The sequence below is a fragment of the Caulobacter sp. 05T431 genome (assembly GCF_056665975.1).
On record NZ_JBFTKU010000016.1, the window covers coordinates 1 to 111687 of the forward strand.

At 69.6% G+C, this 111687-nt stretch carries 112 protein-coding genes (1 of these 112 only partly in view); 60 read left to right on the top strand and 52 right to left on the bottom strand.

Translation table 11 applies throughout. From position 1 onward, the window contains the following. Window positions 1-233: 233 nt before the first annotated feature. Complete coding sequence (locus AC1U89_RS15230; protein WP_479900537.1) at window positions 234-752, bottom strand: GNAT family N-acetyltransferase; 519 nt, start codon at window positions 750-752, stop codon at window positions 234-236. A 78-nt stretch (window positions 753-830) separates the two neighbouring features. Here AC1U89_RS15230 and AC1U89_RS15235 point away from each other — a divergent pair, with 78 nt between their 5' ends. Further along, complete coding sequence (locus tag AC1U89_RS15235; RefSeq protein ID WP_479900538.1) at window positions 831-1208, top strand: YybH family protein; 378 nt, start codon at window positions 831-833, stop codon at window positions 1206-1208. A 127-nt stretch (window positions 1209-1335) separates the two neighbouring features. After that, on the top strand, window positions 1336-3168 hold the full coding sequence (locus tag AC1U89_RS15240; RefSeq protein WP_479900539.1) for a DUF885 domain-containing protein: 1833 nt from the start codon (window positions 1336-1338) through the stop codon (window positions 3166-3168). A gap of 179 nt (window positions 3169-3347) precedes the next feature. On the opposite strand, the gene AC1U89_RS15245 is transcribed toward AC1U89_RS15240, so the two are convergent. Continuing rightward, window positions 3348-4952: an EAL domain-containing protein gene (locus AC1U89_RS15245; protein WP_479900540.1), complete on the bottom strand. Its 1605-nt coding sequence runs from the start codon at window positions 4950-4952 to the stop codon at window positions 3348-3350. A 285-nt stretch (window positions 4953-5237) separates the two neighbouring features. Between AC1U89_RS15245 and recA the strand changes: the two genes are divergently transcribed. The 4 genes from recA to AC1U89_RS15265 all read left to right on the top strand — a co-directional run bounded on the left by recA (window position 5238) and on the right by AC1U89_RS15265 (window position 11372). Then, a complete protein-coding gene (gene recA, locus AC1U89_RS15250; RefSeq protein ID WP_479900541.1) occupies window positions 5238-6311 on the top strand; it encodes a recombinase RecA in 1074 nt (357 codons plus the stop codon). 572 nt (window positions 6312-6883) lie between these two features. Next, window positions 6884-9532, top strand: a complete 2649-nt coding sequence (gene alaS, locus AC1U89_RS15255; RefSeq protein ID WP_479900542.1) for an alanine--tRNA ligase — start codon at window positions 6884-6886, stop codon at window positions 9530-9532. Window positions 9533-9697: 165 nt separating this feature from the next. Beyond that, a complete protein-coding gene (locus AC1U89_RS15260) occupies window positions 9698-10093 on the top strand; it encodes a YciI family protein (protein WP_479900543.1) in 396 nt (131 codons plus the stop codon). A gap of 1 nt (window position 10094) precedes the next feature. After that, window positions 10095-11372, top strand: a complete 1278-nt coding sequence (locus tag AC1U89_RS15265; RefSeq protein ID WP_479900544.1) for an RNA polymerase sigma factor — start codon at window positions 10095-10097, stop codon at window positions 11370-11372. Here AC1U89_RS15265 and AC1U89_RS15270 read toward each other — a convergent pair. Continuing rightward, window positions 11329-12330: a helix-turn-helix domain-containing protein gene (locus AC1U89_RS15270; protein WP_479900545.1), complete on the bottom strand. Its 1002-nt coding sequence runs from the start codon at window positions 12328-12330 to the stop codon at window positions 11329-11331. The genes AC1U89_RS15265 and AC1U89_RS15270 overlap by 44 nt on opposite strands. Window positions 12331-12486: 156 nt before the next feature. Here AC1U89_RS15270 and AC1U89_RS15275 point away from each other — a divergent pair, with 156 nt between their 5' ends. Beyond that, window positions 12487-13317, top strand: coding sequence for a DUF2306 domain-containing protein (locus AC1U89_RS15275; RefSeq protein ID WP_479900546.1), 831 nt, complete (start codon window positions 12487-12489; stop codon window positions 13315-13317). Here the strand turns inward: AC1U89_RS15275 and AC1U89_RS15280 are convergent. Together AC1U89_RS15280 and AC1U89_RS15285 are read right to left on the bottom strand one after the other, a co-directional pair. Further along, complete coding sequence (locus AC1U89_RS15280) at window positions 13314-14933, bottom strand: GMC family oxidoreductase (RefSeq protein WP_479900547.1); 1620 nt, start codon at window positions 14931-14933, stop codon at window positions 13314-13316. The two genes, AC1U89_RS15275 and AC1U89_RS15280, sit on opposite strands and share 4 nt — an antisense overlap. A 34-nt stretch (window positions 14934-14967) precedes the next feature. Beyond that, complete coding sequence (locus AC1U89_RS15285; RefSeq protein ID WP_479900548.1) at window positions 14968-15156, bottom strand: hypothetical protein; 189 nt, start codon at window positions 15154-15156, stop codon at window positions 14968-14970. 35 nt (window positions 15157-15191) lie between these two features. Between AC1U89_RS15285 and AC1U89_RS15290 the strand changes: the two genes are divergently transcribed. Further along, on the top strand, window positions 15192-16685 hold the full coding sequence (locus AC1U89_RS15290; RefSeq protein ID WP_479900549.1) for an amino acid permease: 1494 nt from the start codon (window positions 15192-15194) through the stop codon (window positions 16683-16685). 202 nt (window positions 16686-16887) lie between these two features. After that, window positions 16888-17598 carry a class I SAM-dependent methyltransferase gene (locus AC1U89_RS15295; RefSeq protein WP_479900550.1) on the top strand — a complete coding sequence of 237 codons (711 nt, stop codon included), beginning with the start codon at window positions 16888-16890 and terminating at the stop codon, window positions 17596-17598. 130 nt (window positions 17599-17728) lie between these two features. Here the strand turns inward: AC1U89_RS15295 and AC1U89_RS15300 are convergent, their stop codons facing one another. The 4 genes from AC1U89_RS15300 to AC1U89_RS15315 are packed head-to-tail and all read right to left on the bottom strand — an operon-like array spanning window position 17729 to window position 19975. Continuing rightward, window positions 17729-18259 (bottom strand): hypothetical protein, encoded by a 531-nt coding sequence (locus AC1U89_RS15300; RefSeq protein WP_479900551.1) that lies wholly within the window; start codon window positions 18257-18259, stop codon window positions 17729-17731. 7 nt (window positions 18260-18266) lie between these two features. Beyond that, entirely contained in the window at window positions 18267-18893 is a 627-nt protein-coding gene (locus AC1U89_RS15305) for a DUF1190 domain-containing protein (protein ID WP_479900552.1), read from the bottom strand. An 8-nt stretch (window positions 18894-18901) separates the two neighbouring features. Then, window positions 18902-19312, bottom strand: coding sequence for a DUF350 domain-containing protein (locus AC1U89_RS15310; protein ID WP_029916019.1), 411 nt, complete (start codon window positions 19310-19312; stop codon window positions 18902-18904). 21 nt (window positions 19313-19333) lie between these two features. Further along, window positions 19334-19975, bottom strand: a complete 642-nt coding sequence (locus tag AC1U89_RS15315; protein WP_479900553.1) for a YjfK family protein — start codon at window positions 19973-19975, stop codon at window positions 19334-19336. Window positions 19976-20153: 178 nt separating this feature from the next. Here AC1U89_RS15315 and AC1U89_RS15320 point away from each other — a divergent pair, with 178 nt between their 5' ends. The 5 genes from AC1U89_RS15320 to AC1U89_RS15340 all read left to right on the top strand — a co-directional run bounded on the left by AC1U89_RS15320 (window position 20154) and on the right by AC1U89_RS15340 (window position 23701). After that, window positions 20154-20591 carry a YjfI family protein gene (locus AC1U89_RS15320; RefSeq protein WP_479900554.1) on the top strand — a complete coding sequence of 146 codons (438 nt, stop codon included), beginning with the start codon at window positions 20154-20156 and terminating at the stop codon, window positions 20589-20591. 28 nt (window positions 20592-20619) lie between these two features. Continuing rightward, window positions 20620-21342: a PspA/IM30 family protein gene (locus tag AC1U89_RS15325; RefSeq protein ID WP_479900555.1), complete on the top strand. Its 723-nt coding sequence runs from the start codon at window positions 20620-20622 to the stop codon at window positions 21340-21342. 3 nt (window positions 21343-21345) lie between these two features. Continuing rightward, window positions 21346-22506 carry a glutathionylspermidine synthase family protein gene (locus tag AC1U89_RS15330; protein WP_479900556.1) on the top strand — a complete coding sequence of 387 codons (1161 nt, stop codon included), beginning with the start codon at window positions 21346-21348 and terminating at the stop codon, window positions 22504-22506. A 77-nt stretch (window positions 22507-22583) separates the two neighbouring features. Then, window positions 22584-23156, top strand: a complete 573-nt coding sequence (locus AC1U89_RS15335; protein ID WP_479900557.1) for a hypothetical protein — start codon at window positions 22584-22586, stop codon at window positions 23154-23156. Further along, window positions 23150-23701: a hypothetical protein gene (locus AC1U89_RS15340; RefSeq protein WP_479900558.1), complete on the top strand. Its 552-nt coding sequence runs from the start codon at window positions 23150-23152 to the stop codon at window positions 23699-23701. Before AC1U89_RS15335 ends, AC1U89_RS15340 begins: the two co-directional genes overlap by 7 nt. A gap of 7 nt (window positions 23702-23708) precedes the next feature. On the opposite strand, the gene AC1U89_RS15345 is transcribed toward AC1U89_RS15340, so the two are convergent. Continuing rightward, window positions 23709-24671, bottom strand: a complete 963-nt coding sequence (locus tag AC1U89_RS15345) for a S1 family peptidase (protein ID WP_479900559.1) — start codon at window positions 24669-24671, stop codon at window positions 23709-23711. Window positions 24672-24972: 301 nt separating this feature from the next. On the opposite strand from AC1U89_RS15345, the gene AC1U89_RS15350 reads away from it, so the two are divergent. From AC1U89_RS15350 to AC1U89_RS15375, 6 genes are all read left to right on the top strand, one after another. Further along, window positions 24973-25560: a CDP-alcohol phosphatidyltransferase family protein gene (locus AC1U89_RS15350; protein WP_479900560.1), complete on the top strand. Its 588-nt coding sequence runs from the start codon at window positions 24973-24975 to the stop codon at window positions 25558-25560. Window positions 25561-25668: 108 nt separating this feature from the next. Beyond that, window positions 25669-26028: a YciI family protein gene (locus tag AC1U89_RS15355; RefSeq protein ID WP_479900561.1), complete on the top strand. Its 360-nt coding sequence runs from the start codon at window positions 25669-25671 to the stop codon at window positions 26026-26028. A 31-nt stretch (window positions 26029-26059) separates the two neighbouring features. Continuing rightward, the gene (locus AC1U89_RS15360; protein ID WP_479900562.1) at window positions 26060-27331 is read left to right on the top strand and encodes an RNA polymerase sigma factor; all 1272 of its coding nucleotides are present in this window, start codon (window positions 26060-26062) and stop codon (window positions 27329-27331) included. Between the two features lie 54 nt (window positions 27332-27385). Then, window positions 27386-27907: a flavin reductase family protein gene (locus AC1U89_RS15365; protein ID WP_479900563.1), complete on the top strand. Its 522-nt coding sequence runs from the start codon at window positions 27386-27388 to the stop codon at window positions 27905-27907. 96 nt (window positions 27908-28003) lie between these two features. Continuing rightward, window positions 28004-29500 carry a CoA-acylating methylmalonate-semialdehyde dehydrogenase gene (locus AC1U89_RS15370; protein WP_479900564.1) on the top strand — a complete coding sequence of 499 codons (1497 nt, stop codon included), beginning with the start codon at window positions 28004-28006 and terminating at the stop codon, window positions 29498-29500. Window positions 29501-29523: 23 nt separating this feature from the next. Beyond that, window positions 29524-30504 carry a M15 family metallopeptidase gene (locus AC1U89_RS15375; protein WP_479900672.1) on the top strand — a complete coding sequence of 327 codons (981 nt, stop codon included), beginning with the start codon at window positions 29524-29526 and terminating at the stop codon, window positions 30502-30504. On the opposite strand, the gene AC1U89_RS15380 is transcribed toward AC1U89_RS15375, so the two are convergent. The 5 genes from AC1U89_RS15380 to AC1U89_RS15400 form a co-directional block, all read right to left on the bottom strand. Further along, window positions 30479-31216 (bottom strand): DUF72 domain-containing protein, encoded by a 738-nt coding sequence (locus tag AC1U89_RS15380; protein WP_479900565.1) that lies wholly within the window; start codon window positions 31214-31216, stop codon window positions 30479-30481. The genes AC1U89_RS15375 and AC1U89_RS15380 overlap by 26 nt on opposite strands. Before the next feature lie 63 nt (window positions 31217-31279). After that, complete coding sequence (locus AC1U89_RS15385; RefSeq protein ID WP_479900566.1) at window positions 31280-32008, bottom strand: endonuclease III domain-containing protein; 729 nt, start codon at window positions 32006-32008, stop codon at window positions 31280-31282. Between the two features lie 86 nt (window positions 32009-32094). After that, a complete protein-coding gene (locus AC1U89_RS15390) occupies window positions 32095-32664 on the bottom strand; it encodes an NUDIX hydrolase (protein ID WP_479900567.1) in 570 nt (189 codons plus the stop codon). Then, window positions 32661-33662: an inorganic phosphate transporter gene (locus AC1U89_RS15395; protein WP_029916047.1), complete on the bottom strand. Its 1002-nt coding sequence runs from the start codon at window positions 33660-33662 to the stop codon at window positions 32661-32663. Before AC1U89_RS15395 ends, AC1U89_RS15390 begins: the two co-directional genes overlap by 4 nt. Beyond that, on the bottom strand, window positions 33662-34306 hold the full coding sequence (locus AC1U89_RS15400) for a DUF47 domain-containing protein (RefSeq protein ID WP_479900568.1): 645 nt from the start codon (window positions 34304-34306) through the stop codon (window positions 33662-33664). Before AC1U89_RS15400 ends, AC1U89_RS15395 begins: the two co-directional genes overlap by 1 nt. Window positions 34307-34509: 203 nt before the next feature. Here AC1U89_RS15400 and AC1U89_RS15405 point away from each other — a divergent pair, with 203 nt between their 5' ends. The 3 genes from AC1U89_RS15405 (at window position 34510) to AC1U89_RS15415 (ending at window position 38630) form a co-directional block, all read left to right on the top strand. After that, window positions 34510-34974, top strand: coding sequence for a (2Fe-2S)-binding protein (locus AC1U89_RS15405; protein WP_479900569.1), 465 nt, complete (start codon window positions 34510-34512; stop codon window positions 34972-34974). 2 nt (window positions 34975-34976) lie between these two features. Next, the gene (locus tag AC1U89_RS15410) at window positions 34977-37157 is read left to right on the top strand and encodes a xanthine dehydrogenase family protein molybdopterin-binding subunit (RefSeq protein WP_479900570.1); all 2181 of its coding nucleotides are present in this window, start codon (window positions 34977-34979) and stop codon (window positions 37155-37157) included. 117 nt (window positions 37158-37274) lie between these two features. Then, on the top strand, window positions 37275-38630 hold the full coding sequence (locus tag AC1U89_RS15415; protein ID WP_479900571.1) for an FAD-dependent oxidoreductase: 1356 nt from the start codon (window positions 37275-37277) through the stop codon (window positions 38628-38630). Here AC1U89_RS15415 and AC1U89_RS15420 read toward each other — a convergent pair. After that, entirely contained in the window at window positions 38627-38800 is a 174-nt protein-coding gene (locus AC1U89_RS15420; protein ID WP_479900572.1) for a hypothetical protein, read from the bottom strand. The genes AC1U89_RS15415 and AC1U89_RS15420 overlap by 4 nt on opposite strands. A 181-nt stretch (window positions 38801-38981) precedes the next feature. Between AC1U89_RS15420 and AC1U89_RS15425 the strand changes: the two genes are divergently transcribed. The 3 genes from AC1U89_RS15425 to AC1U89_RS15435 all read left to right on the top strand — a co-directional run bounded on the left by AC1U89_RS15425 (window position 38982) and on the right by AC1U89_RS15435 (window position 41703). Beyond that, window positions 38982-40394: an MFS transporter gene (locus AC1U89_RS15425; protein WP_479900573.1), complete on the top strand. Its 1413-nt coding sequence runs from the start codon at window positions 38982-38984 to the stop codon at window positions 40392-40394. 219 nt (window positions 40395-40613) lie between these two features. Then, window positions 40614-41144: a hemerythrin domain-containing protein gene (locus tag AC1U89_RS15430; RefSeq protein ID WP_479900574.1), complete on the top strand. Its 531-nt coding sequence runs from the start codon at window positions 40614-40616 to the stop codon at window positions 41142-41144. Window positions 41145-41190: 46 nt separating this feature from the next. Further along, window positions 41191-41703, top strand: a complete 513-nt coding sequence (locus AC1U89_RS15435; RefSeq protein ID WP_479900575.1) for a CinA family protein — start codon at window positions 41191-41193, stop codon at window positions 41701-41703. Window positions 41704-41783: 80 nt separating this feature from the next. On the opposite strand, the gene AC1U89_RS15440 is transcribed toward AC1U89_RS15435, so the two are convergent. Beyond that, window positions 41784-42041 (bottom strand): GlsB/YeaQ/YmgE family stress response membrane protein, encoded by a 258-nt coding sequence (locus tag AC1U89_RS15440; RefSeq protein WP_028040338.1) that lies wholly within the window; start codon window positions 42039-42041, stop codon window positions 41784-41786. A gap of 538 nt (window positions 42042-42579) precedes the next feature. On the opposite strand from AC1U89_RS15440, the gene AC1U89_RS15445 reads away from it, so the two are divergent. The 3 genes from AC1U89_RS15445 to AC1U89_RS15455 are packed head-to-tail and all read left to right on the top strand — an operon-like array spanning window position 42580 to window position 44508. After that, window positions 42580-43944, top strand: a complete 1365-nt coding sequence (locus AC1U89_RS15445; RefSeq protein WP_479900576.1) for a dicarboxylate/amino acid:cation symporter — start codon at window positions 42580-42582, stop codon at window positions 43942-43944. Window positions 43945-44003: 59 nt separating this feature from the next. Then, window positions 44004-44312, top strand: coding sequence for a hypothetical protein (locus AC1U89_RS15450; RefSeq protein WP_479900577.1), 309 nt, complete (start codon window positions 44004-44006; stop codon window positions 44310-44312). A 49-nt stretch (window positions 44313-44361) separates the two neighbouring features. Then, complete coding sequence (locus AC1U89_RS15455) at window positions 44362-44508, top strand: hypothetical protein (protein ID WP_479900578.1); 147 nt, start codon at window positions 44362-44364, stop codon at window positions 44506-44508. Between the two features lie 61 nt (window positions 44509-44569). On the opposite strand, the gene AC1U89_RS15460 is transcribed toward AC1U89_RS15455, so the two are convergent. The 4 genes from AC1U89_RS15460 to AC1U89_RS15475 all read right to left on the bottom strand — a co-directional run bounded on the left by AC1U89_RS15460 (window position 44570) and on the right by AC1U89_RS15475 (window position 48733). Next, the gene (locus AC1U89_RS15460) at window positions 44570-45913 is read right to left on the bottom strand and encodes a PQQ-dependent sugar dehydrogenase (RefSeq protein WP_479900579.1); all 1344 of its coding nucleotides are present in this window, start codon (window positions 45911-45913) and stop codon (window positions 44570-44572) included. A 73-nt stretch (window positions 45914-45986) separates the two neighbouring features. Continuing rightward, a complete protein-coding gene (gene trxC / locus AC1U89_RS15465; protein WP_479900580.1) occupies window positions 45987-46430 on the bottom strand; it encodes a thioredoxin TrxC in 444 nt (147 codons plus the stop codon). A gap of 35 nt (window positions 46431-46465) precedes the next feature. Further along, window positions 46466-47632, bottom strand: coding sequence for a glycoside hydrolase family 88/105 protein (locus AC1U89_RS15470; RefSeq protein ID WP_479900581.1), 1167 nt, complete (start codon window positions 47630-47632; stop codon window positions 46466-46468). 339 nt (window positions 47633-47971) lie between these two features. Next, complete coding sequence (locus AC1U89_RS15475) at window positions 47972-48733, bottom strand: FadR/GntR family transcriptional regulator (protein WP_029916073.1); 762 nt, start codon at window positions 48731-48733, stop codon at window positions 47972-47974. Window positions 48734-48879: 146 nt separating this feature from the next. Between AC1U89_RS15475 and manD the strand changes: the two genes are divergently transcribed. After that, the gene (manD, locus tag AC1U89_RS15480) at window positions 48880-50091 is read left to right on the top strand and encodes a D-mannonate dehydratase ManD (RefSeq protein WP_479900582.1); all 1212 of its coding nucleotides are present in this window, start codon (window positions 48880-48882) and stop codon (window positions 50089-50091) included. Between the two features lie 182 nt (window positions 50092-50273). Beyond that, a complete protein-coding gene (locus tag AC1U89_RS15485) occupies window positions 50274-52148 on the top strand; it encodes a hypothetical protein (protein ID WP_479900583.1) in 1875 nt (624 codons plus the stop codon). A 172-nt stretch (window positions 52149-52320) separates the two neighbouring features. Here AC1U89_RS15485 and AC1U89_RS15490 read toward each other — a convergent pair whose 3' ends face one another. The 5 genes from AC1U89_RS15490 to flgF form a co-directional block, all read right to left on the bottom strand. Further along, window positions 52321-52845, bottom strand: coding sequence for a hypothetical protein (locus tag AC1U89_RS15490; RefSeq protein WP_479900584.1), 525 nt, complete (start codon window positions 52843-52845; stop codon window positions 52321-52323). Window positions 52846-52958: 113 nt separating this feature from the next. Continuing rightward, window positions 52959-53675: a flagellar basal body L-ring protein FlgH gene (gene flgH / locus AC1U89_RS15495; RefSeq protein WP_479900585.1), complete on the bottom strand. Its 717-nt coding sequence runs from the start codon at window positions 53673-53675 to the stop codon at window positions 52959-52961. Window positions 53676-53689: 14 nt separating this feature from the next. Beyond that, window positions 53690-54445 carry a flagellar basal body P-ring formation chaperone FlgA gene (gene flgA, locus AC1U89_RS15500; protein ID WP_479900586.1) on the bottom strand — a complete coding sequence of 252 codons (756 nt, stop codon included), beginning with the start codon at window positions 54443-54445 and terminating at the stop codon, window positions 53690-53692. Window positions 54446-54449: 4 nt separating this feature from the next. Next, complete coding sequence (gene flgG / locus AC1U89_RS15505; protein ID WP_479900587.1) at window positions 54450-55238, bottom strand: flagellar basal-body rod protein FlgG; 789 nt, start codon at window positions 55236-55238, stop codon at window positions 54450-54452. 12 nt (window positions 55239-55250) lie between these two features. Then, complete coding sequence (flgF, locus tag AC1U89_RS15510; RefSeq protein WP_479900588.1) at window positions 55251-55988, bottom strand: flagellar basal-body rod protein FlgF; 738 nt, start codon at window positions 55986-55988, stop codon at window positions 55251-55253. Window positions 55989-56212: 224 nt separating this feature from the next. On the opposite strand from flgF, the gene fliL reads away from it, so the two are divergent. Genes fliL through AC1U89_RS15535 form a run of 5 tightly spaced genes read left to right on the top strand, consistent with a single transcriptional unit; the run spans window position 56213 to window position 62336 of the window. After that, on the top strand, window positions 56213-56827 hold the full coding sequence (gene fliL / locus AC1U89_RS15515; RefSeq protein ID WP_479900589.1) for a flagellar basal body-associated protein FliL: 615 nt from the start codon (window positions 56213-56215) through the stop codon (window positions 56825-56827). A 27-nt stretch (window positions 56828-56854) separates the two neighbouring features. Then, window positions 56855-57994: a flagellar motor switch protein FliM gene (gene fliM / locus AC1U89_RS15520; protein ID WP_479900590.1), complete on the top strand. Its 1140-nt coding sequence runs from the start codon at window positions 56855-56857 to the stop codon at window positions 57992-57994. Further along, the gene (locus AC1U89_RS15525; protein WP_479900591.1) at window positions 57991-58596 is read left to right on the top strand and encodes a DUF6468 domain-containing protein; all 606 of its coding nucleotides are present in this window, start codon (window positions 57991-57993) and stop codon (window positions 58594-58596) included. Before fliM ends, AC1U89_RS15525 begins: the two co-directional genes overlap by 4 nt. Continuing rightward, window positions 58593-59390 (top strand): MotE family protein, encoded by a 798-nt coding sequence (locus AC1U89_RS15530; protein WP_479900592.1) that lies wholly within the window; start codon window positions 58593-58595, stop codon window positions 59388-59390. The genes AC1U89_RS15525 and AC1U89_RS15530 overlap by 4 nt, the downstream gene beginning before the upstream one ends. Window positions 59391-59411: 21 nt before the next feature. Continuing rightward, a complete protein-coding gene (locus tag AC1U89_RS15535) occupies window positions 59412-62336 on the top strand; it encodes an endoglucanase (RefSeq protein ID WP_479900593.1) in 2925 nt (974 codons plus the stop codon). Here AC1U89_RS15535 and AC1U89_RS15540 read toward each other — a convergent pair. Then, complete coding sequence (locus AC1U89_RS15540; RefSeq protein ID WP_479900594.1) at window positions 62333-63202, bottom strand: sigma-70 family RNA polymerase sigma factor; 870 nt, start codon at window positions 63200-63202, stop codon at window positions 62333-62335. The two genes, AC1U89_RS15535 and AC1U89_RS15540, sit on opposite strands and share 4 nt — an antisense overlap. Before the next feature lie 173 nt (window positions 63203-63375). Here AC1U89_RS15540 and AC1U89_RS15545 point away from each other — a divergent pair, with 173 nt between their 5' ends. From AC1U89_RS15545 to pyk, 7 genes are all read left to right on the top strand, one after another. Continuing rightward, window positions 63376-63678, top strand: a complete 303-nt coding sequence (locus AC1U89_RS15545; RefSeq protein WP_479900595.1) for a hypothetical protein — start codon at window positions 63376-63378, stop codon at window positions 63676-63678. A gap of 242 nt (window positions 63679-63920) precedes the next feature. Beyond that, on the top strand, window positions 63921-65384 hold the full coding sequence (zwf, locus tag AC1U89_RS15550; protein ID WP_479900596.1) for a glucose-6-phosphate dehydrogenase: 1464 nt from the start codon (window positions 63921-63923) through the stop codon (window positions 65382-65384). 2 nt (window positions 65385-65386) lie between these two features. After that, a complete protein-coding gene (pgl, locus tag AC1U89_RS15555; RefSeq protein ID WP_479900597.1) occupies window positions 65387-66088 on the top strand; it encodes a 6-phosphogluconolactonase in 702 nt (233 codons plus the stop codon). A gap of 4 nt (window positions 66089-66092) precedes the next feature. After that, on the top strand, window positions 66093-67907 hold the full coding sequence (gene edd, locus AC1U89_RS15560) for a phosphogluconate dehydratase (RefSeq protein ID WP_479900598.1): 1815 nt from the start codon (window positions 66093-66095) through the stop codon (window positions 67905-67907). A 13-nt stretch (window positions 67908-67920) separates the two neighbouring features. Next, window positions 67921-68910, top strand: coding sequence for a glucokinase (glk, locus tag AC1U89_RS15565; protein WP_479900599.1), 990 nt, complete (start codon window positions 67921-67923; stop codon window positions 68908-68910). Between the two features lie 147 nt (window positions 68911-69057). Next, on the top strand, window positions 69058-70077 hold the full coding sequence (locus AC1U89_RS15570) for a LacI family DNA-binding transcriptional regulator (RefSeq protein WP_479900600.1): 1020 nt from the start codon (window positions 69058-69060) through the stop codon (window positions 70075-70077). A gap of 257 nt (window positions 70078-70334) precedes the next feature. Continuing rightward, window positions 70335-71765, top strand: a complete 1431-nt coding sequence (gene pyk, locus AC1U89_RS15575; protein ID WP_479900601.1) for a pyruvate kinase — start codon at window positions 70335-70337, stop codon at window positions 71763-71765. A 4-nt stretch (window positions 71766-71769) separates the two neighbouring features. Here pyk and AC1U89_RS15580 read toward each other — a convergent pair whose 3' ends face one another. From AC1U89_RS15580 to AC1U89_RS15610, 7 genes are all read right to left on the bottom strand, one after another. Continuing rightward, window positions 71770-72072 (bottom strand): antibiotic biosynthesis monooxygenase, encoded by a 303-nt coding sequence (locus AC1U89_RS15580; protein ID WP_479900602.1) that lies wholly within the window; start codon window positions 72070-72072, stop codon window positions 71770-71772. Window positions 72073-72113: 41 nt separating this feature from the next. Next, on the bottom strand, window positions 72114-72809 hold the full coding sequence (locus tag AC1U89_RS15585) for a Crp/Fnr family transcriptional regulator (protein WP_479900603.1): 696 nt from the start codon (window positions 72807-72809) through the stop codon (window positions 72114-72116). Between the two features lie 259 nt (window positions 72810-73068). Further along, window positions 73069-73569: a pyridoxamine 5'-phosphate oxidase family protein gene (locus AC1U89_RS15590; RefSeq protein ID WP_479900604.1), complete on the bottom strand. Its 501-nt coding sequence runs from the start codon at window positions 73567-73569 to the stop codon at window positions 73069-73071. A 69-nt stretch (window positions 73570-73638) separates the two neighbouring features. Then, entirely contained in the window at window positions 73639-74772 is a 1134-nt protein-coding gene (locus tag AC1U89_RS15595) for an acyl-CoA dehydrogenase family protein (protein ID WP_479900605.1), read from the bottom strand. A gap of 1 nt (window position 74773) precedes the next feature. Then, window positions 74774-75385 (bottom strand): DsbA family protein, encoded by a 612-nt coding sequence (locus tag AC1U89_RS15600; RefSeq protein WP_479900606.1) that lies wholly within the window; start codon window positions 75383-75385, stop codon window positions 74774-74776. After that, complete coding sequence (locus AC1U89_RS15605) at window positions 75382-75816, bottom strand: hypothetical protein (protein WP_479900607.1); 435 nt, start codon at window positions 75814-75816, stop codon at window positions 75382-75384. Before AC1U89_RS15605 ends, AC1U89_RS15600 begins: the two co-directional genes overlap by 4 nt. Before the next feature lie 15 nt (window positions 75817-75831). Beyond that, window positions 75832-77037 (bottom strand): acyl-CoA dehydrogenase family protein, encoded by a 1206-nt coding sequence (locus AC1U89_RS15610; RefSeq protein WP_479900608.1) that lies wholly within the window; start codon window positions 77035-77037, stop codon window positions 75832-75834. A 209-nt stretch (window positions 77038-77246) separates the two neighbouring features. On the opposite strand from AC1U89_RS15610, the gene AC1U89_RS15615 reads away from it, so the two are divergent. Beyond that, window positions 77247-78920 (top strand): phosphatidylglycerol lysyltransferase domain-containing protein, encoded by a 1674-nt coding sequence (locus AC1U89_RS15615; RefSeq protein WP_479900609.1) that lies wholly within the window; start codon window positions 77247-77249, stop codon window positions 78918-78920. Here AC1U89_RS15615 and AC1U89_RS15620 read toward each other — a convergent pair. Then, window positions 78880-79092: a hypothetical protein gene (locus AC1U89_RS15620; RefSeq protein WP_479900610.1), complete on the bottom strand. Its 213-nt coding sequence runs from the start codon at window positions 79090-79092 to the stop codon at window positions 78880-78882. The genes AC1U89_RS15615 and AC1U89_RS15620 overlap by 41 nt on opposite strands. Before the next feature lie 297 nt (window positions 79093-79389). Here AC1U89_RS15620 and AC1U89_RS15625 point away from each other — a divergent pair, with 297 nt between their 5' ends. After that, a complete protein-coding gene (locus AC1U89_RS15625; protein ID WP_479900611.1) occupies window positions 79390-82299 on the top strand; it encodes an SEL1-like repeat protein in 2910 nt (969 codons plus the stop codon). Window positions 82300-82471: 172 nt separating this feature from the next. Next, window positions 82472-82951: a DUF3429 domain-containing protein gene (locus AC1U89_RS15630; RefSeq protein ID WP_479900612.1), complete on the top strand. Its 480-nt coding sequence runs from the start codon at window positions 82472-82474 to the stop codon at window positions 82949-82951. A 10-nt stretch (window positions 82952-82961) separates the two neighbouring features. Here the strand turns inward: AC1U89_RS15630 and AC1U89_RS15635 are convergent, their stop codons facing one another. The 3 genes from AC1U89_RS15635 to AC1U89_RS15645 form a co-directional block, all read right to left on the bottom strand. Then, window positions 82962-83441, bottom strand: coding sequence for a hypothetical protein (locus AC1U89_RS15635; protein ID WP_479900613.1), 480 nt, complete (start codon window positions 83439-83441; stop codon window positions 82962-82964). A gap of 78 nt (window positions 83442-83519) precedes the next feature. Beyond that, the gene (gene pdeM, locus AC1U89_RS15640) at window positions 83520-84224 is read right to left on the bottom strand and encodes a ligase-associated DNA damage response endonuclease PdeM (protein ID WP_479900673.1); all 705 of its coding nucleotides are present in this window, start codon (window positions 84222-84224) and stop codon (window positions 83520-83522) included. Between the two features lie 25 nt (window positions 84225-84249). Further along, complete coding sequence (locus AC1U89_RS15645) at window positions 84250-86832, bottom strand: ligase-associated DNA damage response DEXH box helicase (RefSeq protein ID WP_479900614.1); 2583 nt, start codon at window positions 86830-86832, stop codon at window positions 84250-84252. A gap of 161 nt (window positions 86833-86993) precedes the next feature. Between AC1U89_RS15645 and AC1U89_RS15650 the strand changes: the two genes are divergently transcribed. Further along, window positions 86994-87932: a tetratricopeptide repeat protein gene (locus AC1U89_RS15650; RefSeq protein WP_479900615.1), complete on the top strand. Its 939-nt coding sequence runs from the start codon at window positions 86994-86996 to the stop codon at window positions 87930-87932. A 10-nt stretch (window positions 87933-87942) separates the two neighbouring features. Here AC1U89_RS15650 and AC1U89_RS15655 read toward each other — a convergent pair whose 3' ends face one another. Further along, window positions 87943-88719 carry an SIMPL domain-containing protein gene (locus tag AC1U89_RS15655; protein ID WP_479900616.1) on the bottom strand — a complete coding sequence of 259 codons (777 nt, stop codon included), beginning with the start codon at window positions 88717-88719 and terminating at the stop codon, window positions 87943-87945. A gap of 104 nt (window positions 88720-88823) precedes the next feature. On the opposite strand from AC1U89_RS15655, the gene AC1U89_RS15660 reads away from it, so the two are divergent. The 4 genes from AC1U89_RS15660 (at window position 88824) to AC1U89_RS15675 (ending at window position 93192) form a co-directional block, all read left to right on the top strand. Beyond that, a complete protein-coding gene (locus AC1U89_RS15660) occupies window positions 88824-91640 on the top strand; it encodes an ATP-dependent DNA helicase (RefSeq protein WP_479900617.1) in 2817 nt (938 codons plus the stop codon). 72 nt (window positions 91641-91712) lie between these two features. Further along, entirely contained in the window at window positions 91713-92201 is a 489-nt protein-coding gene (locus tag AC1U89_RS15665) for a hypothetical protein (protein WP_479900618.1), read from the top strand. A gap of 92 nt (window positions 92202-92293) precedes the next feature. Beyond that, window positions 92294-92560 carry a helix-turn-helix domain-containing protein gene (locus AC1U89_RS15670; protein ID WP_479900619.1) on the top strand — a complete coding sequence of 89 codons (267 nt, stop codon included), beginning with the start codon at window positions 92294-92296 and terminating at the stop codon, window positions 92558-92560. 71 nt (window positions 92561-92631) lie between these two features. Next, a complete protein-coding gene (locus AC1U89_RS15675; RefSeq protein ID WP_479900620.1) occupies window positions 92632-93192 on the top strand; it encodes a sugar O-acetyltransferase in 561 nt (186 codons plus the stop codon). Here the strand turns inward: AC1U89_RS15675 and AC1U89_RS15680 are convergent. The 4 genes from AC1U89_RS15680 to AC1U89_RS15695 form a co-directional block, all read right to left on the bottom strand. Continuing rightward, the gene (locus AC1U89_RS15680; RefSeq protein ID WP_479900621.1) at window positions 93176-94015 is read right to left on the bottom strand and encodes an AraC family transcriptional regulator; all 840 of its coding nucleotides are present in this window, start codon (window positions 94013-94015) and stop codon (window positions 93176-93178) included. The genes AC1U89_RS15675 and AC1U89_RS15680 overlap by 17 nt on opposite strands. Window positions 94016-94087: 72 nt before the next feature. Further along, window positions 94088-94837: a DNA polymerase III subunit epsilon gene (locus AC1U89_RS15685; RefSeq protein ID WP_479900622.1), complete on the bottom strand. Its 750-nt coding sequence runs from the start codon at window positions 94835-94837 to the stop codon at window positions 94088-94090. A 51-nt stretch (window positions 94838-94888) separates the two neighbouring features. Next, the gene (locus AC1U89_RS15690; RefSeq protein ID WP_479900623.1) at window positions 94889-95311 is read right to left on the bottom strand and encodes a hypothetical protein; all 423 of its coding nucleotides are present in this window, start codon (window positions 95309-95311) and stop codon (window positions 94889-94891) included. An 84-nt stretch (window positions 95312-95395) separates the two neighbouring features. Next, window positions 95396-97789, bottom strand: a complete 2394-nt coding sequence (locus AC1U89_RS15695) for an ATP-dependent helicase (RefSeq protein ID WP_479900624.1) — start codon at window positions 97787-97789, stop codon at window positions 95396-95398. Between the two features lie 122 nt (window positions 97790-97911). On the opposite strand from AC1U89_RS15695, the gene AC1U89_RS15700 reads away from it, so the two are divergent. After that, on the top strand, window positions 97912-98112 hold the full coding sequence (locus AC1U89_RS15700) for a hypothetical protein (protein ID WP_029916145.1): 201 nt from the start codon (window positions 97912-97914) through the stop codon (window positions 98110-98112). 12 nt (window positions 98113-98124) lie between these two features. Further along, the gene (locus tag AC1U89_RS15705) at window positions 98125-98358 is read left to right on the top strand and encodes a hypothetical protein (protein ID WP_479900625.1); all 234 of its coding nucleotides are present in this window, start codon (window positions 98125-98127) and stop codon (window positions 98356-98358) included. Here the strand turns inward: AC1U89_RS15705 and AC1U89_RS15710 are convergent. Beyond that, window positions 98355-98582 (bottom strand): ribbon-helix-helix domain-containing protein, encoded by a 228-nt coding sequence (locus tag AC1U89_RS15710; protein WP_479900626.1) that lies wholly within the window; start codon window positions 98580-98582, stop codon window positions 98355-98357. The genes AC1U89_RS15705 and AC1U89_RS15710 overlap by 4 nt on opposite strands. A 159-nt stretch (window positions 98583-98741) precedes the next feature. Here AC1U89_RS15710 and AC1U89_RS15715 point away from each other — a divergent pair, with 159 nt between their 5' ends. From AC1U89_RS15715 to modA, 3 genes are all read left to right on the top strand, one after another. After that, window positions 98742-99476: a Coq4 family protein gene (locus tag AC1U89_RS15715; protein ID WP_479900627.1), complete on the top strand. Its 735-nt coding sequence runs from the start codon at window positions 98742-98744 to the stop codon at window positions 99474-99476. Further along, window positions 99473-99877: a nuclear transport factor 2 family protein gene (locus AC1U89_RS15720; protein WP_479900628.1), complete on the top strand. Its 405-nt coding sequence runs from the start codon at window positions 99473-99475 to the stop codon at window positions 99875-99877. Before AC1U89_RS15715 ends, AC1U89_RS15720 begins: the two co-directional genes overlap by 4 nt. 125 nt (window positions 99878-100002) lie before the next feature. Then, window positions 100003-100767 (top strand): molybdate ABC transporter substrate-binding protein, encoded by a 765-nt coding sequence (gene modA / locus AC1U89_RS15725; RefSeq protein ID WP_479900629.1) that lies wholly within the window; start codon window positions 100003-100005, stop codon window positions 100765-100767. Here the strand turns inward: modA and AC1U89_RS15730 are convergent. Together AC1U89_RS15730 and AC1U89_RS15735 are read right to left on the bottom strand one after the other, a co-directional pair. Continuing rightward, window positions 100764-101150 carry a DUF3224 domain-containing protein gene (locus tag AC1U89_RS15730; protein WP_479900630.1) on the bottom strand — a complete coding sequence of 129 codons (387 nt, stop codon included), beginning with the start codon at window positions 101148-101150 and terminating at the stop codon, window positions 100764-100766. The two genes, modA and AC1U89_RS15730, sit on opposite strands and share 4 nt — an antisense overlap. Window positions 101151-101263: 113 nt before the next feature. Further along, a complete protein-coding gene (locus AC1U89_RS15735) occupies window positions 101264-102184 on the bottom strand; it encodes a LysR substrate-binding domain-containing protein (RefSeq protein ID WP_479900631.1) in 921 nt (306 codons plus the stop codon). Window positions 102185-102279: 95 nt separating this feature from the next. On the opposite strand from AC1U89_RS15735, the gene AC1U89_RS15740 reads away from it, so the two are divergent. After that, window positions 102280-102450: a hypothetical protein gene (locus AC1U89_RS15740; protein WP_479900632.1), complete on the top strand. Its 171-nt coding sequence runs from the start codon at window positions 102280-102282 to the stop codon at window positions 102448-102450. 92 nt (window positions 102451-102542) lie between these two features. Continuing rightward, the gene (locus AC1U89_RS15745) at window positions 102543-104378 is read left to right on the top strand and encodes a vWA domain-containing protein (protein WP_479900633.1); all 1836 of its coding nucleotides are present in this window, start codon (window positions 102543-102545) and stop codon (window positions 104376-104378) included. A 33-nt stretch (window positions 104379-104411) separates the two neighbouring features. Here the strand turns inward: AC1U89_RS15745 and AC1U89_RS15750 are convergent, their stop codons facing one another. Both AC1U89_RS15750 and AC1U89_RS15755 read right to left on the bottom strand, forming a co-directional pair. Beyond that, window positions 104412-104588 carry a DUF4169 family protein gene (locus AC1U89_RS15750; protein WP_479900634.1) on the bottom strand — a complete coding sequence of 59 codons (177 nt, stop codon included), beginning with the start codon at window positions 104586-104588 and terminating at the stop codon, window positions 104412-104414. A 3-nt stretch (window positions 104589-104591) separates the two neighbouring features. Then, window positions 104592-105584 carry a DUF6807 family protein gene (locus tag AC1U89_RS15755; protein WP_479900635.1) on the bottom strand — a complete coding sequence of 331 codons (993 nt, stop codon included), beginning with the start codon at window positions 105582-105584 and terminating at the stop codon, window positions 104592-104594. A gap of 180 nt (window positions 105585-105764) precedes the next feature. Between AC1U89_RS15755 and AC1U89_RS15760 the strand changes: the two genes are divergently transcribed. Continuing rightward, on the top strand, window positions 105765-106001 hold the full coding sequence (locus AC1U89_RS15760; protein WP_029916167.1) for a DUF2171 domain-containing protein: 237 nt from the start codon (window positions 105765-105767) through the stop codon (window positions 105999-106001). Between the two features lie 91 nt (window positions 106002-106092). Next, a complete protein-coding gene (locus AC1U89_RS15765; protein ID WP_479900636.1) occupies window positions 106093-106734 on the top strand; it encodes a glutathione S-transferase family protein in 642 nt (213 codons plus the stop codon). 1 nt (window position 106735) lies between these two features. Here AC1U89_RS15765 and AC1U89_RS15770 read toward each other — a convergent pair whose 3' ends face one another. The 4 genes from AC1U89_RS15770 to AC1U89_RS15785 form a co-directional block, all read right to left on the bottom strand. Beyond that, window positions 106736-108232, bottom strand: coding sequence for a PepSY-associated TM helix domain-containing protein (locus AC1U89_RS15770; RefSeq protein ID WP_479900637.1), 1497 nt, complete (start codon window positions 108230-108232; stop codon window positions 106736-106738). A gap of 10 nt (window positions 108233-108242) precedes the next feature. Further along, complete coding sequence (locus AC1U89_RS15775; protein ID WP_479900638.1) at window positions 108243-108845, bottom strand: hypothetical protein; 603 nt, start codon at window positions 108843-108845, stop codon at window positions 108243-108245. 2 nt (window positions 108846-108847) lie between these two features. Further along, window positions 108848-110977, bottom strand: coding sequence for a TonB-dependent siderophore receptor (locus tag AC1U89_RS15780; protein WP_479900639.1), 2130 nt, complete (start codon window positions 110975-110977; stop codon window positions 108848-108850). 120 nt (window positions 110978-111097) lie between these two features. Then, window positions 111098-111687, bottom strand: the 3' portion of a protein-coding gene (locus AC1U89_RS15785) for a DUF4019 domain-containing protein (protein ID WP_479900640.1). Its footprint extends 370 nt past the window's final position; the window shows 590 of its 960 coding nt (coding positions 371-960); its start codon lies off the right edge, out of view; it ends in the stop codon at window positions 111098-111100.

Sequence of the window (111687 nt, forward strand, 5' to 3'; positions counted from 1 at the left end):
CCGAGGGGGAACGTCGACCGGGATGAAACAGGCCCTCAGTCGCCGTCCCTTGAGAAGAACGGTTCCGCGGAGCGGTCGAGCCAAGCCGAAACGCAAACACAAACCTCACGGTCTCCGGGCGAAGCCCGGCCCGCTCCGCGCCTCCCCACCCACTCGCCGCGAAAGCCCGAGGTCGAGGACTCGTGCCCGCCGCGAACCTCCGGGAGAAGGACATGGACTTGAGCCCGAAGCCCTCACCCCCGCTGCAGCAGGACCGTCGGCGCCTCGCGATAGGTGGTCCGCGCCACCTCCAGGAAGCCCATCTTGTAGGCCAGCTTCAGGGACGGCGTGTTTTCCGGATCGATGATGCAGACTACCGGCGCGTCGCCCCACTGGCCCAAACCCCAGGACAGGGCGCCGGCGATCGCCTCGGTGGCGAAGCCCTGGCCGTGGGCCCAGCTGGCCAGGGCCCAGCCCATCTCGGGCACGCCGTCGATCGAGGGCTCGATCCCCCGGTGGAAGTCGGCGAAGCCGAGCTCGCCGACATAGCGGCCGGTCGCCGTCTCGCGCGCCGCCCAGTAGCCATAGCCCAGCACCGCCCACAGGCCCCGGGCCCGCAGCAGGCGCTGCCAGCTCTCCTCGGGCGTCGAGGTGCGGCCGCCGATGAAGCGGGTCACCATGGGGTCGCCCCACATGGCGGCGCTGTCGTGGAAGTCGGACGCCTGCGGCGGGGTCAAGGTCAGTCGGGCGGTGGTCAGGGTCGGGGGAATCATCGGCTTTCCGTAATCTGGCGCGCCAGCCTATACCGGGCCGCGCCGCTCGCCACGGATGCGGGCCTTACGGATACGAGCATGACCACGCCGCAAGACGCCATCGCCGCGCGCCGCAAGCTKACCAACAAGCTGATCGCCGGCAAGGACGCCCGCCGCCTGGCCCCGTTCTTCGCAGCCGAAATCAAGGTGATCGTCGGCGACGGCTCGCTGATCCTGGGCGCGCGCGACGTGCTGGAGGCCTTCGCCGCCCAGTTCGCCGACCCGGCCTTCGTCGCCTATGTCCGCACGACCGACCGCATCGAGCTCGACGCCGCCGGCGACCGGGCCGCCGAGCAGGGGACCTGGGTGGGGACCACGCGCGGTGCTCCGGACACCCGCGGGACCTATCTGGCGACCTGGCGCAAGGTGACCGGCCAGTGGGTGATCGAGAACGAACTGTTCGTGACGTTAAGCTAGGCCGCCGGCCGCACGAAACGTGCGCTCCGCCGCAAGATGACGCGAAATTAATACCGGCGCCGTTGCCGCCAGGGGCAAGGGCCTCTACCCCTTTGCGTCAAACATTTCGAGGGAAGGGGACCCCGCCTTGCAAAACCGCCGTCAGATGCTGCTGTCCACCGTCGCCGTCGGCCTGGCCGCCGCGACTCCGGGCCTGGCCCTCGCTCAGGCCGCCGCGGCCCCCTCGGGTGAAGCCGCCAAGCTCAACGCCCTGTTCGACGCCATCATGGCCAAGCAGCTGCGCCAGTCGCCCGAGACGGCCACCAGCCTGGGCCTGGACACCGGAGACCTGGCCTGGACCAAGGCCCAGCTGGCCGACCGCTCGTGGGCCGCGATCGCCGCCGGGATCGCCCAGACCAAGCAGCAGCTGGCCGACCTGCGCGCCATCGACCGCAAGGCCCTGACCGGCATGGACGTGGTCAACTACGACACCGTCGAGTTCACCCTGGCGGTGCAGGACGAGGGCAACACCAAGTTCACCTACGCCGGCGGCGGCTCGGGCGCGCCCTACGTGCTCAGCCAGCTGACGGGCGCGTACCAGTCGTATCCCGACTTCCTCGACACCCAGCATTCGATCGAGACCAAGGAAGACGCCGACGCCTATCTGTCGCGCATGGAGGCCTTCGCCCGGCTGATGGACCAGGAGTCCGAGATCGCCAAGCGCGACTACGCCGACGGCGTGATCCCGCCGGACTTCATCATCGACAAGGCCCTGGTCCAGATGAAGGCCTTCGCCGGCACCCCGACCGCCGAGGCGCCGCTGGTGCTGTCGGTGGCCCGTCGGACCAAGGCCAAGGGCATCGCCGGCGACTGGACCGGCGAGGCCAGCCGCATCTACGAGGCCTCGGTGCTGCCGGCCCTGAAGCGCCAGATCGCGCTGCTGGAAGGCGTCCGCCCCAAGGCCACGCACGACGCCGGCGTCTGGCGCCTGAAGGACGGCGGCGACTACTACGCCGTGTCGCTGAAGAACTACACGACCGCCACCCTGACGCCGGACGAGATCCACCAGCTGGGCCTGGACCTGGTGAAGTCGATCAGCGCCGAGGCCGACAAGCTGTTCAAGAGCATCGGCATGACCAAGGGCACCGTCGGCGAGCGGATGGCCAAGCTGGGCGAGGACATCTACGAGAACACCGACGCGGCCAAGGAACAGCTGATCAAGGATTTGAACGCCAAGGCCCAATGGATCGAGAAGCAGCTGCCGGCCTATTTCGGCCAGCTGCCCAAGGCCCCGCTGGAGATCCGCCGCGTGCCCAAGGCCATCGAGGCCGGCGCGCCGGGCGGCTACTACAACTCGCCCTCGCTGGATGGGAAGCGCCCGGGCATCTACTGGATCAACCTGCGCGACACCAAGGAGCAGGCCAAGTACACCCTGACCACCCTGACGGTGCACGAGGGCGTCCCGGGCCACCACCTGCAGCTGTCGCTGTCGAACGAGGCGCAGGGCCTGCCGCTGCTGCGCAAGACCATCGGCAACTCGGGCTACGCCGAGGGCTGGGCGCTGTATTCCGAGCAGCTGGCCGTCGAGATGGGCATCTACAAGGACGACCCGCGCGGCCACATCGGCATGCTGCACGACGCCCTGTTCCGCGCCGTCCGCCTCGTGGTGGACAGCGGCATGCACTACAAGAAGTGGAGCCGTGAGCAGGCCGTGAAGTACATGGCCGAGACCATGGGCGACGAGGAGAGCGGCACGATCACCGAGATCGAACGCTACGTCGTCTGGCCGGGCCAGGCCTGCAGCTACATGATCGGCAAGATCACCTGGCTGCGCGCCCGCGAGCGGGCCAAGAAGGCCCTGGGCAAGAAGTTCGACATCCGCCAGTTCCACGACGCCGGCATCCTGGCGGGCATGACCCCGCTGACCGTGCTGGACAAGGTGGTCGACGACTACATCGCCAAGACGAAGGCGGGGAAGTAGGCCCTGATCCCTCTCCCCCTGCGGGAGAGGGTGGCCCCGCGAAGCGGGGTCGGGTGAGGGGTCGAAGAACGCAAAAGCCGCGACCTGCCTTTCGGCTTGTCGCGGCTTTTCTGTCTGAGAGACTCCTCATCCGTCGGCTTCGCCGACACCTTCTCCCGCAAGGGAAGAAGGACTTTGGATCAACCCCAGCCCTCCGAAACCCCCGCCCGGCGCGCGGCGGGCGCCACCGGGGTCAGCTTCAGCGCCGGTTGCGGCTGGTCCGCCGGCTTGCCGAACAGCCAGCCCTGGGCGAAGTCGACGCCGGCCTTGCGGACCACGTCCTCGACCTCGGCGGTCTCGACCATCTCGGCGACGGTGCGGATCTTCAGGTCGCGGCACAGCTCGACCAGGCGCCGGACCATGGCCCCGTCGCGGCCGTTGCCGGCCAGCTCGCGGACGTAGCGGCCGTCGATCTTGACGATGTCTAGGCTCAGCTCCTGCAGATAGGCGAACGACGAGGCGCCGGCCCCGAAGTCGTCCAGGCAGACCAGAGAGCCCAGGCTGCGCAGGGCCTGGATGTGCTGGTTGGCGCGCGGCAGGTCGTCGATGGCGCAGGTCTCGGTGATCTCGAAGATCAGCCGTCCCTTGGCCATGTCGCTCTTGGCCAGCAGGCGGTCGATATGGTCGACGAAGCCCTCGTTGACGATAGTGCGGCCCGAGACGTTGATCGCCAGCTTCATCGCGCCGGTCCGGTCGGCGGCCAGGCGCTTGACCGCCATCTCGGCGATGGCGTGGTCCAGCTCCTCGATCAGGTCGAACTCCTCGGCCATGCGGATCAGCTGGAACGGGCTGCCGCCGTCCTCGAAGCGCACCAGGGCCTCGTGGTGGTGGGCCGCGCCCGTCCTCAGGTCKACCACCGGCTGGTAGGCCAGGGTGAAGCGGCGCTGGCTGACCGCCAGGCCCAGGGCGCCGGCGCGCGACAGGGTGCGCTTGACCGAACGGTTCATGGCCTCGGACAGGCTGAGCGGCGGGGCGTCCTTCAGGCCTTCGCGCAGGAAGTCGTCGAGGGCGTAGCGCAGGGCCTTCAGGCCGCGGGCCGGGGCGACGCCGCCGTCGACCGGCACGATGTGGGCGCTGGCCTGTACGGCCGTGGCCCGGCTCAGGCGCTGGGCCATGTCRTCGGGATGGTCGGTCTTGGCCCGCATCAGGGCGAAGCGGTCGGGCGACAGGCGGGTGGCCATGGCGCCGGCGTGCGACTCGGCGCGCACGGCCCCGGCCAGCTTGAGGTCCAGGGCGCGGGCCTCGGGCTTGGACAGCTGCTGGCGCACGGCGTCCAGGCCTAGGAAGTCGACCATGGCCAGCTCCAGCTCAAGGCCGGTGACGCGCGCCGCCTCGAACAGGCCGCGGGCGATGTCCTCGAAGGCCTCGCGACCGCGCAGGCCCTCCTCGTCCAGCTGGCCGGAAGGGGCGGGGGCCGGGGTGACCGAGATCGAGATCCGGCCGCCGTTGTCGGGCAGGGCGCGCAGGATCAGGTTCACGTGGCGCGCCGCGCCGCCGGCCATGCGGACGGTGATTGGCCCATGCCGCTGGCCGTCGTCTGTCGCGCTGGTCGCCGCGTCGATCAGGGGACGGTCGGCGGCGGTGAACAGGTCGCGCCAGGCGCGCCCCATCAGGGTCCGCTCGTCCTGGCCCATGATCCGCTGGGCCGCGCCGAGCGCCAGGCTCACGCGGCCGTTCTCGACTTCCAGAAGCAGGTCGGCGCTGGCGAAGGCCAGGCCCAGAAGGCGACGCGGATCGATCGACAAGACTGAAGTCCCCCGGAGAGGGAGCCAGCATGGCGGGGCGTCGTTAAGGCCGGGTTGAGCCGGGGTCTGTTCGGTCGCTTTCAGCGTCGGTCCGGGCGCGAGGAATTGTCGCAGCCGGCGCGTTCGAAACGACCGTTTCTGACGTATCGGCCCCTTAGAGTAAGAACATGTTGCGAACATGGAACAAAACATGTACGCATTAATCATTCCACAGGCGGGTGGGCGCGGCGGTCGCGAACCTCCGATCCGACTGTCGGAATCATGGAATAAGGGCGGATATCTCCAATGAGCAATCAGGCGGCTTTGAAACTCGTGGGCAAAGAAGACGGCGACAAGCAACGCGCCCTCGAGGCGGCTCTGGCCCAGATCGATCGCGCGTTCGGCAAGGGCTCGGTGATGAAGCTGGGCGAAAAGGGCAAGGTCGAGATGGAGGCCATCTCCACCGGCTCGCTCGGCCTGGACATCGCCCTCGGCATCGGCGGCCTGCCCAAGGGGCGGGTGATCGAGATCTACGGACCGGAAAGCTCGGGCAAGACCACCCTGGCCCTGCACGTGGTGGCCGAATGCCAGAAGGCCGGCGGCACCGCCGCCTTCGTCGACGCCGAGCACGCCCTGGATCCGGGCTACGCCCACAAGCTGGGGGTCAATCTCGACAACCTGCTGGTGGCCCAGCCCGACAACGGCGAGCAGGCCCTGGAGATCACCGACACCCTGGTGCGTTCGGGCGCCGTCGACATCGTGATCGTCGACTCCGTGGCGGCCCTGACCCCGAAGGCCGAAATCGAAGGCGAGATGGGCGACAGCCTGCCGGGTCTGCAAGCGCGCCTGATGAGCCAGGCCCTGCGCAAGCTGACCGCCTCGATCAACAAGGCCAACACCATCGTCATCTTCATCAACCAGATCCGTCACAAGATCGGGGTGATGTACGGCAGCCCGGAAACCACCACGGGCGGCAACGCCCTGAAGTTCTACGCCTCGGTCCGCCTGGACATCCGCCGCACCGGTTCGATCAAGAACCGCGACGAGATCGTCGGCAACAACGTCCGGGTCAAGGTGGTCAAGAACAAGGTGGCCCCGCCGTTCCGCGAGGTCGAGTTCGACATCATGTACGGCGAGGGCATCTCCAAGCTGGGCGAGATCATCGACCTGGGCGTCAAGGCCGGGATCATCGACAAGGCCGGCTCGTGGTTCTCCTACAACAGCCAGCGCATCGGCCAGGGCCGCGACAACGTCCGCGAGTTCCTGAAGGCCAACAAGGACCTGTCGGCCGAGATCGAGGCCGCGGTCCGCCAGTCGTCGCGGAAGATCGAGGAAGAGCTGCTGGTCGGCGGTCCCGAGGACGACGACGGCGAGGAATAGGATTTTCGGTCGGCGGCTCCCCCATGGGCCGCCGACCGGAAGCTTCGCGGCCGCCGCCCACAGCGGGCGACCCCGCCTTATAGCCCGCCGTGAACACCGCCACGGCCGGCCGCGATCCCCGGACGCMTGGACCCCATGCCAGGCGTCCGATTTCGTTAGTCCTCCCCCTCTGGGGGAGGTGTCGTTCTGGGCGAAGCCCAGGATGACGGAGGGGGGCTGAGCCAGCGGCCGCTCCGTCCGCCTCCGCCCCCCCACGGGGGCGGACAGACCGCGAAGCGGTCAGGCGGGGGCAAGTCGGTACGCCAGGATCCTCCCTCTCTGGGGGAGGTGTCGGCGAAGCCGACGGAGGGGGAGCGATCGGACGCCGGCCGCGATCCGGATCGACAGTCCGAAGCTCCCCCACCGATCGCTTCGCGATCGCCTCCCCCACAGGGGGAGGGGCGACACGGCGGCACCGAGCGCGGCATTCCGCCTTCAACCCGTCGACTTGGTTTCCACAAATCTTGAAACCGCGCTATGCAGCGCCGACTTCCGGTTCGACCGGACACGCGTACGGAACATCCGAGACACCTATGCCCAGCCTGAACGAGATCCGCAGCACCTTCCTGAACTATTTCGGCGCGGCCGATCACGCCATCACGCCCTCGGCGCCGCTGGTGCCGCAGAACGATCCGACGCTGCTGTTCGTCAACGCCGGCATGGTGCCGTTCAAGAACGTGTTCACGGGCGCCGAGACCCCGGCCCATCCGCGCGCGGTCAGCTCGCAGAAGTGCGTCCGCGCCGGCGGCAAGCACAACGACCTGGACAATGTCGGCTACACCGCCCGCCACCACACCTTCTTCGAGATGCTGGGCAACTTCTCGTTCGGCGACTACTTCAAGGAACAGGCGATCCACCACGCCTGGACCCTGCTGACCGGCGAGTTCAAGCTGGCCAAGGACAAGCTGCTGGTCACGGTCTACCACACCGACGACGAGGCGGCCGACCTGTGGAAGAAGATCGCGGGCCTCTCCGACGACCGCATCATCCGCATCGCCACCAACGACAATTTCTGGTCGATGGGCGACACCGGCCCCTGCGGCCCGTGCTCGGAGATCTTCTACGACCACGGGCCCCACATCGCGGGCGGCCCTCCGGGCAGCCCGGATGAGGACGGCGACCGCTTCATCGAGATCTGGAACCTGGTGTTCATGCAGTTCGAGCAGATGGCCGGCGGCGAGCGCGTCTCGCTGCCCAAGCCGTCGATCGACACCGGCATGGGCCTGGAGCGCGTCGCCGCCGTCCTGCAGGGCGTGCACGACAACTACGACATCGACCTGTTCAAGAGCCTGATCGCCGCCAGCGTCGAGCTGACTGGCGTGAAGGCCGAGGGCGACCAGGCCCCGTCGCACCGGGTCATCGCCGACCACCTGCGCTCGTCCTCGTTCCTGCTGGCCGACGGCGTCACGCCGTCGAACGAAGGCCGCGGCTACGTGCTGCGCCGGATCATGCGCCGGGCCATGCGCCACGCCTATCTGCTGGGCGCGCAGGAGCCCCTGATGCACCGCCTGGCCCCGACCCTGGTGGCCGAGATGGGCCAGGCCTATCCCGAGCTGCGCCGCGCCGAGGCCTCGATCGTCGAGACCCTGCGCCAGGAGGAAGAGCGCTTCCGCGTCACCCTGGGCCGCGGCATGGGCCTGCTCGATGAAGCCACCGCCAACCTGACGGCCGGCGGCGTGCTGGACGGCGAGACCGCCTTCAAGCTCTACGACACCTACGGCTTCCCGCTGGACCTGACCCAGGACGCCGTCCGCGCCAAGGGCCTGACGGTCGACACCGACGGCTTCGACGTGGCCATGGACCGCCAGCGCACCATGGCCCGCGCCAACTGGGCCGGCTCGGGCCAGCAGGGCGCGGCCGCCGCCTGGTTCCCGATCCGCGAGGCCAACGGCCCGACCAACTTCGTCGGCTACGACAACACCGAGACGACCGGCGTCGTGAAGGCCATCCTGGTCGACGGCGCGCCGGTCCAGTCGGTCGAGGCCGGTACGACCGCCGACGTCCTGCTGGACCGCACCAGCTTCTACGCCGAGAGCGGCGGCCAGGCCGGCGACACCGGCGTGATCGAGGCCAACGGCGTCGAGAGCCGCGTGATCGACACCCAGAAGCAGGCCGGCGATCTGCACGTCCAGCGCGTCGAGCTGGCCGGCCCGCTGAAGGTCGGCGACCAGGTCGTGGCCTCGGTCGACGCCGCCAAGCGCCACACCACCCGCTCCAACCACTCGGCCGCCCACCTGGTGCACGCCGCCCTGCACCACGTGCTGGGCCCGCACGTCGCCCAGAAGGGCCAGATGGTCGACGGCGACCGCATGCGCTTCGACTTCAGCCACGGCGGCCCGCTGACCGCCGACGAGATCGAGCGCATCGAGGCCGAGGTCAACGCGGTGATCCGCCAGAACGTCCCGGCCGAGACCAAGGAGATGGCGCCGCAGGAGGCCATCGAGGCCGGCGCCGTGGCCCTGTTCGGCGAGAAGTACGGCGACAGCGTCCGGGTGCTGACCCTGGGCAAGTCGCTGACCGACGAAGCCAAGGCCTATTCGGTCGAACTGTGCGGCGGCACTCACGTGGCCCGCACCGGCGACATCGCCCTGTTCAAGATCGTCTCGGAGCAAGGCGTGGCCGCCGGCGTGCGCCGCATCGAGGCCCTGACCGGCGAGGCGGCCCGCCGCTTCCTGCTGGACCAGGCCGGCGTCGCCAAGGCCCTGGCCGACCAGTTCAAGACCCCGGTCGCCGAGGTCCTGGCCCGCGTCGACGCCCTGGTCGCCGAGCGCAAGGCCCTGGAAAAGCAGCTGGCCGAGGCCAAGAAGCAGCTGGCCCTGGGCGGCGGCTCGGGCGGCGGCGCGGCCGGTCCGGAAGACGTCGCCGGCACGGCCCTGATCGCCCGCGTCCTGGACGGCGTCGGCGGCAAGGAGCTGCGCGGCGTCGCTGAAGAGTTCAAGAAACAGCTGGCCTCGGGCGTCGTCGCCCTGGTCGGCACGACCGACGGCAAGGCCGCCGTCACCGTGGCCGTGACCGCCGACCTGACTGGCAAGTTCAGCGCCGCCGACCTGGCCAAGGCCGCCGTGATCGCCATGGGCGGCCAGGGCGCCGGCGGCAAGCCGGACTTCGCCCAGGGCGGCGCCCCCGACGCCACCAAGGCCCAGGAAGGCCTGGACGCCATCAAGGCCGCTCTGGCCGGCTAAGCCCGGTCCGAAACGCTCGACACAAGGACGGTCCGGCTCGCCGCCGGGCCGTCCTTTTTGTTTGGGCCCCGTTTTCTTGAGTCCTTGTCTATTTCGTCGTCCGCGTGTCGATTTCGCCGGGCCTCGATTGTCGTATGAGCCGGACCCACAATGGAGAACCGTTTCATGCGTTTCATGATGCTGATGATCCCCGGCGGCTACGCTTCGGCGGCGCCCGACGCCATGCCCGACGCCGAGGGCGTCAAGGCGATGATGCGGTACAACGAAGAGCTCAAGAAGGCCGGCGTGCTGCTGTCGCTGGAGGGCCTGCATCCGCCGGCGACAGGCGCGCGGATCAGCTTCAAGGGCGGCCAGCCCGCCGTGACCGATGGTCCGTTCACCGAGGTCAAGGAAGTGCTGGGCGGCTACTGGATGCTGGACGTGACCTCGCGCGAGGAAGCGATCGAATGGGCCCGCCGCTGCCCGGCGGGCGAAAACGACGTGATCGAGGTCCGCCGCGTCCACGAGATGAGCGAGTTCCCCGAAGACGTCCAGGAGGCGGCGAAGGGCCTCGGGCTGTAGCTTGACGCCCAGGGCGGTCATCGAGGCGGTCTGGCGGATCGAGCAGCCCAGGCTCATCGCCAGGCTCGTCCGCCTGCTGCGCGATGTCGGCCTCGCCGAAGAGATCGCGCAGGACGCCTTCCTGCTGGCGCTCGAGCATTGGCCTCGGGAGGGCGTCCCGCGCAATCCGGCCGCCTGGCTGACCCGGGTGAGCAAGAACAGGGCGCTGAATCGGCTCAGGCGGACCACCCTGATCGACGGCAAGCATCGCCTGCTGGCCGTCGATCTCGCCGGGCTGGAACACGAGACCCCCGACATCGAGGCCGCGCTCGACGAGGACATCGACGACGACCTGCTGCGGCTGATCTTCGCCGCCTGCCACCCCGTGCTGCCGCCCGAGCAACGCGCGGCGCTCACGCTGCGCCTGCTGGGCGGCCTGTCGACGCCGGAGATCGCCCGCGCCTTCCTGGTCGCCGAAGCGACCGTGGCCCAGCGGATCGTCCGCGCCAAACGGACCCTTCGCGACGCCGCGATCGCCTTCGAGACTCCGCGCGGGGACGAACGGCGCGACCGCGTGGCGGCGGTGCTGGAGGTGGTCTATCTGATCTTCAACGAGGGCTATGTGGCGACCTCCGGGCCGTATTGGTCGCGTCCGGAGCTCTGCGGGGAGGCCCTGCGCCTAGGGCGCTCACTGGCGGCCCTGATGCCGGGGGAGCCGGAGGCTCACGGACTGGTGTCGCTGATGGAGCTGCAGGCGTCGCGCTTCGCCGCCCGCGTCGGCAAGGACGGCGACCCGGTCCTGCTCCTGGACCAGAACCGCGGCCTTTGGGACTGGTCGCTGATCCGACGGGGGCTGGACGGCCTGAAGCGCGCGATGACCCTGACCCCGACGCCCGGTCCCTACCAGTTGCAGGCCATGATCGCCGCCTGCCACGCTCGGGCGGTCAAGGCCGCCGACACCGACTGGATCGCCATCGCCGCCTGCTACCAGGCCCTGGCCCTGACAGCGCCTTCGCCCGTCGTCGAGATCAACCGCGCCGTGGCCGTCGGGATAGCGTTCGGGCCGGCGCAGGGGCTGGCCATCGTCGAGGCCCTGAAGGACGACCCGCGCCTGAAGGGGTCGCACCTGCTGCCCACGGTGCGCGGGGACCTGCTGGAGAAGCTGGGACGCGCGGAAGAGGCCCGGGCCGCATTCCGGCAGGCGGCCGAACTGAGCGGCAACGACCGCGAACGCCAGGTGCTCCTGGAGCGGGCGTCTAGCCGTCAGCCCTTGCCCGCACCTCCGACCGATACACCCTAGGCGTCGCGCCCACCTCGTCGCGGAAGGCGCGGTTGAAGGGGCCGAGGGAGGCGAAGCCGCAGGCGAAGGCGATCTCCAGGATCGACCGGCGCTCGTCCGGCGCGGCCAGCATCCCCTTGGCCCGCGCGATCCGATGGTGGTTGATCCAGCGGTTGAAGTTGGCGAAGCCCAGCGCCGTGCTGATGCATTGCGAGACCCGGTGCTCGGGCTCGCCCAGCCGGGCGGCGACGTCGCCGATCTTGAGCTCGGGGCGGCTGTCGATGGCCTCCTCGGCCAGCAAACGGCGTAGGCGCTCGGCCAGGCGGACGTCGTCTTCGGTCGGGGCGCGGCGGAGCGTGGTGGCCGCGCGCGCCGCCAGGGGATGGGCCAGCCGGAACCGCACCGCGACCAGGACGGCCACCAGCCCCGTCAGCGCGCAGGCGCTCTTGATCAGGTCGTCCCGCAGGGCCTCGCCGGGCCCGTCGCCGACAGCGCGCAGCCCCAGGACCGAGATCGCGACCAGGGCGGCATAGACCGCCACGAAGGCGAAGCGGAACCGCTTCTCGGCGTGCGGCAAGGCGGGCGTGTAGCGCTGGAAGGGCTCGACGAAGGTCAGCAGCAGGGCGGCCGAGCCGCTCAGCGTGTAGAGGCTGTCGGCGACGCGGCCGAGCATTCCGCCCGCCGGGACCAGGACCGACAGGGCCCCGCTGAGCGCCAGGACCAGGCCGACGACACGCGCCCAACGAGCGTCCCGCTCGGCAGGATCGAACAGGGCGCGGGTGACCAGCCAGGCCCAGCCGCAGGCGCCCACGCCGACGACGGAAAAGACCGTCGCGGCCCCGCCCTCGAGCAGCCGGCCGAGGATGTAGCAGGCGAACGAGGCCGTCGCGATCGTCGCATGGACCCGCAGCCGGCCGCGCGGCCGCCAAGGCCGAAAGCCTTTCTCCACGGTCGCGATCGAAGCGTTGAAGGTCGTCATGCGCCGAAAGTGCCTCTGGGCGCCGGTCGCTGTCCACCGGCCCGCGCGCGGGCCGGAAAATATCTCTCGCCGAATTCCAAATCGGCGAGACCCGGCGCGCGCATCGCCGCCATCCCTGCCGTCGGCCTCAGCCTCGAGGTCGCGTCAGGAGCCGCCATGTCGATCCCTTCCTCGTCACCACTTTCCCGGACCGCCGGGGCCGCCGCCCTGCGCTGGGCGGGGGTCGTCTGGTTCAGCGTCGCCGCCGTCGGCCAGAGCGCCTTCATCGGCTTCATCCTGGCCTTCTACGGCGTGCGCACCGCCACCGGGAACTTCGCCGGCTGGAACGACAAGCCCCTGATCACCGGCTACGTGAAGGGCGACGACGTGGGCAACGCCGTCTTCGCCGCCCACGTGCTGCTGGCCTCGGTCGTGACGCTGGGCGGGCTGATGCAGATGGTCCCCGCCCTGCGCCGCAAATGGCCCCGGCTGCACCGCTGGACCGGCCGGACCTTCCTGACCTTGGCCATCTTCCTGGCGCTGAGCGGTGTCTGGATGGCCGTCGTCCGGGGGACCTATCTCTCTGTGGTCTCGGCCGTCGCGATCCTGATCAACGCCGTGCTCATCCTGGTTTTCGCCGGCCTGGCCTGGCGGCACGCGATCAAGCGACGGTTCGAGCAGCACCGGCGCTGGGCGATGCGCGCCTTCATGGTGGTCAGCGGCGTCTGGTTCCTGCGGGTCGGGATCATGGGCTGGATCGTCGTCAACCGGGGACCGGTGGGGATGACGGACACCATGTCGGGGCCCGCCGACGTCGTCCTGACCTTCGGCAGCTACCTGATCCCGCTGGCGATCCTGGAGCTGTACGGCGCGGCCGAGCGGAGCGCCGGCGGGGTCCGCAAGGTCCTGGCGGCGGCCCTGGTCGCGGTCGCCTCGGCCTTCACGGCTGCGGGCGTCTTCGGAACGATCGCCTTCATGTGGCTCCCCCACGTCTGGCCGAAGGCTTAGCGGCGGTCCTCCAGGATCATCGCCGCGCCCTTCTCGGCGATCATCACGGTGGGGGCGTTGGTGTTGCCGGAGGTGATGGTCGGCATCACCGAGGCGTCCACCACGCGCAGKCCCTGCAGCCCACGCACCCGCAGGCGCGCGTCGACCACGGCCCAGGCGTCGCCGGCCGGCCCCATGGCCGCCGTGCCGACCGGGTGGAAGATCGTCGTGCCCAGCGCCTTGGCCGCCGCCAGCAGGTCCTCGTCGGTCTGGGCCGCCGCGCCGGGACGGAACTCCTCCGGCGCAAAGCGGGACAGGGCCGGCTGGCTGACGATCCGCCGCGCCCAGCGCAGCGAGGCGATCGCCACGTCGCGGTCCTCCCAGGTGGCCAGGTAGTTGGGATCGATCCGGGGCGGGTCGGCCAGGCCCGGGCCCGACAGGGTGACCGCGCCCCGGCTGGTGGGGCGCAGGTTGCAGACGCTGGCCGTGAAGGCTCCGAACCGGTGCAGCCCGTCGCCCCACTTGTCCAGGCTCAGCGGTTGGAAGTGGAACTGCAGGTTCGGCGTCTCGCGGCCGGGATCCGAGCGGCAGAACATCCCCAGCTGCGACGGGGCCATGGTCAGGGGACCCGACCGCCGCAGGGCGTAGTCGACGCCCATGCCCACGCGCCGGACCAGGTTGGCGTAGTCGGTGTTGAGGGTGCGCACGCCCGAGACCTTGTAGACCGGCCGGATCTGCAGGTGGTCGTGCAGGTTGGCGCCGACGCCGGGCAGGTGGTGGCGCACGGCGACGCCGGCCTGCTTCAGGCGCTCGGCGTCGCCGACGCCCGAACGCTGCAGGATCAGCGGCGAGCCGATCGCTCCAGCCGCCAGGATCAGTTCGCCGGCGACCTTGGCGGTCAGGACCTGGCCGCCGCGCACGGCGCGCAGGCCGGTCACCCGCCGGCCGTCCAGCTCGATGTGCTGCACCTCGACGCCGGTCTCCAGCCGCAGGTTGCCGCGCGCCAGCACCGGCTTGAGGAAGGCCGTGGCCGTGCTCCACCGGCGGCCCGCCCGCTGGTTGACCTGGAAGTAGGACGAGCCGGAATTGTCGCCGCCGTTGAAGTCCTCGATGGCGGGGACGCCGGCCTGTTCGCCGGCCTGGCGGATGGCGTCCAGGATGTCCCAGCGCACGCGGGGATGCTCCACCCGGTATTCGCCGCCCGACCGGTGGTGATCGCCCGACGGCGCGATGTGGTCCTCGTGGCGCAGGAAGTAGGGCAGGACGTCGGCCCAACTCCAGCCCACCAGCCCCTTCTGCCGCCAAGAGTCATAGTCCTGGGCCTGGCCGCGCATGTAGATCATGGCGTTGATCGACGAGGAGCCGCCGATCACCTTGCCGCGCGGATAGGCCAGCACGCGGCCGTCCAGTCCGGGCTGGGGCGTGGTTTCCAGCCGCCAGTCGGCGCGCGGGTGACCGATGGCGAACAGGTAGCCGACGGGGATGTGGAGCCAGATCCAGTCGTCCCGGCCGCCCGCCTCGAGCAGCAGCACCTTGACCGACGGATCGGCCGACAGGCGGTTGGCCAGCACGCAGCCGGCCGACCCGGCGCCCACCACGACGTAGTCGAACGTCCCCAGGTCGATCTCGCCCGCCATCCCGCCCCATCCTTCGCCCGCGCCGCTTCGGGCGCTAGACCGGGATATCGCTGTACAGTCGATACGTCTCGTCGGCGATGGCCATGAACGGCTTGAGGACCAGATCGCCGTCGGGCGAGCGGATGCCGTCTCCTGCGGCAGGCGCGCCGAAATAGTGAACGCCGACCTTCGAAGCGCGGATTTCGTGATCACGAGACTCGCCGTTCCAACCAAGCGGGCGCAACCTCCCCTCGGGATGTTCAAGCCGGAGGGACGGGCATGAGCGAGGAAGCCGTGGGCGGGGGCGTGGCCTACGAAAAGGTCGACGCCGCCTATTTCGACAAGCGGGGCCTCAAGCGATACGCGGGCGTGTTCTCGCTGTGGGCGCTGGGCGTGGGGGCGGTGATCTCGGGCCAGTTCTCGGGCTGGAACCTGGGCATGGCGACCGGCGGCTGGGGCGGCATGTTGGTGGCCACCCTGATCATCACCGTCATGTACCTGGGCCTGACCTTCTCGATCGCCGAGATGGCCGCGGCCCAGCCGCATACCGGCGGGGCCTACAGCTTCGCCCGGGCGGCCATGGGGCCGTGGGGCGGCTTCGTCACCGGCCTGTGCGAGAACGTCGAATACGTGCTGACGGCGGCTGTGGTCTGCTTCTTCATCGGCTCGTACCTGGGCGGAATCTTCGAGACGCCGGCCTGGGTGCAGCCGCTCTACTGGATCGGGTCGTACGTGATCTTCGTGGGGCTGAACGCGGGCGGGGTGGCCATGTCGTTCCGGTTCACGGTGTTCATCACCCTGCTGGCCCTGGCCTGCCTGGCGGTGTTCTGGGTCAGCGCCCTGCCGCACGCCGACTTCGCCAAGTACGCCATGAACGTTGGCCCGGGCGGGACCGAGCTGAAGGACGGCCACGGGCCGTTCCTGCCGGCCGGGATCGGCGGGGCCCTCGCCCAGCTGCCGTTCGCGGTCTGGCTGTTCCTGGCCATCGAGCAGCTGCCCCTGGCGGCCGAGGAGAGCCATACGCCGCAGCGCGACCTGCCCAAGGGCATCATCCTGGGCATCTCGACCCTGATCGTCTCGGCCCTGCTGGTGCTGTGGCTCAACAGCGCCATCGCCCCGGGGACCTTCGCCCTGGCCAAGTCGGGCGAGCCGATCCTGGAAGGCTTCCGCACGATCTACGGCGGCGGCCTGGCCAAGGTGCTGGCGGCCGTCGCGGTGGCCGGGCTGATCGCCAGCTTCCACGCCATCATCTTCGCCTACGGCCGGCAGATCTATTCGCTGTCGCGGGCCGGCTACTTCCCCCGCGCCCTGTCGGTGACCCACGGGGTGCGCAAGACGCCGGACGTGGCCCTGCTGACCGGCTCGGCCGCCGGCCTGGCGGTGATGCTGGCGGTCTGGTTCATCCTGGGCGCCGAGAAGGGCGCGGCGGTGATCGGCGGGACATTGCTGAACATGGCGGTGTTCGGAGCCATGCTGTCCTACGTGGCCCAGGGCGTGTCGTTCATCCTGCTGCGCCGMAAGTTCCCCGACCTGGAGCGGCCCTACAAGAGCCGGTTCGGCCTGACCGGCGCGGGCCTGACCGTGGTGATCTCGCTGGTGACGATCTTCTACCAGCTGAAGGACCCGATCTACCGCACCGGCGTGATCGGGGTGGCGGTCTGGTTCGCGGTGGGCGTGGCCTATTTCGCACTGTTCGGCCGGAAAAAGCTGGTCCTGTCGCCCGAGGAGGCCTTCGCGATCAGCGGCGGCAAGGCGGCCTACGAGACCCACTGACGTCAGGGTTTGCGGCCCTCATGGGGGACAAGCAGGGGGCAAGCTGTCCCCAGCTTGTCCCCCGAAACTCATCGCGATTTCGAATATCGATGTTCACCCAGTCGCCGTGACAGGCTATCGAGGGGAAACAACGGTGAGGAAATCCATGACGCCGCGGTCCGTGATCTCCGCCCCATTCTTCGCGAGTGTGGCKATCGCCCTCATGCTCGGCGCGGTCGCCGCGCCAAGCCTGGCCCAGGCTCCGGCCAGCCTGACGGCGGCGCTGGCCGATCCGGCCCGGCCCGCCGCCGACACCGCCCGGGACGCCGCGCGCCACCCGGCCGAGCTCCTGGCCCTGGCCAACGTCAAGCCCGGCGCCAAGGTGGTCGACCTKATCATGGGCGGCGGCTACTTCACCCGCATCCTGTCGCCGGCGGTGGGGCCGACCGGCGCGGTCTACGCCTATCAGCCGGCCGAGTTCATCAAGTTCAAGGCCGACTATGGCGAGACCCTGAAGACCGTGGCCGCCGCCTACAAGAACGTCACGCCGCTGGATTCCAGCCTGGGCGCGCTGGACCTGCCCGACGGGCTGGACGCGGTGATCACGGTGCAGAACTACCACGACCTGCACCTGTCCCCATTCCCGGCCGACACCGCCGCCAAGGTCAACGCCGAGGTGTTCAAGTCGCTGAAGCCGGGCGGGGTGTTCCTGGTCGTCGACCACGCCGCCGCGCCGGGCTCCGTGGACGCCCCGAACAAACTGCACCGCATCGAGATGGCGACCGTGAAGTCCGAGGTCGAGGCCGCCGGCTTCAAGCTGGCCGGGGAAAGCCCGCTGCTGCACAGCGCGGCCGACCCGCACACGGCCAGCGTCTTCGACCCGTCGATCCGGGGCAAGACCGACCAGTTCATCCTCAAGTTCGTCAAGCCTTAGGGGAGGGGGAGGGGGGACACGCGCTCGCCGTCAGCCGCGCCGGGAGAACAAGAGCGCCGTTCGCGAGTTGCGTGTCCCCAACCTTACAAGGCCCCTAGCGAAGCTCGAGGCCAAGCGCGCGCGGTTCGCGCTACTTCTCGACCTTCGACACTTCCGTGTAGATCACAGCGGCCAGCGGACCCCGTAGACCCGCCGCGATCGTGACAAGGGTTTCCCCGCGCTTGTTGGCTTCCACGGCTTCTTGGGCGGAGAGGAACGTCCTCTTCCCGTCGCGGTCGACGAAATTCCACATCGCGTAGCCGCCATTGGTGTCGGTGGGGTCTCGCCCCATGAAACCCTGAACCGAGGTGGAGACCTCGGCCGATCCCGGCATCAGGCCGGCGAGGCACGCGCGAATGCGGAAGCCGTCATGGATGTCCTCGCTAAGGTACAACGCTCTTTCCTGGCCGCCGTCGGTCCTTGTGAGTTCGGTTCCCCGGTCATCGGCCTTGCCCACCGTCCAGCCGGCCTTCTGGGCGGCCGCCCTGATAGCGGCGGGGTCAGCCCGGTTGGCCGCGCAATAGGTCCGGAAATCGGTCAAGGCCTGGTACTCGGCGGCGCTCGCTTGCGAGCCAAGACCGAGGAGGATGACTGCGGCGCACGCCGCGGCGAGTTTTGACATGCCTCGCCTAGCCCCCGAACGACCGGCCCGAACCGCCGAAGCCGCCGCGCGAGATCACCGAGCTGCGGCTCTGGACTCGGGTCGGGGCCCGCATCTCCGGCGCGTTGAAGCTGTCGGTGCGCACGCGGGTGCGGCCGGTGACGTAGTCGCGCGACAGCGGGTAGCCCGAACCGCCATAGTAGGTTCCGTTGCGATCGCGGTACATCGGCGCGCCGTAATAGCCGCCGCCCATGTTGTTCAGCGCCTGGCCGACGATGAAGCCGGTTAGCAGCGGGGTGAAGAAGCTGCCGCCGCCGCCGTTGTTGCGCGGCACGCATTGGTCGACGCCGTAGCGCTCCTCGCAGCTCTGCTGGTCGCCGAACTTCGGGGCGTTGGCGGCGCTGTCCTTCTGGGCCTGGTCGTAGGCGGCCTGGCACTGGGCGGCGGTCATGTCGCCGGAGGTCTTGCAGTCGTCCAGCGAGGCGTAGGTCTTGGCGTCGATCTCGCGCGAGGCCGACGGCGGGTCGCCCCACTGGGTGGCCGTGCCGGGATCGTCGCAGGCGCTGACCGAGATCGCCGTGCCGGCCATCAGCCCGGTCAGGGCCAGGCCGCTGGACCGCAGGCGGCGGCGGGGAGGGGAGGTTTGTACAGTCATGGCGCGCCTCAGGCCGTCATGCAGGCGGCGTTCAGCACGCCGACCACCAGGGAAATGCTCATCAGATAGACGCCGGCGGCGACCTCGCCCTTCTCGATGCGGGCGGTCACGTCCTTCATCACCACCACGCGCACCAGGGTGAAGGCGGCGATCTGCAGCACGCCGGCCAGGGCCGCCCAGGCGCAGAACTCCAGCAGGGTGACGGTGTTGCTGAGCGCCGAGGCCAGGGGCAGCACGTAGCCGACCAGCGCCCCGCCCAGGGCCAGGGCGGCGGCGACGTTGCCCTCACGGATCAGCTTGGCCTCGTTGTAGGGCGTGACCCACTGGTAGACGATCTTGAAGATCACCGTGAACAGGCCCGCCGCCACGAAGGCGACCACGAAGGCCAGGGCGCTGGCGCCAAATCCGTGCAGGTCCATCTGTTTTCCCCCTTTGGGCCCCTAGGCCCGGAACTCGCCGACGCCCAGCGGGACGCCGATCATGATCTCGAACGACACCTCGGTGCGGTCCTCGTTCTCCTGCTCGATGGCCAGCAGCAGCTCACGGCCCTCGCCGGGCAGGTCGCGGCCGAACAGCATGCAGGTCTGGAAGATCCGCCGGTCCGGAATGCCGTCGCGGTCGTCGTGGACGTCTTCCCAGAAGGTGACCGGCTCCTGGCTCTCGGCCTCGTCGCCGAACCACAGGCGCTGGTACTCGGGCAGGCCGGGGCCGGTGAAGGTGCGGGCCCGCAGGCGTTTGCCCCAGGCGTCGCGGTCGGCGCGGCTGCCCGGATAGGCGCTGTCCCAGGGGACGAAGACGGTGATGTCGTTGACCCGCTGACCTTCGTGATCGTCGGACACCGCTTGGAACATCACGTCGTCGTCGGTGTAGAACCGGTGCACGAAGCCGCCGTCCTTCAGGTCGACCAGGCCCTGGGCGGTGATCTCCAGGGTGTCGCGGTCCAGCGGGAAGCGCAGGTCGTCGCCCAGCCGGCGCCAGGCCAGAGTGTCCAGCCAGACGGTGCGGCCCAGGGTGACGTTGCGGATCGCCGGCAGGGCCGAGGCGGGGGCTGTGTCCTTGCGGCCGAAGAGCTTGCTGAACATGAACGACCCGATGCGAAACTCGCGTCACATGTACGACGCGAACCGCGGCGACAAAAGGGGCGGCGGGATTACCAACTTGTCATGCGACCACGTAAGGTCGCGCTCTCGACGACTGACGTTCGCCCGCCCATCTAGTATGAACGCGCCTGAACAGGCTTACAGAGAGGATCACGCCCCCATGAGCCAGACCGCCTGGACTGTCCGCACCCTGAAGGCCGCGCTCGACGAAGCGCCGGGGCGTGGCGCCGACGAGCTGACGGTGCGGGTGCTGGAAGGCGCCGAGCCGATCCTGCTGGCCACCATGCACTGGCAGGGCGACCTGGAGATCTTCGTCAGCGTCAGCGACCAGCAGATCGCCGCCTCCACCCTGCTGTGGCCGGTCGACGAGCAGAAGGACCGCCACGCCTTCAACGAGTTCCTGCTCAAGGCCCAGAAGCTGGTGCCGCTGTCGAACTTCGGCATCAGCACCGTGGGCGGGCGCGACTATTACGAGCTGTTCGGCGAGATCTCGACCACCTCGCCGGTCGACGAGATCCTGATCGAACTGCGCACCCTGGCCGAGAACGCCATCGACGCCGCCTCGGACCTGCGCGCCTCCTTCTCCCCCGCCGCCTGACCATAAGAGCCTCAAGAGAGACCACCCCATGTCCATCTGGAACAAGCTGTTCACCCTGGGTCGCGCGGGCGCGCACGAAGCCACCGMCGCCGTCGTCGACGCCAACGCCCTGCGCATCCTGGACCAGGAGATCCGCGACGCCGACGCCGCCCAGGGCAAGGCCCGCGACGACATGGCGACCCTGGTCGCCCGCCGTCGCATCCTGGAGAAGGAGGTCGCCGGCTTCCGCGACCAGGTCACCAAGTACGAGGGCTCGGCCCGCGCCGCCGTCCAGAAGGGCGACATGGACCTGGCCCGCCAGGTGGCCCAGCGCATCGCCGACCTCGAGCAGGACATCGCCCTGAAGGAGCCGCAGATCGGCGACATGCGCGCCGCCGAGGACCAGCTGCACCAGGCCATCACCGCCACCGACCGCCGCATCGAGACCCTGCGTCGCGAGGTCGAGGTCGTGAAGGTCAACGAGAGCGTCCAGAAGGCCCAGGCCGCCGTCTCGGCGCGCGGGGCCGGCGCGGGCGCCGCCCTGGGCTCGGCCGCCGACAGCCTGGCCCGCATCAAGGAGCGCCAGGCGATCCGCGGCGAGAAGATCAAGGCCGCCGGCGAACTGGAAGACCGCCGCACCGGCGCCGATCTCGACGAGAAGCTGCGCCTGGCCGGCATCCTGCCGGGCCAGTCCAGCGCCGACGACGTCCTGGCTCGCCTGAGCGCCCCGCCGCCGCTGCAGATCGAGCAGAAGGACGGCAAGACCGAGTAGGTCGTGCGCCGCCTCAAGCTGACCCCGCGTCCCGACTGGCAGGCCAAGGCCGAGGCGGTCGGGTTCGTCTATCACCACACCGAGGGCCAGGCGTACTGGGACGAAAGCGTCGCCTACGCCTTCACCCTGGGCCAGGTGGAGCAGGACCTGGAGCCGGCCGCGGCCGAGCTCCACGACCTGTGTCTGGACCTGGTCGACGAGGTGGCCGGCAGCCAGGAGCTGATGGAGCGGCTGGCGATCCCGGACGGCCATCGCGACTTCGTCGCCGGCTCCTGGCGCGCCAAGCAGCCGTCGCTCTACGGCCGTTTCGACTTCGGCTATGACGGCAAGGCCAAGCCCAAGCTCTACGAGTACAACGCCGACACCCCGACCAGCGTCTTCGAGGCGGCCACCTTCCAGTGGCTGTGGCTGGAGGAGCTGATCGCCAACGGGACCTTCCCGGCCAACGCCGACCAGTTCAACAGCCTGTTCGAGGCCCTGCGCGACCGGTTCAAGGTGCTGTTCCCGACCGGCGGCTTCGTGCACTTCGCCAGCGACGAGGACGCCGTCGAGGACCGCCAGACCGTGCGCTTCCTCGAGGACCTGGCCCTGCAGTCCGGCGTCGAGCCCAAGTTCGTGGCCATGGACAACATCGGCCTGAACGAGGAGGGCCAGTTCGTCGACCTGGAGGGCTTCGTCCTGCAGGCGGCGTTCAAGCTGTATCCCTGGGAGTTCATGCTGCGCGAGCCCTACGCCGCGCATCTGGAGACGGCCCAGGTGCGCTGGATCGAGCCGCCGTGGAAGGCGATCCTGTCCAACAAGGGCGTCCTGCCGCTGCTGTGGGAACGCCACCGCGGCCACCCCAACCTGCTGGAGGCCTATTTCGAGGGCGACCCGGCGGCGAGCGCCCTGGGCGGACGGTTCGTGCGCAAGCCGCTGTTCTCGCGCGAGGGCGCGAACGTCGAGATCGTCGGCGGCGCCGATGAACCCGTGCTCGACCAGGGCTACGGCGAAGAGGGCGCGATCGTCCAGGCCTACCACCCGCCGCCGGAATTCGACGGCAAGCGCCCGGTGGTCGGGGCGTGGATGGTCGGCAACGAGCCGGCCGGCATCGGCATCCGCGAAGACGACAGCGTGGTGACCAAGAACCTGGCCCGGTTCGTGCCGCACGTGATCGAGGGATAGGGCGCTTCGCTCCACCTTTTGGTGCTTAATAACTTTGGGTTGTGTATTCTCGGGTCGTTTGATGAGAGGAGTAACCCATGCCGGACGACCCTCCACGCGTTGGGCCGATCGCCGCCGTCGGCCAACGCCGCACGGACACCACGAAACCCTTTCCCGGCCGCCCGCCCGAGGCCGAGGACGAGCGCTTGGAATGGAACACCGACGCGGCGGCGGCTGAGGCGAAACGGCGCTTTGACCAGGCCGCCAAGGGGCGTGGCGAGCAACTGGGCCACCGGGAGCAGTCGGCGGTGCTCTACAAGTCCGGGGCCGGCGTCGCCGTCGGCGCCCTGGGAACCGGCGCCATAGGGACCGGCTCCGCGCCGTACAACTTCACGGGCATCGCCGTGAAGGACGTCGTCGGCATCATCCACAACCACCCCGGCGGAACGCTGATCCCGTCCGCGGCCGACTGGAACTCGGTCTATGACCGGTTGGGGGCGGATATCACCGCGGCGGGCGGAGACGGGTCCAAGCTGCTGATGTACATCATCGCCGCCACCTATCCGCCGGAGGGGCCGAGGCCGACCTGGGTCATCTTCGTCTATGATCACCGCAACCGAACCGAAGCCGTGCACGGACCCGAAGTGAACCTCGCGGGACAGCCTTGCTGAGACCCTTGGCCTCCGCCGCCGCCGCGATTCTCGCGGCCCAGGCCTGCGCCTGGCCCTGCGGGGCCGCCGACGGCGTGTTCGAGCGCGAGGCCGCCAAGGCCCGGAGCGAGAGGCTCGCCGGTCTTCCGCCGACGGCGGGGTTCACCCGGCTCCACAGCCTGACCGGGGCGTGGAGCGTGGTGTCCATCTACATCCAGGGGCCCCAGTCGCCGCGCGGCCGCTGGGTGGCCAGACGGGTCGCCGGCGACGCCGAAGGGCCCGCCTGGACCGACGCGGCCAGCTGCCCCGACTTGGTGACCAGCCTGGCGCTCCTGGAGCGCCTGGCTCCGCAGCGGCTGCAGATCCTGGGCCTGTCGCCCTATGCGCCGCCGCGCGCCTACACGGCCGACGGCACGATCCAGACCGTCTGGAGCCTGGACGGGGTCCAACCCGACGGCGCGCCGATCACCGTAGAATGGTCGTCCAATTCGGGAGACCTCGAGCGATGGGGCGAGGCGACCGAGGCGCGGCTGGCCAAGTGCTGGAAGCCGGAGCCCAGGCGTTAGCCCGGCTTCATGCCTTCGCCGCGAAGGCGAAGACGTCTTCGGCAGGGATCAAGACCGTGAGGCCCTGTTGGTCCGAGGCCTGGACCAGGCCCAGCAGACGTCCGGCGCTGTCGACCGCCGGCGCGCCGCTCATGCCGGGGGCGGCGTTCACGCGGACGATGACGCCGGCGTACGAAGGCCCTCCGTCGCCCCCCAGCACGCCGGGCTCGGCCATGCGCCCGACCTCCAGGACCGGGTTGCTCTCATAGCCGTTGCGCGGATCGACCCAGACCACCACCACGCGCTCGCCGAACGCCGCGTCCGAGGGCGTTCGGTCCAGCGGGGGCAAGGTCAGCGCCTGGCTGATCCGCAACAGGCCAAGGTCGAGGACGCCGTCCTTGCGCACCACCTTGGCCGGCGCCGACACGCCCTGGGTCAGGCCGATCCGGAAGGTCGCGCCCTTGACGCCCGCCGCGCCGACCAGCACGTGCCCGGCCGTCACCACCAGCCCTTCGGCGTCCAGAAGCAGGCCGTTGGCCATGCCGATGCGCTCGCCCTTCTTCGTGACCGTTTCGACCGTCACGACCCGGCCGCTCAGGTCGCGCAGGATGTCCTGCAGCGCCAGCACCGCGCGCTCGGCCTGGGCGGGCGGGGCGGTCGCGGCGATCGTGGTCAGGGCGCTGGTCGCCCCGGGTCCCTTGAAGGCCTCGGCCAGGTCGATGGCCACCTTCGAATTGCCGAGCGTCGAGATGGCGATCAGCGCCGCCTTGCGCCGTTGCTCGTCGGTCGAGGCCAGGTGCTCGATGAACTTCTCGACCGTCTGGGCTTCGGCGAACTGGATCTCGCGGTCCTTGCGGCCTTCCTCGGCCGCCTTGCGCGCTTCCTCGGCCGCTGTCTGCCGACGGTTGTAGATATTGGTCGCGTAGAACCCGATGCCCGCGACCGCGACGCCGGAGATCAGGCCCGACAGCGCGGTCAGCTTGTCCCACACGTCCTTGTCGGGCTTGAGCAGCTTGGCCTTGATGGCGTCGATCTGGGCCTGCAGCGCCTCGGGCGTGGGAGGCGGGGTCGCGGCCAGGACCGCCGGGGCGGCCGACAGCAGCAGGCCCGCCGAGACCAGGGCCGCGGCGCCGAGGCGCGAGAACGAGGCGCGTGTCTTGTCCAGGGATCGATCCTCCCGGCGACTGGCCTGGCGCCATGCTAGGACGTACCCGCGTCGGATTGCAATGCAGGGTCGCGCCGCGCGGCTCCCGCCATGGACCGGCGCGCCGTTCCCGCCCTAGTCTGACCCCATGACCCTGCGCGCCATTCCCTACGGCCTGATCGTCCTGCGCGTCGCGGCCGGGCTGGCGATCCTCGTCCTGGCCCTGGCGGTCGGTCTCCCGGCCCGCTGGGCCTGCGCGGCGTTGCTGGCTGTCGGCGTCCTGTCCGACATCTTCGACGGGGTGATCGCCCGACGGCTGGACTGCGTGACCGATCGCCTGCGCACCTTCGACAGCCGCGCGGACGTGGTTTTCTGGTTGTGCGCGACCGTCGCCGTCCTGGTCCTGCACCCGGGTCTGGTCGCGGCGCTCTGGCCGCCGGTCGCGGTGCTGGCCGTGATGGAACTGACCGGGCACGCCATCAGCTTCGTCCGCTTCCGCAAGGAGGCCTCGCCACACCACCTGCTGTCGAAGCTGTTTGGCCTGGCCCTGTGGGCGCTGCTGACCCAGCTGCTGGTCGCGGGGACGGGCGGCTGGGTGCTGCCGGTCGCTTTCGCGGTGGGCGTCGCCTCCCAGCTGGAGGCCTGGGCGATCATGCTGATCCTGCCCGCCTGGCGATGCGACGTCCGCGGGGCGGGCCAGGCGCTGGCCCTGCGTCGCGCGGCGTCGGCGGCCTGAAAATCTCCACCGACCCTGTCGATCCGTTCGGGGCTGGTTCGTCGTCTTCAATAGCGACACAGTCCGGCGGCGACGGCGCCCCCGGTTCGCTTCAGCGAGGAGTCCCCGATGCGTTACATGTGCCTGATCGTCACCAAGCCCCCTGGTCCGCCGGAAGCCACGCCCGAGCTGGTCGAGGCGATGAACACCCTGGCCAACCGCGAGATCCAGGCCGGCCGGATGCTGGGCGGCGGCGGTCTGCTGCCGATCGACGCCGGCGCCCGCGTCACCCTGTCCGCCGACGGCAAGTTCACGGTGCTGGACGGCCCGATGGTCGAGGCCAAGGAGGTGATCGGCGGCTATGCGATGTTCGAATTCGCCAGCAAGGAGGAGGCCGTCGCCTCGGCGGTCGAGTTCCTCCAGCTGCACAAGGACCATCAGCCCGGCTGGGAAGGGACGTGCGAGATCCGCCCGATGATCGAGCATTGAGGCCGGACTCGGTCCTGCATCGTCGGCGTCCGTGAGCGACGCCGACGCCCATCGCGCCGTCCTCGCCGTCTGGCGGGTCGAGCACCCCAGGCTGATCACCAGCCTGGCGAGGATGCTGCGCGACGTGCCCCTGGCCGAGGAGCTGACCCAGGACGCCCTGGTGGCCGCGCTCGAGACCTGGCCGACCAGCGGCGTGCCCGAGCGTCCGGGCGCCTGGCTGATGGCCACGGCCAAGCGCCGGGCCCTGGACCGCCTGCGGCGCGGCCCCATGCTGGAGCGCAAGCACGGCATGGTGGCCCGCGAGCTGGAGCATGAGCAGCAGGCCATGCCCGATCTCGACTCCGCCTTGGACGACGACATCGGCGACGAGATGCTGCGTCTGGTCTTCACCGCCTGCCACCCGCTGCTGTCGCGCGAGGCTCGGGCGGCCCTGGCCTTGAGGATGGTCTGCGGCCTGACGACCGACGAGATCGCCCGGGCCTTCCTGCAGTCGGAGAGCGCGGTCGCCCAGCGCATCGTGCGGGCCAAACGGACCCTGTCGGAGTCCGGCCTGGCCTACGAGACCCCGCGCGGCGACGAGCGCGCAGCGCGCCTGGCCTCGGTGCTGGAGGTGGTCTACCTGATCTTCAACGAGGGCTACACCGCCACGCGCGGCCAGGACTGGCAGCGGCCGCAGCTGTGCAACGAGGCCCTGCGCCTGGGCCGGGTGCTGACCGCCGTCGCCCCCGACGAGCCCGAGGTCCACGGCCTGCTGGCCCTGATGGCGCTGAACGCCTCGCGCACGGCGGCGCGGACCGACGCGGCGGGCGAGCCGGTGCTGATGCTGGACMAGGATCGCGGCCTCTGGGACCTGCTGCAGATCAAGCAGGGGCTGAAGGCGCTGAAACGGGCGCAGGACCTGGGCGGAGCGGGCGGCTTCTACGCCCTGCAGGCGGCGATCATCGCCTGCCACGCCCAGGCGCCGACGGCGGCCGACACCGACTGGCTGCGCATCGCCGCCCTCTACGCCGAGCTGACCCGCGTGGCGCCGTCGCCGGTGGTGCAGCTAAACCGCGCCGTGGCGGTGGGCATGGCCCAGGGGCCGGCGGCCGGCCTGGCGCTGGTCGAGGCCCTGGCCGACGAGCCGGCCCTGAAGGCCTACCACCTGCTGCCCGCCGTTCGCGGCGACCTGCTGTTCAAGCTGGGGCGCTTCGAGGAGGCCCGCGCGGCGTTCGAGACGGCCGCTGGGCTGGCGGGCAACGGGCGGGAGGAGGCGCTGCTGCGCCGACGGGCGGCGGAATGTGGTCCTGCCCCACAGGGGTAGGATCCGGCCTCCCAACCCTTGCCCGTAACGCCGGTTTGCCCCACAGCTTGGGGAATGAGTCAGCCGGTCACGATCGAACTGGGCGAGGGGGGCGCGCACGACGCCCGGGCGCTGCGCCACGCCTTCGGATGCTTCACGACAGGGGTGACGGTGATCACCACGGTCTGCGAGGACGGCCGCCGCGTGGGGTTGACCGCCAATTCCTTCACTTCGGTGTCGCTGGACCCGCCCCTGGCCCTAGTCTGCGTCGACCTCAATTCGCGCAGCCTGCCCACCCTGGACGCGGCCGAGCGGTTCACGGTCAACGTGCTGCACGCCGACCAGCAGGCCATGGCCCGCCAGTTCGTCCAGAAGGACGGTGACCGTTTCGCGGGCATCGACACCGAGACCTGGGGCACGGGCGTCCCGATCCTGCCCGACTGCATGGCCAATTTCGAATGCGTGACCCATCAGGTCTTCGACGCCGGCGACCACCGGGTCTATGTCGGGCGCGTGGTGAAGCTGCGCTATGATCCGGACCACGAGCCGCTGGTCTATCTGCAGGGCCGGTTCCGCCGCGTGCACGTGGAGGAATAGCCTTTCTCATCACGATTTGTGGTGGGGAGAATTTGCGCGATACGGCCCGGTCCTAGGGTGCTAATGACGCGCAAAACAAGATCTAGGGAGCGTATCATGCGGACCATCAGCCATTTCGTGAACGGACAGACCCTGGAAGGGACCTCCGGCCGCTTCGGCGATGTGTTCAATCCGAACACCGGCGAGGTCCAGGCCCGCGTGGCCCTGGCCACCGACGCCGAGCTGGACGCCGCCGTCCAGGCCGCCGCTGCGGCTCAAGTCGGCTGGGCCGCCACCAATCCGCAACGCCGCGCCCGGGTGATGTTCGAGTTCAAGCGCCTGATCGAGCGCGACATGAACGCCCTGGCCGAGATCCTGTCGTCCGAGCACGGCAAGGTGATCGCCGACTCCAAGGGCGACATCCAGCGCGGTCTCGAAGTCATCGAGTTCGCTTGCGGCATCCCCCACATCCTGAAGGGCGAGTACACGGAAGGCGCGGGCCCCGGCATCGACGTCTATTCGATGCGCCAGCCGCTGGGCGTCTGCGCGGGCATCACCCCGTTCAACTTCCCGGCCATGATCCCGATGTGGATGTTCGGCATCAGCATCGCCGTGGGCAACAGCTTCATCCTCAAGCCGTCGGAGAAGGACCCGACCGTGCCGGTCAAGCTGGCCGAGCTGATGATGGAGGCCGGCGCGCCCGCCGGGGTGCTGAACGTGGTGCACGGCGACAAGAGCGCCGTCGACGCCATCCTGACCCATCCGGACATCAAGGCCGTCAGCTTCGTCGGCTCGTCCGACATCGCCCACTACGTCTACCAGACCGGCACGGCGCACGGGAAACGCGTCCAGGCCATGGGCGGAGCCAAGAACCACGGCATCGTCCTGCCCGACGCCGACCTGCACCAGGTGGTCAAGGACCTGTCGGGCGCGGCCTTCGGCTCGGCCGGCGAGCGCTGCATGGCCCTGCCGGTGGTCGTCCCGGTGGGCAAGAAGACCGGCGACGAACTGCGCGAGCGGATGGTCGCCGAGATCGAGACCCTGAAGGTCGGCGTCTCCACCGACGCCGCCGCCCACTACGGCCCGGTGGTCAGCGCGGCCCACCGCGCCAAGATCGCCGACTACATCAAGATCGGCGTCGACGAGGGCGCCGAGCTGGTGGTCGACGGCCGCGACTTCGCCCTGCAGGGCTTCGAGAAGGGCTTCTTCATCGGCCCGTCGATGTTCGACGGCGTCAAGAAGGGCATGAAGACCTATCAGGAAGAGATTTTCGGCCCGGTGCTGCAGATCGTCCGCGCCGAGAGCTTCGAGGAGGCCCTGGCCCTGCCGTCCGAGCACCAGTACGGCAACGGCGTCGCCATCTTCACCCGAAACGGCCGGGCGGCCCGCGAGTTCGCGGCGCGGGTCAATGTCGGCATGGTCGGGATCAATGTGCCGATCCCGGTGCCGGTGGCCTACCACACCTTCGGCGGCTGGAAGCGCAGCGCGTTCGGCGACACCAATCAGCACGGCGTCGAGGGCGTGAAGTTCTACACCAAGGTCAAGACGATCACCGCGCGGTGGCCGGAAGGCGAGGTCGAGGACAGCGCCTTCGTCATCCCGACGATGAAGTAGTGAACGCCAAGGGGGCGGCGATGATGAGCGGCATGGTTCGACGATCCTTCCTGTCCATCGCCGCCGCCCTCGCGGCCTGGCCGGCCTGGGCGCGATCGGTTTCCTTGGCCAAGGCTGAATGGGCCGCCATCGGCCAGTACGGCGACAAGGCCGCGCCCCTGACCGTGTTCGAGAAGGAGGGCGCGCTGTTCATCGACGGCGCGGGCTTCAAGTCGGCGCGGCTGACGCCTTCGGGCGGTGGTCGGTACGCCGTGGCGGGCGGCGGCGAGCTGGTGCTGGAGAAGGGCGGGGTGCGCCTGGACGGCAAGCTCCTGGCCTTCCACGACTTCGGGGCCGAGACGCGCGAGGCGATCCACAAGGTCGTGCGCGCCGATCCGGTCGCCCTGCGCAAACGGGCCCTGGCCGCGACGCCGCCGGTCGAGACGGGCCAGCGCCTGCCGTCCGACCTGGTCGACGTCACGACCGTCGATCCGGGGATCAAGCTGGACATCTGGTACGCCGGTCCGGACAACTTCATGGGCATCCCGCTCTACGAGCGCCCGGCCGCCTTCATGCAGCGTCCGGCCGCGGAAGCGGTGGGGCGGGCGCACAAGGCGCTGGCGGCCCAGGGCTACGGCTTGCTGATCCACGACGCCTACCGGCCCTGGTACGTCACCTGGATGTTCTGGGAGGCCACCCCGCCCGAGGACCACGCCTTCGTCGCCGATCCGGCCGAGGGCTCGCGCCACAACCGCGGCTGCGCGGTGGACCTGACGCTGTACGACCTGAAGACCGGCAAGGCCGTCGAGATGCCGGGTCGCTACGACGAGTTCTCGACCCGCTCCTATGCCGACTTCGTGGGCGGCACGACGGCGCAGCGGGCGCGACGGGCGGTCCTGCGCCAGGCCATGGAGGCCGAGGGCTTCACCGTCTATCCCGAAGAGTGGTGGCACTTCGACTTCAACGACTGGCGCCGCTATCCGATCGGGACCAAGACCTTCACCGAGCTGGCCGGGGCGAGATAAGCCGCATCAGCTTCAGGGCGTCGGTGGTCGCCGCGCCGAACTGGGTGTTGTCGAAGACGCACCAGGCCTGGGCCGCCTTAGTCTCGCCGGCGATCCGCGCGGCCAGGGGCTCCAATCGTCCATCGTCGTAGGACGTCGCATACATCGCCGGCGAGCCGTGCAGCCGGCGATAGGTCAGGCCGGGCCAACCGCCGGGCTCGGCGGCCGCCGGGACCACGGCCGGATCGGCGGCGACCCGGGCGATCTCGAAGGTCCGCAGGAGCGCCTCGGCCGGCCCGTCGAACCAGGTCGCGTGTCGCGGCTCCAGCACCGTCGCGGCCATCGTCGCTTTGCGCCAGTTCGTGAGGAAGGGCTCCACGATGCGGGCATCGAACCTCAGGCTGGGCGGCAGCTGGATCAGCAGCGGGCCGAGCTTGCCGCCCAGGCCGCCGCACTCGTCGAGGAACCGGGCCAGGGGTTCGGCGCAATCGACCAGCTTCCGCTCGTGGGTGATCGTGCGGATGACCTTCACCGCGAACCGGAAACCCCCGGGCGTCGAGGCCGCCCAGCGCTCGTAGGTCTTGCGCTGGTGGGGCCGGTAGAAGGACGAGTTGATCTCGACGGCGTTGAAGACGGCTGCGTAGCGTTCGAGGCCCGTCCCCTCGGCGGGAAAGCCCTCCACGGTTCGCGGGAAGCTCCAACCGGCCGTGCCGATACGGATGTCATGGGGCATGCGTGGAGAGCGTGCGGGAACGGCGGAGGTTCACCGGAAACCCTCTCCCTCCGGGAGAGAGCGCTAGGCTCTCGGCCGCCAGGCCAGGATGTCGGCGCTCCGCTCCACGCCCACCCGGGGGCACGTCCCCTTCAGCGCGCACGCCCCGCACCTCGGCGCGTGATGCGAGCACAGCAGCTGCCCAAGGCCCTTCATCAGCCAGTGCAGCTCGTACAGGTCCTCGGCGGTCCAGCTGTCGGGGACCAGGTCCATAAGGGCGCGATAGGCGTGGGCGGTGTCGTAACCGGCGGGGATCAGGCCCAGTCGCGTCGCGACGCGGTGGACATGGGTGTCGACCACCAGGGCCCGCATGTTCAGGGGGCTGAAGTTCAGCACCGACGCCGCGACCTTGACCCCCACGCCCGGCAGGCCCTGCAGCCACCAGCGGGCGCTGTCCAGCTCCAGCTCGGCCAGGTGGTCCAGCGACAGCCTCCAGCCGCTGCGCACCTGGATCAGCCGCAGGGCGTGGGGCAGGTGGCGGGCCTTCTCATCCGGGAAGGTGACGTCCTTGATCAGCGCCTGGACCTCGGCGTCGGGCGTCTCGGCCAGTTCCTCCCAGGTGGCGAAGCGCTCCTTGAGGCGGTGGTAGACGGCCCAGGACACGGCGTCCTTGGTGCGACCGCTGATCGACGACTTGACCAGCTGCGACACCGGGTCGAGCCGCCGGGTGGGTCGCTGCGGCCCGAAGGTCTTGATCAGCCCGTCGCGCATGGCTTCCAGCGGCGAGGTCGACAGGTCGAGGGACAGCTGCATGGCGATTCTCGTTCGGAACGTAACGAGAACATAGTGAATGCGAAGCCGCTTGTCGAGTTATCCCCAGCTTGTTCCCAGGGCGGCCGTCAGAGCCAGCGGCGACGACGTCCCCAGGCCACCGTGATCCGCCGGCGCAGGCGGGTGAGGGCCACGCGCAGGGGCGTGGGGGCCGGGGCGGGGGCGGGACGCTCCTCGGCGGGCAGGTCGACCTTGGCGAAGCGGGCGATCAGGTCGCGCAGCTCCGGCTCCTGCACCGCCAGCGCGGCCTCGACCGGCGGCATCCAGCGCAGGGTGCGCTGACCCTTCTCGGGCCACGTCGCGTGCTCGCCGGTGACCTCCAACGGATAGACGTCGACGGTCACCGGTCGGGCCGTGCCGCTCTTGAGGCGCTTCAGATAGGGATATTCGCCGATCGGCTCGGCCTCGATCCGGCCGTCGAGGCCCGCTTCCTCGTAGGCTTCCTGGGCGGCGGCCTGGGCGTTGGTCTTGCCCTTCATGGGCCAGCCCTTGGGGATCACCCAGCGGCGGGTCTCGCGGGAGGACACCAGCAGGACCTGCAGGCCGGCGGCGGCGTCGACACGCCAGGGCAGGGCGGCGACCTGACGTCGCCGCTGTCCGGACTTGCCCCCCTGCTTCCCGCCCGCCGTGTCGGTCACTTCATCCAGAACCCGAGATAATAGAACGCCGCCGCGACCAGGCCGGCCGCGGGCAGGGTGACGATCCAGGCGGTCACGATGCTCTTGGCCACGCCCCAACGGACGGCCGAAACCCGACGCGAGGCGCCGACGCCGACAATAGCGCCCGTGATCGTGTGAGTCGTCGAGACCGGAACGCCAAGGTGCGTGAAGAAGAACAACGTAATGGCGCCGCCGGTTTCAGCGCAGAAGCCCTGCATCGGGGTCAGGCGCGTGATTTTGCTGCCCATGGTGTGGACGATGCGCCAGCCGCCGAACAGCGTGCCCAGGGCCATGGCGGTCTGGCACGAGATGACCACCCAGAACGGGATGTGCCCCGGCTGGTCGCTCATGCCGTGGGCGAACAGCAGGGCGGCGATGATGCCCATGGTCTTCTGGGCGTCGTTGCCGCCGTGGCCCAGCGAGTAGAGGGCCGCCGAGACGAACTGGGCCTTGCGGAACACGCGGTCGGCGAAGAACGGCGAGCTCTTCACGAAGGTCCACGAGACGACCAGCACCAGCAGCAGGGCCAGGAGGAAGCCCAGGGTCGGCGAGACCACGATCGCCGCGGCGGTCTTGCCCAGGCCCGCCCACTGCACCGCGCCCAGGCCGCCGACCTTGGCGACCGACGCCCCGACCAGGCCGCCGATCAGGGCGTGCGAGCTGGACGAGGGGATGCCGGCCCACCAGGTGATCAGGTTCCAGGCGATCGCGCCCATCAGGGCCCCGAAGATCAGCCGGTCGGTGATGATGTGCGGGTCGATGATCCCGGCCCCCACCATCTTGGCCACGCTGGTGCCGAACACCGCGAAGGCGATGAAGTTGAAGAACGCCGCCCACAGCACCGCCCACTTCGCCGACAGCACGCGCGTCGAGACGATGGTGGCGATCGAATTGGCCGCGTCGTGCAGGCCGTTCAGGAAGTCGAAGCCCAGGGCCACGACCACGAGCACGACCAGGATGAGGAAGGTCGGGTCCACTAGACCTGCTCGACCACGATGCCGCTGATGCGGTTGGCCACGTCCTCGAAGCGGTCGACCACCTTCTCCAGGTGGCTGTAGATGTCGACGCCGACGATGAAGGTCATCGGGTCGCCGTTGCGATGGGCCAGGAACAGCGCCTTGCGGCCCTGGTCGTACATCTGGTCGGCTTGTTCCTCGATCTGGGTCACCTTGACGGCCAGTTCGGTCAGGCGATGGGCGTTCTTGCGCATGTCGGGCAGCAGGGCCACCGCCTCCACGGTCAGCTCGGCGGCCTGGACGATGATGGCGGCCATCTCGCGCATCTGCGGCTCGAAGGTCTTGACCTCGAACAGGCTGACGACCTTGGCGGTCTTGCGCATCTGGTCGATGGCGTCGTCCAGCGAGGTGGTCAGGTCCTGGATGTCGCTGCGGTCGAACGGGGTGATGAAGCTGCGGCGGATCGCGCCCATCACCTGGCGGGTGATCTCGTCGGCTTCTTCCTCGTGCTGGTAGACGCGGGCGCTGGCGGCCTCGACGCCGTCGCCGCCCTCCATCAGGTCCCGCAGGGCCTTGGCGCCGGCCACCAGGGTGGCGGCGTGCTGCGCGAACAGCTCGAAGAAGCGGTCTTCCTTGGGCATGACGGCCCGGAACAAGCCCAGCATGGTCGCTTCATCCTCTGTTCGAAGCGTGAAATTTGGCGCACGTCCTTGTACGGAACGTCCGGAAGCGCGGAGCGGAACCACGGAAGGCGGCCGTGTTCAAGCTCCACGTGACGGTTTTATGACAGTTTTGTGGGCGACGCGGCCTCTGGTCGCGGCCCCAAGCCTTTGGCACTCTGCCGCCGCGTCGGTTTGGGAGTAGCGGCATGTCGACAAGCCTGAAGGTCAACGGTCAGGTCCACACGGTGGACGCCGAGCCCGACACGCCCCTGCTGTGGGTGCTGCGCGACGTCCTGGGACTGGTGGGAACCAAGTACGGCTGCGGCGTGGCCCAGTGCGGGGCCTGCACCGTGCACATCGACGGCGTGGCCATGCGCTCGTGCGTCACCTCGCTGGCCCGGGTGGGCGCCAAGGCGGTGACCACGATCGAGGGGATCGGCGCGAACCCGGTCGGGGCCAAGGTCCAGGAGGCCTGGAAGGCCATCGACGTGCCCCAGTGCGGCTACTGCCAGGCCGGCCAGATCATGTCGGCCACGGCCCTGCTGGCCGCCGCGCCCAAGCCCTCCGACGACGAGATCGACGCGGCCATGAACGGCAACCTCTGCCGCTGCGCCACCTACATCCGCATCCGCAAGGCCATCAAGGCGGCCTCGGGCCAGGTGGAGGCGTGAGCATGGACGCGATCCTGGAGAACCCTTCCCGCCGCCTGTTCCTGAAGACCGGCGCGGCGGCCGGCGGCGGCCTGCTGCTGTCGTTCAGCCTGCCGGGCCTGGTCCGGGCGCAGGGCGAAGCGACCGCCAATCCGTTCAACGCCTTCGTGCGCATCGCGCCGGACGGGGTGGTGACCATCGCCGCCAAGCGGCCGGAGATCGGGCAGGGGATCAAGACCTCGATGCCGATGCTGATCGCCGAGGAACTGGATGTCGACTGGTCGGCCGTCCGCATCGAGCAGGCCCCGATCGACGCCAAGGTGTTCGGCGAGCAGTCGGCCGGCGGCAGCACCTCCACCCCTGACGACTGGGAGCCGATGCGCCAGGTCGGCGCGGTGGGCCGGGCCCTGCTGATCCAGGCCGCCGCCCAGCGCTGGAACGTCCCGGCCGCGAGCCTGACGACCGAGCCGGGCTTCGTGGTCGACAAGGCCGGCAAGCGCCGCGCCTCCTACGGCGAACTGGCCCAGGCCGCCGCCGGCCTGGCCCCGCCCGATCCCAAGACCCTGAACCTGAAGGACCCAAAGGCCTATCGGATTATCGGCAAGGCCCAGCCGCAGTCCGACACCCCGGCCATCGTCACCGGCAAGCCGCTGTACGGCATCGACGTGCGCGTGCCGGGCATGCTGTACGCCACCTTCCTGAAGGCCCCAGTGTTCGCCGCCAAGGTGGCCAAGGTCGACCTGGCACCGGCCAAGGCGGTCAAGGGCGTGCGCCACGTCTTCGTGGTGGACGGCGGGACCGAACTGGAAGGCCTGCTGGGCGGCGTGGTCGTGGTAGCCGACACCTGGTGGCAGGCGCGCAAGGGCCGCAACGCCCTGGAGGTCACCTGGGCCGAGCATCCGACCAGCGCCCAGGGCAGCGCCGGCTTCATCGCCAAGGCTGCCGAGCTGCACGGCCAGCCGCCGCACCGCACTCTCAAGACGGTCGGCGACGTGGACGCCGCCCTGAAGGGCGCGGCCAAGGTGGTCAAGGCCGACTACAGCTATCCGTTCAACGCCCACGCCACCCTGGAGCCGCAGAACTGCACGGCCAGCTTCAAGGACGGCAAGGTCGAGATCTGGGCCCCGGCCCAGAACCCCGAGGACGGTCGCGAACTGGTCGCCAAGACCCTGGGGATCAAGCCCGAGGACATCACCATTCACTTCACCCGCAGCGGCGGCGGCTTCGGCCGGCGGCTGATGAACGACTTCATGGTCGAGGCGGCGTGGATCTCCAAGACGGTCGGGGCGCCGGTCAAGTTGCTGTGGACCCGCGAGGACGACATGCAGCACGACTTCTACCGTCCCGCCGGCTACCACCGACTGACGGCGGGGCTGGACGCCCAGGGCGGGTTGACCGCCTGGCGCAACCACTTCGTCACCTTCGGCGAGGGGACGAAGTTCGCCCGCGCCGCCAATATCGGCGGCACGCAGTTCCCGTACGGGGCGGTCGACAACTACGCTCAGGACGTCTCGGTGATGCCGCTGGGCGTGCCGACCGGCTGGCTGCGGGCCCCGGGCAACAACGCCTACGGCTTCGTCTATCAGGGCTTCATCGACGAGGTGGCCTACGCCGCCGGCGCCGATCCGGTCGAATTCCGTCGCAAGCTGCTGGGCGCGCCGCGCCTGATCGGCGAGCCGGGCAAGGGCGACAGCTTTCACACCGGCCGCATGCGCGCCGTGCTCGACAAGGCCGCCGAGGTCTCGGGCTGGGGGCGCAAGACCGACAAGGGCGTCGGCCTGGGCGTGGCCTGCCACTACAGCCACCGGGGCTATGTGGCGGTGGTCATGGAGGTGGCGGTCGCCGACGGCAAGGCGAGCGTCCGCAAGGCCTGGGCGGCGGTCGACGTGGGCAAGCAGATCGTCAATCCGAACGGCGCCGAGCAGCAGGTGCAGGGCTCGGTCATCGACGGGATCGGCGGCGCCCTGGCCCAGGAGATCACCATCGAGAACGGCGCCGTGACCCAGAGCAATTTCGGCGACTTCCCGATGCTGCGCCTGGCCGACGCGCCGGACGTCGAGGTGCACTTCGTGCTCAGCGACAACCCACCGACCGGCCTGGGCGAGCCGGCCCTGCCGCCGTCGCCCGCCGCCCTGGTCAACGCGATCTTCGCGGCGACCGGCAAGCGCATCCGCACCCTGCCGATCGGCGATCAACTGGCGTAGGAGGCGGGGGCGCGGCATAGCGCCCCATGCTGAAGTTTAAGGCCGGTTCACCACGTCCGGCGGGGCGGCTTTAACCTTATCGCGCGACCATGGTCCTCGAACGGGGATCATCGCGTCATGGGGCAGCACGTCGAAACCTTGGTGATCGGGGCCGGGCCGGCCGGCCTGACCGCCGCCTATGTCCTGGCCAAGGCGGGGCGCGACGTCGCCGTGCTGGAGATGGACCCTCACGCGGTCGGCGGCGCCAGCCGCACGATCGAGCATCACGGCTTCCGGATCGACCTGGGCGGCGCGGCCTACGCCTCGGCGTCCCCGCGGGTGCTGGACCTGTGGTCCGAACTGCTGCCGGACGGCTTCGTCGAGCGGCCGCGCGCGGCGCGCATCTATCACCGCGAGCGCTTCTACGCCTATCCGCTGAAGACCCTGGAAGCCCTGGCCCATCTGGGCCTGCGCGGCGGGGCGGCGTGCCTGGCCTCGTTCGGCCTGGCCAAGATCCGCCCGATCAAGTCGCCCCGCACGTTCGCCGACGAGATCCGCAACCGGGTCGGGGCGCGGCTGTCGACGATGCTGTTCCGCCCCTTCGCCGAGAAGGTGTCGGGCCTGATCAGCGACCAGACGCCGGCTGGCAGCGCCAAGGCTCGCAAGCCGAGCGCCAGCCTGCGCTATCCGCGCGAGGGCGCCGGCGCGGTGTGGCGGGCCTGCGCGGACAAGATCGCGGCCCTGGGCGGCGAGGTCACGCTGGGCCGCCGCGTGGAGACCCTGAAGTTCGACGCCGCCGCCAAGCTGTGGACGGTGACGATCCTGCGCGATGACGGCGCGCACGAGGTCCGCACCGCCGACCACGTGGTCTCGACCGCCCCGCTGCGCGAACTGATGGGCATGCTGCGGCCGACGCCGATCAGCCTGTTCCACGCCGGCGAGCTGATGTACCGCGACCAGATCACGGTGGCTCTGGTGGGCCGCACGCGCCAGCCGCTGCGCGAGACCGCTATCGACGTCCACGACACCGACCTGCAGGTCGGCCGGGTGCAGAACTACCGCGCCTGGTCGCCGGCCATGGCGCCGGAGGGCGATGCGGCCAGCTGCCTGGGCCTGGAATATTTCTGCTTCGAGGGCGACGGCCTGTGGACRGCCAGCGACGCCGACCTGGTGGCCCTGGCCTGGCGCGAGGCCGCCGTGATGGGGTTGATGGACCCGACCGCCGTCCGCGACGCCCGCGTGATCCGCCAGCGCAAGGTGCTGCCGATCGAGGACGAGGAGTGCGCCGAGCACCGGGCCATGATCCGCCTGGACCTGAAGATGCAGTTCCCCAGCCTGCACCTGGCGGGCCGCAACGGCCTGCACCGCGACGGCGAACGCGATCACGCCACGCTCAGCGGACTGCTGACCGCCGAGAACATCCTGGCGGGCGAAGCCGCTCACGACGTCTGGGACGTCTCCAGCGCGCCGAAGGCCAGCCGCAAGGCCGCCTAGGCGACCATCCGCCGGCGCCGGGCCGCGTCCGCCGACGGGCTGGCGGCGCGCACCGCTTCGGGCTCCTTCAGCGAGCGCGCGGTCCAGCACAGGAAGTGGGTGAAGGCGTCGGCCAGACCGATCACGGCGATCACGGTCACAAGGCCCGACGTCAGCAGAATGGCGATCATCGACATCACGGTCTTCCCATGGACGGGGATTTGTCGGAGTTTTCCGATCAACCGTCGAATCGGGCGATCGGTTCCCTGGCGGTAGCTTGAAGCGGGCCGATTTCGCCCTCGACGCTTGACAACGTTGTCACCGTTGAGGTGGATGGCGCGTCCCGCAACGTCGGACAGGGAGTGAAACAACATGGCAGGTATGGGTGCGGCGCAGGCTCCGACGACCGGAGCGGCGCCCAAGACCGGGGGAGGCGGCCTGATCCTGGCCGTCGTCTACGTCACGGCGCTGTTCTTCATCTGGGCGTTCGTCACCAATCTGATCGACCCGCTCGTGAAGAGCATGAAGGTCATCTACACGCTGACGGACTTCGAGACGCAGCTGAACCAATTCGCGTTCTTCATCGCCTATGGCGTGATGTCGATCCCGTCGGCCGCCTATCTGGCCAAGAACGGCTACGCCAAGTCGATCGTGCTGGGCCTGGTCGGCATCGTCGCCGGCTGCCTGATCGCCTGGTCGACGACCTTCTCGCACAACTTCATCACCGTGCTGCTGGGCCTGTTCGTGGCCGCCTCGGGCATCACCCTGCTGCAGGTGGCGGCCAACCCGCTGATCGCCTCGATGGGCGATCCCAAGGGTTCGCACTTCCGCCTCAACCTCTCGCAGGCCTTCAACTCGATGGGCGCCTTCCTGGGCGGGATCTTCGGCGCGAAGTTCCTGCTGAAGGGTGACCTGTTCCTGCAGAACACCGAGATCACCCAGGCGATGAAGGACACGGGCCTGGGCTTCGTGACCAACGTCTATCTGATGCTGGCGGTGGTCTTCGCCCTGTTCACCCTGGCGGTCTTCCTGGTCCGCAACACCATCACCCACCACGCGCCGAAGATGGCCCAGCACGTGGAGTCGCCGTTCAAGGCCTTCGGTTCGAAGTGGGCCAATCTCGGCGCGCTGGGCATCTTCCTCTATGTCGGCGCCGAGGTCTGCGTGATCTCGGGCATGATCTTCTTCCTCGAGCAGAAGCAGATCCTGAACGTGCCGTCCCAGGTCGCGGGCTTCGTCGGCCCGGTCTTCATGCTGTTCGCGATGTTCGGCCGCTTCGGCGGTTCGGTGCTGCTGCGCTACGTCAAGGCCACGACCATGCTGGCGATCGTCGCCACCGGCGCGGCCCTGCTGTGCGGCGTCGTGATCGCCACCTACCACATGCCGGCGACGGCGCTCGGCGGCGTGGTCCACCTGCCCAGCGACTCGGGCACGTTCGCCGCGCCGCTGACCACCGGCTTCATCCCGGGCGTCGCGGCGATCCTGATCGGCCTGTTCAACTCGATCATGTTCCCGACCATCTTCACGATCACCCTGGAACGCTCGTCGGCCCCGGCCTCGGCGACCTCGGGCCTGATGTGCATGGCCATCTGCGGCGGCGGGTTCATCTCGATCCTGTACGGCGCCACCGTCGATGCGTTCATCCACCACTTCCCGGTGGGAGCCCGCTCGCTGGCCTTCATCGTGCCGCTGGTCTGCTACCTGTACGTCCTGTGGTTCTCGTTCGCCGCCAAGAGCGCGACCGTGCACCAGATCCAGGAAGACGCGGTGGCCGGCGGCCACTAGGTCTCCGCCTCGCACCGGACTGGAGAGGCCCGGGCGTTCGCGCCCGGGCTTTTTCATGCGCGGTCGCCGCTAGTTGAGAGTGGTTCTGAATACTGTTTGTCGAGAAGTCGACGTGTCCCACAATACTGCACGGTGACCTCCCGGGTTCCGGAACATCTCTGGATGCGAAGTGTTTGTGCTCCGCTGACCAAGGCGATCCAGCCTTCAGGGAGAGACACCATGGCGACTTCCGCCAAGAGCTCATCGACCAAATCCGCCAAGCCCCGCCGCACGCGCCGCACCGGCCGCCGCGACCCGCTGGCCATCACGCTTCTCAAGGCCGATCACCGCGAGGTCGAAGGCTGGTTCGACGAGTACGAGCAGCTGGAAGAGGACAGCGAGAAGCTGGCCCTGTTCAACAAGATCGCCCTGGCCCTCAAGGTCCACACCCAGATCGAGGAGGAGATCCTCTATCCGGAGGAGCGCGGCGAGGTCGAGGACGACATGCTGGACGAGGCCTATGTCGAGCACGACGGCGCCAAGAAGCTGATCGCCGAGATCGAGGCGATGCGGCCGGGCGACGAATATTACGACGCCAAGGTCAAGGTGCTGGGCGAGTACATCAAGCACCACGTCAAGGAAGAGGAACAGCCCGGCGGCATCTTCGCCCAGGCCAAGAAGGGCGACGAGGACCTCGAGGCGATGGGCAAGCGCATGAAGGCCCGCAAGGAAGAACTGATGGCCGAACTGGGCGGCAAACAGCCGAACTGACGTCACGGGGGAGGGTCTTCGGGCCTTCCCCGCCTTCGGAGGGCCCATGGCCGAGGTGCTTGATCCGATCCTGCCGTCGGACATCGACGAACTGACTCGGGCGGTCCTTGAGGCCGCCTGCGCGCGCGGGCTGACCCTGGCCACGGCGGAGAGCTGCACGGGAGGTCTTCTGGCCTCCCTGCTCACCGACGTGCCGGGATGTTCGCACGCGTTCGAGCGGGGCTTCGTGGTCTATAGCGATGACGCCAAGGTCGAGCTGCTGGAGGTGCCGCGATCATTCCTGCCGCACGGCGGGGCGGTGTCGCAGCCGACAGCGATCGCCATGGCCGACGGCGCGATCCGGCGGTCGAACGCTGACGTGGCGGTCTCGATCACCGGCTGGGCCGAGGACGTCGGCGACCCGGAGCGGCCCGCGGGCCTGGTGCATTTCGCCTGCGCCCGCCGCGGCGGCTACACCCATCATCGTCAGGTCCGGCTCGGCGACATCGGCCGTGGCCCGCTGCGCATCGAATGCCTGCGCGTGGCGCTGAAGATGCTGGCCCAGGCGGTCGAGGCCTGAGTTTTCGTCCAGAAGTACAGGCCAAAGAAAAGCGCCTCCGGCTGGGCCGAAGGCGCTGTTTCCGTTCGCGGTGCGAAGCGCTAGAGCGCTCGGCGGCCGGTGAAGGCGTGATAGATCGCCAGGACGACGACCGCGCCGATCACAGCGACCAGCAGGCTGTAGAGGTTCAGACCGGTGACCCCGGCGGAGCCGAACTGGTTGAACAGGAAACCGCCCACGACGGCGCCGACGATCCCGAGCACCAGGTCCACCACCAAGCTGCCGCCGGTGCGGCTTACGAGCTTGCTGGCGATGAAACCGGCCACGAGGCCGAGCACGATCCACGCAAGAATAGACATGTACGCCTCCTTGGCATCAAAAGGCGTGCGAGCCGCGCGCCGATGCGGAATAAAGGCGTTCGCCAAGACTTTCGTTCCGACACGCCTGCGTGTTCAGGCGTGAAAACGTCACGAAGACTTTCGGGCTGTTCGCGCGTTGCTTCCGATCGCGGTCAGCGCGGTTTGCCGATGCGGGCCTGAACGGCCTCGACCAGCTTCTGCGCAGGGGCGCGGCCCAGCAGGATGAAGGCGCCGGAGCCGATGATGGCGCCGATGAGGAAGGACAAGCTCATGGGAATCCCTGGGGTACTGGAGGCTGCGACCGCGTCCTTTCTAGAGCGGCCGCCGGGGCGTTGACCATGTGACACGCCGACGCCGGGCGCCGTCTTGCGCGAACCTGATCGATCCAGATGCATTGATCCCGCCTCGACGAATTCTGGTTGGGCGTTTCCACCCGGCGGCGCCAGAACCAAGGGCAAGATGGCCCGCGCGGTTTGATCCCGCCGGGCCTTGTCACGTTATGCTGGAAGGCCCGGACCGGGCCTTCGCGAGGATCCAGATGGCTCAGGTCCAGACTTCTCCTTCGCCGGCGTCCAAGAAGGCCGGCGGCTTCATCGGCAACTTCGGCGTCCAGGTGCTTGTCGCCATGGTCGTGGGCCTGGGACTAGGCCTGCTGGCCCGCTCGCTGGGACCGGCCGAGGGCCAGCCCGGCTACGGCCTGGCCGAGACCTTGCACCAGGTGGGGTCGATCTTCGTCCAACTGCTGCGCGTGCTGGTGCCGCCGCTGGTGTTCACCGCCATCGTCGCCAGCATCGCCAATCTGCGCGAGCTGCAGAACGCCGCGCGCCTGGTCTGGCGCACCCTGCTGTGGTTCGCGATCACCGCCCTGATCGCCGTGGCCATCGGCATCGCCCTGGGCCTGATCCTGCGGCCGGGCGAGCACGCGGTGGTCGACCTGGCGGCCGCCCACGCGCCGCGCACGACGGGCTCGTGGCTGGACTTCCTGACGGGCCTGGTTCCCTCCAACATCCTGGGCCTGCAGGCCTCGACCAAGATCACGGACGGCGCGGCCACGACCACGGCCTCGTTCAACGTGCTGCAGATCCTGGTCCTAGCCCTGGTGGCGGGCGTCGCGGCGATCAAGGTCGGGCCGGCGGGCGAGGGCTTCCTGGCCTTCAACGCCTCGGCCCTGGCCGTGGTGCGCAAGGTGCTGTGGTGGGTGATCCGCCTGACGCCGGTCGGCACCGTCGGCCTACTGGGCAACGCCGTGGCCCAATACGGCTGGACCACCCTGGGCCAGCTGGGCGCCTTCGCGGGCGCGATCTACATCGGTCTCGCCCTGGTGCTGTTCGTGGTCTATCCGACCATCCTGGCGCTGAACGGCCTGAACCCGCTGCGGTTCTTCGCCGGCGCCTGGCCGGCCATCCAGCTGGGTTTCGTGTCGCGCTCGTCGATCGGGACCCTGCCGGTGACCGAGAGCCTGACCGAGACCCGCCTGGGCGTGCCGCGCGCCTACGCCGCCTTCGCCGTGCCGCTGGGCGCGACCACCAAGATGGACGGCTGCGCGGCGATCTATCCGGCCGTGGCGGCGATCTTCATCGCCCAGTTCTACCACCTGCCGCTGCAGCTGACCGACTACGGCCTGATCGTCTTCGTCTCGGTGCTGGGTTCGGCGGCGACGGCGGGCCTGACCGGGGCGGTGGTCATGCTGACCCTGACGCTGTCGACCCTGGGCCTGCCGCTGGAAGGCGTGGGCCTGCTGCTGGCCATCGACCCGATCCTCGACATGGGCCGCACCGCTGTGAACGTCGCCGGCCAGGCCCTGGTCCCGACCATCGTCGCCAAGCGTGAGGGCATCCTGGACGAGGCGGTGTTCAACGCCCCGCCGCGCGAGGTGGGGACCGACGAGGCCGTGGCGGCCTGATCGTCCCTTAAGGGATGATCCGACTTCGCAAAGCCCGCGCCCCGGCCTAGAACTGGGCCATGGCGCGGATGTCCATCCTGTCGAGCTGGCTGGCCTGGAGCGTGGCGCTGCTGGGCGCCCTGCTGCTGGTCGCCGCGCCGCTGGCGCCGGCCATGGCCGCGCCCATGGACTGCTGCCCCGACGCGCCGTGCCGCGATATCGACAAGTCGACCTGCCCGCAGACCTGCGTGGTCGCCTGCCAGGTCATCGTCGCCCGTGCGCCCGCCCTGTCGGAGCCCGTCTGTCGCGACGCCCCGGCCATCGCGCCCGAACCCGCGGCCATGCCGCCGGGACGGGCCCTGGCGCCGGACCTGCCCCCTCCACGGTGACTTCCGACTTCAGACGATCATTCCTCAATCTGAAAATCGGAAACTCATCATGAAACGTATCTTCTCCACCGCGGCGCTGATGCTGCTGGTCTCGGCCACGGCCGTCTACGCCGCCGCGCCCGAGGCCGTGACGAAAGCCGTCCAAGCCTGCTGCGCCCTCGGCGCGGCCTGCTGCAACGGCGGTCCTTGCTGCTGATCTAGCCTGACCGGCTAGGTCGGACGCCCGCCTCGCGAGGGGCGGGCGTCTTGCGTTCGGCTCAGGGCGCGGGCCGGGGCGCCGGCGGCGGCGTGTTGGCCGCCACCCGCCAGACCGTATTGCCGACGTCGTCCGCCACCAGCAGGGCGCCGAACCTGTCGACCGCCACGCCCACCGGACGACCCAGGGCCTGGCCCTTGGGATCGAGGAAGCCGGTCAGGAACGGCTCGGCCGGGCCCGAAGGCATGCCGTTGGCGAACGGCACGAAGGCCACGCGGTAGCCGTTGACGGGCTTCCTGTTCCACGAGCCGTGCTGGCCGACGAAGGCCCCGCCCTTGTAGCGGGCCGGGAAGGCGTCGGCGTTGTAGAAGGTCAGGCCCAGCGAGGCGGTGTGGGCGCCCAGGGCGTAGTCCGGCTTGATCGCCCTGGCCACCAGGTCCGGCCGCTGGGGCTTCACCCGGGCGTCCACCGTCTGGCCGTARTAGCTGTASGGCCAGCCGTAGAAGCCGCCGTCCTTGACCGAGGTCATGTAGTCGGGGACCAGGTCGTTGCCGATCTCGTCGCGCTCGTTGACGCTGGTCCACAGGGCGCCGCTGGTCGGCTSCCAGCCCATGCCGTTGGGATTGCGCAGGCCCGAGGCGAAGACGCGGCTGGCGCCGGTGGCCGGGGCGATCTCCAGGATCGCCGCGCGGCGCTCCTCGTTCGCCATGCCGTTCTCGCCGACATTGCTGTTGGAGCCGACGGTCACGTACAGCTTCGAGCCGTCCGGACTGGCGATGACGTTCTTGGTCCAGTGGTGGTTGATCGGGCCGGCGGGCAGGTCGGCGACCTTGCGCGGCGCGGCGGTGATCTGGGTCTGGCCGGTCTGGTAGGGGAAGGCCAGCAGGGCGTCGCTGTCGGCGACGTAGAACGTGTTCCCCACCAGGGCCATGCCGAACGGCGAGCTCAGGCCCGACAGGAAGGTGGTCCGCGCCTCCAGCACGCCGTCGTTGTCGGCGTCGCGCAGCAGGGTGATGCGATTGGCCGAGGGCACGGTCGCGCCGGCCTTGCCCATGATCTGCTTCTCGAACCAGCCCTTGATGCCCTTGCTGTCCTCGGGCTTGGGCGGTGCGTTGGTCTCGGCCACCAGCACATCGCCGTTGGGCAGCACGTAGAGCCAGCGCGGATGGTCCAGGCCCCGGGCCAGGGCGGTGGCGACGAAACCTGGGGCGGCGTCGGGCGTCTGGCCGTCGGCCCAGCCGACCGCCGGCGCGATCTTCATCACCGGTATGGCCTGTTTCTTGGCGGCGGGCAGGACGGGGTTTGGCCCATAGCCCTGCTCGGGCGGCAGGGACGGGCCGGCGCTGCAGTTCGACAGCAACAGGGCCAGGGGCGGCAGGGCGATTAGGCCTAGTTCTTTGAGCATCGCGATCGTCCGACGGTGGATGCGAGAGACTTGAAGAACGCGCCGCCGCGTCCCAGGGTCCGGAAGCACCAGTTCAGCTTACTGGCGCGTGCTCGTCCAGCCAGCGGCGGAAGAAGCCGGGATCGGGCAGGCCGGCCTGGTTCGCGGCCACCTTGCCGTCCTTGAACAGGAACAGGGCCGGGATGCCGCGCACGCCGTAGGCCTGGGCCAGGGCGGGTTCGGCGTCGACATCGACCTTCACGAACCGGGCGCGGGGCTCCAGCTCGGCGGCGGACTTGGCGAAGATCGGGGCGATGGCCTTGCAGGGCCCGCACCAGGCCGCCCAGAAGTCGGCGACGACCGGGATCTGGCTGTTCGCGACGTGCTTGCGGAAGCGGGCGGTGGTCAGCTCGACGGGCTGTCCGGTGAACAGCGGCTGGCCGCAGCGGCCGCACTTGGCCGCCTTGGCGTCGCGCGCGGCCGGCAGGCGGTTGGTGGCGTCGCAGTGCGGGCAGACGATGTTGACGGTCTCGGCCATGGCTTTGTCTCAACGAAGCGGGAAACGCTTCGGTTCTATCGCCTGCCGACCTCGGACGCCGCCAGAAGGAACGCGCCCACGCCGTAAAGCTGGGTGTCGTCGGCCTCGACGTGGTCGGGGGCGTAGCCGATCTGCTGCACCCAGCCCAGCTTGCCGTCGGGCTGGACGGCGACGGCCAGGGCGTTCCAGCCCTTGGCCAGGGCGGTCTCGTACTTGGGGCCCTTCAGCAGCCCGTGGTTCAGGCCGTAGGCCAGGCCGTAGACGAAGAAGCCGGTGCCGCTGGTCTCGGGCGGGGTGTTCTCGGGCGCCAGCAGGGACGGGGGCCAGTAGCCGTCCGGCTTCTGYAGGCCCACCAGCCGGTCCGACATCCGGCGGAACAGCGCCTCGTAGCGCGGCCGCGAGGGATGGTCGGCGGGCAGGGTCTTCAGGATGTCGACGATCCCGGCATAGACCCAGCCGTTGCCGCGGCTCCAGAAGATCTTGCGGCCACGATCGTCGCTGCGGTCGAAATAGCGGCTGTCGCGGTAGTAGAGGCCCTCTTGCTTGTCGAGCAGCCAGTCGGTGGTGGCCCAGAACTCCCTGTCGCCATAGGCGGCGTAGCGCGGGTCGCCGGTGGCCTGGGTCAGGCCGGTCCAGGCGGCGGGGCCCATGAACAGGGCGTCGCTCCAGCACCAGCGGACCTGGCAGGGCTGGTCCTCGGTCCCGTCGATGAAGGTCAGATCGGCCTGGCGCGGCGGGTCGGCCAGGATGGCGTCGAAGCGGGCCTTCAGCGGCGCGACCTGGGCCGGGTCGTGGTCGCGGCCGTAGGTCCAAAGCCAGGCCTGGCCGATCACGTGGTCGTCGGCGTGCAGCGGGCGGCGGCCCAGGTTCCAGCCCTGCTGGACGCCGTGGTCGCGGACGGCCTGGACCAGGGCGGGATCGCCGGAACGCTCGGCGAAGGCGGCCAGGCCGACGAACATGGCGCCCTGCACCCAGCCGCGCGGATCGGGCGTGGCCCGGTGGCCGTGGGTGTAGTCGAACTTGTCCATATGGCGCAGCTGCCAGGCGGCGACCTGGCGGCCCAGCGTCAGGGCCTGGACAGCCGTCGCCGTTCGAGCCGCCGCGGGCTTGGTCTGGGCCGGCGCGGCCGTCGCCGCGCTGGAGGTGAGGACCATGGCGGCCAGGACCCGCGCGGACAGGGCGATGATCAGGCTGACCCGCATGGCGTTATTCCTCCCCAGAGCGCGTGGCTGTGCCGCCTCGTCGCCGGCCAGTGCTAGGTCGGTTTGGCCGCTGGTCAAGTCAATATGGCCGGTTTTGGCGGTGTGAGCGGTATCGGTCTGGCCACATAGCGATGTTGTACGATAAATGGTCAGGCCAATTAGCTTGCATCAAGGCGCAGCTCAGCTATGTTGGCGTTCGACGAACCTCGTCGGCCTGGCGATGAACTTGTCCTTCATCGCACCTCCTCCCGGGGCCGGCCGGCGACGGGCGGCTGGATCCTTACCTCCAGCCGCCCATCCTCTCGGCTTCGATTCGCCCAGGTCTCGTGCGGATTTCGCCTAGATCAGCGAGCGGCGCGCCAGCTCGTTGCGGCGGGCGGCGACCTCGCTGCGGGCCTGCTGCATGGCGTCGATCTCGGTGGCGGTCAGCAGGTTGTCGATCACCCGGCCCAGGTGCTCGCGCATGGCGTTGCGGGCTTCCTTGGGATCGCGGGCCTTCAGGGCGCTGAGGATTTCCTGGTGGTCGTCGATCAGCGGCCGCACGCCCACCTGGCGGGCGCGTTCCAGCATGGCCCGGCACAGCGGCGACTTGTAGCGCAGGTCCCACAGGTTCTCGATCACGGTGACCAGGGCGCTGTTGCGGGTGGCGCGGGCGATGGTGACGTGGAACCGGCGGTCGGCCAGGTCGCCGCGCACGTCGTGCTCGTTCTCCTCGACCATGTCGTCGAGGATGCGCTCCAGGTCGATCAGTTCCTGGTCGGTGATGGTGGTCGCGGCCAGGGCGCAGGACTCGCCCTCGATCAGGCGGCGGGCCTCGGTCAGTTCGAAGGCGCCGATGTCCAGCTCGGGGGCGGGCGCCTCGACGGGCGCGGCCTCGGTGACATAGACGCCCGAGCCGTGGCGCGCCTCGACCAGGCCGCGGATCTCGAGGGCGATCATCGCCTCGCGCACCGTGGGGCGGCTGACCTTGTATTCCTCGGCCAGGTCGCGCTCCGAGGGCAGGCGATGCCCTGGCTGGAAAGCGCCCTCGCGGATCGATTCGGCGATCGCGTTGGCGACCTGTTGGTAGAGCTTGCGGGTTTCAGCGGTCGACGTGGTCATGAGACTTTCCCGCCCAGCGCGTATCGCCGGGCCCAAGGCAGCCTAGAGCAAGGTCGCGAAAGACGCCACGTCGCACTGGCGCATTTGTAATATGTTGTCTATGGATTGGTCAGGCCACTTAAGCGACCCAGGTAGACCAACACTCCATGCTCAAGATTATCGACGCCAAGGTTATCGTCACCTGCCCGGGGCGCAACTTCGTCACCCTCAAGATCACCACCTCGGACGGCGTCACCGGCGTCGGCGACGCGACGCTGAACGGGCGCGAAATGGCGGTGGTCAGCTATCTGCGCGATCACATGATCCCCTGCCTGATCGGCCGCGACGCGCACCGGATCGAGGACATCTGGCAGTTCTTCTATCGCGGCTCGTACTGGCGCGGCGGCCCCGTGGGCATGACCGCCCTGGCGGCGGTCGACATGGCGCTGTGGGACATCAAGGCCAAGGTGGCCGGCCTGCCGCTGTACCAGCTGCTGGGCGGCGCCTGCCGCGAGGGCGTCACCGTCTACGGCCACGCCAACGGCGAGACCATCGCCGACACCATCGCCGAGGCCCAGAAGTACAAGGCCCTGGGCTACAAGGCCATTCGCCTGCAGACCGGCGTGCCGGGCCTGGCCAGCACCTACGGGGTGTCGGGCGACAAGATGTTCTACGAGCCGGCCGACGCCGACCTGCCCACCGAGAACGTCTGGTCGACGGCCAAGTACCTCAAGCACGCCCCCAAGCTGTTCGAGGCCGCGCGTGAGGCGCTGGGCGACGACGTCCACCTGCTGCACGACGTCCATCACCGCCTGACGCCGATCGAGGCGGCGCGCCTGGGCAAGGACCTGGAGCCCTATCGCCTGTTCTGGCTGGAGGACGCCGTGCCCGCCGAGAACCAGGCCGGCTTCCGTCTGATCCGCCAGCACACCACCACCCCGCTGGCCGTGGGCGAGATCTTCAGCCACGTCTGGGACGCCAACATCCTGATCCAGGAACAGCTGATCGACTATCTGCGGGCCACGGTCCTGCACGCCGGCGGCATCACCAACCTGCGCAAGATCGCCGCCTTCGCCGACCTGCATCACGTGCGCACCGGCTGCCACGGCGCCACCGACCTGTCGCCGGTGACGATGGCCGCCGCCCTGCACTTCGACATGTCGATCCCGAACTTCGGGCTGCAGGAATACATGCGCCACACACCCGAGACCGACGCTGTGTTCCCGCACGCCTACAGCTTCAAGGACGGCCTGCTGCACCCGGGCGAGGCGCCGGGCCTGGGCGTCGACATCGACGAGGCCCTGGCCGAGCAATATCCCTACAAGCGCGCCTACCTGCCGGTGAACCGGCTGGAGGACGGGACCATGTACAACTGGTGAGGCCTGTTCCGCGCCGCCTCCGGGCGGCGCGGATTTTCTAGGTTTCCAATGGGTTGATATTGGTCTGACCGACTCTTCCGGTCGTCGCCAATTGGCTTGACAACTTGTGTGGCGCGGGTAGCTAGATGGCCTGGCCACATAAGAAATCGTCTCCGCCGAAGGCTGACGAGGGCGGGGAAACCATGTCGTTCAAGTCCATCCGCAAGCGTCTGTTGCTGGCCGCCGCTCTGGGCGCGGTTGCATCGCCCGTGCTGGCCGCCGCGCCCGTGTCGGACCCCGGCGGGCGGGGCCAAGTCTACGCGACCGTCCCGCCGATGAACCAGACGGTCGAGACTCGGCTGCTGCCGCAGATGGCCGTGCTGCTGGACAAGCTGATGGTCGAGAAGCGCGACATGACGCTGGACGGCGTGCGGGTGTTCGACGCCGACGACAAGTTCCTGCCGGGCAAGGTGGCCATCGGCCTGGCCTATCTGCTGATCGACACCCCGCGCGACGACCCCAAGTTCGCCACCTACCTGGCCGGCTACCGCCAGATCGCCGACATGACGGCCGACGACACCAACAACACCTGGGGCATCTACTACTACTGCCAGGCCCTGCACATGCTGCAGCAGGCCGGTCTGCTGGACCAGGCGGTGTCGCCCCAGACCCTGGCCAAGCTGAAGGCCAAGTTGGACTGGCGCCATTTCGTTCGCGCCGACGACCTGACCCTGATCGACTTGCCCAACAACTATTACGGCGTGGCCTTCAGCGTGGCGCGGCTGCGCTACCAGCTGGGGTGGGAGGACGCCTCGGCCAGCGAGGCCCTGCTGGAGAAGACGCTCGACCACTACCGCAAATATTCCGGCGAATACGGCTTCGCCGACGAGACCGACGGCGACGGGCGGTTCGACCGCTACAGCGTGCTGCTGATCGGCGAGATCAGCCACCGCCTGATCGAGGCGGGCATGCCGGCGACACCCGAGGTCAAGGGCTGGCTGCGCAAGTCGGTCGACCTGATGCTGCCGCGCCTCAACCTGCGTGGCGAGGGCTTTGAATACGGCCGCAGCATCGGGACCTATGGCGAAACGGCTTTCCTGGAGGTGCTGACGGCGGCGGCCAAGCTGGACGTGCTGACGCCCCACGAAAAGACGATGGCCTACGCTTTTTCGTCGCGCGTCACGGCCCGCTACATGGACTTCTGGTTCGATCCCCGGATGGGGTCTGTGAACCTGTGGGAGCACGGCCGACGCACCGACGAGTATCGCGGCAAGCACCGGATCCTGGGCGAGAACCTCAGCCTGGCCCGCCAGCACATCTACACCAGCGCGATCTGGAACGAGCTGGGCTTCAAGGACAGGACGCCCGACCCCGGCTACGCCGCCTGGCTCGACACCTTGCCCAAGCGCCGGGTGACCTGGTTCGCGCGCGGCCGGCACGACCGGCTGGTCGTGACCCTGCGCGATCATGGCCGCGTCATCGGCCTGCCGATCATCAACGGCGGCAAGAGCCAGCACGAGAACACGCCCTATTACCCGATCCCGTTCTCGCCCGGCATGTTGGCCGGCGTGGCCGACGGCGAGTTCCCGCAGTTGCTGCCGCGCCTGACTCTGGCCGACGGCGCGCGCGTGACGCCGCTGGCCTATGCCCGGAACGTCAAGGTGACCGAGCAGGGGGCGCGGACGATCGTCACCTACGAGCAGGACCGGCTCGACAAGCTGGGGACCAGCGCGCCGATTGCCGACGACCGGGTCTCGGTGAAGACCACCTACGTCCTGGAGCCCGGCAAAATCCGCCGCACGGACGTCTTCACACCGCGGGCGGGGCAGGGGATCAAGGCCGTGGACCTGTCGTTCGCCGGCTTCTCGTCATCTCCGGCCACCAAGGGCGGAGCCACGACCTACGGCGTCGGTGATGTCCGGAACTTCACGGTGACGGGCCTGGCCTGCACCTCGCGGCCGCTGAACGACGAGAAGGCCTACCGCACGCCGACGGGCGCGTTCCAGAGTCTGGTGGAATGCACGAGCGGGCCGAAGACGGGCCCGCTGACGGTGAGCTGGACGCTGACCTACAAATAATCCCTCTCCCCTTGCGGGAGAGGGTGGCCTCCGAAGGAGGTCGGGTGAGGGGTTGAAGACCATAAAAGCAGCGACCGGCCTCTCGGCTCGTCGCGGCGTTGATTTTTGAGAGACCCCTCATCCGTCGGCTTCGCCGACACCTTCTCCCGCAAGGGGAGAAGGAAGAAAGCGGCTACTTCACCCGCGTCAGGATCAGCGTCTGGTCCGGCGGGCCGGGTTGGCCGTCGATGTCCTGTTCGACCAGCAGGGTGTCGGCGTCGGTGCGGGTGACCTTCATCGACTGGCGGCGCGAGCCCTTTTCGCCGTGGGTGGTCACGGTGACGGCGGCCTGGCCGACGCGCTGCACGCTGATGGTCACCAGGTTCAGGTTGACCACGGCCTGGGTGGTGGGGCCGTCGAGCACGGCGTGGGCGAACTGCAGGGCGGCGACGCCGGCCTCGTCCACCTCGACCAGGGTCCAGGCCAGGCTCTTGCCGTCGTCGATGGTGACGTCCAGCTCGCCGCTCAGAGGGGGCGGGCCGGTCAGGGCGGCGTTGAACTTCGAACGCGACAGGTCGATCGCCCAGCGCCCGGTCACGCCCATCGGGCCGCTGAAAGGCTGGGCGTTGGCGGCCGTGGGAAGCAGGAAGGCCGGCAAGGCGGTCGCCAGCAGGGCGGCGCCGACCACGGCGGAAAAGGCGCGAGCGGTCTTGCTCATGGGGTCGGCTCCGGATCGAGGCCCGACGAGTCCGGGCGGGCGTGACGCAGGGTAATCTGGTCCCGCCCGCCCGTCCGATCAAGGAGTCCGGTCGGACTCAGGCGCTCAAGCCCTTAGAACGGCGAGAATTTCTCGACCAGGGCCTGGCCGCCCGGGGTCTTCTGGACGCGGCTGATGTCGCCGCGGCCGCCGTAGCTGATGCGCGCTTCGGCGATCTGGGTGTGCTTGATGGTGTTGGCCGACGAGATGTCTTCCGGACGCACGATGCCGGCGACGGTCAGCTGGCGGACCTCGGCGTTGGTGCGCACTTCCTGGGTGCCCTGGATCACCAGGTTGCCGTTGGGCATCACGCCCGAGACGACGGCGGCGATGGTCAGGCTGATCTTCTCCGAGCGGTTCACCGCGCCGGCCCCGGCGTTGGACGAGCCCGACTTGGTGTTGATCATGTTGGCCGGGTCGTAGCCGCCCGGCAGGATCTTCCCGAGGCTGGATTCCAGGCCCAGGAAGTTCGGCACGCCCAGATTGCTGTTCGACGTGCGCGAGGTCGAGGTCTGGTTCTTGGTGGTGGCGCTGTCGTCGATGTCGATGTTGACGGTCAGGATGTCGCCGACCTTGCTGGCGCGCTGGTCGTTGAAGAAGGTGCGCGCGCCGGTGCGCCACAGCGAGTTGGCCGAGGCGGCCTGGGGCGGGGCGGCGTATTGCTGGGTCATCGGGGCCAGCTGGGCCGGGTAGCCGACGGGGGCCAGTTCCGGGCCCTTCACGGCTTCGGTGACGGTCGAGCAGGCGGCGAGCGGGGCGAGCAGCAGGAGGGCGGCGAGGGCGGGGCGCATCGTGTGTGACCTTCTCAGCGAGCGGCGTAGCGCAGCGTGTTGTTACGGTTGGCCTTCAGGCGCATCGCCTGCGGGCCGACGGCGGTCGAGCCGGGTCCGGTGACCACGGTCTCGATGATCTTCTTGCTGGCGGTGTTCTGGACCATCAGGCTTTCGCCGATGGCCGCGTTCGCCATGGCCTTGCCTTGCAATGTCAGGGCCACGCCGTCGTCCTCGTAGGTGACTGCGACGATATCGCCCGCCTTGATGACCTGAGGGGTCGAGACGTCGCGCAGGCTGGCGGCCGCGCCTTGGCGCAGCGGACGTTTGACGGTCATGCCGATCACGTCGTCGGCGTCACGCGGGGCGTCCGACGGAGCGGCGGCCATCTTCACCCAGACCAGGTCTTCCGGCTGGACCATCTCGCCGGTCGCCAGGCTGCGGGCGTAGGCAAGAACTTCCACGTTGCCGCGCGGGGCGCCGGCCAGGCCCGCATCGGAGCCAGAACCGGCCCCCTGGCGGACGATGATCCGGCGCACCCCGTTGGCGTTGTCCCAGTCCAGGCCGGCCCGGCGGGCGGCGACCTGCACCGCGCCGGCGTCCAGCACGGCCGAGGGCCCCACGCGGGTGGCGACCACCACGTCCGAGGCCGCGCCGGCCCCGTCGAACAGTTCGCCCAGGGTGATCCGGCCGTCGGCGTCGGTGGTGTCGGACCGCAGCGAGACGCTGGTCCCGGCCAGGGCGGGGGTGGCGATCAGCAGGGCGGCGACGGAAACGATGAGGGCTTTCATGAGCTTACGACCTCAGGTTCGAAGTGGCCTGGAGCATCTGGTCGGCCGTGGTGATGACCTTGGAGTTCATCTCGTAGGCGCGCTGGGCGACGATCAGGGCGGTGATTTCGCTGACGGAGTCGACGTTCGAGGCTTCGGTGTAGTTCTGCAGCAGGGTGCCGAAGCCGGGCTGGCCGGGGGCGGCGATGTTGGCCGCGCCCGAGGCCGCGGTTTCCATGAACATGTTGTCGCCGATGGCTTCCAGGCCGCCTTCGTTCATGAAGTTGGCCAGTTCCAGCTGGCCGACGGTCTGCGGCGTGGGATTGCCGTCCAGCTTCACCTGCACCAGGCCGGTCTTGCTGATCGTGGTGGCCACGGCGTTCTGCGGGATCGTGATGCCCGGCTGGACGGTGTAGCCGTCCTCGGTCACCAGCTGGCCCTGGTCGTTGGTCGAGAAGTTGCCGGCCCGGGTGTAGGCGGTCTCGCCCGAGGGCAGCAGGATCTGCAGGAAGCCCTTGCCCTGGATGGCCACGTCGAACTCGTTGTTCGTCATGGTCGGCGTGCCCTGCTCGTGGATGCGGTAGACCGAGCCGGCCTTCACGCCGCCGCCGATCTGCACGCCCGTCGGGACCACGTTGCCGTCGCCCGACGACTGCGAGCCGGCGCGCTCGATGGTCTGGTAGATCAGGTCCTGGAACTCGGCCCGTTGGCGCTTGAAGCCCACGGTGTTCATGTTGGCGATGTTGTTCGAGATGACCTCGACGTTCAGCTGCTGGGCGGCCATGCCCGTGGCGGCGGTTCGGAGCGCTTGCATCTTCGTAGTTCCTTACTGGACCTTGCCCATCCGCTCGACGGCGGACCGGGACAGTTCCGAGGTTTGATCCATCATCTTGGCCACGCTCTCGTAGGCGCGGTTGACCTCGATCAGCTTGGTGATCTGGGTGATCGACTGGACGTTGGAGGCCTCAAGCATGCCCTGGTGGATAGCGGCGTCCGGGGCGGCCTGCGGGGTGTCGTTGGTGGTGTTGCGATAGAGGTTGTCGCCGTCCTTGCGGAAGGCGGCCAGGTCGGTGGGGCGCACCACGGCGATCTTGCCAGCGCGCTCGGCGCCCTGGCTGACCGTGCCGTCGCGGGCGATGGTGACCGGGCCCTTCAGCGGGTCCAGCAGGATCTCGCCGCCGCCGTCGTCCAGCACCGGCTGGCCGTTCTGGGTGACCAGCTTGCCGTCCGGGGCCATGGTGAAGCGGCCGTCGCGGGTGTAGCGCTCGCCGCCGGCGGTGGAGACCTTGAAGAAGCCCTGGCCTTCCAGGGCCAGGTCGAAGTCGCCGCCCGTCTGGGTCAGGGCGCCCTGGCTGAAGTCGCGCGCCACGCCGTCGTCCAGCACGAACTTCACGGGGTTCGCGCCGCCGGCGGTGCGGGCCGGCTTCGCGGGCTCGGTGCGGACCATCAGCTCCTCGACCTTGAAGCCGGTCGTGTTGGCGTTGGCGATGTTGTTCGCGACGATGTCGAGTTCGCGGCGCAGGGTCATCTGCCGCGAAAGTCCGACGTAAAGTGCGTTGTCCATGACCGGTTACCGAGACGGCTGGCGCGACAAATGCGCCGCAATCCTGCAAGCAACCCTCGTGCCAACTCGAAAAGTTCTGTAAAAACAACGAATATGAAGGTTAACGGGCCGCCAGGGACGGAGTCTGCCGGGCAGATTCAGCCTGCGGCGAAATGGCCTTCAAAAGACATCGTTAACCATGTCCCACGCATGAGTAGACCCGTAGATTCCAAGGAACCGCGCGCGTGGCCAACAAACCCCCCAAGGATGCTCCCGCCCCGGAAGGCGAAGAGGGCGCTGTCGAGGGCGAAGCTCCGGCTAAGAAGAAGCCGCCGATGATGATCATCATCGCGGCCGCGGCGGCCGTCGTCCTGATCGGCGGCGGGGTGACCACGTTCCTGCTCCTGAAGCCCAAGCCCGAGGCCTCGGCCGAGAAGGGCCACGAAAAGCCGAAGAAGAAGGAAAAGAAGAAGGAAGAGAAGGGCGGCCATGGCGGCGGCGGCGAAGGGGCGGCTCCGGCCGCCGGCGCGCCGGTGATCAAGGAAGGCCCCGACGGCGTGGTGTTCTACACCCTGCCGGACATCGTCGTGAACATGCAGGCCGCGGACGGCCGCTCGACCTTCCTGAAGCTGAAGCTGACCTTCGAACTGCCCGACGAGGAGACGGCCGACAACCTGACGCCGAACCTCCCGCGTCTGCAGGACATGTTCCAGACCTTCCTGCGCGAACTGCGTCCGGAAGACCTTAACGGCAGCCAGGGCAGCTATCAGCTGCGCGCCGAGCTGCTGCGTCGCGTTAATCTGGTCGCCGCGCCTTCCCACGTGAACGCGGTGCTGATCGAGGAGATGCTGATCAACTAGCCTTCGGGCTGGTTGAGGCGAACCGACATGGCTGACGAAATCGACGATCAGGCCGCGATGGCCCAGTGGGCCTCGGAGAACCCGCCGAACGACTTCGGCGGCGACGCCGGCGGCGGCAACGAGTTCGGCGACTTCTCCGGCGGCATGGGCGGCTGGGACGACGGCGGCGGCGACGGCATGGGCGCCGAGCGCATCCTGAACCAGGACGAGATCGACAGCCTGCTGGGCTTCGACATGTCCGGCGACGGCAACGACGACCGCACCGGCATCCGCGCGATCATCAATTCGGCCCTGGTCTCGTACGAGCGCCTGCCGATGCTGGAAATCGTCTTCGACCGCCTGGTGCGGTTGATGACGACGTCCCTGCGGAACTTCACCTCCGACAACGTCGAGGTCAGCCTCGACAACATCAGCTCGATCCGTTTCGGCGACTATCTGAACTCGATCCCGCTGCCGGCCATCCTGGCGGTGTTCCGGGCCGAGGAACTGGACAACTATGGCCTGCTGACGGTCGACTCCAACCTGATCTACTCGATCGTCGACGTGCTGCTGGGCGGCCGTCGCGGCACCGCGGCCATGCGCATCGAGGGCCGTCCCTACACCACCATCGAGCGGGTGCTGGTGCAGCGGATGGTCGAGGTGGTGTTGCACGACGCCAAGGCGGCCTTCGAGCCCCTGCATCCGGTGTCGTTCAGCCTGGACCGCCTGGAGACCAATCCGCGCTTCGCCGCCATCGCCCGGCCGGCCAACGCCGCGATTCTTGTGAAGCTTCGGATCGACATGGAAGACCGCGGCGGCAGAATCGAGCTTCTGCTGCCCTATGCGACCCTCGAACCCATCCGGAAGATGCTGCTCCAGCAGTTCATGGGCGAGAAGTTCGGCCGCGACAACATCTGGGAAGGCCACTTGGCCACCGAACTCTGGACCACCCAGATGGAGGTGCGCGCCGTGCTCGACGAGCAGCAGCTGCCGTTGTCTCGCGTGCTGAACCTCCAGGTGGGCGACACCCTGATGCTGAACGCCACGCCCGACAGCCCGGTGGAGCTGCGCGCCGGCTCGATCCCGCTGACCCGCGGTCGCATGGGCCGCCGCAACCACTCGATCGCCGTGCGCGCCGACGCGCCCCTGACCCCGGCGGCCAAGAAGGCGGTTCAGAAGCTGAAATGAGTCTGACGGCCATCGTCCTCAACGGTCTGCTCGCGGTGCTGCTGATCGTGGCGCTGGGCTACGGCATGCGCCTGGAGCGCCGGCTGAAGGCCCTGCGCGACAGCCACGAGGGCTTCGCCAAGGCCGTGGCCGACCTCGACCGCGCCGCCATGCGCGCCGAGCAGGGCCTGGCCGACCTGCGCGCCGCCACCGACGAAGCCGCCGACACCCTGGGCGACCGCATCGCCAAGGCCCATGCCCTGGCGGCCCAGTTGGACGAGCGCCTGAACCAGCCGATGATCACCCCGCCGCCGGCCGCGACGGGCCGCGCCGCCGTCGAGCGACGCCTTGCGACCGAGCCGCGCCCGGCTGCCGAGCCGCGTCCGATGCGCGCACCCGAGCCCGAGGCTCCGCCGCAATCCCAACGCCGCCTGCGGGCCGAGGACTTCGAGAAGCTGCTGGAACGCGAGGCCCGCATCCCCCGCGACGCCCCGCCGCCTTCCGCCGCGCGCCCTTCCGCGTCAAAGGAAACCCCGCGTTCACGGGCGCGGATAGATGATGACTTGTTCGAGGGCCCGGAAGATCCGCCGCGCCCCGGTTCGACCTTTAGGGGCCGTCGATGAAAAATGTTCCGCGCATCCTGCCGATCGTCGGGGTCGCCGTGGTCGGCGTGCTGGCCGTCAACGCCCTGGCCGGCGCGAAATCCCTGCCGGACATGATCAGCGGCGCGAAGGCCTTCGCCGAGGGCGTGGCCAAGCCTGACGCCAAGGACGGCGAGAAGGCCGCGTCGGCCGCCGACGCCGGCAAGGACGCCGCCGCCAAGGCCGCGCCGCCGCCGGTCTGCGCCCCGTCGTCCAGCGAACTGGCCAAGGAAGCCGGCCTGTCGCCCGCCGAACTGCGTGTGCTGCAGAGCCTGGGCCAGCGCCGCGGCCAGCTGGACCAGCGCGAGCAGGACATCGACGTCCAGCTGCAGCTGCTGGCCGCCGCCGAGGCCAAGCTCGACGCCAAGATGAAGGCGCTGAACGGCATGAAGGGTGAAATCCAGGGCCTGCTGGGCCAGGCCGACGCCCAGAAGGAAGCCGAGGCCCAGCGCATGGTGCTGGTCTATTCGGCCATGAAGCCCAAGGACGCCGCCGCCCGCATGAGCATGCTGGACGACAGCGTGCGCCTGCCGATCGCCTCGAAGATGAAGGAGCGCACGCTCAGCATGATCCTGGCCAACATGTCGCCCGGCGACGCCAAGATCCTGACCGAGCGCCTGGCCAATCGCCTGTCGGCCGACGCCATCGCCAAGCAGCGCGCCGCCCTGGCCGCGACCGATAAGCCCGCCGCCGATCCGTCGGCCCAGGCCTCGGCCGCGCCGCTGGCCGGCGCCAGCCCGGCTGCGGGCAAGGGCGGCGGCAAGAAGGCCGGCTAGGACAGGAACGGAAGCGGGGGCATGAAGCTGGGGGGGATCCTGAGATCGACCGTCGCGGCGATCTGCATCMTCGGGGTCGCGACCCCGTCGGTGTCGATCTCGGCCGCGCCGCGTCACGTCTCTAAAGCCGCCCAGCACAAGCCCGCGCCCCGTAAGGCGGCCGCGCGCAAGCCCGCCGCCAAGCCGGCTCCGGCCGCGCCCGCCGGCCTGCAGGTCCGGATCGCCCAAGCCCCGGACTTCACACGGCTGGAATTCCCCGGCTCGCGCGGCATGCAGGCCCATCGCGAGGGGACGGCCGTCGTGCTGCGCTTCCCGCGCGACGCCAATCCCAACCTGTCGTCCCTGAACGTCGGCCCGCCGCGCTGGGTGAAGGGCGCCCAGGCGCGTCACGTCGGCGGCGTGGTCGAGATCGTGGTCGCCTTGAGCGACGACGCCGACTTCCGGGCCGGCAACGCCGACGGCGACGACTTCATCAACCTGTTCGCCCGCCAGGCGCCCCCTCCGACGGCGGCGCCGGCTCCGGCGGTGGTCGCCCAGCGTCCGAACCCCATGCCGGCCGGTGGCTTGGTGCCGGTCAAGTTCTCCAAGGTCTCGGGCCAGGTCCAGCTCAGCTTCGACTGGGCCAATCCGGCCGGCGCTGCCGTGTTCCGGCGCGGCGAGGCCGTCTGGGTGGTGTTCGACGCGCCCGCCCGGCTGGACATCGGCAAGCTGCCCGCCAGCACGCCGCAGTACCGCACCATCCAGGCCTTCAAGGGCCCCGACTACGCGGCCCTGCGCATCAGCACCCCTCAGGGCGCGCCGTTCTACGCCGAGGGCGTGGGCTCCAACTGGACGATCGCCCTGGGCGCCGGCAGCCAGGACGCGCCCGACCTGGTCCACGTGGCCCGCGACGACAACGCCAGCCCCGCCACCCTGACCGCCACCGTGGCCGGCACGACCAGGATCGTCTGGGTCGGCGACCCGGCGGTCGGCGACCGTGTCGGCGTCGCCACGGCCCTGGCCCCGTCCAAGGGCCTGCCGTCGCGCCGCGACTACGTCGAGATGGCCCTGCTGCAGTCGGCCACCGGCCTGGCGGTGGAAAGCTATTCCGGCGATCTGCAGATGAGCGCCGACGGCGACATCGTGCGCATGGGCCGCCCCAAGGGCCTGCTGCTGTCCTCGACCTCCAGCGGCCAGGCGCAGGCCGACGCCGGGGCCGGCGCGCCCCAGGCCATGGCCATGCCCGCCCTGATCGATCCCGAGCACTGGTCCAAGACCGGGTCGGGCGGCTTCATGGCCCGCTATGACGCCCTGCTGGGCGCCGTCCCCGCCGCGGGCGGCGGCGACGGCAAGGGCGACGACACCGCCGCCCGCATGGCCCTGGCCCGCTTCCTGGTCGGCTCCAACCTGTCGTTCGAGGCCATCGGCGTGCTTAACGCCGCCGGCCGCGCCCACCAGACCCTGATGGGCGACGGCGAGTTCCGCGGCCTGCGCGGCGTGGCCAAGGTGATGGCGCGCCGCTACGCCGAGGCCGAGGCCGATTTCTCCTCGCCGGTGCTGACCGACGATCCGTCCGCCGCCCTGTGGCGCGGCTACATCGCCAGCAAGACCGGCCAGTGGACCGACGCCAACCAGCGGTTCGCCGACGGGGCCCGGGCCCTGAACATGTTCCCCGCCCTGTGGCAGGCCCGCTTCCTAGGCGCCCAGGCCGAGGCGGCGGTGGGCGTCGGCGCGCCCGAGACCGCCATCCGCCTGATCAACCAGGCCCTGAAGCTGCCCAACATCCCGGTCGAGGACCAGCTGGAGCTGCGCCTGACCCTGGCCAAGGCCTTCGAGGCCAAGAACGACGCCCGCGCCCTGCCGGTGTTCCAGGCCATCTCCAAGTGCGGCATCGACCGCCTGGCCGCGCCGGCCACCCTGCACGCCATCCAGCTGCGCCTGGCCAAGAACCAGATCAGCGCCGACATCGCCGCCAAGGGCCTGGACGCCCTGCGCTTCCGTTGGCGCGGCGACGGGGTCGAGCTGGACACCATCCGCGCCCTGGGCCAGCTGCAGATCAAGCAGGGCCGCTACCGCGAGGCCCTGGAAGTCCTGCATTCGGCCAACAACGTGCAGTCCGACCTGCCGCAGGCCGTGGCGCTGCGCAACGACCTGAACGGCGCCTTCCGGGCTCTCTTCCTGGACGGCCTGGCCGACGGCATGCAGCCGATCCAGGCGGTGGGCCTGTTCTACGACTTCCAGGACCTGACCCCGATCGGGGCTGATGGCGACCAGATGGTCCGCAATCTGGTGCGCCGCCTGGTGGACGTCGACCTGCTGGACGAAGCCGCCAAGCTGCTCAAGTACCAGGTCGACAACCGCCTGAACGGCGTGCCCAAGGCTCAGGTCGCTACCGACCTGGCCTGGATCTACTTGATGGATCGCAAGCCCGAGACGGCGCTGGACACCATCAACGCCACCCGCACCACGATCCTGCCGCCGGCCCTGAACGCCGAGCGCCGCCTGGCCACCGCCCGCGCCCTGATGGGCCTGGGCCGCTACGACGCGGCGCTGGAGGTGATCGAGGCCGACAAGACCCGCGACGCCGAGGACGTCCGCGCCGAGATCGCCTGGAAGCAGCACACCTGGCCCCAGGCCGGCGCGCTGTACGAACGCTCGCTGGGCGACCGCTGGAAGACACCGGGCATCCTGAGCCCCGCCGACGAGTCCAAGCTGCTGCGCTCGGCCGTCGCCTTCAGCCTGGCCGACGACGACGCCTCGCTGGGTCGCCTGCGCCAGCGCTACGGCGGCTTCGTCGAGAACGCCCGCAATCCCGACGGCCTGCGCGTGGCCCTGGCCGGCGCCGACCCGGGCAGCCTGTCCAGCAGCGACTTCAGCAAGGTCACCGCCGACAACGAGGCCTTCAACGGCTGGGTGGCCAAGATGAAGGACCGCTTCCGGGCCCAGGCCAGCAACAACAAGGGCTAGGCGCGCTCGATCGCCAGGCTCTCGGCCACGTAGGGCGCGTAGAAGTAATCCTGGATTCGGGCGATCTCGCCCTCCCGCCAGTCCAGCAGCACCACGTAGCGGAGCGGCGCGCCCGGCTCGGCGCGGACCAGCAGGGCGGGGCGACCCTCGGCCAGGCCGGGCTCGAGCCACCAGCCCGACGTATTGCCGTAGTGCGTGAAGTACATCGAGACGTCCGTTCGGCCGTCCAGGCGACGGCGGTTGGCCAGGTCCAGCCGGACATCCTCGCTGAGCAGGGCGCGCAGGGCGTCGAAGTCCCGGGCGTTGAAGCGGTCGGCATAGGCCCGCAGGCGCTCGCGCTCGGCGGCGTCCAGGCGGGGAGGGGACGCCTCCGGCTCCTCGGCCAGGCCTTTTAGGCGCTCGCGCCCCCGATGCAGGGCGGCCTTGGTCGCGGCCAGGGTCAGGTCCAGAAGCTGGGCGGTCTCGTCCGCCGAGTGGCCCAGCACGTCGATCAGCGCCACGCACGAGCGCTGGGCGACGGGCAGGCGCAGCAGCACCGCCAGGCTGGCGGTGGCCGCAACCCGAGCGTCGGCGGCCGCGGCCGGGTCGACGATCTCCTCGAAAGCCTCGTCGAAGGTGGCCTGGCGCTTGCGGGCCCGCAGGGCGTCCAGGGCGGTGTTGTGGGCGATGCGGAACAGCCAGCGGTCGGGGCGCTCGATCGGTTCGGCGGCGGGGAAGGCGAGGGCCGCCTTGGCCAGGGCCTCCTGCACCACGTCCTCGCCCTCGAAGGCCGAGCCGACCATGCGCGCGCAATAGCGGTGCAGGCTGGGGCGCAGCTCGGCCATCAGCTGGCTGAACGCCTCGGGGGGCAGGTTGCCGTCGGCCATGTCTCGTACTCCCGCGCCGGCCCGAACGGCGGCCTCATCCCCAAGACGTCGGGCGACGGCCAAAGGATTCGCCGCCCGGGAATCTTTTTTCGACCGAATCCTTCGCGTCCGCCGCCGCGTCCTTGATCACGACGGCCGCATCCCGCGCCGTCCCAAGCCAAGGATCCAAGACCATGCAGAGGGTTACACTGGTGCGCTACGCCGCCAAGCCGGATCGCGCCGACGAGAACGAGGCGCTGTCGCTGAAGGTGTTCGAGGAGCTGAAGACCGTCCGGCCCGACAACATCGCCTATGCGCTGTTCCGCGACGGCGTCGACTTCGTCCACCTGTTCGTCAATCTCAGCGAGGACGACTCCGGCGTCCTGATCGACCTGCCCACGTTCCAGGCGTTCGCCAAGGACGTGAACGACCGCAGCGAAGCGCCCCCGGAAGCCACCCGGCTGAGTGTGAAGATGCTGGCCTCCTACGGCCTTTAAGGCCGATTCTACCTCTCCACCCCATCGACGCGGCCGCCTCTTGCCGAGGCGGCCGCGTTTCGCCTGCCCAGCGGTGAACCTTCGCGCGCGAAAAGCGATTGGTCTTCTGGCGGCGGCGCCCCAAACCCCTTAGTTAGTCGCCGCGCGCGCGGTCCTGTCGGAAGGTCGACATCGACTTTCCGCAGGCCGCTTGCATTGCTCCGACGGGCGTGTCATGACAACGTTGTCATAGGGTGGAAGCATTGACCAAAGAGACGAACGCCGACCAAGCGGGTCGAGAAGTGCTGGTGCTGCTGGGCGGCGCGGGCGACTTGGCGCTGCGTATGCTGTTGCCTTCCCTGTATTTTCTCGAAGTCGACCGCCTTCTGCCGCATGATCTGCGGATCATCGGCCTGGCCCGTCACGACCACACCCCCGACAGCTATCGCAAGCTGGTCCGCGAGCAGCTGGGCAAGCGCGCCACCGTTGAGGAATCGGCCTGGAATCGCCTGGCCGCCCGCCTGGATTACCTGTCGGTCGACATCACCCAGGAGGCCGGGGCCAAGGCCTTGGCCGAGAAGATCGGCAAGCACGGCGACCTGGTCGTCTATTTCGCCTTGTCGCCCAGCCTTTACGGCTCGGTCTGCGGCGCCCTGCAGGCCGCGAACCTGACCGGCCCGCGCACCCGCCTGGTGCTGGAAAAGCCCATCGGCAAGGACTTCGCCAGCTCGTGCGTGATCAACGGCGCGGTCGGCGCGGTGGTCGACGAGAGCCAGATCTTCCGCATCGACCACTATCTGGGCAAGGAGACGGTCCAGAACCTGACCGCCCTGCGCTTCGGCAATGTGCTGTTCGAGCCCCTGTGGGACAACAAGCACATCGACCACGTCCAGATCACCATCGCCGAGACCGAGAAGGTCGGCGAGCGCTGGCCCTATTACGACGAGTACGGCGCCCTGCGCGACATGCTGCAGAACCACCTGCTGCAGCTCTTGTGCCTGGTCGCCATGGAGGCCCCGTCGGGCTTCGATCCGGACGCCGTCCGCGATGAGAAGGTCAAGGTGCTGCGGTCCCTGCGCCCCTTCACCAAGGCCAATGTGGCCCACGACACCGTGCGCGGTCAGTACGTGGCCGGCGTGGTCGAGGGCACGGCCCGCGAGGGGTATCTGGAAGAAGTCGGCAAGGGCTCGAAGACCGAGACCTTCGTGGCCATGAAGGTCGACATCGACAACTGGCGCTGGGCCGGGGTGCCGTTCTTCCTGCGCACCGGCAAGAACCTGCCCGACCGTCGCACCCAGATCGTCGTCCAGTTCAAGCCCGTACCGCACAACATCTTCGGGACCGCCGCCCAGKCCGAGACCAAGGCCAACCGCCTGGTCATCGACCTGCAGCCGGACGAGGACATCTCGCTGACGGTGATGACCAAGCGTCCGGGCCTGTCGGAAGAGGGCATGCGCCTGCAGTCCCTGCCGCTGTCCCTGGCTATGAGCTCGGCCGGCAGCCGCCGCCGGATCGCCTACGAGAAGCTTCTGCTGGACGTGTTCCGCGGCGACCGCACCCTGTTCGTGCGCCGCGACGAGGTCGAGCAGGCCTGGAAGTTCGTGGACGGCGTGTCGGCCGCCTGGGCCGAGGCCAAGATCGAACCGGCGCCCTACGCTGCCGGCACCTGGGGCCCGCACGGCGCCAACGCGCTGATCTCGCCGCAGGGCCGGGCCTGGAACGAATAGGCATGGCCACGGTGACCCTTCCCAAGATCGAGGCCTTCGCGACCCGGGAGGCGCTGTACGACGCCGCCGCCTCGGTGCTGGCCTCGGCCCTGACCGACGCCGTGGCCAAGCGCGGCCAGGCCGGCTTCGCGGCTACCGGCGGCTCGACGCCGGCCCCGGTCTATGACCGGCTGGCGACCATGACCGTCCCCTGGGACAAGGTCGTGGTCACCCTGACCGACGAGCGCTTCGTGCCGCCGACCGACCCCAGCAGCAACGAGGGGCTGGTCCGCCGGCATCTGCTGCAAGGGGAGGCGGCCAAGGCCGGCTTCGCGCCGCTGTTCTTCGACGGCGTGGACCAGGACGCGGTGGCGGCCAAGGCCGAAGCCGGCGTCGCCGCGATCCTGCCGTTCGGCGTCACCTTGCTGGGCGTCGGTCCCGACGGCCACTTCGCCTCGCTGTTCCCGGGCAACCCGAAGCTGGCGGAAGGCCTGGACCCCAAGTCCGCACGCGCCGTCATCGCGGTCCCACCGGGCCAGCCGGCGCCGGACCTGCCCCGGATCAGCCTGACCTTCCAGGCGTTGATCCGGTCGTCGCTGATCGTCCTGCTGATCACCGGCGGCGCCAAGAAGGCGTTGCTCGAAGGCCCGGTCGACCCAAGCCTGCCGGTCGCCGCCATCCTGAACCAGGACCGCGCCCCGGTCCGTATCCTGTGGGCGGAGTAGCACCATGGTCGCCTTGAACCCCGTCATCGCAGAAGTCACCGCCCGGATCATCGCGCGCAGCCGCGACAGCCGCGCGACCTATCTGGCCAATCTGGACGCGGCCGCGGCCGCCCAGCCGGGCCGCGCCAAGCTCAGCTGCGCCAACTGGGCCCACGCCTTCGCCGCCTCGCCGGCGGTGGACAAGGTCCGCGCCCTGGACGTGAACGCCCCCAACCTGGGCATCGTCTCGGCCTATAACGACATGCTGTCGGCCCACCAGCCGCTGCAGGAGTATCCGGCGCTGATCAAGGAGGCCGCGCGCGAGGTCGGGGCCACGGCCCAGTTCGCCGGCGGCGTGCCGGCCATGTGCGACGGCGTCACCCAGGGCCGTCCGGGCATGGAGCTGTCGCTGTTCTCGCGCGACGTGATCGCCATGGCCACGGGTATCGCCTTGACCCACGACGCCTTCGACGGCGCGCTGTACCTGGGCGTCTGCGACAAGATCGTGCCGGGCCTGCTGATCGGCGCCCTGACCTTCAGCCACCTGCCGGCGGTGTTCGTGCCGGCCGGACCGATGACCTCGGGCTTGCCCAATTCCGAGAAGGCCCGCATCCGCGCCCTCTACGCCGAGGGCAAGGTCGGCCGCGAGGAGCTGCTGGCCGCCGAGAGCGCCAGCTACCACGGCCCCGGCACCTGCACCTTCTACGGCACGGCCAACACCAACCAGATGCTGATGGAGCTGATGGGCCTGCACCTGCCGGGCTCGGCCTTCGTCCATCCGCACACCCCGCTGCGCACGGCCCTGGTCAAGGAAGCCGCCAAGCGCGTGGCCGCCATCACCCACAAGGGCAATGACTGGCTGCCCGTCGGCCGGATCATCGACGAGAAGGCCGTGGTCAACGGCGTGGTCGGCCTGATGGCCACCGGCGGCTCGACCAACCTGGCCCTGCACCTGGTGGCCATGGCCCACGCGGCCGGCATCATCCTGACGCTGGAAGACCTGGACGACATCTCCAAGAACACGCCGCTGCTGGCCAAGGTCTATCCGAACGGCTCGGCCGACGTGAACCAGTTCCACGCCGCCGGCGGCATCCACTTCGTGGTCAGGGAGCTGCTGAAGGCCGGCCTGGCCCACGAGGACGTCCTGACCGTCGCCGGTCCGGGCCTGTCGCGTTACACCCAGGAGCCGGTCCTGGTCGACGGCGAGCTGTCGTGGCGCGAGGGCGCCGAGGAGTCGCTGGACCTCAACATCCTGCGTCCCGCTTCGGACCCGTTCAGCCCGGAAGGCGGCCTGCGCCTGCTGACCGGCAACCTGGGCCGCGGCGTGATCAAGGTCTCGGCCGTGAAGCCCGAGCACCAGGTGATCACCGCCCCGGCGGCCGTGTTCCAGGAACAGGAAGACTTCATCGCCGCCTTCAAGCGCGGCGAGCTGGATCGCGACGTGGTCGTGGTCGTGCGCTTCCAGGGGCCGTCGGCCAACGGCATGCCCGAGCTGCACAACCTGTCGCCGTCGATCTCGGTGCTGCTGGACCGCGGCTTCAAGGTGGCCCTGGTCACCGATGGGCGGATGTCGGGCGCCTCGGGCAAGACCCCGGCGGCCATCCACGTCACGCCCGAAGCCGCCAAGGGCGGGGCCCTGGCCTATGTCCAGGACGGCGACGTGATCTCCTTGAACGCCCACACGGGCGAACTGAAAATCCTGGTGGACGAGGCGGTGTTGCGCGCTCGTACGCCGGCGAGCGTCCCGGCGTCCAAGCCGGGCTTTGGGCGGGAATTGTTCGGCTGGATGCGGGCGGGGGTCGGCGCGGCCGACCACGGCGGCTCCGTGCTGTTTGCTTAGGAAGAAGACGAAGATGAGCGGCTTGAACTCCATCGGGCTTGGCCTGGTCGGCGATATCGGCGGAACCAACGCGCGGTTCGCCCTGGTCGATTTCGACGGCGCCGACCCCAAGCTGATCGAGCCGACCTCGTACAAGGGCGAGGACTACGGCCAGGCCGAGGACGCGGTCGAAGCCTATCTGGCCAAGATGGGCCTCAAGCACGCCGACCAGGCCGTGGTGGCCGTCGCCGGCCCGATCGAGCACGGCTCGGTGCACTTCACCAACAGCGACTGGAAGCTGTCGGAGGACAGCCTGCGCCGCGCGGGCGGCTTCCGCTCGGCCAAGCTGATCAACGACTTCACCGCCCAGGCCCTGGCCGCCCCGCGCCTGGCGCCCAAGGACCTGCGCCAGATCGGCCCGCACCAGACCTCGGGCGAGGGCGACCTGGCGATCCTGGGCCCGGGCACCGGCTTCGGCGCGGCGGGCATGGTGCGCCGTCACGGCGTCGAGACGCCCCTGACCACCGAGGGCGGCCACATCGCCTTCGCGCCGTTCGACGACGTCGAGATCGAGATCCTCCGTGTCCTGGCCAAGGAGCACGGCCGCTGCTCGATCGAGCGCATCCTGTCGGGCCCGGGCATCGAGGACCTGCACGTGATCCTGGCCAAGGTCGAGGGCCGCGAGGCCGAGGCCCTGACCGCCAAGCAGATCACCGAGCACGCCGTGGCCGGCGACGCCTGCTGCAAGGTCACGATCGACCGCTTCTGCGCCATCCTGGGTTCGGCGGCCGGCGACCTGGCCCTGGCCCTGGGCGCGCGCGGCGGGGTGTTCATCGCCGGCGGCATCGCGCCGCGGATCATCGACCTCCTGGAAAAGGGCGAGTTCCGCAGCCGATTCGAGTCGAAGGGCCGCCTCAGCGGCTACACCAAGGACATTCCCACCCACGTGGTGATGAACCCCCACACCGCCCTGATCGGGGCGGCCGTGGCCATGACCCCGGACGGCAAGGCGGCCATTTCCTAAGGCTTTCGGAGGGCTTCCCGCCCTTCCAGCCGCGTTTCTTATCCGTCGAGGCGAGTTTTCCGCGTGAAGTGGGCTCGCCTTGACAAGGCTGTCATGCCTTTATTGCGTCGCTTGTCGATTTTCCGACGCTTCGCGAGGCCGGCTGTCTTGAGTTCCAAGGTTACGATCCACGAGGTCGCCCGTCTGTCGGGCGTATCGATCAAGACCGTTTCGCGGGTGCTGAACCGCGAGCCGAACGTTAAGAACGACACCCGCGTGCGGGTGCAGGAAGCCGTCGCCGCCCTGAACTACCGGCCCAACATCTCGGCCCGCAGCCTGGCCGGGTCGAAGGCCTATCTGATCGGCGTGTTCTTCGACAACCCGAGCCCCGCCTATGTCACCGACGTCCAGCTGGGCGCGATCGCCCGCTGCCGCGAGGAGGGCTACCACCTGATCGTCGAGCCGCTGGACTCCACCGGCGACGTGGCGGCCCAGGTCGAGCCGATGCTGCACACCCTGCGCATGGACGGCGTGATCCTGACGCCGCCGGTCTGCGACAACGTCGCGGTGCTGGACGTGCTGGAGGCCGAGGGCGTGCCCTATGTGCGGCTGTCGCCCGACCAGGACCTGGACCGCTCGGCCCATGTGCGCATGGACGACGTGCGCGCCGCCTACGAGATGACCGCGCACCTGATCTCGCTGGGCCACACCGACATCGGCTTCATCAAGGGCCACCCCGAGCACGGCGCCTCGCACCTGCGCTACGAGGGCTATGTGGCGGCGATGAAGGAGCACGGCCACGCCGTGCGCGAGGACCATGTGGAGCAGGGCTGGTTCTCGTTCCGCTCGGGCTTCGAAGCGGCCGAGCGGCTGCTGGACCGCCCCGACCGCCCCACGGCGATCTTCGCCTCCAACGACGACATGGCCCTGGGCGTGATGGCGGTGGCCAATCGCCTGCGCCTGGAAGTGCCCCAGACCCTGTCGGTGGCCGGCTTCGACGACACGCCCGGCGCCAAGGTGGTCTGGCCGCAGCTGACCACCGTGCGCCAGCCGATCCAGGCCATGGCCGCCGCCGCCGCCGACCTGCTGCTGGGCGGCGCGACCCGGGCCGAAGGCGACGGGGCGCCGCCCTCGCGCCTGCTGGATTTCGAACTCGTGGTCCGCGAGTCCACGGGCCCGATCGGCTAGGGTTTTTCCGCGCGCCCCGTGGATCGGATATCGCCTCAGGCGTTTAAAATGGGGTGACCTCGACGTTCGGAAGTCTTCAAGGTGGAAAGGCTTGGTGGTTGACGCTAAGTCATCGGTGGCGAATCCGAACCCTTGGCGCTAGACAACGTTGTCAGGCGCGAAATTCGGGAATGACGTTCGCTCTGAGCAAATCCTTTCCGCTTTGCGGCATTTTCTTGCCGCATCGCAGCATAATCTAGCCTCTCCGGAGCAGCTTCATGATCCGCGCGCGCCGCTCCCGCATCGTCGCCACCATCGGCCCGGCCAGCAGCTCGCCGGAGATGATCATCACCCTGGCCAAGGCCGGGGCCGACGTCTTCCGCCTGAACTTCAGCCACGGCAGCCACGAGAACCACAAGGCCTCGTACGACGCGATCCGCGCCGCCGAGAAGGTGGTCGACCGGCCGCTGGGCATCCTGGCCGACCTGCAGGGCCCGAAGCTGCGCGTGGGCAAGTTCGCCGACGGTCCGGTGACGCTGAAGGCCGGCCAGGCCTTCCGGTTCGACGACGATCCCAAGCCGGGCGACGAGACGCGGGTGCACCTCCCGCACCCCGAGATCCTGGTGGCCATGCGTCCCGGCGCGACCCTGCTGCTGGACGACGGCAAGCTGCGGATGACGGTGACCGACGCCGGCCCCGGCTACGCCAACACCACCGTGGTCAACGGCGGCAAGCTGTCTGAGCGCAAGGGCGTGGCGGTGCCGGACGTCGTGATCCCGATGTCGCCCCTGACGCCGAAGGACCGCGAGGATCTGGCCTTCGCCCTGCGCCTGGGCGTCGACTGGATCGCCCTGTCGTTTGTGCAGGCGCCGGAAGACATGGCCGAGCTGCGCCGCATCGTCGAAGGCCGCGCCGCCGTCCTGGCCAAGATCGAGAAACCCCAGGCGCTGGAAGTGCTGGGCCCGATCCTGGACCTGTGCGACGGCGTCATGGTGGCCCGCGGCGACCTGGGCGTCGAGATGGCCCCGGAAGAGGTGCCGGTGGCCCAGAAGGTCATCCTGCGCGCCGCCCGCGAGCGCGGCATCCCGGTCATCGTCGCCACCCAGATGCTGGAGTCGATGACCAGCTCGCCGACCCCGACCCGGGCCGAAGCGTCCGACGTGGCCAACGCGGTCTACGAGGGCGCCGACGCGGTCATGCTGTCGGCAGAAAGCGCCGCCGGCGACTATCCGGAAGAGGCCGTGACGATGATGAGCCGCATCATCGAGCGGGTGGAGCGCGATCCGCGCTGGCCCGAACTGATGCAGGCCGAACAGCCGCACAACGACGAGGACGCCGACGTCCTGGTGGTGGCCGCCGCCCAGGCCGCCAAGGCCGGTTCGACCAAATGCCTGGTGGCCTTCACCACCACCGGCGCCACCGCCCGGCGCCTGTCGCGCGAGCGGCCGCTGCAACCGGTGCTGGCCCTGTCGCCACAGATCAACGCCGTGCGCCGCATGTGCCTGGTCTGGGGCGTGGAGGCCCGCGTCAGCGGCCAGCCCGACAGCCTGGAGGTCGTCACCTCGGACGCCGTCGCCAAGGCCGTGTCGCTGGACCTGGTCGGTCCGGGCGAGCGCGTGCTGATCGTCGCCGGCACCCCGTTCGGCGCCCCCGGCGCGGCCAACCTGCTGCGCCTGGCCCACGCGCCGTTCCCGACGCGCAAGCGCTAGGACGCTATTCGCTCACCGCCTCGTGGTGCCGCACGAAGGGTTCCTGCTCGAGCAGGAACTCGGCGTCGAAGTCGTAGTACTTGGCGTGCTCGAAGTCCTCGCCGGCGAAGCGTTTGATCGCCTCGAGGTCGGTCCAGAAGGTCAGCATCTCGAAGTGCACGACCTCGCCCTCGGGCCGGGTCAGGCACCAGGCGCCCAGGTTGCCGGGCGTGGACTTGTAGTCGGGCAGGGCGACCTCGCGCATCAGCGCCAGATAGCGGTCGGCCAGGGCGGCCGGCACGCGGCCATGCCAGTTGCGGACAATCATGCGGGCTTCCTCTCCAACCTGTCGTTGGAGATGGGGAGGCGTCAGCCGAAGGGAAGCGGCAGCAGGCGCTCGTAGCCGCGGCGCACGGCGGCGTAGCATTCGCAGGTGATGGCCTCGAGGCCGGCGCGGTCCAGGATGTCGACCACCCCGCGCCGGTAGCGGATCAGGCCCTTGGCCTGCAGCGAGCCGGCCACGGCCGTGACCGTGGTGCGCTGGACGCCCAGCATGTCGGCCAGGAACTCCTGGGTCAGGTTGATGGTGTCGCCGTCGATGCGGTCGCGGCACGACAGCAGCCAGCGGCAGAAGCGGGCCTCCACCCCGTGCAGGGCGTTGCAGGCCACCGACTGGATCGCGTGGCCGAACAGCGCCTCGTTGTGGCGGTCGACCAGGTCGCGCAGGGCGGGGCTGCGGCTCCAGGCCTCATGCAGGGCCGTGGCGTTGATCCGCGAGGCGAAGCCGGGCGCCTGGACGATGGCGCGCACCAGCGACTGGCGCGGCGCCACGGCGGCCATCAGGCCCAGGGCGCCCTCGCGACCCACCGGCGCGGACTCGATCGCCGCGCCGTTCTCCATCAGCGTCATCAGCGAGATGACGCAGTCGTGGGGGAAATAGACCACCTCGATCGGGTCGCCCGGATCGCAAAGGTGCCGGCCCTTTTCCAGCTCATGGTGGGTGAGATGGGGCGAGATCAGCCCGAAATCCTCGGACGGCAGGGCGGCGAGCAGGCGGTTTTTCAAGGGTGTGGCGGTCCCGTCGGCCGAATCGACCGATGTGCGGTAGGATTCCGAAGCTATAAGTTGGAAGCCGGTGCGATGTTGTCGAGTAGCCGACACAAATGCAGAACCCTTATCCGGGGTTCCCAAAGTGCTATTGATTGCGTCGGGAACCCGACATTGCAGGAATAGTTGGAGAACCCATCGCCGTGTGCGAGGTCGGGGCCCTGGATGAACTTTCTCAGGGCCCCGTTAGGTCTGACTTTTGCTTTTGAGGACCCGTTCAGCCCAGGTTGACGTGGGCCTTGTCGCCCAGATCGGGCGTACTGTCGGTCAGGTTGGCCTTGGCCACTTCCCAGGCGAAGCGGATCGCGCCGCCCTTGGAGATCCACAACTCCGCATCCTTGGCGTCAAGGCGCAGCAGGGTCAGGGACGGGTCGTCCTTGCCGTCCGGAAACCAGGCCGCGACCATCGGGTTCCAGTACTTGTCGATGCGGGCCGTGTCGCGGGCAGTGGACAGCACGCCGCCGATGCACGCCTGGAAGTCCTGGTCCTTGGCCTGGACGATGAACATCGCCTGGGTGCCGCCGCCGGCGCTCTTGGCCAGGTCGGTGTCGTCCTTGGTGAAGAACCAGATCTGGCCGCTTTCGGGCTCGGCGAAGGCGGTCATCGGTTGGAAGTGCTGGTGGCCGTCCGTCAGGCCCAGCATGCCGAACCGGGTGTGGTCCAGCTCCTTCCAGAGGCGTTTCTCGACGGCGGCCTTGTCGTTGGGATCGGTGCTCATGATGGTTCTTCCTGCGTCTCGGGGAGCAGGAAGAACCGTCATGGTGAAGGGCGGTTCCTAGGGCTAAGCCTAGAACCCCGACAGCCGCGCGTAGCGGTCGCGGTGGAACGAGGCCGAGCCGAACAGGGCCTCGGCGACGCGGGCGCGCTTCATGTAGAGGCCGGCGTCGTGGGCGTCGGTCATGCCGATGCCGCCGTGCATCTGGACCATCTCGTTGGACGCCAGATGCAGCACCTCCGAAGCCTTGGCCTTGGCCAGCGAGGCCAGCAGGCGGGTGTCGCCGCCCGCATCCGCCGCCTCCAGCGCCGCCTCGACGCACGAGCGGGTGGTCTCCAGGTCGGTGAACAGCTTGGCGGCGCGGTGCTGCAGGGCCTGGAACGTGCCGATCACCTGGCCGAACTGGGTGCGGGTCTTGATGTAGTCCAGGGTGATCTCGAACGCGGCGGTTGCCGTGCCCAGCATCTCGGCGGCGAGGCCGGCATAGGCGCGGTCCAGCACCGGCTCCAGGATCGCCCAGCCCTTGCCGACCTCGCCCAGCACGGCGTCCGCACCGACTTCGACCTTGTCGAAGGCGATTTCGGCCGCGCCCCGGCTGTCGATCAGGGCCAGATGCTTGCGGGTCACGCCCTTGGCGCCGCCCGGCACGAGGAACAGGGTGATCCCGTCGCTGTCGCCCGCCGCGCCCGAGGTGCGGGCCGCGACGATCAGCAGGTCGGCGGCTTCGCCGTCCAGCACGAAGGTCTTGGACCCCTTCAGGACGAAGCCATTGCCGCCTTCCTTCGCCGACAGCGTGGTGTTCAGCGGGGCGTGGTGCGCGCCTTCGTCGATCGCCAGGGTGGCCACCGCCTCGCCCGTGGCGATCTTCGGCAGCCAGGCGGCCTTCTGGGCGTCCGAACCGCCCAGGACCAGGGCCGCAGCGCCGACCATGGCGGTGGAGAGCAGGGGCGAGGCCACTAGGTTGCGGCCGGTCTCCTCCAGGATCAGGCCCAGGCCCAGATAGCCGAAGGCCGAGCCGTCGTGCTCTTCGGGCACGATCACCCCGGCCCAGCCCATGGCGCCCATCTCGCTCCAGGCGGCCGGGTCGAAGCTCTGCCTGGAGCCGCCGTCGCGCAGCTTGCGCAGGGCCGTGACGGGCGCGCTGTCCTGCGTCCAACCCTTGGCGGCGTCGCGCAGCATGGTCTGTTCTTCGGTCAGGACGGCCATGTCAGGCTTGCTCCAGATTCTGATGACGGACGGCCCAGTCCAGGGCCTGTTCGAGACGGTCGTTGCCCCAGAAGAGCTCGCCGTCGGCGGTGACGAAGGAGGGCGCGCCGAACAGGCCGCGTTCCTGGGCCTGGCGGACGTGGTCCTTCAGGCGGGACTTGATCGGATCGCTGGCGGCCGCGGCCAGCACCTCGTCGGGACCCGCGCCGACCGAGGCGATCAGCGGGGCCAGCACCTCGGGCTTCGAGATGTCGTGGTCCTCGACGAAATTGGCCTGGTAGACGGCGCGGCTGAAGGCGGGCGTCCAGCCGTCCTCCAGCCCGACGATGGCGACGCGGGCGGCAAGCAGCCCGTTGCGCGGGAACTGGCTGGGATGGACCAGCGGCAGGCCCTCCATGTCGCAGACCCGTTGCAGGTCGCGCCACATGTAGTCGCCCTTCACGGGGAAGGCGTTGAACGGACTGTCGTTCAGACCCTGCTGCTCGTGCATCAGCGGCCCCAGCAGGAACGGCCGCCAAGCCACGGCCACGCCCGCCGCCTGGGCCAGGCGCTCGACGCGCATGGCGGCGGGATAGCTGTAGGTGCTGCCGAACTCGTACCAGAACTCGATCATGCGGCGTGCGCCTTCTCGTCTTCGGCGCTCATCGCATACCAGACGAAACACATCGCATCGCGGGGATCTCGTCCCGTGGCCTTCAACGCATCCAGATGGTTGGCGAAGCCCTTCTGACCTTCGGCGAGAAAGTCATATTCGTTCGGCAGTTCGTTGAAGGCGGAAAGCGCATCCGCCGCCGCAGCTTCGACGCGTGTCCCCCAAGGCTGTTCTTTTGAGACCGTGCGGTAGGTGTCGACCTCCACCCAATAGCATTCGCACACGCCGTCATCAGGCAGGCGAAATTGCAGTTGCCCTCCAACATTCAACAGGTTCGCGGCGCGCGCGGCTTCAATGACGGTCGGAATTTCTGCCAGAGGCCACGCGTATTCTCCGGCGTGGAGCGAGGCGCGGCTCAAAAGCTCGGCGGGTAGTCTTTCGATGCTGCTCATGATCCCGCGCCGCCGCTATTGGTGATCCAGCAAGCCCAGCACGCGCTTGGCCACCACGTTGAGGTTCACCTCGCTGGTGCCGCCCTCGATCGAGTTGCCCTTGGCGCGCAGCATGGCGCGCGGCACGGCCAGCTCGTCCTTGGCGAAGCCTTCGCCCTCCCAGCCCAGGCCCTGCAGGCCCAGGGCCTCGACCAGGAGCTCGGTGCGCTCCTGGTTCATCTTGGCGGCTGCGTACTTGATAATCGACACGGCGGCGCTGGGGCCCGACCCCTGCTTGGACTCCGCCTCGGCCCGGCGCACGGTCAGCATGAAGGCGTGGGCGTCCATGCGGTGGTGGGCGATGCGGGCCCGCAGGTCGCCGTCGGCCAGCTTGCCCGAAGCGTCGACCCCGATCTCCTTCTTGGCCGCCTCGACCAGGTCCAGCCCGCCGCCGCCGCCGAAGCCCGAGGCCGAGATGTTCTGACGCTCGTACTGGAGGAGGCGCTTGGCGATGTCCCAGCCGCCGTTGACCTTGCCCACCAGCTGCTCTTTCGGGACCTTCACGTTGTCGAAGAAGGTCTCGCAGAACGGCGAGGAGCCGCTGATCAGCTTGATCGGCCGGGCCTCGACGCCGGGCGAGGTCATGTCGAACAGCACGAACGAKATGCCTTCGTGCTTCTTGGTKGTGTCGGTGCGCACCAGGCAGAAGATCCAGTCGGCTTGGTCGGCGTAGCTGGTCCACACCTTCTGGCCATTGATCAGCCAGTGGTCGCCCTTGTCTTCGCACTTGGTCTGGAGAGACGCGAGATCCGAACCCGCGCCCGGCTCGCTGTAGCCCTGGCACCAGCGGGTCTCGCCGCGGATGATCTCGGGCAGGAAGCGCTTCTTCTGCTCTTCGGTGGCGTACTCCAGCAGCACCGGGCCCAGCATCCAGATGCCGAAGCTCATCAGGGCGGGGCGGGCCTTGATGCGGCGCAGCTCCTGCTCCAKCACCTTGTTCTGGGCTTTGGACAGGCCGCCGCCGCCGTACTCCTTGGGCCACATCGGGGCGGTCCAGCCTCGCTCGGCCATGCGGTCCAGCCACAGCTTGGCGTCGGGGTTCTTCCACTTGAACCGCTTGCCGCCCCAGGGCGCGTCGTCCTCGCCCATCGGGGCGTTCAGGGACGCGGGATAGTTGGCCTCGAGCCAGGATCGCGTCTCGGCCCTGAAGGCGTCCAGGTCGCCGCCGCCGAAATCCGCCATGGCCGTTCTCCCTCGTCTTCTTGCGTGTCTCGCGGCGCTTTCCCGCGCCGCCGTTTCGCTTCCTTGGCCGGCAGACTACGCCATGGGACGACGGGGGCAAGCTTATTCAAACAGATGTTCGTCACGCGGTGGGCGACCGTTGGCGACGAGGCGCGCTATAGAAGAGGTCGATGACGTGTCCCGCCGGGATTCGCCGATCAGGGGTCTTGATGTCCGCGCCGCAACTGAGGCCAGCCTTCCTCGCCGTCGCGCCGACGCTGTCGGCCATCCTGGCGGCCTGCGCGGGCATCCTGCTGCTGGCCTCGGGCGCGACGCCGTCCGAGCCGACCCGCTTCGCGATCTGGGTGGCCGTGGCTCCCGGACCGCTGATCGAGGTCAGCCACTTCGTCTCGTCGATCCTGGGCCTGGTCCTGATCCTGCTGGCCTTCGGCCTGCGCTCGCGCCTGGACGCGGCCTGGTGGGCGGCGCTGTTCGCCCTGGCGGGCGGCGCGATCCTGGCCCTGTTCAAGGGGCTGAACTGGGAAGAGACGGTCATCCTGACCGCCATCATGCTGGCCATGCTGCCGTTCCACGAGGCCTTCCCGCGCAAGGCGGCCCTGTCGCGGATGGAGATCACCCCCGGCTGGCTGCTGTCGGCGGCCGCGGCCCTGGTCGGGGTGGCCTTGTGCGGCTGGTGGACCTTCGCCCACACCGAATACGCCTCGCAGTCGGTGATGAAGACGATCGGCGACCGCGAGGTGGCCCGGGCCATCCGCTCGTCGGCCGCCGCCGCCATCGTGCTGATGGCCATCGGCGTCTGGCGGCTGATCGCCACCCCCGCCACCCCGCCGGTGGTGGACGACACCGACCCCGACTTCGACCGGGTGCGCGCCATCCTGGCCAAGGCCGAGAGCGCCGAGCCGCCGTCGAACCTGGCCCTGCTGGGCGACAAGCGCTTCCTGTTCTCGGCCTCGGGCGAGAGCTTCCTGATGTTCGGCGTGCGCGGCCGCTCCTGGATCGCCATGGGGCCCCCTGTCGGGCGCGACGACGAGCGGATGGAGCTGTTCTGGCGCTTCCGCGAACTGGCCGACGCCCACGCCGCCCGCGCCGGCTTCTATGCCCTGGGTCCCGCCGACCTGCCCGACAGCGTCGACCTGGGGTTGGCCATCCAGAAGACCGGCGAGAGCGCCGCGGTGCCGCTGGAGGCCTTTTCGCTGGCCGGCCGCCGCCGCGAGGTCCTGCGCCGCAACTGGCGCAAGGCCGGGGAGGGCGGGGCGGCTTTCGAGGTCCTGCCCGCCGACCAGGTCCACACCATCATGCCCACGCTGAAGGTGATCTCCGACGCCTGGCTGGCCCACCACGCCGGCGGCGAGAAGGGCTTCTCGATGGGCGGCTTCGACGAGCGCTATGTGGCCGAGTTCCCGGTCGCCCTGGTGCGGGTCGAGGACCAGATCGTCGCCTTCGCCACGCTCTGGACGACGGCCAACAAGGTCTCGTTCTCGATGGACTTGATGCGCTATTCCGACGACGCGCCCAAGAACGTCATGGACTACCTGTTCGTCGAGCTCTTGGGCTGGGGCAAGGAGCAGGGGTATCAGGCGTTCGAGTTCGGGGTGGCCCCGCTGGCCGGCCTGGAGGATCGCCCGCTGGCGCCGATCATGTCGCGCGTAGGCCGTCTGCTCTACGAGCGCGGCGAGGAAATCTACAATTTCCAGGGCGTGCGGCGGTACAAGGACAAGTACGACCCGGTCTGGCAGCCGCGCTACATTGCCGCGCCTCACAAGTGGGCCATACCCTTTTTGCTTGCGGACATCGGCCTGCTGTCGTCCGGCGGCGTCTCCGGACTGACGAAAAGGCCGCGACCTAGTAGCGCGGGTCGCCCGTCTTCATCCCCAGCAGATTGAGGATATGGGCCGCCATCAGCAGGGCGACGACGGCGCCGGCCACCATCAGCGGGCGCCACGGCATCATCCGCGGACCCTTTAGAACATTGATCGGACGGGCCCCGCGCCAGCCGCAGAAGACGGCGAACAGCAGGGCGGCGACGGCGATGGCGATAGTGGTCGGAAGCTCCATTTCACTCTCATGGCCTGCGACAATCAGCCATGCAAATCGTTAACGCGCGTTAACCACGTGCAGCCGAATCTTAGGTACACACGTTGAGGAAGTGTGCCTGTTAACCATCCACAGTTAATCTTGACCATTGCTATATGTAGCGGTTGAGGTCGCGTTTACACGCTAGGAATCGGTGTCTAGCGTTGGTTCCCAGGTGCATAGGGAACGATTCGGATGACGGCCGCCGCGCCATGGAGCGTTAAGGGGATCGACCCCAAGGCACGTGAGGTTGCGAAAGACCTCGCGCGTCGCTCCGGCATGACGCTGGGCGAATGGCTCAATCGAATGATCATCGAGGGCGAGGGTTTCGACGCCGCCGCCCTGGAAGCCTTCGGCGAGCCCAGCCGTCCGTCACTGGCCGTCAACAACGACCGCGCCAACCCTTCCTATTACGAGACCGACCGTCGCGGCGCGCCGTCGCGCATCGAGGCGCGTGAGCATCCCGCTGACGAAGTCGGTCGCGTGGCCGTCGCCCTGGACCGCCTGACCGACCGCATCGAGGCGGCCGAGAAGCGCTCGGCCCAGGCCATCTCCGGCATCGACGAATCCGTGCGCGGCGCCCTGCAGCGCCTAGTCGCCGCCGAGCGCGAGCAGGTGGCCGTGGCCGCCCGCTTCGAGGGCGCGGTGGACGAGATCAAGACCGACCAGACCCGCGCCGCCGAACGGCTGCGCCGGATGGAGGCCGAGGCCGCCGGTCCGCGCTCGGCTGAAGCCTTGCGCGCCCTGGAAGGCGCCCTGGGCAAGGTCGCCGGCCACCTCTACGAGGGCGAGGCCCGCACCCGCGAGACCATCGCCCATCTGGAACAGCGCCTGGACAACCAGGCCGGCGTCGGGGCCGGCGATCCCTCGGCCCTGGTCGAGGAAGTCGTGGCCCGCCTGGGCCAGCGCCTGGAAGCCGCCGAGGCCCGCACCGCCGAAGCCCTGCAGGCCCTGACCACGTCGTTCACCGCCCTGGACGGCCGCCTGCGCACCGTCGAGAGCAGCAATCCGGGCGAAGGCGTCCAGAAGCGGCTCGACGACCTGTCCAACGGCCTGACCCAGCGCATGGAGGCCGCCCGTCTGGAGATGGCCGCCAAGCTGCGCGAGAGCGCCGACGGCCGCTTCGACCGCATGGAGCGCAAGCTGGGCGAGATGACCGCCCACGTGCAGGCCGCCGAGCAGCGCTCGGCCCAGGCCATCGAGCGCATGGGTCGCGAAGTGGTCGGCATGGCCGACGCCCTGAACCGCCGCGTCCAGACCTCGGAAGCCCGCGCCAACGCCGCCATCGAGCAGGTCGCCGCCAGCATCGACCAGAAGCTGAACCGCGCCGACAGCGTCCAGGCCCAGGCCCTGGAGAAGCTGGGCGCCGAGATCGCCCGCATCACCGAGAAGCTGGCCGAGCGGATCGGCAACGCCGAGCGCCGTAACGCCCTGGCCATMGACGATGTCGGCGACCRGGTCACCCGCGTCACCGACCGCCTGAACCAGCGCCACGAGCGCACGTCGCAGGAACTGGTCGACCGCATCCGCCAGAGCGAGGAGCGCACCGCGCGCCTGCTGGAGGAAGCGCGCGAGAAGATCGACACCAAGCTGGCCGACGCCCAGCGTCGCCTGGCCGAGCAGGCCGCCGCGGCCGCGCCGCCGGCCCGTCCCGCCGCCTCGCCGTTCGACGACGGCGACCGCTTCTCGTTCGGCGGCGAGGCCGTCCCCGAGGACGTCTTCCACCAGCCGGCCGCCTTCATCCCGGCCCAGACCTCGACCCCGGCCCGCACCGCGGCCCCGGCGGCGTTCGAGGCACCCGCGTATGAGGCTCCTGCCTTCCCGACCGCCGAGCCGCCCGCCATGGAGTTCGGCGACGAGGACTTCGAGGCCGCCGACGGCTTCACCTCGGCCCTGGAGCCGGAAGCGGCGTTCGAGGCGGAAACCGACTACGACAGCGACTTCTCGGCTCCGGAATTCGGCGCCTCCGGCTTCTCGGCGCCGGAAGAGCCGGCCGCGCCCGGCCGTCCGCTGTCGACCCGCGAAGTGATCGAGCAGGCCCGCGCCGCCGCGCGCCAAGCGGCCCTGGCCGGCGACGCCAAGGGCAAGGACAAGACCAAGGCCAAGAAGCCGGCGACCTCGCTGTTCGCCGGCTTCGGCGCCAAGGGCTCCGAGAAGAAGGCCAAGAAGGGCGGCATGAAGACCGCCCTGATGGTCTCGGCCGCCGCCGCCTGCCTGGGCGTGGGCGCGGCCAGCTTCTTCATCAATTCCGAAGGCGCGGGCGGACCGCTTCCCGACCGCGTGGCCAAGGGCATCGCCAACAAGTCGAGCGGCGAGATCCGTTCGGCCGAGGTCGACACCAGCCCGGCCGGCGCCCGCGCCGCCGTGGCCCTGACGTCCGCCGCCGCGACGCCCGTCGAGGCCGCCCCGATCGAGGCCGCGCCCGTCGCGCCCCCGTCCGAGAACGCCCAGGCCCTCTACGAGGACGGCGTGCGCCGCATCGAGGCCAAGGACCGCACGGGCCTGGAAAGCCTGCGCAAGGCCGCCAACCTCGGCCTGCCGCGCGCCCAGTTCTACCTGGCCAAGCTGTACGAGCAGGGCGAGGGCGGGGTGAAGAAGGACCTGGCCGAGGCCCGTCGCTGGACCGAGCGCGCCGCCACGGCCGGCGAGGCCCGCGCCATGCACAACCTGGCCCTCTACTACTACAAGGGCGAGGGCGGCGAACGGAACTCGACCAAGGCCGCCAGCTGGTTCCGCAAGGCCTCGGACCTGGGCCTGGTCGACAGCCAGTTCAACCTGGCCCAGCTCTATGAAGGCGGGTGGGGCGTCAGCCAGAACCCGACCGAAGCCTACAAGTGGTACCTGATCGCCGCGCGGTCGGGCGACACCGCCTCGCGCGCCCGGGCCTTGGCCCTGCGCGCCCAGCTGACCGCCGAGGGCCAGCGGATCGCCGAGCGTTCGGCCAGCGCCTTCCGTTCGCAGGCCGCCGCGCCCGTCCAGGCCGTTGTCTCGACCGCCGCCCCCAGCGCCGGCCTGGCCACCGCCCAGCGCGCGCTGTCGAAGCTGGGCTACTACCAGGGCCCGCAGGATGGCGTGACCTCGCCGGCCCTGCAGATGGCCATCGCCGCCTACCAGCGCGACCAGAACATGCAGCCGTCGGGCGCCCTGGACGGCGACACCCTCAGCCGCCTGTCGACCTGGGCCCGCTGAGCCCTAAGGCCAAGCTTCCCAAACCTTTCTGGGTGTGCGAGCGTCCGCGCTCGACCACAGGCTGTGTCCTGTGGTCAAATATCGTCCGTGGACCTATGGGCTGACCTCGGTAATAGTCAGTCCCTTCCGGGGGGAAGGGCGCGCGTCGGAGCTCGCGCCCGAAGGAGTAGACATGGCGTTCGAAGCAGCGACGGCCGATCACACGCAGGATCGCGTGCCGGTGCCCCCCGCCGTATGGGTTTGCGGCCTGGCCACCCTGGTCCCGTTCATCGTCTGCTCGGCCCTGTTCTGCTACGGCCCCATCGACATGCGGCAGGTCGCGCTGATCAGCCTGCTGGCCTATTCCAGCGCCATGATGTCGTACCTGGGCGGCGTGCGCTGCGGTCTCGAGATCGAGCGCGCCAGCCCCCGCTGGATGACCCTGGGCCTTTCGCTGCTGTTCCCCCTGGCCGGTTTCGGCCTGCTGCTGGGCGGCCTGAAGTTCGAGCCCGCGTGGCAGCTCTCGGGCTTCCTGTTGGTCTTCATCCTGCAATGGCTGTGGGACGTGACCAATCATGACGGCCCCGCCTGGCGTCCGCGCCTGCGCACCTTGCTGACCTCCGGCGCGGCCATCTCCCTGGCCTTCGCCCTCGAGCAGGCCCTCCACCTCTAGAAGACGTCGCCTATTGGTTGGTGGCCACCGCCTCGGTCGCCGCCGCGTCCGTCGCAGCGCCCGTGGCGACATCGGCCACCGGCGCGCTGACCACCACCGTCGAGGCGGCCTCGTCCTTGGCCTTCGGCGCATTGATGAAGGGCGTGGCCTCGTTCAGCGGGTCGGACACGCAGGCCGCCGCCACCTGCTTGCTCAGCTTCTCTTCCTTGGTGTTCTGCTGCATGCCCAGGGCGGCCGAGGCCACGGTGCCGGCGAACGGCACGACGGCGTTGCCGCCCATGCCGACGGCCTTCTTCAGCAGATTGGGCTCTTCGTAGTCGATCGCCTTGGTGCGCAGGGCCTTGCAGGCCTCGGTGTCGTATTTCGGGTCCTTGGCGTCGAGCTTGGCCACGGTCTTGACCGGGGGCTCGCCGGCCACGGCGACCTGCGGGGTCGCCAACGGCGACAGGGCTAGAACGGCGCCGATGCCGATCAGGATCGGTCGCATCACGAAATCTCCATTTTCCAACGTCCCGGGGATCAAACGCCCGGACGCGGAGGGTGATCCGTTCGTTCGTCGGGCGGGCCGTCAGTCGGGCCGCAGCGACTTCCAGCCGACCGCGTGCACGCGCCGGGGCCCCAGGGCGGCGGCCAGGGCCGGGCCGCCGAACAGCGGGGCGAAGGCCGGGTCCAGGATATTCAGTCCGCCCGTGAACGCCCCGAACGCCGGCAGGACCAGGCGCGTCCCGTCGGTGACGAAGCAGCGCCGCCGCACCGTGGCCCGGCCGCTGGTCACCTTGGCGGCCGGATGCAGGTGGCCGGCCACCTCGCCCGGCTGGGCGCCGGGCAGGGGCTCGTGGCGGAAGGTCAGGCCGGCGAACGCGGCCTCGTCGACCACGTCGCCGGGCAGGCTCCTGGGCCCATCCTCGTCGTGGTTGCCCACCGCCCAGACCAGCCGACGGCCCAGGGCCAGGGCGGCGATGCGGACCCGGTCCTCCTCCGGCAGGCGATCCTCGCCCGCGCCGTCGTGGAAGCTGTCGCCCAGGAAGACCAGGGTCGCGGGCGACAGCGCCGCCAGCTCGCGCTCCAGCCGGTCCAGGGTCTCGCGGGTGTCGTAGGGCGGCAGCATCTGGCCGAAGCGCGCGGCGTAGCTGCTGCCCTTCTCGAAGTGCAGGTCGGCCACCACCATCGTGCGCTCGGCCTCCAGCCACAGGGCGCCGGAGTGGCGCAGGACGGCGCGCGTCCCCGCGATCTCGAGCCGCAGGCCCCCGCAATCGCCGATCTGAAACGCCAGTTGGGTCACGCCACCAATACTCTCATCAAGCCATCGCCTCGGCGATCAAGTCTTCCTCGGCCTCGGCCAGCACCATTTCGCCCGCCGCGTCGCCCGGCGCGCGCTCGCGGCCGATCTCCAGCATGATCGGTACGGCGAAGGGCGAAACATGGTCCAGGGTCGCATGGCGGATGCGGCCGCCGCCGATCCGCGCCAGCATGTCGCCCAGCCGCGCCACGTCCAGCGACCCGGTCGCCGCGTCGGCCCGGGCGCAGCGCAGCAGCAGGTGGTCGGGTTGGTGGCGGCGCAGGACGTCGTAGATCAGGTCGGTCGAGAAGGTCACCTGCCGGCCGGACTTCTCCATGCCCGGATGCCTGCGCTCGATCAGGCCCGAGATCAGGGCGCAGACCTTGAAGGCGCGCTTCATCAGGAAGCTMTCGTCCAGCCAGGCCTCCAGGTCGTCGCCCAGCATGTCCTGGGCGAACAGTTCGTCCAGGTCCAGTTGGTCCATCGGCTTCAGCGACCAGATGGCCACCGCGTAGTCGTTGGCCACGAAACCCAGGGGCCCGACGCCCAGCCGGTCCAGCCGCCGGGTCAGCAGCATGGCCAGGGTGGTGTGGGCCAGGCGCCCCTCGAACGGATAGCAGACCAGGTGGAAGCGCTTCCCGTGCGGGAAGGTCTCCAGMAGCATCTCGTCCTGCTCGGGRATGATCGAACGGACCTTCTGGTAGTTCAGCCACTCCTGGACGTCCGGGGGCAGGGCGGGCCATTCGGCCTCGTCGTGCATCATCGCCCGTACGCGGCCGGCCAGATAGGTCGACAGGGGGAACTTCGACCCACCCCAGCTGGGCATCTTGGGGTCCTTGTCCGGGGCGGGCGTGACGAAGGCGTCGGCCCCGACCAGGCTGTTGAACCGCCAGACCTGGCCGGCGAAGACGAAGGTGTCGCCGGGCGTCATGGCCTCGAAGAAGCCCTCCTCGGCCTCGCCCACCTTGCGCCCGCCCATGGGACGTTTGCCGCCGCCGATGCGGACATTGATCATGGCCGGCGAGACAATGGCCCCCACGTTCATCCGGTGGGCCAGCACCGCCTGGGCGTTGCGCGCTCGCCAGAGCCCGTCCTGGCCCGGCACGATGCGGCGGAACTTGTCGTAGGTGCGCAGGGCGTAGCCGCCGGTCGAGACGAAGTCGACGACGGTCTCGAAGTCCTCCCACGACAGGTCGGCGTAGGGGCCGGCCGTGCGGACCTCGTCATAGAGCTCGGTCGGGGCGAAGGGTTCCGAGCACGCGCAGCCCATGATGTGCTGGGCCAGGACATCCAGCGCGCCGATGCGAGCCGGCTCGCCGTCCAGATGCCCGCCCAGGATGGCGTCGGCGGCGGCGCGGCATTCCAGGAACTCGAAGCGATTGGCCGGGGCCAGGATGGCGCGCGAGGGCTCGTCCAGGCGGTGGTTGGCGCGGCCGATCCGCTGGACCATCCTCGAGGCCCCCTTGGGCGCGGCCAGCTGGATCACCAGGTCCACGTCGCCCCAGTCGATGCCCATGTCGAGGGTCGAGGTGCAGACCACGGCGCGGATCTCGCCGCGGGCCATGGCCGCCTCGACCTTGCGCCGCTGCTCGGCCGCCAGGCTGCCGTGGTGCAGGGCGATGGCCAGGCMGTCGTCGTTCAGCTTCCACAGTTCCTGGAACGCGAACTCCGCCTGGAAGCGCGTGTTGACGAAGACCAGGGCGGTCTTGGCGCCTTTGATGATCTCGTAGATCTCGGCCATGGCGTGCTCGGCCGTGTGCCCGGCCCACGGCACGCGGCCGCCCGAGACCAGCACCTCGACGATCGGCTGGGCGCCGCCCTGGCCCAGGACGAGGTCGACGGTGTGCAGATCCTCCCCCTGTGAGGGAGGTGTCGGCGAAGCCGGCGGAGGGGGGCGTGATCCGGCGTTGGCCGCCGTATCCCCCAACCGGCCTTCGGCCGCCTCCCCCACGGGGGGAGGATCTGAATTGGAACGGGGGCCATTCCAGCCCAACCACCTTCTTACCAGGTCCGGATCGTCCACCGTCGCCGACAGCCCCACCCGCCGCATGTTCGGCGCGAAGCGCTGCAGGCGGGCCAGCCCCAGCGACAGAAGGTCGCCGCGCTTGGAGGGCCAGATGGCGTGGGCCTCGTCGATGATCACGCAGGACAGGTCTTCGAAATAGGTCCGCGCGCCCTCCCAGGCGCAGAACAGGGCCAGTTGCTCGGGCGTGGTCAGCAGGATGTCGGGCGGGCGCAGGCGCTGGCGCTGCTTGCGGGCCTCGCCGGTGTCGCCGGTGCGGCTCTCGGCCACGATGTTCAGGCCCATCTCGCGGATCGGCGTGGCCAGGTTGCGCTCGATATCGACCGCCAGGGCCTTGAGCGGCGAAATGTAGAGGGTGTGGACGCCGGCGGGAGTGTTGCGCGGGGCCCGCTCGGCCAGCTCGATCAGGCTGGGCAGGAAGCCGGCCAGGGTCTTGCCGCCGCCCGTGGGGGCGATCAGAAGGGCGTCACGACCCTGCCGGCCCTTCTCGACCATGGCCAGCTGATGCGGCCGCGGCGCCCAGCCGCGCGAGGCGAACCACTCTTGAAAGCGTGGAGGAAGGGCGGTCGCCGCGAGCATTGCCCAGGCCTATAGCATGTTCCCGTTCCGTTTCCATGCGGCTACCTGCCGCTTTCCGGTGTTTTGACAACAGTGGTACGCGAGACTACCCGAAGGACGGGATCGTTAGGGGCGTGACGCAGATGGCACCGATGGCTCGCAACAGCCTTGCAGGCTTGGCCTTGGCGACGATCCTCGCGATCGGCGCGCCGGCGCTTTCGGCCCCGCTTCCGGCGGCGCCCGCCGCGGCGGCCGAGCCGAGCCGGGCCGAGCTGCTGCGTCGGGCCCAGGCCGGGGACGTCACCGCCTACGACCTGCTGGCCAGCAGCTATCTCGACGGCGAGGGCGACCAGCGCGACGTCAACGCCGCCGTGCGCTGGCTGGAGCAGGGGGTCAAGGCCGGCGACACCGACTGCATGATCGCCCTGGGCAACCTCTATTTCGAAGGCGACGACCTGGACCAGGACCAGGCCAAGGCCCTGTCGCTGTACAAGGCCGCCGCGGCCGAGGGCGACGCCCTGGGCGCCTACAACGCCGGCCTGGTCTACGAGACCAGCGCCGACGACCTGACCCAAGCCCTGGGCTGGTACTGGCGCGCGGCCATGGGCGGCGACGAGGGCGGGATGTACAAGCTGGCCCTGGCCTATCAGTTGGGGCAGGGCGTGCCGACCGACGAGGCCCAGGCCGTGGCGTGGATGCGCAAGGCCGCCGCCGCCGGCTCGGTCGACGCGATCAACGACCTGGGCTCCTACTATCTGCAGGGCTATGGCGTGCCGGTCGACGAGGTCCAGGCGCTGAAGCTCTATGTGGACGCCGCCCAGCAGGGCTCGGCCGTGGCCCTGGCCAATGTCGCCGCCGCCTATCACAACGGCGAGGGCGTCGCGGTCGACTTCGAGAAGGCGCTCAGCCTCTACGCCCAGTCGGCCAAGGCCGGCAACCTCACGGCCTATTACGACCTGGGCCAGATGTACGAGGACGGCGAAGGCGTGAAGGCCAGCCGCGCCAAAGCGGTGCAGCTGTACCGGCTGGCCGCCGAGAGCGAGGACGACGAGGTGGCCGAGATGGCCGAGGACGCCGTCGAGCGCCTCGAAGGCGGCTCCTCGGAAACCCCGATCGCCTGATCGATTCCGACTAGGGCAGCAGGCTGTAGGTCACCGTCACCCGCGCCGTGCGCGTGATCGGCGGCGGGGTCATGGCCAGGGGCGCGGCCAGCTTGGACGCCGTGACGACGACCTCGGCGCGCGCCGGCGGGGGCGGCGGCGGAGGCGCTGGGGGAACCCCGAAGGCGCCGATGTTGACGGCCTGGGAATCCTGGATCCGCACGAGCGGTCCCAGCTTGCCGCCCGAGCTCTCGGCGATCAGCTGGGCCTGGCGCTTGGCGTCGGCGATGGCCGACCGCATCGCCTTATCCTCCAGCGGCTGGTCGTCGGTCAGTCCGCCGTTGCTGACATTGATGTCGGAACCGCCCAGCTGGGCGGCCAGGGAAGCGACGTCGCCGACCTGCTTGGCCGGCGTCACCTTCACCTGGAAACCGACCGTGGCCACGCTGCCGATCACCGCGCATTCGCCGGTGCTGAGGTTGGGCGCCCCGTAGTTGTTGGCGTTGCAGGTCTTGGGACGGACTTCGCGGATCGACAGCGTGCTGCTGCGCACGTCCAGGGTCGGCTTGCCGGACAAGGCGGCCAGGCTGGCGTCCAGCTTGCCGCGGCTGGTCGACAGGGCCGTGACCGCCTCAGGCGAGGTGGGGCCTTCGCCGCGCAGGTTGAACGACAGCCAGGCGTAGTCGGCCGGCGTCTCGGCGCGGCCGTTGCCGATCACCGTGACGGTCGGGCCGGCGGGCTCCGGGGCTTGGGCGAAGGCGGCCGAGGCGGGGGCGCAGGCCAAGGCGGCGACGAGCAGAAGACGCATGCGAAAGCTCCATTTGAGGTTGCAACCATGGCAGAGCCTGGACGCCTCGCCAAGCTGTGGATTGTTCCCGTTCCGTTTCTGTCGCCGATCCGCTAAAAGGATGCGTGACCGCACAGATTCCCGCCCTCGATCTCGCCCCCGCCCTGGTGGTGCTGCCCGGACMCCGCGCTGGCGTGGCCGATGGTTCGGGCGAAGGGCGGATGCTGCGCACGCCCGACGCCCGCGACCTGTTCGAATACGGCCCGGTGCTGGTCGCCCACGCCTCGATGACCGCCAAGCGGCTTAACCTGCAGGCTCCGGCCCGCGGGCGCGGCGTGTTCGACGTGCTGGAGCTCTACGCCTTCACCCGTCCGGCCACCTTCTGCGCGCCCTCGGCGGTGGGCTTGGCCACGGCCCTGGGTCTGCCCGAGCCCAAGGGCGCGGCGGCCCAGGCCCAGACCCTGCGCGACGCCGCCGCGGCCCTGCTGCACGAACTGGCCCTGACGCCCCGACCGTCGCGCGAAGAAGCGCTGGCGGTGGCCGAGACCCTGGCTCGAGCCGGCTGGTCGTGGGGACCGGCGGTGGTCGGCGCTCTGCGCTCGGCCCCGGTCGGCAATCAGTTTCGCAGTTCCGGCCTCGACGTCTGGGCTCGCGCGACCGAGTGGGAAGACCAAGCCCCGCCCGGCGAGCCCGGCAGCCGTCCCGTCGATCCCGAACGCGCCAGCGAACGCCTGCGCGAGCTGCTGCACCGCTCGGGCCTGGACGAGGTGCGCGAGGCCCAGGACACCTTCGCCCGCGAGGCCGCCTACGCCTTCGCCCCCCGCGACCGCGAGGGCGAGCCCCAGATGATGCTGGCCGAGGCCGGCACCGGGGTCGGCAAGACCCTGGGCTACCTGGCGCCCGCCTCGGTGTGGGCCGAGATGAACGGCCCGGCGGTCTGGGTCAGCACCTACACCCGCGCCCTGCAGCGCCAGATCGAGCGCGAGAGCCAGTCGATCTATCCCGACCCGCTGGTCCGGGCCCGCAAGGCCGTGGTCCGCAAGGGGCGCGAGAACTACATCTGCCTGCTGAACTTCCAGGAGCAGGTGAACACCGCCCAGCTGGGCAACGGCGACCTGATCGGCCTGGCGCTGGCGGCCCGCTGGGCCCGCGCCAGTCGCGACGGCGACATGACCGGCGGCGACTTCCCGGCCTGGCTGCCGACCCTGTTCGCCATCGCCCCTTCGGCCCAGGCTGGACCGGCCAACCTGGTCGACCGGCGCGGCGAGTGCATCCACGCCGGTTGCCAGCACTACCGCGTCTGCTTCATCGAAAAGGCCGTGCGGGCCTCCAAGCGAGCCGACATCGTCATCGCCAACCACGCCCTGGTGCTGAGCCAGGCGGCCTTCGACGGCGCGCGGGCGGCGCGCGGCCTGAAGGGCGACAACGAGACCACCTCGCTGAAACGCATCGTCTTCGACGAGGGCCACCACCTGTTCGACGCCGCCGACAGCGCCTTCTCGGCCGCCCTGTCCGGCGCCGAGGCCGCCGAGCTGCGGCGCTGGCTGCGCGGCCCCGAGGGACGCGGCCRACGGGGCAGGGGGCTGGAGGCCCGGCTGCTGGACATCATCGGCGAGCGGGGAGGCGCGCGCGGGGCCCTGAACGCCGCCCTGCACGCCGCCGCCGCCCTGCCGGGCGAGGGCTGGTCGGGCCGCATCGCYCCGCCGGACGGCCAGGTCAATCCGATCGGCCCGATCGAGACCTATCTGGTCTCGGTGATCGAGCAATTGCGCGCCAGGGTCACCGACCGTCCCGGCGCGGCCGAGCAGGGGCTGCAATGCGCCGCCCGCCCGGCCATCGACCTGGTCCGCGAACGGGCCGGCGAGGCGGCCAAGGCCCTGGCGGCCATCGAGGCCCCGCTGCTGGCCCTGGCTCGCCACCTGGAAGACGTGCTGGACGAGGAGGCCGACACCCTGCCGACCGGCGAGCGGGCGCGGATCGAGGGCGCGCTGCGCGGCCTGGACCGCCGGGCCCGCATGACCCTGCCGGCCTGGCGCTCGATCCTCAAGGCCATCGACGAGGACGCGGAAGACGATCCGGAGTTCGTCGACTGGTTCGAGGCCACGTTCCTGTACGGCCGCGTCGTCGACGCCGCCTGCCGCCGTCACTGGGTGGACCCGACCGAGCCGCTGCGCGCGGCGGTCTTGAGCCCCGCCCACGGCGTGCTGGTCACCAGCGCCACCCTGACCGACCCGGCGCTGGAGGACCCCTTCGCCCTGGCCGAGATGCGCACCGGCGCGGCGCGCCTGCCGCAGAGTCCCAAGGTGCTGCGCCTGGTCTCGCCGTTTGACTACGCGAAGAACGCCCGGGCCTTCGTGGTAACCGACGTGGGCAAGGACGACCCGCGCCAGGTGTCGGCGGCGATGCGCGAGCTGTTCCTGGCGGCCGGCGGCGGGGGGCTTGGCCTGTTCACCGCCATCCGGCGGCTGAAGGCGGTGCACGAGCGGATCGCCGGGCCCCTGGCCGACCAGGGCCTGGCGCTGTACGCCCAGCACGTCGACCCGCTGGAGGCCGGGGCCCTGGTCGACATCTTCCGGGCCGAGGAGGACGCGTGCCTCCTGGGCACCGACGCCATCCGCGACGGCATCGACGTGCCGGGCCGGTCCCTGCGCCTGCTGGTCTTCGACCGCGTGCCCTGGCCGCGTCCCGACGTGCTGCACAAGGCCCGCCGCGCCAGGTTCGGCGGCAAGGGCTACGACGACTCCACCGCCCGCGCCCGCATCAGCCAGGCCTTCGGCCGCCTGATCCGTCGGGCCGACGACCGCGGGGTGTTCGTGATGCTGGACGCCGCCGCCCCGACGCGGCTGTTCTCCAGCCTGCCCGAGGGCGTGACGCTGGAGCGTGTCAGCCTCGTCGAGGCGATCGAGGCGACCGCCGCATTTTTGTCGGAAGAGCGGTCTTAATCAGCCCCCTGAAGGGTTTCAGTGAAGCTCGCCCCGCCTATATGCGGGGCGGTCGTCGTCGGGATGTTGCAAGTGGCGTTGGGTAGAGGTTTGGCGGCCTTGTCGGTGGTCGCGGCGCTGGGGATCGCGCCGGTCGCTCGGGCCGGGGAATTCGTGCGCGCGGACTGCCGCGCGGTGGTCAAGCCGACCGACGCGATCCGCTTCGACACCGACGAGCACCTGCGCTGGTACAAGCGGTTCTGGACCGGGACCTGCGATCACCTGACCTTCTGCTTCCCCGGCTCGCCCAACTGGAACGAGATCGTCGGCAAGCTGCTGGTCAAGGGCGGTCCCGCCGAACAGCCGGCCCTTCTGCCCAAGGCCTGCCGCCTGGGCCAGCTGATCGGCCTGGAATGGGCCAAGGACAAGGATGTCCAGAAGATCAGCACCAAGGACCTGAAGCAGTTCAGCGGCATGCTGGACGCCGCCGGCGACCCGCTGAAGGGCGTCGAGGCCGTCGACGCCAAKGCCCGCGTCMTGGCCGCCCAGCCGGCCCGGCCGGCGGCGTCGCAAAAGCCCTGATAGAGTCGCCTGTCCGACGCATTCGCGTCGAATTCCTGCAACGGAACGCGGCTACACACCCTGGCGTCGGGGGAAGTGCCAGGAGCGTTCGCATGACCAGGTCCCAGATCACCGCCGATGTCGCCGTCGACGACCAAGCCGATCCCGGTCACGCCCGCTCCGCCCGGGCCCTGGTGCAGGGCGTGCGCTGGCGAAGCGGCCTTTCGCAGGGCGAGTTCGCGCGGGCCTTCTGCATTCCCCTGGCCCAATTGGCCGCGCTGGAGCTGGGCCAGGCGCGGGCAGACGAGGCCCTGACGGCCTATCTGCGGGTCATCGACCATGCGCCGGACGCGGTGCGCGAGGCGCTCGAGCGCCACTAGGACGCCGGGGCAGGATTTGTCGTCCGGTCCCACGTCTGGCATGGAGGGGGCGAGTAAGGAGCCTTCGCCTCGTGACCGACGCCCGCACCCAGAAGCAGCGCATGCTGGCCGGCGACCTCTACAGCCCCATCGATCCGGAGATCATGGCCGACCACGAGGCGGCCGTGGCCTGGATGGGGCGCTACAACGCCCTGGACCTGCCGCCGTCGGAACGCCACGCCCTGCTCAAGGAACTGCTGGCCGAAGTCGGCGACCGGGTCAGTATCCGGCCGCCGTTCCACTGCGACTACGGCTACAACATCGCCATCGGCGAGGGCGTGTTCCTCAACTTCAACTGCGTGATCCTGGACGTCACCAAGGTGACCATCGGGGCGGCGACGACGATCGGGCCGCATGTGCAGATCTACACCGCCGAACACCCGCGCGATCCGGTCGAGCGCCGCACCGGCATCGAATATTCCCGGCCGGTGGTGATCGGCGAGAACGTGTGGATCGGCGGCGGCTCGATCATCCTGCCCGGGGTGACGGTCGGCGACGACGCCATCATCGGGGCGGGCAGCGTGGTCACCCGCGACGTGCCCAAGGGCGCAACCGTCGTGGGCAACCCGGCGCGTGTCAGGCCTTCGGCCTGATCGGAATCCACGCCTCCAGCCCGCCGTCGCCTGTCCGCGGATCGAACTCCGGCCCGTAGCGCTCGAAGAACGGGGCGTCAGCGGGCTCGTAGTCCGACGCCGGCAGCCACTGGGTGTAGATGGTGTGCATGGTCCGGCGGATGGTCGAGACGTGCTCGGCGTGGCGGAACACCGCGTACAGATGGGCCGGGACCCGCACCGACGCGAAGCCCTCCGGCAGGTCGGAGAAGTCGGCCACCTCGACGCCGCTGACATAGTCGAAATTGCCCAGGTCGTCGCCGTTCAGCACCACGCCGTAGGCCACGTTCCCGACCTCGCCGGGAATGTGGCCGATGTGTTCGCCGAAGCGCTGCCATTGGGCGGGGATGCCGCCGGGGCCCTCGCAGCCGTAGCGGCCGGAGAGGCCGGCGATCAGCAGGGCGCGGCCCTGTTCGATACGGGGCGGGGGAAGGTCGGTTCGAAGGCTTGCGTCCAGCACGATGGGCTCCACGAGGTTCAGGGGTTCCAGGTCGCGCGTCGCCCGCACCTGCTCGGGGGTGACCCCGAACTGGTCGCGGAACGCGCGGGTGAACGCCTCGTGCGAGCCGTAGCCGGCCTCCAGGGCCACCGACAGGATGTCGGGAGCCCCTTGGGCCAGCCGCCGGGCCGCCTCCGTCAGCCGCCGCCCGCGCAGATAGCCGATCACCGGGCGACCGGTGGCGACCACGAAGGCGCGGGACATGTGGAAGCGCGAAACCCCGCCGGCGTCGGCGATCTCGTCCAGGTCCAGGGGCTGGGCGGAATGGCTCTCGATGAACCAGATGGCCTGTTCGACGGGGTTCATGGGCGGGTCTCGCGACGAAGCGTGCGACCTGGATAGCGTGGGCTTCGCCGGCCTATTTGATCGCGATTGCGCTCAGAGCAAAGTCCGCTGCGCCGGCTCGGCCTCCGCCGCGGCGGGCGCTTCGCCCCGGCGACGCAGTTCGGTCTCGGCGCTGAAGCGGATGTTCGGATCGCGATCCTGCGCCAGCGTCGAAAGGGCTTCGGCGGCGAGACGGTCCCAGGGCTTGCCGCGCTCCGGACCGGTCGGCACGCGCGGCAGCAGGCCCGGCTCGCGGCTCCAGGCCAGCAGTTGCTCCAGCGAGGCCGCGTTCAGCATGTCGCGCAGGTGATGGGCCGTGACGTAGGCGTCGGGCAGGGCGCGGTGCGCGGGCAGGCCCAGCTCGTGGACCAGGCCCTCGGGCATGCGCTGGTAGCGCAGCATCTGGTTGGAGAAGCCGGTCAGGTGCGGCCAGACCCGCAGGGCGCACTTCCAGGTGCAGATCCACGCCGCGCCGCCCGTGAACCTCGGCGTGCAGTAGCGCTGCTCGAACGCCGCGCGATGGGCCGCCAGGGCCTGGACGCCGCCGTCCGGCTTCAGGACGCCGGCCGCGACGTCCTTCCAGAACGGCGCGCCAGCGACGTCGGCGTCGAGGATGTGGTGGACCGCCATGGTCTCGGGCGTGATCGGGCGGCCGGGATTGACCAGCGTCGATCCTCGACCCTCGTCGATGCGCCACCGGCCGCTCGGGTCCTGCGTGACGTCCTGCCAGCCGATCTCGCAGACGGCGTGCGGGCCGTCGCCGGCGGTTTCCAGGTCGACGACACGGATGCGGGGAGGAAGCATCCCCTGAATATGGGAAGCGGCGGCGCCCGATCCAAACGCGCGACCCCGTCCTCAGGGCAGCCTGGGCGGGGCGGGCTGCTTGAACAGCCAGCCCGCGATCGGCCGGCCCGGGATCTCATGCCGCGTCCAGATGCGGGCCCCGCCGTCGAAGACCGTGAAGCTGTTCGACCCCAGGCTGGGGCCGAAGTTCAGCACGCCGGACTTGTCGTCGGTGGATTTGCAGGTCACGCCGGAATAGGGGCTCTGCACCGCCGCCGTGCTGGCGGGGTCGTAGGCGATCACGCCGCGCCCGGCGCCGACGCCATGGGCGTCGAAGGTCAGGCTGATCCCCGCCAGGGCGTTCGGATAGGCGTCGAACTTGCCGCGCATGATCCCAGCGTAGGTGGCGCTCTTCAGGACGTCGCAGGCGGCGGCGTGGGCCGCGCAGGGCAGTAGGAGGGCGACGGCGGTCGCGATCAGGGCGGCGGATTTCAAGGCGAGTCCTCCAGAGGTTTTCGACCTGTGGTGACGCTCCGCCCTGTCCGGGGCCCCGTCAATCAGCCGTAACCCGCCCCCGCCTCAGGCCTTTTCCACGAAGCTGTCGATCACCTTCTTGTCGCCGGCCTTGTCGAACGACACCGACAGCTTGTTGCCCTCGACGCCCGTGACCTTGCCGTAGCCGAACTTGACGTGGAACACGCGGTCGCCGCGCTTGTAGGCGCTGGCCGCCGAGCTGGCCGAGACCGCCACCAGCCGGCCCTCGCCCTCGATCGGGGCCGAACGCGCGGCCGAGCCGCCGCTGCGCCAGGTGCTCCCGCGCTCGCTGAAGCCCGACGCCCGCTCCTGGGCCCGCTTCCAGCCGGGGCTGTCATAGCTGCCGGCGGTGAAGGTGCTGGTTCCCGGATCGTCCCAGCGCGACGACACCGTCTGCTGCATGCCCGGACCGCCGCCGTAATAGCCGGTCTCGGACGCCGCATCGACGTGGGCCAGGGGCAGTTCGTCGACGAAGCGGCTGGGCAGCTGGCTGGTCCAGCGGCCGTAGACCTGGCGGTTGGCCACGAAGCTGATCCGGGCCTCCTCGCGGGCCCGGGTGATGCCGACATAGGCCAGGCGGCGCTCTTCCTCGAGGCCCTTCTCGCCCTTGTCGTCCATGCTGCGCTGGCTGGGGAACACGCCTTCCTCCCAGCCGGGCAGGAAGACCAGCGGGAACTCCAGCCCCTTGGCCGAGTGCAGGGTCATGATCCAGACCGCGTCGTCGCCGGCGCCCTTGTCCAGGTCCATGACCAGYGACACGTGCTCGAGATAGGCCTCCAGCGTGTCGAAGGCGCTCATCGACTGGACCAGTTCCTTCAGGTTCTCCAGCCGGGTCTGGCTGGTGGGACCCTTGTCCAGGCGCAGGGCGTCGGTATAGCCGCTCTCCTCCAGCACCTGCTCCAGCAGGCGCTGGTGCGGGATCACCGTGGCCTGCTGGCGCCAGCGGTCCAGGTCGCGCAGGAAGTTGCTGAGCGCCGTGCGGGTGCGGGCGGGCAGGTCGTCGCCGCCGATGATCACCCGCGCCGCCTCGACCGTGGAGATGCCCTCCAGCCGGGCGATCTGCAGCAGCTTCTGCACCGAGGTGTCGCCGATGCCGCGCTTGGGCACGTTGACGATGCGCTCGAAGGCCAGGTCGTCGTCGGGCGACTGGATCAGGCGCAGATAGGCGTGGGCGTCGCGGATCTCGGCGCGTTCGAAGAAGCGCGGGCCGCCGACCACCTTGTAGGGGATCTGCAGCATCACGAACCGCTCTTCGAAGGCCCGCATCTGGAAGCTGGCGCGGACCAGGATGGCCATGTGGCTGTATTTGCGGCCGGCGCGCTTGGCCTTCTCGATCTCGTCGGCGACCATCCGGCTTTCGGCCTCGCCGTCCCAGACGCCGCTGACCTTGACCTTCTCGCCGCCCGAGGCCTCGGTCCACAGGGTCTTGCCCAGTCGGCTCTTGTTGGCGTCGATCAGGCCCGAGGCGGCCGCCAGGATGTGCTCGGTGGAGCGGTAGTTGCGCTCCAGCTTGATGACCTTGGCGCCCGGGAAGTCACGCTCGAAGCGCAGGATGTTGTCGACCTCCGCGCCCCGCCAGCCGTAGATCGACTGGTCGTCGTCGCCCACGCAGCAGACGTTCTGGCGGCCCTGGGCCAGCAGCCGCAGCCACAGGTACTGGGCGACGTTGGTGTCCTGGTACTCGTCGACCATCACGTACTGGAAGCGCCGCTGGAAGTCGGCCAGCACGTCCGGATTGGCCGTGAAGATCGTGATGTTGTGCAGCAGCAGGTCGCCGAAGTCGCAGGCGTTCAGGATGCGCAGCCGCTCCTGGTACTGGCGATACAGGGTGATGCCCCGTCCGTTGGCGAACTCGCCGGCCTCGCTCTGGGGCACGCGGTCGGGCGTCCAGCCGCGGTTCTTCCAGGTGTCGATCAGGCMGGACAGGGCGCGCGGCGTCCAGCGCTTGGCGTCGATGTCCGCGGCCTCGATCAGCTGCTTCAGCAGCCGTTCCTGGTCGTCGGTGTCGATGATCGTGTAGCTGGACTTCAGCCCCACCAGCTCGGCGTGGCGGCGCAGGATCTGAGCGGCCACCGAGTGGAAGGTGCCCAGCCAGCGCAGGCCCTCGGCCTCGTCGCCGATAATGTGGGTGATCCGCTCGCGCATCTCGCGCGCGGCCTTGTTGGTGAAGGTGACGACCAGCAGCTCCCACGGCCGGGCGCGGCCGGTGGCCAGGATGTGGGCCAGGCGGGTGGTCAACACCCGGGTCTTGCCCGTGCCCGCGCCGGCCAGGACCAGCACCGGGCCTTCGGTGGCCTCGACGGCGGCCCGCTGTTCGGGGTTCAGCCCCTCCAGATAGTTCAGGGGCGCGCTCTCCGGCGCGCGCGGGCGGGCCAGGTCGGAGATGCGGGGGGCGGGGAGATCACCGGGGAAGTCGGACGAGTCGAAGGCGGAAGACATGGAACATATGTAGCACAAAGTTCCGCCGGCTTAAGCCCTCGCGCCATCGGCCGCATCCGGACCGGAACCTCGCCCCCCACCTTCCGTTTGTTCGGCGGGGATGGACATCACAGGAGACTGACGTGGCAGAAGAAACCAACACGGGCGGGGGCGGCAACGCCGGCATGGCGTTCATCATCGGCGCCCTGGTGGTGGTCGTGGCGGTGATCGCCTACTTCGTCTTTACAGGCGGCATGACCCAGAAGAAGAAGGTCGACATCAACGTTTCCGCGCCGCAGCTGGAAGCGCCCAAGGTTCCGGACGCGCCCAAGCCGGCGGGTTAAGGGAGGGGCTCCATGGCCCGTCACAACGAAATCAGGCCTCAGCACCTGGGCGTGGCCGGGCTGACGATGCTGGGCGTGCTGCTGCTGATCATCGCCTTGGTGATCGGCGGCTGGCGCTCGGGTCTGCTGACCGTGAAGACCGCCGACCTGTCGATGCGGTTGCCTGAGCGTCCGGCCTTGCCCCGGACGCCCAATCCGGCGCCGATCCCGCTGCCCAAGCCCGGGCCGGGCGTCGAGCAGGGCTAGACGGTTCCCGCGTCGGCCCCCTGGGCGTGCTGAAGGGCGAACACCCTGCAGGCCGAGGCCAGCGGGCGTTCGCTCCGTCCGGCGTCTATGCGCTGGATCAGGGCGGCGACGCTGATCCTGTCGGCGCCGGCCGCCTGCTGCAGCACCGCCCAGAACTCGGGCTCCAGGGCCAGGGAGGTCGCGTGGCCGGCCAGGTTGATCGAACGCTTCTTCAAACTGCCCATCGTGCCTATCCCCTGTTGCTCTCGGATCACGTCGCAGATCGGGKGTCGCTGAACCCTCTTGAATAAAAATGACGCCATGTCATCTTTATCGGGTCAGCAGGAGCATGCCTCATGATCGCAGCCGCGCAAGTGCTCGGTGAGCCAAAGGCCCGCCAACCGATGAAGCGAGGGCGTCAGGCCTTCACCCTGCAGCCTTTGCGGGCGATGCGGGCCGTCCGGCGCCTGATCGCCGACAAGGAGGACACCGCCTCGGTGTTCGAGATCATGCGCGCCCTGGCGGGCAACGCGATCCCCAGGGGCTACACCCGCCTGCTGAGCACGCCCGAGGGCGGCCGCATCGCCTATGAGCGCGACGAGTTCGCCGAGCGGCTGTCGGACCCGGCCTGGCTGGCGCAATTCGGGCCGGGCACGGTGGGCGCGGCCTATCGCGACTTCATCGCCCCGCGCGGCCTGTCGGCCGAGGGCCTGGCCGAGGAGAGCCGCAAGGTGCCCGAGGCCGACGTCGACGCCGCGCACCCGCTGGCCTGGTACGCCCGCCGCATGCGCGACGTGCACGACGTCTGGCACGTGCTGACCGGCTACGGCACCGACGCCCTGGGCGAGGTCTGCGTGGTGGCCTTCTCGTACGCCCAGACCCGCAGCCTGGGCTTCGCGGTCATCGCCCTGGCCGGCGCGCGCCAGTTCCAGAAGGCCCGGCTGGGCCAACCTTATGGCAAGGCCGTTCGCGAGGCCTGGCGCAACGGCCGCGCGGCGGCCTGGCTGCCGGCGGTGGACTATCCGGCCCTGTTCGCCATGCCGCTGGAAGAAGCCCGCCGCACTTACAAGGTCGCGCCCAACACCGCCTACCAGGCCATCCCGCCCGAATATCGCGACCGCTTCAAAGAGGCCGCGTGAGCCCGGGGACGAGCGAAGCGACCAACCGCGCCGTCGCCGAGCGCTACGCCCAGGCGTGGCGGGACGGCGACCTGACGGCCCTGCGCGCCTGCTATCATCCCGACTTCACCCTGCATTATTTCGGCGACCATCCGCTGACCGGCGACCATATCGGCCTGGCCGCCGCCCTGGCGACCTTGGCCGAGGTCAGCCGCCGCACCGGCCGCAGGCTGGTCCGCATCGTCGACGTGACGGCCGGCCCCGAACGGGCCGTGGTCATCGCCCGCGAGGCGTTCGAGCGCGACGGCGTCGTCACCGAGCTGGACCGCGTGCTGGTCTACCGCATCGAGGACGAACTGCTGGCCGAGTGCTGGGTCTATGACGGCGACCAGGCGCTGGTGGACAGCTTCCTGCGCGGCTAGCGGGCCTGTCCAGAATTTCTCACATCGCGTGGTTTCGCCGAAGCATCGCCGAGGCTTGACCTTCTTCGGCGTTCGGTAGTTCAACTACATAACGCGCCCTGCATCGGCCTCCCGAGAGATTCTGCATGATCACCCGTCGCTTCCAGATCGTCGGCCTCGCCCTGTTCGGGGCGGCCCTGACCCTTGGGGCGGCGCCCGCCCTGGCCGCCGACACCCAGGTCGCCGTCGCGGCCAACTTCACCGAGCCGGCCAAGGAGATCGCCGCGGCCTTCAAGGCCAAGACCGGCCATACCGCCACGCTCAGCTTCGGCTCGTCGGGCCAGTTCTACACCCAGATGGCCCACGGGGCGCCTTACGAGGTCTTCCTGTCGGCCGACGCCGAGCGGCCCAAGAAGGCCGAGGACGAGGGCCTGGCCGTGCCCGGCACGCGCTACACCTACGCCTTCGGCCGGCTGGTGCTGTATTCGAAGACGCCCGGCCTGGTCGACGACAAGGGCGCGGTCCTGAAGACCGACAAGTTCGCCAAGCTCTCGATCGCCGACCCCACCGCCGCGCCGTACGGTTTGGCGGCGGTGCAGACGATGCAGAAGCTGAAGGTCTACGACGCCCTTACGCCCCGGATCGTCAAAGGGTCCTCGATCACCCAGGCCTATCAGTACGTCGCCACCGGCAACGCCGAGCTGGGCTTCGTGGCCCTGTCGCAGGTGATCGCCGAGCCGGGCGGGTCGCGCTGGCTGGTGCCGACCGCCGACCACGCGCCGATCGAACAGCAGGCCGTGCTGCTGAAGACGGGCGAGAAGAACCCCGCCGCCCGGGCATTCCTGACCTTCCTGAAGTCGCCGACCGCCGTCGCCATCATCAAGCGCTACGGCTACCAGGTCCGCCGCTAGGCGGGGACTTCGTCAAACCAGTAGTCCAGAGTCGCCCGGGAGCCTTTCCCGAACTCGCCCTCGAAGCCGCCGTCGCCCCGGAGGCCTTGCAAGGCTTCGGTTCCGCTTCCCGGCGTCACCCTCCAGGTCGCGTGAATTCGGCCGGCCTCGACGGTTTCATGTCCCTCCAGCACGAATGCGCCCTGTCTGCCGTGGAGGCGGCCTTGGAACCGTTGCACGCTGGCAAGTTTCGCGCGGCCCTCCAGGCTCGCGATCTCGAGTGCGCGTACCTGGGACTCGCCTTGGAGGTCGCCGGTGAAGATCTCGGTGATCCTGACCTCCGCCAGCGAGGCTCCGGGCGTCGCGTCCCAGACATCCCGTTCGGAGCTTACGACCGAAACCATGGCTTCGGCATGGACAGGCCTCTTTGCGGTTCCCGCGGGTGACACTGGAATCTCCTGGCGGCGTCCCCCAGAAACGGCGGGGCTCGCTTCACCGTTCCGAGTCGGCTCCGGCGTCATGTTCGGCGGTAACGGGCGATCAGCGGATCGGCCGCCGCCTGGTCCAGGATCCAGTCGCGGAAGGCGGCGATCTTGCGCACCCGGCGGCGTTCGACCGGATAGGCCAGCCAGTACCCGCCGCCGCCGTTGTCGGCGACGATGTCGAACGGCGCGACCAGCCGGCCCTGGGCGATCTCCTGGGCGAAGAAGATCGGCGAGCCCAGGGCCACGCCCTGACCGGCCAGAGCCGTGGCCACCTCCAGCGCCTGGGCGTCGGCCGACAGGCGCGGCGCGGCGTGGTCGCCGCTGGCGTCGACGCCCGCCGCCGCGAACCACGACGCCCAGAAGTCCGGCGAGCCGATGCGCGGCGCGCGCAGCACGTCGGCCGGGGTCGCCAGGCCGCCGACGCGGGCCAGGACCTCGGGCGTGCAGAGCACGGTCTGGGCCGCGGGGATCAGGAAGTGCGCCTCCAGCCCCGGCCACTCGCCGTGGCCGGCGCGCAGGGCCAGGTCGAACGGCTCGCGCTGCAGGTCGACCACCCGGCTGGACGCGTCCAGCCGCACCGCGATGCGGGGATGGGCGATCTGGAAGCCGCCCAGGCGCGGCGCCAGCCACTGACCGCCCACGCTCTGGACCGTGGTGATCGACAGCACGCCTTCCTCGGTGTCGACCAGGTCGGACACGGCGACGCGCAGGACGCTCATCGCCTCGCTGGCGGCGCGCGACAGCCGCTCGCCGGCCGGGGTCAGGGTCACCTCGCGGGGGAGGCGGGTGAACAGCGGCTGGTCCAGGCGCTGCTCCAGGGCCTTCACCTGCCAGCTGACGGCGGCCTGGCTGACGCCCAGCTCGTCGGCGGCGCGGGTGAAGCTCTTCAGGCGCGCGGCGGCCTCGAAGATGCGGATGGCGCTGAGCGGCAGGCTGGCGAGGATGTCTGGCATAAGTAGTGCTTATGATTAGGCAAGGAAGCCGCGTTTGTCACCTAACGTCGTTCGCGAGAACTTCCCATCATCGTAACGCTGAGGAGGCGACGGTGATGGACGAAGCGATCAAGACCCATAAGGAAACTACGTTCGGCTGGGTGCTGGCGATCCAGGAGATCGTCGCGGCCTGGCGCGGCCGGCTGGACCGCCTGGCGCGGGAGCAGGCGGCGCAGGCGACCCGGGACGCTCAGGCCAAGCCGCGACGCTACCTGGCGCCGCGCTAGGAGCTCCGGGCCCGATCCCAAGCGTCACCGATTTCGCGTGCGCTTGCGCCGCCGCATGCTAGCCTCCGGGACAACCATAAAGGGAGGTGTGCATGTCGCGTTTCTCGTCTCGCGCCCGGGGGTGCTCGCTGGGCGGACTGGCCTTGGTCGCCGCCATCGGCCTGGCGCCGGTTTCGCTCGCGTGGGGGCAAGCCGCGCAGGTTCCGCCCGATAAGGACGACGACGCAGGCCTGGAAGAGGTCATCGTCAGCGGCATGCGGGTGCGCCAGGGCGGGGCGCAGGACATCAATCACTTCCGGGGCGAGGTCGCGGCCAAGCGCATTCCGATGCCCGACACCATCACCCCCGAGGGGCTGATGGGCGACTACGACCTGGTGATCCCGGGTACGCGGAGCTGCGAGGCCCTGCTGTGCCTGACCGGTGAAGCCATGCGGGCCGACCTCCTGGCCTCGCCTCAGGACAAGCTGCTGGTGGGCCTGGGCTTCAACTCGAACATCGACGCCAAGACCTGGACGCGCGCGCCGCTGAACCTGGTGGCGGTGGTCGACAAGTCCGGCTCGATGTCGGGCGAGCCGTTGGCCCGCGTGCGCCACAGCCTGCACCAGATCGTCAAGCAGCTGCGCCCGGGCGACCAGATCAGCATCGTGCTCTATGGCGACCGGTCGTACCGTCACCTGGAGCCGACCCGGATCGACACGGCCAACCGGCCCGTGATCGAGGCGGCGATCGACGCCATCCAGAGCAACGGCTCGACCAATATGGAGGCCGGTCTGAAGGTGGGCTACGAGACCGCCTTCGCCAGCATGGACGGCTTCAAGGGCGCGACCCGCCTGATGTTGTTCACCGACGAGCAGCCCAATGTCGGGGCGGTGGACGCCGGCAGCTTCATGGGCATGGCGCAGGACGCCTCGCGGCGCGGCGTGGGCCTGACCACCATCGGGGTCGGCGTACAGTTCGACGCGCCGCTGGCGACCAAGGTCGCCGGGGTGCGCGGCGGCAATCTCTATTTCCTGCGCGACGACAAGGACGTCGAGGCCGTGTTCGCTGAAAAGCTGGACACCATGGTCTCGGAGCTGGCCTTCGACGTGACCCTGACGGTCAAGGCGCGGCCGGGATACCGGGTCTCGGCGGTCTATGGCGCGCCCGACGACATGCTGAAGACCGCGCCCGACGGCGGCATCAGCTTGACGGTGCCGACCGCCTTCCTCAGCACCAACGGCGGCGGACTGTTCGTGACCTTGGCCAAGGCCCAGGACGCCGCGTTCCTGCCTGAACCGGCTTTGACCTCGGCCGACAAGCTGATGGACGTCAAGCTGGACTATGTGCGGGCTGTGGACGGCAAGACCACCGGTGACGCCCTGGCCGTGGCCGCGGCGGGGCCGGCGCCCAGCGACGGCCTGCGGCTGGGTCACACCCTGGTCGACGAGTTCCTGTCGCTGCGCCAGGCCGCCAGCCTGTACCATCAGGCCGGCGACGAGGAGGGGGCCTATCAGGTCATGCGCCGCCTGGACGCGCGGCTGAAGGCCGATCCCGATCCGCGCCTGGCGCCCGAGCGGACGCTGGTTGGCGGCCTGCTGCAACAGACCGCCTTCCTGTCGGGCCATGGAAATGAAGCCGCCGAGGGCGTGCGTTCCGGGGCCCTGGTCGGCCTATGGAAGGTGTCGCGGATCCAGGGGGAGGGGACGATCGACCTGCGTCCCGGCGATCGACTGCAGTTCGGCGATGACGAGCTGGTCGTTCATCGCCGCGCCGGCCTGGAGTTCAAGAGCGACGAGCCCGAGGCCTTCCAGGCCAACGATCGCCAGGTCGCCCTGGACGATTCCGCGATCGTCTTCGACTATCGCCTGCGCCGACCCGGCGGTCTGGTGCTGACGGATCGCCGCTCTGGCGTCACGGTGGTCCTGTCGCGGATCCCGACAACGTCGTGACGTCGCCGGACGCGTCTGGACGGGAAGGCGCTGCTAGTCCTCGCGCTTGGCGCCGTCCAGGTCGCGCTTCAGCTTCTCCGCCCGGGCCGCGTCCAGGGTCTTGTCGGCCTTGGTGCGGCCGAACTTGGCGCGGTTCTCGACGGCCTTGGTCTTGGCGTCGGTCTTGGCCTTGGCCTTGCGGGCCTGGTTCAGGTTGAGGATCTCGGCCATCGGCTAGCCCTTCTTCTTCGGCCCAGCGGAGGCCGGTGTCGCCGGCCGCAGGATCAGGGTCGACTGCAGACGCAGGGTCTCGCCCTTCTTCAGCACGAACGGCGCCCGCCCGGGGAAGACGCAGTTCTGCATCGACAGTTCCTTGCGCAAGATCCAGCGGGTGATCGGCGCGCCGTTCGCCTTGCAGGCCAGACCCACGGTCCAGGCCGGAGAGCCGCCGCCCGCCGTCCAGGCGAAGCCCATCGACTTGCCGGCCTCGACCGCCTCGACCGCCGGGGTCACGGTCTTGCCACCCGAGCCGAAGTTGAGGCGGTCGGGCCGGACCAGCCGCACCGAGAAGCCGCCATAGCCCTTGGCGTCGTCGCTGCCGCCCAGGGCCAGGGTGTCGCTGCGGGCGGTGATCACGGTGTCGAAGTCGATGCGCCGCGCGCCGTCCTTCAGCGGATAGACCCGGACCTTGGTGGTCTCGCGCGCCACATAGTCCACCTCGGGCGTGGAATTGACGATCCAGTCGGCGTTGACCACCAGGGTCCCGCCGCCGGCGCTGTCGCCCTTGAAGCGCTTTTCGCGGACGTTGAAGGTCAGGCCCTTCATGAACCAGCCGTCGGCGACGTTCTTGCCGTCGACCAGCACCTGGTGCCAGCTCCAGAAGGCGCCGCGCTGATGCAGGTGGTCGGCGGGCCGGTCCTCGGTGAGGACCGCGCCGTCGGGCGCCCAGATCGGGTGGACGTAGTTCAGCCGGCCCGGCTCGCGCGGATCGGCGGCCGCGGTGCGGTAGAACAGGACGCTCTTGCCGCCGTCGGTGATGGTCACGCCGTCGGCCGCGAACACCGCGTCGACCCGGGGCAGGGGCGTGGCGGGGGGCGTGGCTGGGGCCGGAGCCGGTTCAGGCGCCGCCGCCGCGACGGGCGCGGCCTCCGCCGCCTGGGCCCAGGCGGTTCCGGTCCACGCCGTCGCGCCGGTCAGGACGAGCAGGGCGGCGAGCGGTCGGATCATCGGTGTTTCCTCAGGCGGGGAAGAGCGGTCTTCCGAGTGATAGCCAGGAACGCGACCGGCGCAAAGTCGCAACCTTGACTAGAACATAAAGCGAACATTGCTCGCCCGCAAGCCTCTTGGAAACTGCGCCACGGGCTTGTCCGTTTGCCCTGCCGAACGTCCATCAAAAGGAGGATGCCCATGATCGACGCCTCGCAACTGCGCGAACATCTGGAAGTGGTCGGTTCGGACGGCGGTCACGTCGGCCGCGTGGACCACGTGGTCGGCGGCGAGATCGAGCTGGCCAAGCTGGACCTGGGCGGTGGGCTCAAGCACCACCTGATCCCGATCACCTGGGTCGACCATGTCGACGAGGACGGCGTGCACCTGAACCTGACCAAGGACGACGCCAAGGCCCGCTGGCGCGAGAAGCACTAGGTCGCGCGCCGGAAGCCTTTCGCAGCGGGGCTGATTGACAGCTTCGCCGCGCTGAACGATCCCTCGCCCGGCAACGGGTGAGGGATCGCGCATGTACCAGCTCTATTACAGCCCTGGCACGGCCAGCCTGGCGGTCCACTGGTTGCTGATCGAGATCGGCGCGCCCTTCGAGCTGGTCCTGACCGACACGGCCACCGGCGCCCAGAAGCACCCCGACTATCTGAAGCTCAATCCCAGCGGCGTGGTGCCGACCCTGATCGTCGACGGCGCGCCCGTCTGCGAGGTGGCGGCGATCCTGATGCTGCTGGCCGAGCGACATGCCGAGGCGGGTTTCGCGCCGCCGGCCGGCGCGCCCGGGCGGGCCGCCTATCTGCAGTGGATGGTCTATCTGGCCAATACGGTGATGCCGGCCTTCCGGGTGTGGTTCTATCCGCACGAGCCGGCGGGCGAGGGCGGGACCGAGGCGGCCGCCGCTGTGTCGCGGGCGCGGCTGGAGGGGATCTGGGACCGCATCGACGCCCATCTGGCCCGCCAGGATGGTCCCCACATGCTAGGCCAAGGGCTGTCGGCCGTGGATTTCCTGGCCACCATGCTGATGCGCTGGTCGCGCAACATGCCAAAACCCGCGACCGAGTGGCCCCACATCGCCCGCTACCTGGCCCGCATGCGCGCCATGCCGTCGCTGCGCGAGGTCCACGCCCGTGAGGGGCTGACCGACTGGATCGACGGCTGAGCTAGCTGGCCGCCCGCGCAAGCGGTMGACGCCACGGCGCGATCACGGCGGCCAGGGCCAGCAGGGTCAGGTTCACGCCCAGCGAGACGCCGCCGAAGGCCAGGCCGCCGAAGCGCGCGACCTGGATCGCGACGAGCGCGGCCAGGATCACGCTGGTGGCGATCCGTAGGCTGACGATCCAGAAGCGGGCGTCCTTCACCGCCACGGCGGCGGCGACCAGCACGGCCAGCGGCGCCCAGAACGTCCAGACCGGCGGGGCCTTCAGCGCCAGCTGCAGGGCGGCCGACAGGGCGAGAGTCGCGGTCGAACCCCAGACGATGGCGGCCCAGGCCTTCTCCAGGCGCTCGGCGGGGCGGCCCCGGTCGCGGCGACGGGTCAGCCAGATGGTCACGCCGCTGGAGGTCACCACGCACAGGGCCGCGCCCAGCAGGCCGTAGGCGATCTTGACCGGCAGGCCGCCGAACGAGCCGAAGTGCAGCGGATAGGACGAGGCGAAGACCTGCTTGCCCAGGCCGTCGTCCGACAGGCCAAGCTTGCGGGTCATGCGGCCCCGGGCGTCGAAGGTGTAGCGCTCGGCGTAGATCAGCCGCCTGGGCATCAGGGCGTTGACCTCGACCATCTGGCCCTTCGTGCCCAGGGCGGTCAGGGAGATCAGGGTCGGTTTCAGGTCCGGCTTGCCGTCGAACCAGGCCAGGGTGGCGACCAGGTCGGGGAAGGGGGCCGGCGTCGGGTCGGCCTTGGGGACCTCGCCGTAGATCGGGGCGGTGACCTTGGCGATGTCGCCCTTGGTGGTCACCCCGGCCACCGCGAACAGCAGCAGGGTCGCCAGGCCGATATAGGCCCCGGTCCAGGCGACCACGAGGTGGAACGGCGCGCCCCAGACGCTCAACCTGTTGTGCAGGTCGGCCTGGGACAGCCGCTTGGCGCCGGCCCAGCGGAAGGCGAAGGCGTCACGGAAGATCTTGGGATGGGCCAGGAAGCCGGAGACGATCAGGCCGGTCAGGGCCGCGCCGACCAGGCCCACCACGATCAGGCCGATCGTCTCGGGCAGATGCAGATAGATGTGCAGGTGCTCGAGGAAGTGGGCCCAGGGCGCGCTGGCCTCGCCGGCGATCCGGCCTTGGGCGTCGGCCACGAACACCTGCTCGCCGACGAAGGCGTAGAGGCGCGGCATGTCGGGCGTGGGCAGGCCCATATAGACGACGCCGGCCTTGGGATGGGCCCTGGTGATCGCCTCGGCGAAGGCCTGGACGGCCTGGGGGCTGGCGACGGTCTGGGTCGGGGCGGCGGGCTCTTCCCAGAGTTTCAGCTCGTTGAGGAACACCGCCACCGTGCCCGACAGGCAGACGATGTAGATCAGGGCGGCGGCGACCAGGCCCAGGCCGGAATGGCCCGACAGCACCGTGCGCACGAAGGCCGGCGGGACCTTGGGCCAGATCGACGGGCGGTTGGCCGGCTCGGCTTTCGCGGCGGTTTCGGGCGGCGTGGCGGCGTCCATGGCGATCTTCCTAGTGCGGCCGCAGGACGACGGCGAGGGCGCAGACGGCGGTGAAGGCGACGAGGATCGCCGTGGTGCGCAGCAGCTTGCGGTCGGCGCAGGTCCAGACCATGGCCCCTGCCAGCACCAGGGGCGCGCCGAAGGCTGCGGTGACCAGCTTGTCGGCCGGGGCGCCGGGCGTCCAGACGGCCAGGGCGACCCCGGCGGCGACGCAGGCGGCGGTCGAGACGGGGAGGGCCAGCAGCACGGTCGCGACCGTGCGGGGCCAGGTGGTGGCCGGACCGATAGCCGGGTCGGCGCCGCCCGCCGTGGCGCGGATCGGCTTGGCCTTCTTGCCGTGCGGCAGGGTCCAGCGACCGCTGATGACGATGAAGACCGTGGCGGCGACGGCGACCAGCAGGGTCGAGATCGCCACGCCGCGGTCCCCGCCGGCCCAGGGGCCCAGCAGGACGGCGGCGGCGACCAGCAGGGCCCAGCCGCCGGCGATCAGCCCGCCGCGCGGCTTGGGATTGCGCTTCCAGGCCAGCCACAGCAGCCAGACGCCGACGGCGACCGCGAGGGTCGCCGTCACCGCGGCCGCTTGGGCCAGCAGGTTCTGGACCGCCGGAGCCACCGCTACCAGCTGCGCTTGAGGCCGACCTGGACGGTCCGCTGCTCGCCGAACCAGCACCAGTCGGCCGAGTAGCACGACGAGACGTAGCGCTTGTCGAACAGGTTGGTCGCGCTGCCGGTGGCCTGCCAGCCTTTGAGCGACGGGCTCAGCTTGGCCAGCTCGTAGCTCAGGGTCAGGTCGACCAGGGTGTAGGAGGGCGACTTGAACGAGTTGATGTTGTCGCCCCAGCTGGGGCCGACGTAACGGACGCCCAGGCCGCCGGCCAGGCCGTCCAGCGCGCCGGGGAAGTCGTAGTCGACGAAGGCCGAGGCGGTCTTCTCGGCCACGCCCACCGGGGTCAGGCCCAGCAGGCCGTCATTGCTCTTGGTGTACTCGACGTCCAGCTTGGTGGCGGCGGCGGTGACCTTCAGGCGGTCGGTCAGCTTGGCCCGGCCTTCGAACTCCACGCCGCGCGAGCGCAGCTCGCCGCCCTGGATGCTGAAGTTCGGGTGGACCGGGTCGGCGGTCAGGGCGTTCTTGCGGTTGATCTCGAAGGCCGCGAGCGTGGCGTAGATGCGCTTGTCGGGGGACTCGTACTTCAAGCCGGCTTCGACCTGGTCGCCGGTGACCGGGTCGAAGGGCTTGCCGGTGTAGTCGGTCTGGCCCTGCGGCTCGAACGACTGCGACCAGCTGGCGTAGGGCGCGAAGCCGTTCTCGAAGTGATAGAGCACGCCGACGCGGGCGGTGGTCTTGCCCTGGTCGATCGTGGTCGGGAAGGGCGTGGCGCCCAGGGCCAGGGTCTCCTGCTTGACGTCGTCGCGGCGCAGGCTGAGCAGGGTGACCAGGTTGCCGTACTTGATCTGGTCCTGGGCGTAGTAGCCGATCTGCTCCTGCTTGATGCGGCTGTCGGACGCGTAATAGCCGTTGCCGGCGACGCGCGGGTCCAGGATCGTCTGGCCGTAGACCGGGGCGAAGATGTCCAGGTTCGGGGCCGTGCCCAGGCCGAACTGCACCTTGGCCATCATGTGCTGGTAGTCGACGCCCAGCAGCACGTCGTGGGTCAGGGCGCCGGTCGTGAAGTGGGCGCTCAGCTGGTTGTCCACCGCGAAGCCGTCGTTGCTTTCCAGCGAGGCCGCCGTGCCGCGGGTCAGGGTGCGATTGTCGGCCAGCAGGCCGGCGGCGTAGACCGACTCGTAGTTGGCCTCGACGCGGGTGTAGCGAAGGTTCTGGTGGACGGCGAAGACGTCGTTGAACCGGTGCTCGGCCAGGTAGCCGATCTGGGCCTGGGTGCGGTTGTAGGCCTCGAAGTTCGGGTCGCCGTCGTAGAAGTCCGGTTCCAGCTGGCCCAGCGGGTTGGCGAAGGCCGAGCCCTTGGACGGGGCCGAGCCGTAGGAGTTGGACTTTGGATCGTGCTGATAGCGGCCCAGCACGGTCACGGTCGTCGCATCGTCCGGACGCCAGGTGAACGAGGGCGCGACCAGGATGCGCTCGTACTCGGTGGTCTGGGCCTGGCCGTCGCCTTGGCGATAGATGGCCAGCAGGCGGTACGTGTAGCGGGGATCGCCGGCGATCGGGCCGGTGGTGTCGACCGAGGCGTCGACCAGGTCGCGGCTGCCGACGCGCAGCTCGACTTCGCCGCTGGCGACTTCCTTGGGGGTCTTCGAAACGAAGTTCAGCAGGCCGCCGGGGGGCGAGTTGCCGTACAGCACCGAGGCCGGGCCCTTGAGGATCTCGATGCGTTCGACCGAGGCGGCGTCGACCTGGGCGTCGGCGTACCAGCCCGGATACTGGCTGGACAGGCCGTCCAGGAAGGTGGTGGTGACGTCGAAGCCGCGCAGCTTGAACTGGTCGTAGCGGGTGACCGAGCCGCCGCGCGTCTCGGGCGTGACGCCGGCCACGTAGCGCATGGCCTGGTTCAGCGAGGTCAGGCCCATCTGGTCGATCTTCTCGCCGGTGATGATCGAGACCGACTGCGGCGTTTCCACCAACGGGGTCGCCAGCTTGCTGGCCGTCGAGCCGACGGTGTCGTGGGCGCGGGCGGTGACGGTGACGCCCTCGACCGAGCTCTTGTCGTCGACCGGGGTCTCCGCCGCCATGGCGCACAGGGGAGCGGCGGTCGCCAGCAGGGCGAGCAGCAGGGCTTTGGACTTCACGACGACCTCGAACGCTATTGAGAATTATTCTTAGTCGCGCTGCTTAAGGTGAGGCCCGTTCAGTTGCAAGTCATTCTCATCACGTAAGGTCATATAAATGGGCGCGCGCGGTCGCGGACCTTATCGGCCTGACTTCAGGCTCTGCTCCATCCGGGTGTTCAGGTCCTGGAAGGAGCGCACCAGGTCGTCGCACGACGCCTTGTCCGCCTCGCAGAGGACCTGCATCCGCAGCGACGTCCCGCCGTCGACTTCCACGGCTTGGCGTTTCACTGCCGCCGGATAGGCCGGATGGCCGGGCGGCGCGAACGACCAGACCGCCCTCGACCCCTCGTCGAAGGCGACTGTCCAGCCGTCGCGGGTCGAGAATTCGATGTCCTTGCGCCGGTGCAGTCCTTCCAGGGCGGCGGCGACCGTGGCGTAACCGATAGTGCTTTCGGTCGCCTCGGGGAGGGGCGCGTTGACTTGGGGCGCGTCGGTTTGGGACGCCGCGAAGTTCGGGCAGTTGGCCGACAGGCGCGCCCAGGTGGCGTCCAGTTCGGCTTTCGAAGACTTCTGGGCGGTGGCGTTGTCGATATAGTTGTCTTCCTGGCGCATGACGTGGAACGCGCCGCCGGTCGCGGGCTGGTGCAGGATCAGATAACCGCAATGGCGATCCACCCGCTGGAAGCGGCTGACCAGGTCGATCGCCGCATAGACGCCGGGATAGGGCG

Coding starts and splice junctions, on each gene's coding strand:
- AC1U89_RS15315 (WP_479900553.1), bottom strand. CDS start 19,975: ATGTTCAGCAAGCTCTTCGGCCGCAAGGACACAGCCCCCGCCTCGGCC.
- AC1U89_RS15370 (WP_479900564.1), top strand. CDS start 28,004: ATGCGGACCATCAGCCATTTCGTGAACGGACAGACCCTGGAAGGGACC.
- alaS (WP_479900542.1), top strand. CDS start 6,884: ATGCCCAGCCTGAACGAGATCCGCAGCACCTTCCTGAACTATTTCGGC.
- AC1U89_RS15490 (WP_479900584.1), bottom strand. CDS start 52,845: ATGAGCAAGACCGCTCGCGCCTTTTCCGCCGTGGTCGGCGCCGCCCTG.
- AC1U89_RS15445 (WP_479900576.1), top strand. CDS start 42,580: ATGGCTCAGGTCCAGACTTCTCCTTCGCCGGCGTCCAAGAAGGCCGGC.
- AC1U89_RS15320 (WP_479900554.1), top strand. CDS start 20,154: ATGAGCCAGACCGCCTGGACTGTCCGCACCCTGAAGGCCGCGCTCGAC.
- AC1U89_RS15750 (WP_479900634.1), bottom strand. CDS start 104,588: ATGGCCGAGATCCTCAACCTGAACCAGGCCCGCAAGGCCAAGGCCAAG.
- glk (WP_479900599.1), top strand. CDS start 67,921: ATGAGCGGCTTGAACTCCATCGGGCTTGGCCTGGTCGGCGATATCGGC.
- AC1U89_RS15355 (WP_479900561.1), top strand. CDS start 25,669: ATGCGTTACATGTGCCTGATCGTCACCAAGCCCCCTGGTCCGCCGGAA.
- AC1U89_RS15450 (WP_479900577.1), top strand. CDS start 44,004: ATGGCGCGGATGTCCATCCTGTCGAGCTGGCTGGCCTGGAGCGTGGCG.
- AC1U89_RS15405 (WP_479900569.1), top strand. CDS start 34,510: ATGTCGACAAGCCTGAAGGTCAACGGTCAGGTCCACACGGTGGACGCC.
- AC1U89_RS15435 (WP_479900575.1), top strand. CDS start 41,191: ATGGCCGAGGTGCTTGATCCGATCCTGCCGTCGGACATCGACGAACTG.
- flgF (WP_479900588.1), bottom strand. CDS start 55,988: ATGGACAACGCACTTTACGTCGGACTTTCGCGGCAGATGACCCTGCGC.
- AC1U89_RS15310 (WP_029916019.1), bottom strand. CDS start 19,312: ATGGACCTGCACGGATTTGGCGCCAGCGCCCTGGCCTTCGTGGTCGCC.
- AC1U89_RS15475 (WP_029916073.1), bottom strand. CDS start 48,733: ATGACCACGTCGACCGCTGAAACCCGCAAGCTCTACCAACAGGTCGCC.
- AC1U89_RS15580 (WP_479900602.1), bottom strand. CDS start 72,072: ATGATTGTCCGCAACTGGCATGGCCGCGTGCCGGCCGCCCTGGCCGAC.
- AC1U89_RS15705 (WP_479900625.1), top strand. CDS start 98,125: ATGGCCCGTCACAACGAAATCAGGCCTCAGCACCTGGGCGTGGCCGGG.
- AC1U89_RS15385 (WP_479900566.1), bottom strand. CDS start 32,008: ATGCAGCTGTCCCTCGACCTGTCGACCTCGCCGCTGGAAGCCATGCGC.
- flgA (WP_479900586.1), bottom strand. CDS start 54,445: ATGAAAGCCCTCATCGTTTCCGTCGCCGCCCTGCTGATCGCCACCCCC.
- AC1U89_RS15430 (WP_479900574.1), top strand. CDS start 40,614: ATGGCGACTTCCGCCAAGAGCTCATCGACCAAATCCGCCAAGCCCCGC.
- AC1U89_RS15595 (WP_479900605.1), bottom strand. CDS start 74,772: ATGGCCGTCCTGACCGAAGAACAGACCATGCTGCGCGACGCCGCCAAG.
- AC1U89_RS15545 (WP_479900595.1), top strand. CDS start 63,376: ATGCAGAGGGTTACACTGGTGCGCTACGCCGCCAAGCCGGATCGCGCC.
- AC1U89_RS15530 (WP_479900592.1), top strand. CDS start 58,593: ATGAAAAATGTTCCGCGCATCCTGCCGATCGTCGGGGTCGCCGTGGTC.
- AC1U89_RS15715 (WP_479900627.1), top strand. CDS start 98,742: ATGAAGCGAGGGCGTCAGGCCTTCACCCTGCAGCCTTTGCGGGCGATG.
- AC1U89_RS15525 (WP_479900591.1), top strand. CDS start 57,991: ATGAGTCTGACGGCCATCGTCCTCAACGGTCTGCTCGCGGTGCTGCTG.
- AC1U89_RS15730 (WP_479900630.1), bottom strand. CDS start 101,150: ATGGTTTCGGTCGTAAGCTCCGAACGGGATGTCTGGGACGCGACGCCC.
- AC1U89_RS15760 (WP_029916167.1), top strand. CDS start 105,765: ATGATCGACGCCTCGCAACTGCGCGAACATCTGGAAGTGGTCGGTTCG.
- pyk (WP_479900601.1), top strand. CDS start 70,335: ATGATCCGCGCGCGCCGCTCCCGCATCGTCGCCACCATCGGCCCGGCC.
- pgl (WP_479900597.1), top strand. CDS start 65,387: ATGGCCACGGTGACCCTTCCCAAGATCGAGGCCTTCGCGACCCGGGAG.
- AC1U89_RS15740 (WP_479900632.1), top strand. CDS start 102,280: ATGGACGAAGCGATCAAGACCCATAAGGAAACTACGTTCGGCTGGGTG.
- AC1U89_RS15685 (WP_479900622.1), bottom strand. CDS start 94,837: ATGCTTCCTCCCCGCATCCGTGTCGTCGACCTGGAAACCGCCGGCGAC.
- AC1U89_RS15300 (WP_479900551.1), bottom strand. CDS start 18,259: ATGTCAAAACTCGCCGCGGCGTGCGCCGCAGTCATCCTCCTCGGTCTT.
- AC1U89_RS15670 (WP_479900619.1), top strand. CDS start 92,294: ATGACCAGGTCCCAGATCACCGCCGATGTCGCCGTCGACGACCAAGCC.
- AC1U89_RS15410 (WP_479900570.1), top strand. CDS start 34,977: ATGGACGCGATCCTGGAGAACCCTTCCCGCCGCCTGTTCCTGAAGACC.
- AC1U89_RS15765 (WP_479900636.1), top strand. CDS start 106,093: ATGTACCAGCTCTATTACAGCCCTGGCACGGCCAGCCTGGCGGTCCAC.
- AC1U89_RS15710 (WP_479900626.1), bottom strand. CDS start 98,582: ATGGGCAGTTTGAAGAAGCGTTCGATCAACCTGGCCGGCCACGCGACC.
- AC1U89_RS15380 (WP_479900565.1), bottom strand. CDS start 31,216: ATGCCCCATGACATCCGTATCGGCACGGCCGGTTGGAGCTTCCCGCGA.
- AC1U89_RS15590 (WP_479900604.1), bottom strand. CDS start 73,569: ATGAGCACCGATCCCAACGACAAGGCCGCCGTCGAGAAACGCCTCTGG.
- AC1U89_RS15605 (WP_479900607.1), bottom strand. CDS start 75,816: ATGAGCAGCATCGAAAGACTACCCGCCGAGCTTTTGAGCCGCGCCTCG.
- AC1U89_RS15230 (WP_479900537.1), bottom strand. CDS start 752: ATGATTCCCCCGACCCTGACCACCGCCCGACTGACCTTGACCCCGCCG.
- AC1U89_RS15745 (WP_479900633.1), top strand. CDS start 102,543: ATGTCGCGTTTCTCGTCTCGCGCCCGGGGGTGCTCGCTGGGCGGACTG.
- fliM (WP_479900590.1), top strand. CDS start 56,855: ATGGCTGACGAAATCGACGATCAGGCCGCGATGGCCCAGTGGGCCTCG.
- AC1U89_RS15485 (WP_479900583.1), top strand. CDS start 50,274: ATGTCGTTCAAGTCCATCCGCAAGCGTCTGTTGCTGGCCGCCGCTCTG.
- AC1U89_RS15655 (WP_479900616.1), bottom strand. CDS start 88,719: ATGCGTCTTCTGCTCGTCGCCGCCTTGGCCTGCGCCCCCGCCTCGGCC.
- AC1U89_RS15335 (WP_479900557.1), top strand. CDS start 22,584: ATGCCGGACGACCCTCCACGCGTTGGGCCGATCGCCGCCGTCGGCCAA.
- AC1U89_RS15440 (WP_028040338.1), bottom strand. CDS start 42,041: ATGTCTATTCTTGCGTGGATCGTGCTCGGCCTCGTGGCCGGTTTCATC.
- flgG (WP_479900587.1), bottom strand. CDS start 55,238: ATGCAAGCGCTCCGAACCGCCGCCACGGGCATGGCCGCCCAGCAGCTG.
- AC1U89_RS15630 (WP_479900612.1), top strand. CDS start 82,472: ATGGCGTTCGAAGCAGCGACGGCCGATCACACGCAGGATCGCGTGCCG.
- manD (WP_479900582.1), top strand. CDS start 48,880: ATGCTCAAGATTATCGACGCCAAGGTTATCGTCACCTGCCCGGGGCGC.
- AC1U89_RS15365 (WP_479900563.1), top strand. CDS start 27,386: ATGAGTCAGCCGGTCACGATCGAACTGGGCGAGGGGGGCGCGCACGAC.
- flgH (WP_479900585.1), bottom strand. CDS start 53,675: ATGCGCCCCGCCCTCGCCGCCCTCCTGCTGCTCGCCCCGCTCGCCGCC.
- AC1U89_RS15400 (WP_479900568.1), bottom strand. CDS start 34,306: ATGCTGGGCTTGTTCCGGGCCGTCATGCCCAAGGAAGACCGCTTCTTC.
- recA (WP_479900541.1), top strand. CDS start 5,238: ATGAGCAATCAGGCGGCTTTGAAACTCGTGGGCAAAGAAGACGGCGAC.
- AC1U89_RS15270 (WP_479900545.1), bottom strand. CDS start 12,330: ATGACGACCTTCAACGCTTCGATCGCGACCGTGGAGAAAGGCTTTCGG.
- AC1U89_RS15425 (WP_479900573.1), top strand. CDS start 38,982: ATGGCAGGTATGGGTGCGGCGCAGGCTCCGACGACCGGAGCGGCGCCC.
- AC1U89_RS15420 (WP_479900572.1), bottom strand. CDS start 38,800: ATGATCGCCATTCTGCTGACGTCGGGCCTTGTGACCGTGATCGCCGTG.
- AC1U89_RS15455 (WP_479900578.1), top strand. CDS start 44,362: ATGAAACGTATCTTCTCCACCGCGGCGCTGATGCTGCTGGTCTCGGCC.
- modA (WP_479900629.1), top strand. CDS start 100,003: ATGATCACCCGTCGCTTCCAGATCGTCGGCCTCGCCCTGTTCGGGGCG.
- AC1U89_RS15350 (WP_479900560.1), top strand. CDS start 24,973: ATGACCCTGCGCGCCATTCCCTACGGCCTGATCGTCCTGCGCGTCGCG.
- AC1U89_RS15540 (WP_479900594.1), bottom strand. CDS start 63,202: ATGGCCGACGGCAACCTGCCCCCCGAGGCGTTCAGCCAGCTGATGGCC.
- AC1U89_RS15615 (WP_479900609.1), top strand. CDS start 77,247: ATGTCCGCGCCGCAACTGAGGCCAGCCTTCCTCGCCGTCGCGCCGACG.
- AC1U89_RS15755 (WP_479900635.1), bottom strand. CDS start 105,584: ATGATCCGACCGCTCGCCGCCCTGCTCGTCCTGACCGGCGCGACGGCG.
- AC1U89_RS15600 (WP_479900606.1), bottom strand. CDS start 75,385: ATGATCGAGTTCTGGTACGAGTTCGGCAGCACCTACAGCTATCCCGCC.
- AC1U89_RS15275 (WP_479900546.1), top strand. CDS start 12,487: ATGTCGATCCCTTCCTCGTCACCACTTTCCCGGACCGCCGGGGCCGCC.
- AC1U89_RS15735 (WP_479900631.1), bottom strand. CDS start 102,184: ATGCCAGACATCCTCGCCAGCCTGCCGCTCAGCGCCATCCGCATCTTC.
- AC1U89_RS15260 (WP_479900543.1), top strand. CDS start 9,698: ATGCGTTTCATGATGCTGATGATCCCCGGCGGCTACGCTTCGGCGGCG.
- AC1U89_RS15620 (WP_479900610.1), bottom strand. CDS start 79,092: ATGGAGCTTCCGACCACTATCGCCATCGCCGTCGCCGCCCTGCTGTTC.
- AC1U89_RS15375 (WP_479900672.1), top strand. CDS start 29,524: ATGAGCGGCATGGTTCGACGATCCTTCCTGTCCATCGCCGCCGCCCTC.
- AC1U89_RS15680 (WP_479900621.1), bottom strand. CDS start 94,015: ATGAACCCCGTCGAACAGGCCATCTGGTTCATCGAGAGCCATTCCGCC.
- AC1U89_RS15305 (WP_479900552.1), bottom strand. CDS start 18,893: ATGACTGTACAAACCTCCCCTCCCCGCCGCCGCCTGCGGTCCAGCGGC.
- trxC (WP_479900580.1), bottom strand. CDS start 46,430: ATGGCCGAGACCGTCAACATCGTCTGCCCGCACTGCGACGCCACCAAC.
- edd (WP_479900598.1), top strand. CDS start 66,093: ATGGTCGCCTTGAACCCCGTCATCGCAGAAGTCACCGCCCGGATCATC.